Annotated in this window: 90 protein-coding genes, 3 tRNA genes, 2 rRNA genes and 1 pseudogene (1 of these 96 running past the window's edge); 43 read left to right on the forward strand and 53 right to left on the reverse strand. The window is 52.5% G+C overall.

The window, feature by feature from the left end; translation table 11 throughout:
* The first annotated feature begins 27 nt into the window (after nt 1-27).
* From QWU00_RS14600 to QWU00_RS14620, 5 genes are all read left to right on the forward strand, one after another.
* Nucleotides 28-104, forward strand: a tRNA-Ile gene (locus QWU00_RS14600).
* 34 nt (nt 105-138) lie between these two features.
* Nucleotides 139-214, forward strand: a tRNA-Ala gene (locus tag QWU00_RS14605).
* A 329-nt stretch (nt 215-543) separates the two neighbouring features.
* Nucleotides 544-3,284 (forward strand): 23S ribosomal RNA (locus QWU00_RS14610).
* A gap of 111 nt (nt 3,285-3,395) precedes the next feature.
* Nucleotides 3,396-3,511, forward strand: a 5S ribosomal RNA gene (gene rrf / locus QWU00_RS14615).
* A 29-nt stretch (nt 3,512-3,540) separates the two neighbouring features.
* Nucleotides 3,541-3,617, forward strand: a tRNA-Met gene (locus QWU00_RS14620).
* Nucleotides 3,618-3,787: 170 nt separating this feature from the next.
* Here QWU00_RS14620 and QWU00_RS14625 read toward each other — a convergent pair.
* Nucleotides 3,788-3,943: a hypothetical protein gene (locus QWU00_RS14625; protein ID WP_304651047.1), complete on the reverse strand. Its 156-nt coding sequence runs from the start codon at nt 3,941-3,943 to the stop codon at nt 3,788-3,790.
* 70 nt (nt 3,944-4,013) lie between these two features.
* On the reverse strand, nt 4,014-4,397 hold the full coding sequence (locus tag QWU00_RS14630; RefSeq protein ID WP_052051570.1) for an O-methyltransferase: 384 nt from the start codon (nt 4,395-4,397) through the stop codon (nt 4,014-4,016).
* Here QWU00_RS14630 and QWU00_RS14635 point away from each other — a divergent pair.
* On the forward strand, nt 4,396-5,088 hold the full coding sequence (locus QWU00_RS14635; RefSeq protein ID WP_052051569.1) for a TetR/AcrR family transcriptional regulator: 693 nt from the start codon (nt 4,396-4,398) through the stop codon (nt 5,086-5,088). The genes QWU00_RS14630 and QWU00_RS14635 overlap by 2 nt on opposite strands.
* 599 nt (nt 5,089-5,687) lie before the next feature.
* On the opposite strand, the gene QWU00_RS14640 is transcribed toward QWU00_RS14635, so the two are convergent.
* A protein-coding gene (locus tag QWU00_RS14640) for an IS5 family transposase (RefSeq protein WP_304651021.1) occupies nt 5,688-6,442 on the reverse strand; the annotation gives its coding sequence in 2 pieces (ribosomal slippage) (nt 5,688-6,103 and nt 6,103-6,442; 756 coding nt in all).
* Nucleotides 6,443-6,640: 198 nt separating this feature from the next.
* On the opposite strand from QWU00_RS14640, the gene QWU00_RS14645 reads away from it, so the two are divergent.
* Nucleotides 6,641-9,082, forward strand: coding sequence for a TonB-dependent siderophore receptor (locus tag QWU00_RS14645; protein ID WP_081939148.1), 2,442 nt, complete (start codon nt 6,641-6,643; stop codon nt 9,080-9,082).
* 223 nt (nt 9,083-9,305) lie between these two features.
* Here the strand turns inward: QWU00_RS14645 and QWU00_RS14650 are convergent, their stop codons facing one another.
* The 15 genes and pseudogenes from QWU00_RS14650 to QWU00_RS14720 form a co-directional block, all read right to left on the reverse strand.
* Complete coding sequence (locus QWU00_RS14650) at nt 9,306-9,464, reverse strand: hypothetical protein (RefSeq protein WP_316248923.1); 159 nt, start codon at nt 9,462-9,464, stop codon at nt 9,306-9,308.
* Between the two features lie 79 nt (nt 9,465-9,543).
* Nucleotides 9,544-10,381, reverse strand: a pseudogene (locus QWU00_RS14655) (IS3 family transposase).
* A gap of 369 nt (nt 10,382-10,750) precedes the next feature.
* Nucleotides 10,751-11,659, reverse strand: a complete 909-nt coding sequence (locus QWU00_RS14660; RefSeq protein WP_035382238.1) for a LysR family transcriptional regulator — start codon at nt 11,657-11,659, stop codon at nt 10,751-10,753.
* Nucleotides 11,660-11,758: 99 nt separating this feature from the next.
* Complete coding sequence (locus QWU00_RS14665; RefSeq protein WP_035382260.1) at nt 11,759-12,733, reverse strand: NAD-dependent epimerase/dehydratase family protein; 975 nt, start codon at nt 12,731-12,733, stop codon at nt 11,759-11,761.
* A 273-nt stretch (nt 12,734-13,006) separates the two neighbouring features.
* Nucleotides 13,007-13,240, reverse strand: a complete 234-nt coding sequence (locus QWU00_RS14670) for an Arm DNA-binding domain-containing protein (RefSeq protein WP_035382237.1) — start codon at nt 13,238-13,240, stop codon at nt 13,007-13,009.
* 512 nt (nt 13,241-13,752) lie between these two features.
* Nucleotides 13,753-15,528, reverse strand: coding sequence for an AMP-binding protein (locus QWU00_RS14675; RefSeq protein ID WP_035382236.1), 1,776 nt, complete (start codon nt 15,526-15,528; stop codon nt 13,753-13,755).
* 15 nt (nt 15,529-15,543) lie between these two features.
* Nucleotides 15,544-16,791: an MSMEG_0569 family flavin-dependent oxidoreductase gene (locus QWU00_RS14680; protein WP_035382235.1), complete on the reverse strand. Its 1,248-nt coding sequence runs from the start codon at nt 16,789-16,791 to the stop codon at nt 15,544-15,546.
* A 17-nt stretch (nt 16,792-16,808) separates the two neighbouring features.
* The gene (locus tag QWU00_RS14685; RefSeq protein WP_035382234.1) at nt 16,809-17,096 is read right to left on the reverse strand and encodes an MSMEG_0570 family nitrogen starvation response protein; all 288 of its coding nucleotides are present in this window, start codon (nt 17,094-17,096) and stop codon (nt 16,809-16,811) included.
* A complete protein-coding gene (locus QWU00_RS14690; protein ID WP_035382233.1) occupies nt 17,084-18,262 on the reverse strand; it encodes an MSMEG_0565 family glycosyltransferase in 1,179 nt (392 codons plus the stop codon). Before QWU00_RS14690 ends, QWU00_RS14685 begins: the two co-directional genes overlap by 13 nt.
* Nucleotides 18,259-19,230, reverse strand: a complete 972-nt coding sequence (locus tag QWU00_RS14695; protein WP_035382259.1) for a sll0787 family AIR synthase-like protein — start codon at nt 19,228-19,230, stop codon at nt 18,259-18,261. The genes QWU00_RS14690 and QWU00_RS14695 overlap by 4 nt, the downstream gene beginning before the upstream one ends.
* Entirely contained in the window at nt 19,230-19,793 is a 564-nt protein-coding gene (locus QWU00_RS14700) for an MSMEG_0567/Sll0786 family nitrogen starvation N-acetyltransferase (protein WP_035382232.1), read from the reverse strand. Before QWU00_RS14700 ends, QWU00_RS14695 begins: the two co-directional genes overlap by 1 nt.
* Nucleotides 19,790-20,899: an MSMEG_0568 family radical SAM protein gene (locus QWU00_RS14705; RefSeq protein ID WP_035382231.1), complete on the reverse strand. Its 1,110-nt coding sequence runs from the start codon at nt 20,897-20,899 to the stop codon at nt 19,790-19,792. The genes QWU00_RS14700 and QWU00_RS14705 overlap by 4 nt, the downstream gene beginning before the upstream one ends.
* The gene (locus tag QWU00_RS14710) at nt 20,896-21,870 is read right to left on the reverse strand and encodes a Nit6803 family nitrilase (protein ID WP_035382230.1); all 975 of its coding nucleotides are present in this window, start codon (nt 21,868-21,870) and stop codon (nt 20,896-20,898) included. The genes QWU00_RS14705 and QWU00_RS14710 overlap by 4 nt, the downstream gene beginning before the upstream one ends.
* Nucleotides 21,871-21,893: 23 nt before the next feature.
* On the reverse strand, nt 21,894-22,376 hold the full coding sequence (locus QWU00_RS14715) for an MSMEG_0572/Sll0783 family nitrogen starvation response protein (protein WP_035382229.1): 483 nt from the start codon (nt 22,374-22,376) through the stop codon (nt 21,894-21,896).
* Nucleotides 22,377-22,714: 338 nt separating this feature from the next.
* Nucleotides 22,715-24,118, reverse strand: coding sequence for an aminotransferase-like domain-containing protein (locus tag QWU00_RS14720; protein WP_035382228.1), 1,404 nt, complete (start codon nt 24,116-24,118; stop codon nt 22,715-22,717).
* 364 nt (nt 24,119-24,482) lie between these two features.
* Here QWU00_RS14720 and QWU00_RS16885 point away from each other — a divergent pair, with 364 nt between their 5' ends.
* From QWU00_RS16885 to QWU00_RS14730, 3 genes are all read left to right on the forward strand, one after another.
* Entirely contained in the window at nt 24,483-24,566 is an 84-nt protein-coding gene (locus tag QWU00_RS16885; RefSeq protein ID WP_197056337.1) for an AsnC family transcriptional regulator, read from the forward strand.
* 445 nt (nt 24,567-25,011) lie between these two features.
* The gene (locus QWU00_RS14725; RefSeq protein WP_035382227.1) at nt 25,012-26,175 is read left to right on the forward strand and encodes an MFS transporter; all 1,164 of its coding nucleotides are present in this window, start codon (nt 25,012-25,014) and stop codon (nt 26,173-26,175) included.
* Nucleotides 26,176-26,617: 442 nt separating this feature from the next.
* Nucleotides 26,618-27,613 (forward strand): LLM class flavin-dependent oxidoreductase, encoded by a 996-nt coding sequence (locus QWU00_RS14730; protein ID WP_035382226.1) that lies wholly within the window; start codon nt 26,618-26,620, stop codon nt 27,611-27,613.
* A 38-nt stretch (nt 27,614-27,651) separates the two neighbouring features.
* Here QWU00_RS14730 and QWU00_RS14735 read toward each other — a convergent pair whose 3' ends face one another.
* Nucleotides 27,652-27,906: an OB-fold nucleic acid binding domain-containing protein gene (locus QWU00_RS14735; RefSeq protein ID WP_231551905.1), complete on the reverse strand. Its 255-nt coding sequence runs from the start codon at nt 27,904-27,906 to the stop codon at nt 27,652-27,654.
* Nucleotides 27,907-28,042: 136 nt separating this feature from the next.
* Complete coding sequence (locus tag QWU00_RS14740) at nt 28,043-28,282, reverse strand: hypothetical protein (protein ID WP_197056335.1); 240 nt, start codon at nt 28,280-28,282, stop codon at nt 28,043-28,045.
* Nucleotides 28,283-28,305: 23 nt separating this feature from the next.
* Between QWU00_RS14740 and QWU00_RS14745 the strand changes: the two genes are divergently transcribed.
* On the forward strand, nt 28,306-28,818 hold the full coding sequence (locus QWU00_RS14745) for a helix-turn-helix domain-containing protein (RefSeq protein WP_052051542.1): 513 nt from the start codon (nt 28,306-28,308) through the stop codon (nt 28,816-28,818).
* A gap of 77 nt (nt 28,819-28,895) precedes the next feature.
* On the opposite strand, the gene QWU00_RS14750 is transcribed toward QWU00_RS14745, so the two are convergent.
* The 3 genes from QWU00_RS14750 to QWU00_RS14760 all read right to left on the reverse strand — a co-directional run bounded on the left by QWU00_RS14750 (nt 28,896) and on the right by QWU00_RS14760 (nt 32,821).
* A complete protein-coding gene (locus tag QWU00_RS14750) occupies nt 28,896-29,678 on the reverse strand; it encodes an enoyl-CoA hydratase/isomerase family protein (protein WP_035382224.1) in 783 nt (260 codons plus the stop codon).
* A gap of 81 nt (nt 29,679-29,759) precedes the next feature.
* The gene (locus QWU00_RS14755) at nt 29,760-31,103 is read right to left on the reverse strand and encodes an MFS transporter (protein WP_231551904.1); all 1,344 of its coding nucleotides are present in this window, start codon (nt 31,101-31,103) and stop codon (nt 29,760-29,762) included.
* A 152-nt stretch (nt 31,104-31,255) separates the two neighbouring features.
* Nucleotides 31,256-32,821, reverse strand: a complete 1,566-nt coding sequence (locus QWU00_RS14760) for a carbohydrate porin (protein ID WP_035382223.1) — start codon at nt 32,819-32,821, stop codon at nt 31,256-31,258.
* A 1,013-nt stretch (nt 32,822-33,834) separates the two neighbouring features.
* Here QWU00_RS14760 and QWU00_RS14765 point away from each other — a divergent pair.
* The 7 genes from QWU00_RS14765 to QWU00_RS14795 all read left to right on the forward strand — a co-directional run bounded on the left by QWU00_RS14765 (nt 33,835) and on the right by QWU00_RS14795 (nt 47,989).
* Nucleotides 33,835-35,055 carry a nitrate/nitrite transporter gene (locus QWU00_RS14765; protein ID WP_035382222.1) on the forward strand — a complete coding sequence of 407 codons (1,221 nt, stop codon included), beginning with the start codon at nt 33,835-33,837 and terminating at the stop codon, nt 35,053-35,055.
* Between the two features lie 25 nt (nt 35,056-35,080).
* Nucleotides 35,081-36,745, forward strand: coding sequence for an alginate export family protein (locus QWU00_RS14770; RefSeq protein ID WP_035382221.1), 1,665 nt, complete (start codon nt 35,081-35,083; stop codon nt 36,743-36,745).
* A 29-nt stretch (nt 36,746-36,774) separates the two neighbouring features.
* Nucleotides 36,775-39,672 carry a nitrite reductase large subunit NirB gene (gene nirB / locus QWU00_RS14775; RefSeq protein ID WP_035382220.1) on the forward strand — a complete coding sequence of 966 codons (2,898 nt, stop codon included), beginning with the start codon at nt 36,775-36,777 and terminating at the stop codon, nt 39,670-39,672.
* Between the two features lie 7 nt (nt 39,673-39,679).
* On the forward strand, nt 39,680-43,627 hold the full coding sequence (locus QWU00_RS14780) for a bifunctional nitrate reductase/sulfite reductase flavoprotein subunit alpha (protein ID WP_035382219.1): 3,948 nt from the start codon (nt 39,680-39,682) through the stop codon (nt 43,625-43,627).
* On the forward strand, nt 43,627-44,238 hold the full coding sequence (locus QWU00_RS14785) for an ANTAR domain-containing response regulator (RefSeq protein WP_035382218.1): 612 nt from the start codon (nt 43,627-43,629) through the stop codon (nt 44,236-44,238). The genes QWU00_RS14780 and QWU00_RS14785 overlap by 1 nt, the downstream gene beginning before the upstream one ends.
* Nucleotides 44,235-45,215: an ABC transporter substrate-binding protein gene (locus QWU00_RS14790; protein WP_035382217.1), complete on the forward strand. Its 981-nt coding sequence runs from the start codon at nt 44,235-44,237 to the stop codon at nt 45,213-45,215. The genes QWU00_RS14785 and QWU00_RS14790 overlap by 4 nt, the downstream gene beginning before the upstream one ends.
* A gap of 137 nt (nt 45,216-45,352) precedes the next feature.
* Nucleotides 45,353-47,989, forward strand: coding sequence for a M1 family metallopeptidase (locus QWU00_RS14795; RefSeq protein ID WP_035382216.1), 2,637 nt, complete (start codon nt 45,353-45,355; stop codon nt 47,987-47,989).
* Between the two features lie 97 nt (nt 47,990-48,086).
* Here QWU00_RS14795 and QWU00_RS14800 read toward each other — a convergent pair whose 3' ends face one another.
* Nucleotides 48,087-50,336: a TonB-dependent receptor family protein gene (locus tag QWU00_RS14800; protein WP_035382256.1), complete on the reverse strand. Its 2,250-nt coding sequence runs from the start codon at nt 50,334-50,336 to the stop codon at nt 48,087-48,089.
* Between the two features lie 486 nt (nt 50,337-50,822).
* Between QWU00_RS14800 and QWU00_RS14805 the strand changes: the two genes are divergently transcribed.
* The 3 genes from QWU00_RS14805 to QWU00_RS14815 are packed head-to-tail and all read left to right on the forward strand — an operon-like array spanning nt 50,823 to nt 53,035.
* Nucleotides 50,823-51,647: an ABC transporter permease gene (locus QWU00_RS14805; RefSeq protein WP_035382215.1), complete on the forward strand. Its 825-nt coding sequence runs from the start codon at nt 50,823-50,825 to the stop codon at nt 51,645-51,647.
* Nucleotides 51,644-52,387 (forward strand): ABC transporter ATP-binding protein, encoded by a 744-nt coding sequence (locus QWU00_RS14810; protein ID WP_035382214.1) that lies wholly within the window; start codon nt 51,644-51,646, stop codon nt 52,385-52,387. Before QWU00_RS14805 ends, QWU00_RS14810 begins: the two co-directional genes overlap by 4 nt.
* Nucleotides 52,388-52,429: 42 nt before the next feature.
* Complete coding sequence (locus tag QWU00_RS14815) at nt 52,430-53,035, forward strand: nitroreductase family protein (protein ID WP_035382213.1); 606 nt, start codon at nt 52,430-52,432, stop codon at nt 53,033-53,035.
* On the opposite strand, the gene QWU00_RS14820 is transcribed toward QWU00_RS14815, so the two are convergent.
* Nucleotides 53,032-54,009 (reverse strand): aliphatic sulfonate ABC transporter substrate-binding protein, encoded by a 978-nt coding sequence (locus QWU00_RS14820; protein WP_052051541.1) that lies wholly within the window; start codon nt 54,007-54,009, stop codon nt 53,032-53,034. The genes QWU00_RS14815 and QWU00_RS14820 overlap by 4 nt on opposite strands.
* 179 nt (nt 54,010-54,188) lie before the next feature.
* Here QWU00_RS14820 and QWU00_RS14825 point away from each other — a divergent pair, with 179 nt between their 5' ends.
* Nucleotides 54,189-55,340, forward strand: a complete 1,152-nt coding sequence (locus tag QWU00_RS14825; RefSeq protein WP_052051540.1) for an acyl-CoA dehydrogenase family protein — start codon at nt 54,189-54,191, stop codon at nt 55,338-55,340.
* Between the two features lie 95 nt (nt 55,341-55,435).
* Here the strand turns inward: QWU00_RS14825 and QWU00_RS14830 are convergent, their stop codons facing one another.
* The 14 genes from QWU00_RS14830 to QWU00_RS14895 all read right to left on the reverse strand — a co-directional run bounded on the left by QWU00_RS14830 (nt 55,436) and on the right by QWU00_RS14895 (nt 74,012).
* A complete protein-coding gene (locus tag QWU00_RS14830; protein ID WP_035382211.1) occupies nt 55,436-57,079 on the reverse strand; it encodes a dipeptide ABC transporter ATP-binding protein in 1,644 nt (547 codons plus the stop codon).
* A complete protein-coding gene (locus QWU00_RS14835; protein ID WP_035382210.1) occupies nt 57,076-57,942 on the reverse strand; it encodes an ABC transporter permease in 867 nt (288 codons plus the stop codon). The genes QWU00_RS14830 and QWU00_RS14835 overlap by 4 nt, the downstream gene beginning before the upstream one ends.
* Nucleotides 57,939-58,862 carry an ABC transporter permease gene (locus tag QWU00_RS14840; protein WP_231551898.1) on the reverse strand — a complete coding sequence of 308 codons (924 nt, stop codon included), beginning with the start codon at nt 58,860-58,862 and terminating at the stop codon, nt 57,939-57,941. The genes QWU00_RS14835 and QWU00_RS14840 overlap by 4 nt, the downstream gene beginning before the upstream one ends.
* A gap of 29 nt (nt 58,863-58,891) precedes the next feature.
* The gene (locus tag QWU00_RS14845) at nt 58,892-60,553 is read right to left on the reverse strand and encodes an ABC transporter substrate-binding protein (protein ID WP_052051539.1); all 1,662 of its coding nucleotides are present in this window, start codon (nt 60,551-60,553) and stop codon (nt 58,892-58,894) included.
* Between the two features lie 26 nt (nt 60,554-60,579).
* A complete protein-coding gene (locus QWU00_RS14850; protein ID WP_052051538.1) occupies nt 60,580-61,830 on the reverse strand; it encodes an acyl-CoA dehydrogenase family protein in 1,251 nt (416 codons plus the stop codon).
* A 203-nt stretch (nt 61,831-62,033) separates the two neighbouring features.
* Nucleotides 62,034-63,290, reverse strand: a complete 1,257-nt coding sequence (locus QWU00_RS14855; protein ID WP_035382208.1) for an SfnB family sulfur acquisition oxidoreductase — start codon at nt 63,288-63,290, stop codon at nt 62,034-62,036.
* A gap of 27 nt (nt 63,291-63,317) precedes the next feature.
* Nucleotides 63,318-64,700 carry an LLM class flavin-dependent oxidoreductase gene (locus QWU00_RS14860; protein ID WP_052051537.1) on the reverse strand — a complete coding sequence of 461 codons (1,383 nt, stop codon included), beginning with the start codon at nt 64,698-64,700 and terminating at the stop codon, nt 63,318-63,320.
* Nucleotides 64,701-64,718: 18 nt separating this feature from the next.
* Nucleotides 64,719-66,965 carry a TonB-dependent receptor family protein gene (locus QWU00_RS14865; protein WP_035382207.1) on the reverse strand — a complete coding sequence of 749 codons (2,247 nt, stop codon included), beginning with the start codon at nt 66,963-66,965 and terminating at the stop codon, nt 64,719-64,721.
* A 135-nt stretch (nt 66,966-67,100) separates the two neighbouring features.
* Entirely contained in the window at nt 67,101-67,634 is a 534-nt protein-coding gene (locus tag QWU00_RS14870; RefSeq protein WP_045543672.1) for a flavin reductase, read from the reverse strand.
* Nucleotides 67,635-67,670: 36 nt separating this feature from the next.
* Nucleotides 67,671-69,101 (reverse strand): FAD/NAD(P)-binding protein, encoded by a 1,431-nt coding sequence (locus QWU00_RS14875; protein WP_035382206.1) that lies wholly within the window; start codon nt 69,099-69,101, stop codon nt 67,671-67,673.
* Between the two features lie 2 nt (nt 69,102-69,103).
* Nucleotides 69,104-70,270 (reverse strand): FMNH2-dependent alkanesulfonate monooxygenase, encoded by a 1,167-nt coding sequence (gene ssuD, locus QWU00_RS14880; RefSeq protein ID WP_035382205.1) that lies wholly within the window; start codon nt 70,268-70,270, stop codon nt 69,104-69,106.
* Nucleotide 70,271: 1 nt separating this feature from the next.
* Nucleotides 70,272-71,690, reverse strand: a complete 1,419-nt coding sequence (locus tag QWU00_RS14885; RefSeq protein WP_035382204.1) for an LLM class flavin-dependent oxidoreductase — start codon at nt 71,688-71,690, stop codon at nt 70,272-70,274.
* A gap of 729 nt (nt 71,691-72,419) precedes the next feature.
* On the reverse strand, nt 72,420-73,103 hold the full coding sequence (locus tag QWU00_RS14890) for a Fe2+-dependent dioxygenase (RefSeq protein ID WP_035382203.1): 684 nt from the start codon (nt 73,101-73,103) through the stop codon (nt 72,420-72,422).
* A gap of 297 nt (nt 73,104-73,400) precedes the next feature.
* Nucleotides 73,401-74,012: a tetratricopeptide repeat protein gene (locus QWU00_RS14895; protein ID WP_231551896.1), complete on the reverse strand. Its 612-nt coding sequence runs from the start codon at nt 74,010-74,012 to the stop codon at nt 73,401-73,403.
* Between the two features lie 851 nt (nt 74,013-74,863).
* Between QWU00_RS14895 and exbB the strand changes: the two genes are divergently transcribed.
* From exbB to QWU00_RS14910, 3 genes are read left to right on the forward strand one after another with little or no spacing between them, the layout of a single operon-like run.
* Nucleotides 74,864-75,613, forward strand: coding sequence for a tonB-system energizer ExbB (gene exbB / locus QWU00_RS14900; protein ID WP_035382201.1), 750 nt, complete (start codon nt 74,864-74,866; stop codon nt 75,611-75,613).
* A 6-nt stretch (nt 75,614-75,619) separates the two neighbouring features.
* Complete coding sequence (gene exbD / locus QWU00_RS14905) at nt 75,620-76,069, forward strand: TonB system transport protein ExbD (RefSeq protein ID WP_035382200.1); 450 nt, start codon at nt 75,620-75,622, stop codon at nt 76,067-76,069.
* Complete coding sequence (locus QWU00_RS14910; RefSeq protein ID WP_052051535.1) at nt 76,066-76,917, forward strand: energy transducer TonB; 852 nt, start codon at nt 76,066-76,068, stop codon at nt 76,915-76,917. Before exbD ends, QWU00_RS14910 begins: the two co-directional genes overlap by 4 nt.
* Before the next feature lie 146 nt (nt 76,918-77,063).
* On the opposite strand, the gene QWU00_RS14915 is transcribed toward QWU00_RS14910, so the two are convergent.
* From QWU00_RS14915 to QWU00_RS14980, 14 genes are all read right to left on the reverse strand, one after another.
* Entirely contained in the window at nt 77,064-77,585 is a 522-nt protein-coding gene (locus QWU00_RS14915) for a CBS domain-containing protein (protein WP_052051534.1), read from the reverse strand.
* Nucleotides 77,586-77,665: 80 nt separating this feature from the next.
* The gene (locus tag QWU00_RS14920; RefSeq protein ID WP_035382199.1) at nt 77,666-79,132 is read right to left on the reverse strand and encodes an NADH-quinone oxidoreductase subunit N; all 1,467 of its coding nucleotides are present in this window, start codon (nt 79,130-79,132) and stop codon (nt 77,666-77,668) included.
* Nucleotides 79,129-80,637, reverse strand: coding sequence for a complex I subunit 4 family protein (locus QWU00_RS14925; protein ID WP_035382198.1), 1,509 nt, complete (start codon nt 80,635-80,637; stop codon nt 79,129-79,131). Before QWU00_RS14925 ends, QWU00_RS14920 begins: the two co-directional genes overlap by 4 nt.
* Nucleotides 80,634-82,592: an NADH-quinone oxidoreductase subunit L gene (gene nuoL / locus QWU00_RS14930; RefSeq protein ID WP_035382197.1), complete on the reverse strand. Its 1,959-nt coding sequence runs from the start codon at nt 82,590-82,592 to the stop codon at nt 80,634-80,636. Before nuoL ends, QWU00_RS14925 begins: the two co-directional genes overlap by 4 nt.
* A gap of 4 nt (nt 82,593-82,596) precedes the next feature.
* Nucleotides 82,597-82,908: an NADH-quinone oxidoreductase subunit NuoK gene (nuoK, locus tag QWU00_RS14935; RefSeq protein ID WP_035382196.1), complete on the reverse strand. Its 312-nt coding sequence runs from the start codon at nt 82,906-82,908 to the stop codon at nt 82,597-82,599.
* A 1-nt stretch (nt 82,909) separates the two neighbouring features.
* Nucleotides 82,910-83,410 (reverse strand): NADH-quinone oxidoreductase subunit J, encoded by a 501-nt coding sequence (gene nuoJ, locus QWU00_RS14940; protein WP_035382195.1) that lies wholly within the window; start codon nt 83,408-83,410, stop codon nt 82,910-82,912.
* A gap of 6 nt (nt 83,411-83,416) precedes the next feature.
* Nucleotides 83,417-83,929, reverse strand: coding sequence for an NADH-quinone oxidoreductase subunit NuoI (gene nuoI, locus QWU00_RS14945; protein WP_035382194.1), 513 nt, complete (start codon nt 83,927-83,929; stop codon nt 83,417-83,419).
* A 25-nt stretch (nt 83,930-83,954) separates the two neighbouring features.
* Nucleotides 83,955-84,911, reverse strand: coding sequence for an NADH-quinone oxidoreductase subunit NuoH (gene nuoH, locus QWU00_RS14950; protein WP_035382193.1), 957 nt, complete (start codon nt 84,909-84,911; stop codon nt 83,955-83,957).
* Entirely contained in the window at nt 84,908-87,661 is a 2,754-nt protein-coding gene (gene nuoG / locus QWU00_RS14955) for an NADH-quinone oxidoreductase subunit NuoG (RefSeq protein ID WP_035382192.1), read from the reverse strand. Before nuoG ends, nuoH begins: the two co-directional genes overlap by 4 nt.
* Nucleotides 87,662-87,682: 21 nt before the next feature.
* Complete coding sequence (locus tag QWU00_RS14960; RefSeq protein ID WP_150395729.1) at nt 87,683-88,978, reverse strand: complex I 51 kDa subunit family protein; 1,296 nt, start codon at nt 88,976-88,978, stop codon at nt 87,683-87,685.
* Nucleotides 88,978-89,469 carry an NADH-quinone oxidoreductase subunit NuoE gene (gene nuoE / locus QWU00_RS14965; protein WP_035382190.1) on the reverse strand — a complete coding sequence of 164 codons (492 nt, stop codon included), beginning with the start codon at nt 89,467-89,469 and terminating at the stop codon, nt 88,978-88,980. The genes QWU00_RS14960 and nuoE overlap by 1 nt, the downstream gene beginning before the upstream one ends.
* Nucleotides 89,456-91,237 carry an NADH-quinone oxidoreductase subunit C/D gene (nuoC, locus tag QWU00_RS14970; protein ID WP_035382189.1) on the reverse strand — a complete coding sequence of 594 codons (1,782 nt, stop codon included), beginning with the start codon at nt 91,235-91,237 and terminating at the stop codon, nt 89,456-89,458. Before nuoC ends, nuoE begins: the two co-directional genes overlap by 14 nt.
* 4 nt (nt 91,238-91,241) lie before the next feature.
* The gene (locus QWU00_RS14975) at nt 91,242-91,886 is read right to left on the reverse strand and encodes an NADH-quinone oxidoreductase subunit B (protein WP_035382188.1); all 645 of its coding nucleotides are present in this window, start codon (nt 91,884-91,886) and stop codon (nt 91,242-91,244) included.
* Nucleotides 91,883-92,308 (reverse strand): NADH-quinone oxidoreductase subunit A, encoded by a 426-nt coding sequence (locus tag QWU00_RS14980; protein WP_035382187.1) that lies wholly within the window; start codon nt 92,306-92,308, stop codon nt 91,883-91,885. The genes QWU00_RS14975 and QWU00_RS14980 overlap by 4 nt, the downstream gene beginning before the upstream one ends.
* A gap of 375 nt (nt 92,309-92,683) precedes the next feature.
* Between QWU00_RS14980 and QWU00_RS14985 the strand changes: the two genes are divergently transcribed.
* The 18 genes from QWU00_RS14985 to QWU00_RS15070 all read left to right on the forward strand — a co-directional run.
* The gene (locus QWU00_RS14985; RefSeq protein ID WP_035382247.1) at nt 92,684-93,448 is read left to right on the forward strand and encodes a glucose 1-dehydrogenase; all 765 of its coding nucleotides are present in this window, start codon (nt 92,684-92,686) and stop codon (nt 93,446-93,448) included.
* A gap of 124 nt (nt 93,449-93,572) precedes the next feature.
* Nucleotides 93,573-96,104: a cation-translocating P-type ATPase gene (locus QWU00_RS14990; RefSeq protein WP_035382186.1), complete on the forward strand. Its 2,532-nt coding sequence runs from the start codon at nt 93,573-93,575 to the stop codon at nt 96,102-96,104.
* Nucleotides 96,105-96,389: 285 nt separating this feature from the next.
* On the forward strand, nt 96,390-97,889 hold the full coding sequence (locus tag QWU00_RS14995; RefSeq protein WP_035382185.1) for an aldehyde dehydrogenase family protein: 1,500 nt from the start codon (nt 96,390-96,392) through the stop codon (nt 97,887-97,889).
* Nucleotides 97,889-99,484: a GMC family oxidoreductase gene (locus QWU00_RS15000; RefSeq protein WP_035382246.1), complete on the forward strand. Its 1,596-nt coding sequence runs from the start codon at nt 97,889-97,891 to the stop codon at nt 99,482-99,484. Before QWU00_RS14995 ends, QWU00_RS15000 begins: the two co-directional genes overlap by 1 nt.
* Nucleotides 99,485-99,576: 92 nt before the next feature.
* Entirely contained in the window at nt 99,577-100,854 is a 1,278-nt protein-coding gene (gene gluP, locus QWU00_RS15005; protein ID WP_035382184.1) for a glucose/galactose MFS transporter, read from the forward strand.
* Between the two features lie 38 nt (nt 100,855-100,892).
* Nucleotides 100,893-102,431, forward strand: a complete 1,539-nt coding sequence (locus QWU00_RS15010) for a carbohydrate porin (protein WP_231551892.1) — start codon at nt 100,893-100,895, stop codon at nt 102,429-102,431.
* Nucleotides 102,432-102,554: 123 nt separating this feature from the next.
* The gene (locus QWU00_RS15015; protein ID WP_035382183.1) at nt 102,555-103,697 is read left to right on the forward strand and encodes an acyl-CoA dehydrogenase family protein; all 1,143 of its coding nucleotides are present in this window, start codon (nt 102,555-102,557) and stop codon (nt 103,695-103,697) included.
* Nucleotides 103,694-104,461 carry a 3-ketoacyl-ACP reductase gene (locus QWU00_RS15020; RefSeq protein ID WP_035382182.1) on the forward strand — a complete coding sequence of 256 codons (768 nt, stop codon included), beginning with the start codon at nt 103,694-103,696 and terminating at the stop codon, nt 104,459-104,461. Before QWU00_RS15015 ends, QWU00_RS15020 begins: the two co-directional genes overlap by 4 nt.
* Nucleotides 104,462-104,463: 2 nt before the next feature.
* Nucleotides 104,464-105,618, forward strand: coding sequence for a dihydrodipicolinate synthase family protein (locus tag QWU00_RS15025; RefSeq protein WP_197056334.1), 1,155 nt, complete (start codon nt 104,464-104,466; stop codon nt 105,616-105,618).
* A gap of 1 nt (nt 105,619) precedes the next feature.
* Nucleotides 105,620-106,477 carry a sugar phosphate isomerase/epimerase family protein gene (locus QWU00_RS15030; RefSeq protein WP_035382181.1) on the forward strand — a complete coding sequence of 286 codons (858 nt, stop codon included), beginning with the start codon at nt 105,620-105,622 and terminating at the stop codon, nt 106,475-106,477.
* Between the two features lie 14 nt (nt 106,478-106,491).
* Nucleotides 106,492-107,253 carry an electron transfer flavoprotein subunit beta/FixA family protein gene (locus QWU00_RS15035; protein ID WP_035382180.1) on the forward strand — a complete coding sequence of 254 codons (762 nt, stop codon included), beginning with the start codon at nt 106,492-106,494 and terminating at the stop codon, nt 107,251-107,253.
* Nucleotides 107,253-108,179, forward strand: a complete 927-nt coding sequence (locus QWU00_RS15040; RefSeq protein ID WP_035382179.1) for an electron transfer flavoprotein subunit alpha/FixB family protein — start codon at nt 107,253-107,255, stop codon at nt 108,177-108,179. The genes QWU00_RS15035 and QWU00_RS15040 overlap by 1 nt, the downstream gene beginning before the upstream one ends.
* A gap of 126 nt (nt 108,180-108,305) precedes the next feature.
* Nucleotides 108,306-109,895, forward strand: coding sequence for an acyl CoA:acetate/3-ketoacid CoA transferase (locus tag QWU00_RS15045; RefSeq protein ID WP_035382178.1), 1,590 nt, complete (start codon nt 108,306-108,308; stop codon nt 109,893-109,895).
* A 288-nt stretch (nt 109,896-110,183) separates the two neighbouring features.
* Nucleotides 110,184-110,870 (forward strand): TetR family transcriptional regulator, encoded by a 687-nt coding sequence (locus QWU00_RS15050; protein ID WP_081939144.1) that lies wholly within the window; start codon nt 110,184-110,186, stop codon nt 110,868-110,870.
* A 223-nt stretch (nt 110,871-111,093) separates the two neighbouring features.
* On the forward strand, nt 111,094-111,714 hold the full coding sequence (locus QWU00_RS15055) for a sorbitol dehydrogenase family protein (RefSeq protein WP_035382177.1): 621 nt from the start codon (nt 111,094-111,096) through the stop codon (nt 111,712-111,714).
* A 17-nt stretch (nt 111,715-111,731) separates the two neighbouring features.
* On the forward strand, nt 111,732-113,369 hold the full coding sequence (locus tag QWU00_RS15060) for a GMC family oxidoreductase (protein WP_035382176.1): 1,638 nt from the start codon (nt 111,732-111,734) through the stop codon (nt 113,367-113,369).
* Entirely contained in the window at nt 113,362-114,669 is a 1,308-nt protein-coding gene (locus tag QWU00_RS15065; protein ID WP_035382175.1) for a cytochrome c, read from the forward strand. The genes QWU00_RS15060 and QWU00_RS15065 overlap by 8 nt, the downstream gene beginning before the upstream one ends.
* 135 nt (nt 114,670-114,804) lie before the next feature.
* Nucleotides 114,805-115,343, forward strand: the 5' portion of a protein-coding gene (locus tag QWU00_RS15070; protein WP_035382174.1) for an MFS transporter. The gene runs 664 nt beyond the window's last position; the window shows 539 of its 1,203 coding nt (coding positions 1-539); it begins with the start codon at nt 114,805-114,807; its stop codon lies beyond the right edge, outside the window.

The raw sequence follows: 115,343 nt of genomic DNA on the forward strand, positions 1-115,343 counted from the left end.
GCCGGGATTTGAGCGGGGACAGGGTTTGGGCTAGTAGCTCAGTTGGTTAGAGCACACGCTTGATAAGCGTGGGGTCGGAGGTTCAAGTCCTCCCTGGCCCACCACCAGGCCTGCTGCGTGAGTGGTAATCTGGTTTTTGGGGGCATAGCTCAGCTGGGAGAGCACCTGCTTTGCAAGCAGGGGGTCGTCGGTTCGAACCCGTCTGCCTCCACCAAAACCGGGTTTTGGCTTTTGGTGTTGAGAGTAGCCTTATCGCAAGGGAGTGTAGAGATCGGACACTCTGTTCTGGAACCTGCGATAGCGGGGCTGGGATGGTATTGTCTGGTAAGTTTGATCTTTGTCAGTGTGAATCGGTTGGTGCGTATCTGTGCGTGCTGTTTCTGTGGGTTGGTCTGACCCTCGGGCTTTTTTAGGTCCGTGTTAAGCAGGAAGAGCGTAAGCGACCAGATACGTTTTAAGATGAAGTATGACGTGCTCGGATGCGTCATGCGGGAAGCTTTTTTGTATGTCTTAGGATGTATGGATGGTTTCTGTGCATGGGGTGAGTGAGCGCGATAAGGGCATTCGGTGGATGCCTTGGTACCAGGAGGCGATGAAGGACGTAGCACGCTGCGAAAAGCTACGGGGAGCCGCGAGCAGGCTTTGATCCGTAGATATCCGAATGGGGCAACCCACCCGCAAGGGTATCACAGTCTGAATACATAGGGCTGTGAGGCGAACCCGGGGAACTGAAACATCTCAGTACCTGGAGGAAAAGACATCAATTGAGATTCTGCTAGTAGTGGCGAGCGAACGCGGAACAGGCCAGTCATTTTTGAAGAAGAAGCAGAAGGATCTGGAAAGGTCCGCCATAGTGGGTGATAGCCCCGTATGCGTAGTGTCTTTGAGAATGCTCGAGTAGGGCGGGGCACGTGAAACCCTGTCTGAACATGGGGGGACCACCCTCCAAGCCTAAATACTCCCTGGTGACCGATAGTGAACAAGTACCGTGAGGGAAAGGTGAAAAGCACCCCGACGAGGGGAGTGAAATAGACCTGAAACCGGATGCCTACAAGCAGTCGGAGCCTCTTATGGGGTGACGGCGTACCTTTTGTATAATGGGTCAGCGAGTTTCTGTTTGCAGCGAGCTTAAGCCGATAGGTGTAGGCGTAGCGAAAGCGAGTCTGAATAGGGCGTCGAGTTGCTGGCAGAAGACCCGAAACCGAGTGATCTAGCCATGGCCAGGCTGAAGGTGCGGTAACACGCACTGGAGGGCCGAACCCACGCCTGTTGAAAAAGTCGGGGATGAGCTGTGGCTAGGGGTGAAAGGCCAATCAAACTCGGAAATAGCTGGTTCTCCGCGAAATCTATTGAGGTAGACCGTCAGGTATTTACCCCGGGGGGTAGAGCACTGGATGGGCTAGGGGGGCCCAAAGCCTTACCAAACCTAACCAAACTCCGAATACCCGGAAGTATAGCCTGGCAGACAGACAGTGGGTGCTAAGGTCCATTGTCGAGAGGGAAACAGCCCAGACCACCAGCTAAGGCCCCTAAATCGTGGCTAAGTGGGAAAGGATGTGGGGATTCCAAAACAACCAGGAGGTTGGCTTAGAAGCAGCCATCCTTTAAAGAAAGCGTAATAGCTCACTGGTCTAATAGAAACCCTGCGCCGAAAATGTAACGGGGCTCAAGCCACGTGCCGAAGCTGTGGGTGCATATCTATGATATGCGCGGTAGCGGAGCGTTCCGTAAGTCTGTGAAGGAGACGGGGTGACCCTCTCTGGAGATATCGGAAGTGCGAATGCTGACATGAGTAGCGACAAACAGTGCGAGAAACACTGTCGCCGAAAGTCCAAGGGTTCCTGCGCAAGGTTAATCCACGCAGGGTTAGTCGGCCCCTAAGGCGAGGGCGAAAGCCGTAGTCGATGGGAATCAGGTGAATAGTCCTGAACCTGCCAGAAGTGACGAATGCAAGATGTTGTCAGTCCTTATCGGATTGGACTGGCTTTTTGCGCATTCCAGGAAATAGCTCTGGCGTATAGACCGTACCCGAAACCGACACAGGTGGACTGGTAGAGAATACCAAGGCGCTTGAGAGAACGATGCTGAAGGAACTAGGCAAATTACTCGTGTAACTTCGGGATAAGCGAGACCCGTTGGTGGGCAACCATTGGCGGGTGGCACAGACCAGGGGGTAGCGACTGTTTAGTAAAAACACAGGGCTCTGCGAAGTCGAAAGACGACGTATAGGGCCTGACGCCTGCCCGGTGCCGGAAGGTTAAGAGGAGGTGTGAGAGCACTGAATTGAAGCCCCGGTAAACGGCGGCCGTAACTATAACGGTCCTAAGGTAGCGAAATTCCTTGTCGGGTAAGTTCCGACCTGCACGAATGGCGTAACGACTTCCCCGCTGTCTCCAGCATCGGCTCAGCGAAATTGAATTCCCCGTGAAGATGCGGGGTATCCGCGGTCAGACGGAAAGACCCTATGAACCTTTACTGCAGCTTTACAGTGGCATCAGAGACATTCTGTGTAGGATAGGTGGGAGGCTTTGAAGCGGGGGCGCCAGTTCCCGTGGAGCCATCCTTGAAATACCACCCTGAATTTTTCTGATGTCTAACCGCGGTCAGTTAGCCTGATCCGGGACCCTGTATGGTGGGCAGTTTGACTGGGGCGGTCGCCTCCCAAAGTGTAACGGAGGCGCGCGATGGTGGGCTCAGGCCGGTCGGAAACCGGCTGTTGAGTGCAATGGCATAAGCCCGCCTGACTGCGAGAGTGACAGCTCGAGCAGAGACGAAAGTCGGCCATAGTGATCCGGTGGTCCCGCGTGGAAGGGCCATCGCTCAACGGATAAAAGGTACTCTAGGGATAACAGGCTGATCTCCCCCAAGAGTCCACATCGACGGGGAGGTTTGGCACCTCGATGTCGGCTCATCACATCCTGGGGCTGGAGCAGGTCCCAAGGGTTCGGCTGTTCGCCGATTAAAGTGGTACGTGAGCTGGGTTTAGAACGTCGTGAGACAGTTCGGTCCCTATCTGCCGTGGATGTTGGAGACTTGAGAGGATTTGTCCCTAGTACGAGAGGACCGGGATGAACACACCTCTGGTGCACCGGTTGTCGCGCCAGCGGCACCGCCGGGTAGCTAAGTGTGGACGGGATAACCGCTGAAAGCATCTAAGCGGGAAACCCACCTCAAAACTAGGTCTCCCCAAGGGCCGTGATAGACCATCACGTCAATAGGCCAGGTGTGAAAGCGCAGTAATGCGTGCAGCTAACTGGTCCTAATCGCCCAATAGGCTCACTCTCTTACCGTTCCCTTAAAAGAACGGCCCGTGCACAGAAATCATCCATGCAAAACGTCATACTTCATCATACCCAACCGTCCACACCACCCCAACTCAAGGGTGATTTGGATGACCTGGTGGCCATGGCGGGGAGTGATCCACCCGATCCCATCCCGAACTCGGCCGTGAAAACCCCCAGCGCCTATGATACTGCGGCTTAAGTCGTGGGAAAGTCGGTCGCCGCCAGGTCTTCCAAATCACCCAAAAATCAACACAAACGCGGGGTGGAGCAGCCCGGTAGCTCGTCAGGCTCATAACCTGAAGGCCGCAGGTTCAAATCCTGCCCCCGCAACCAGTGAATCCTGTTTAATATCAAACGCTTAGGCCGCCCATCGGGCGGCCTTTTGCGTTTCTGCTCCACGCGCAGGATGCGTATAGGATGCAATCGGGAGTGAAAGCGCAGCGTAGTTTGGGCTGATTTCACGTGTGCGTGAACGTGGGAGCGAGGTTCTTTAGGCAGTCCGGTCAGACTCGAACCGCAATGTCGTGAGCAAAGTTCTGGCCAAGAGCTTCAGTTGTGATCGACGCCATACGATATCCGTTCGCCGGGTTGCTCAGATAGGCCAGATAAGCACCGGCGCGGCCGCCATCGCCCCCATCAAGATCGGTGCGATCGCTCACGACGAGGCCTCGTTGTCTTAGACCCGGTTCGAGCAGGCGAAGGATATCCAGATAGAGCCCTTTCGAGGCATCAAGCAGGATCAGGTCGATTGGCTGCTGCGCTTGCGGCTTTCTGTGCGACAAACTCTGTTGTCACCAGCCGCCCGCCGCCGTTATCTCTTAGGGCGGCTGCCAGGAAGAGTGTTGAAACCCCGAACGACGTGCCAAACTCAACAATATGTCGGGCACCGCTGCTGCGTGCCAGCACATAAAGCAGGGCGTCAAACTCAGGTGTGACTGGCATTCTGGCCTCAGCCATGGCCTGATAAAACCCGTGTTCTCCATCATGGTTCAGTCCTGCGGACTGCTCTTCTGCACGTCGAAAGGGATCCTGTTCAATGGTCTCGGAATAGAGACGTTCAAGAACCCGCTGGATAGCTGGTGTGAATTGTGGACGAAAGAGGTGATCGGTCATGGTAACTCCACAGACAAGACTGGATGCAGATAAAAATAATCCGTCGTTTTGTGCTGGCGTTACTCGCATTTTCACTGAAGATACCGACCTCGCTCTGGCTCCACGGAAATGGCCGCGTCAGGCACGTTCGCGAGCGACTGTGGACGCCATTCTGGAAGCGACTGCTCTGCTTCTGGAAGAAGGAAAGTCCTGCAGCACTAACGCAATTGCGGAGCGTGCCGGTGTTGGAATCGCCACCCTTTACCAGTATTTCCCAGGCAGGGACGAGGTCATCGCGGCCCTGAGTCGTCAGATGCGGGAAAGGCTGGTGCATACCGTGGCCTCGGCGCTGGTGACTGCGTGTCGCCAGTCATTGCGTGACGGATTACGCTCTTTGATTCTCGCCGCAGTTCAGGCTGACTGGGAGCGTCCGCTTCTCGCCTCGCGCTTGGATGAAATTGAAGCGAAACTGCCTCTTGAGACAGACCATCGCCGTATCATGACTGAACTCTGTGCAGCGGTAACGACGTTTCTTGAGCGTCAGCATGTCGCTTCTGGGAGGAAGGCGGAGATACTGGCTGCTGATCTCTGCACAATTGCAGGGGCGCTTATCGACGCGGAACGGGAGCGAGCCGGCACGATAGAGACAGATCAGTTCGATCGGATCACAGGCCATCTGTTGGCGATCATTCATGCAGGATCGCCGGAGTAACAATTTCGTATACGGCTAGGCGTTATGACAATTCCTGCCTGCCCAAAAACCAACATTGTTTGGCGAAACTCGACTGGCTGACTTTAAGGTTTTGCCGCCTGAAGGTTTGTCACTAACAGACGCATTAACGGTCATCTGGCGAGATTACACTACCTCCAGCCTTATAACCTCACCGATGGTGAATGCTTCCATGAAGCCCCGTTTTCGGACGTGACCGTACAAGCGGAATGTTTGGTCGACCTTTCGCATCCGAACACGTCCCGCCTTCCGCAAGCAAATCGGACATCACGGGAAAGACATGGATTTTCTTTCCGCCGGTATGCCATTCCTCGATGTCGCGATATATTTTGCGCGTCGTTATGCGGACGGTGGCCAAATTCTCTCGAAGTCGGGTAACCTCGTTAAACAGCTATGTTCTTTAGTCTTAGATGCTTTCTTTGTTTATTTCCGGTAGAGTGCAGGAATGACTCACGCTGATTTCCCTTCCGCGCCATTGGATATCGCGCTTCGTTTACCCAACACTCAAAAGGGTAAGGAATGGCTTAGTCAATTTGACTTACTGGATAGAGAGAACGCCGCGCGGTTGCTAGGGTGTGTCGTCAGTTAATTCCAATGATGGCGGAGACGAATTGCACGGCTGCGAGGAAAGTTGACTTCAGCTTGTCATATCGTGTTGCAATACCCCTGAACTGTTTAAGTCTGGCGAAGAAGCGTTCGATGATGTTTCGTTTTTTATAAAGCGAGAAGAGGATTTTCCGTGGATTGCGTCGGTTTTTCTTTGACGGAATAACCGGTGTGATCCCCCGCTCTTCAAGCTTTTCGATGAGGGGATCGGCATCATAAGCCTTGTCGGCGATGAAGACCTCGGGATCGACTTCATCGAGCAATGGCTCTGCTTCTGTGATGTCGGCCCTTTGTCCGGGCGTCAGGGAAAGAGCCGCAGCCTTTCCCGCGGCATCGACAATGGCATGGATTTTCGTGGTCAGTCCGCCACGGGACCGCCCGGTGGCCTGATCCGCCCCCCTTTTTTACGGGCGCCCGCGCTATGCTGGTGAGCACGGACAATGGTGCTGTCGATCATCATGTATTCGTTGTCATGGTCAGCAGCCAGATGCCGGAAAATCCGCTCGATCACGCCGCCTTCGCACCAGCGACGCAGCCGCCGGTGCACGTTCTTCCAGTCCCCGAACCGGGCAGGCAGATCACGCCAGGGAATGCCTGCACGGTAACGATACAGCACGGCTTCGATAAACAGACGGTTATCCTCAGCCGTCCCACCGACATGACCTTCGCGACCCGGGAGAAGATCTTTTATTCGCTCCCACTGACCATCGCTCAAACCATACCGTCGCATTCACACTCTCCCCGTTCCAGAAACAGGAAGAAAACATCACAGATCAAACGGGAGTACAAGCTTCATAATCCCCCCCCGTTTAACTGACGACACGCCCTAGTCAAACGACTGGCGCTGGGAGTTTCTACGGCCGGGTTATCATGGCTGACAATCAATCCTGCTTATAGCGCGCAAGCATCAGCATCAGCATCTACGGAAATGGAATTTGCCATTCCGGCAGGATCGCTGGCTGATGCGCTAACTCGCTTTGGACGTCAGGCAGGTATACAGATATCGGTCAATGGTGACCTTGCTCGCAGTATCAGATCGGGAGGAGTATCGGGAGGCATGACTCCCGATGCGGCGCTCATGCATCTGTTGGCGGGAACCGGGCTTGTCGCCCATCACACCAGTTCAAAAAACATTCTTATACAGAAAACATCGTCCGCCATCATGCTTGGTCCAGTACGTGTTGGCGGAAATATAAGTCACCAGCAGGATCCTTCCGGGCCGGGTGTGGGCTATGTTGCGACACGCACCATGACAGGATCAAAAACAGACACGCCAATCATTGAAATTCCAAATTCGATTCATGTGATTACTAAACAGCAGATGATTGATCAGCAGCCTCAGAACGTCATGGAGGCTCTGCGATACATGCCGGGTGTCAGTGTCGAAGCATTTGGCGCTTTTGGTAACGGTCCAGCTAGTGGACAAAATCCCGGTGCTATCCAGCAGCGCGGATTTGATACCTCGCAGTTTGTGGACGGCTTGCGATCCTATTCTAACAGCGCCGGAGAGACCGCTTTCCTGGAGCGAATAGAGGTCATGAATGGGCCCTCTTCCGTAATGTACGGGCAGAGCACGCCAGGTGGCATGATCAACATGAGTTTGAAAAAACCGACAGAAACACCATTGCATAATGCAACGGTTGGTTTTGGAAACTGGGGGCGGTACGAAGCAACTGTTGATGTCAGTGATAAGCTTAATAAATCAGGAAGTGTAAAATACCGTATTGCGGCCATTGGCGTAACGCAGGGCTCCCAGACAGACCATGTGAATTATCATCGTGTAGGTGTTTTGCCTTCGATTTCATGGAACATTGATGAAAAAACCAATGTCGCATTCGTGGGATCCTACATGTATACGCCTGGTGACGGAACAAACTGGACCCAGTTGCCACCTCAGATACTTTTGAACACCAATCATAACGGCCGCATTCCCAGAAGCCGTTTTCTAGGAGACCCGAGATGGAATGTTTCCGGTCAGAAAGATGCCTTCATTGAATATCAGTTTCAGCACAAATTCAATAAATGGATCGATTTCAGTCAGAATTTGAGATGGGAGCGATCAGAAAGCTTCGAGAAGAGACTTACTCGTGGTCGGATAATACTTCCAGATCAGTACGGTCGTGCTGCTTATGAAGGTGGGGGATTAGACTCCACTGTCGGGCTTGATACGAGAGTTAGCGGGAAATTTTCAATCAAAAACGTCCATAATACATGGCTTGTTGGTACTGATTTTCGGCAGTACAGCGACAAAAATGGAACAACTTCTGATCACACCATGGGTTATGACGGATTTCCTGGCTCAAACGGTTATTCATTTGTTAATGTTTATGACCCTCAGAGCAATTATATTCCGTGCATCAATGTTCATTCAAAAACATGCAGAAACACAAGCTATAGCGGAAATAACTCATATCTTCAGGAGGGTGTCTATTTTCAGGACCAAATAAAATGGAAGAATCTATCTGTAACTCTGGGGGGACGTCAGGACTGGGTCAATTATCACGGATATACAGATCAGGGTTCAAATCAGAATTCGGACCATACTTACATCGTCACAAGAAGCCATGCTCTTCCAAGACCGCAGAGCGCTTTCACATGGCGGGCTGGTTTGGTTTATAAATTTTCGTTCGGACTTGCTCCTTATTTTAGTTATTCGACATCTTTTGTCCCTCAGAGTTTCGGGCAGAGAGACTGGGAGGGGAGACTGTTTCCCCCACTGACTGGCAAGCAGTTGGAGGCTGGGATGAAATATGAATCTCCTGACCATAATATCTTTATCTCTGCTGCGGCGTTCAGGATTGATGAAAACCATTTTCTGGTTAATGATCCCGATCATGATAATTTTTCCAGCGACGCAGGAAAGGCACGTTCACAAGGGTTCGAGATTTCCGCCAATGCAAACATTACACGCGACTTGAGATTTAATGCTTCTTATACCTATGACGAGGCCACTTATCTGGACAGCAATCTTTCCGATACTCAGGCTTATGCTGATGGCAGCGCAGGAAGTGTCGTAGCTGAGAAAGGAAAATACGTAGAAAGTATTCCACGCAATATGGTGTCAGCATTTGTGGATTACACACCGCCTGCACGTTTCCTGAAAGGTTTCGGAATTAACGGTGGCGTACGATATAAGGGATTTACCTACTCCGATGCTGTTAACAGTTATAAAGTCCCTGCCTATGTGCTGTTCGACATTGGCGCTCATTATGATTTCGGGCAAGCATTTGCTTCTCTCAAAGGACTGCGAGCACAGCTTTCAATTTCAAATCTAACGAATAAATATTATATTGCTTCCTGTGGTGGAACTTATTCTTGTTATATTGGACAAGGTCGGCGTGTTTATGGAAATCTGAGCTACAGTTGGTGAGGAGTTACTCTGCTGGCTATCTAAGGATGAACTGTGTGATTCTGTAATTTGAGCGGTGCTGAATAACTGCCCCAAAAGCAAAATGGATACGCTGTATCTTTTTTAAACAAATGCAGTTTTGGGGCACTTTATGATATTGTGAATAGATGTGTAGTATTTCTTATTGTGCGTCGTGCACAGTCGAAGTGAATGTATTGAATTCAATCTTCTAGTTGAAAGCATCTTAATCAATTGCACCTCTTGACTGGAGCTTCGTTGCAGCAAGAGCCGATGAAATTTTGAGGTCGATCTCTTTGACCGCACGCTGGATCGGCTCTTTCTTGAGGTGGGCGTAACGTGCTGTTGATTTAAGATCACGGTGACCCAGAAGTTTTCCGATCATGATCAGATCCTCACCGAGTTCAAGCGCATCGGATGCAAAGGAATGGACTTGTAACGGTTTTGTGCCGGTCAGGAAGTGATTATGGCACTCTTGCTTCGAAAGCGAGAGGGCTGATGCCGCCCAGATATGAATGGCGTCGACGTGGATTGTAGAAACCATTGATATGCTGGAAGATGGCAGCAGTCGCCTGACGACGGGTTGGCCAGTTTTGCCTCCAGAGCCAGCCCTCGCCAGTCCAGATATAGCGGATATCGCCTGCCCATTTCTGGTTGGGGCCTTCAGCAAGGAAGTCGCCGTCCAGAAGGTTGGCCACAATGTCAGACTGGTGGTAGCTGTCGGTCGTGACCTTGTGGCGACGGGTGCGTACGGGCCGGATCCCGTTGTCCTTCATGAGGCGACCAACACGACGTTCCCCGACATCAAGCCCAGCTTCCCTCAGTTCCATGGTCATGCGCGGCCGTCCGTAGGAGCCGTTGCTCAGGGCATAATGTTCACGAATATGCACCAGCACTTTCAGATCGGTGCGCTGGCGCTGACAGACCGGTCGGGATGTCCAGGCCCGGTAACCCCGTGCCGAAACCCGCAGGACTTGGCACAACCTCTCGATTGACCATTCATGCCGATGTCCATGGATGAAGGCGAACCTCATGGCTTTTGGCTCACGCAGAACTGGGTAGCTTTTTTAGAATTTCCCTCTCCTCCCGCAGAATTCGGTTCTCCAGGCGGAGACGTTCATTCTAGCGGGCCAGATCAGCCTGCTGTCCGGAGGATCCCGGCTCGGCCGGACGATAATCCACTATCCATTTCGCCAGCGTAGATTTGCCAATGCCCAGGTCGCTCGGCACCCGCGTGCGTGACAGTCCACAGCTCAACGCAATCCTCACGGCTTCGCGCTTGAAATCTGCCGTATGTTTCATGGTGTCGTCGGTCTCCTGATACGAGCTGAAAACGCTCAGATGACCGGCACAAAACCGTTACAAGTCCATTGTGCCTCGTCTCCAGATGCAAGACGGGATCACGACATATGCTGAGGAGTTACCGTCTGGGTTGTGGAGCCCTGAGCGATTTCTGTCCCTGATCATGGGAGAAATTCCCCGGTTACGAGACGACGAAAACGGTTACGAACCATTGGGAAGAGGCTTCATCCCACATGTCGACATTCCTGCCGAAATTGAAACTGCTTATCAGCATGTTTATGGGCTTTTAAATAATCATGGAAAAACGAAGGGCCGCATCCTCACATTACGGGCGTGTTTACTGGGAGATGTCTTGAATTCATGTGTAAATTACAAACCTAACGGACGGACTTCCCGGATAAGATCGATCAACAGGCGCAAACCGAGCGGGACCTGTCTTCGGCTGGAATAGTAGATTTGATACCCCTCACCTCGGGCAGCCCATTCTTCAAGTACAATCTGAATCCCGCCACCTTTCAGGTAGGGGGAAAACACGGGCTCAACACAGTACATAAGACCGGAGCCAGCCAACGTCATGGCCAACATCGTGGGACGATCATTCAGGACAAACTGGGTCGGAACCGACATTGAAAACTCGCCTTCAGGCCCTTCGAATTCCCATTGATAGATACGCCCGTCGCCTAATCGCCCGTTGATACAGCGGTGATTTTTAAGGTCGCTCGGTGTCTGTGGGATACCGAACCGCTCAAAATACGCTGGAGCTCCTGCGACAATCCACCGTAAATCGCCTGAAATACGCTGCGCCACCATGTCTTCCGGCACGGTCCCACTGACACGGATACCGGCATCGAACCCCTCATGGGTGATATCTACCAGACGATCTGTAGCTTCAATTTCGATTTTTATTTCGGGATAGCGCTCTGCATAAAGTGCCAGAACAGGGGGTAAAATCGTGTGTGCGGCATCCACCTGCGCGTTAATTCGGATGCGTCCTTGGGGGGAATCACGATGTTTGTTCAGCCGTTCCACGGCCTGATCGATATCTTTCAGCGGCACTTCAATTGAATCACGAAACTCTTCACCTGCGGCGGTCAAAGTCACGCTACGGTTCGTTCTGTTAACGAGACGCACGCCAAGCTTTGCTTCCAGCCCCTTTAGCGCATGACTGATTGCCGAGGGGCTCACCCCCATTTCCAGACCAGCCAATCGAAAGTTGCGATGTCTGGCGATGGCTAGAAAGTAGGTAAAATCGGTGAGTTGGGAGCGCGCTACGGACATGTTTCGGACTTCAGCCTTTCTTGCTGGCACGTGCCGCAATCTTCTTAACACTGCGGTATTGATCACGAAGGCAATCAAGCCATAAATTTTGGGGGACGATCACTTCCAAGCCTTGGGCTTCTCAACCTTACCGTTCTCTATAAGCCATGTAATTGATTCTTTGACGCCAGCAATACTGCTGTAGGCAGGCTCATAACCGAGTTTCCGACGGGCTTTTTCGATAGACAGGCACGAACTCCGCGCAAAATGCTCCCAGGAGTGATGAGCCTCTTCTGGTGTGGGTTGCAGCTTCATCCATTCCTCATAGGGAGCATAAGCAATCTTCGGTTCAAAACCAAACCACGTAAAGATCGTCTCCGCGTAGCCTCTCAGGTTCAGCGCCGTATCTGAAACTGCGTTGAATGTCTCGCCAATCGCAACGCTGCGATTTGTAATTGCACGCTGGATCAGTTGCGAAATGTCGGTCGCGTGAACATGGTTCACCGTCTCCAGTCCGAGATTGGGAAGGACGATTTCTTCACCACGAGCCATTTTGGAAAAGACGGCTGCCTTGTCGTTCGCGAGGGGCGTAATCGGGGTCCATCCTTCGCCAACGATCTGACCGGGGCGAAAGATTGTCGCGGGGAAGCCAGTGGTACGCGCCTCGTGCATAAGCCATTTTTCAATTTCGGCCTTGTCTATGCCGTATTCACCGAAGGGATTAAGAGGCTCGTCCTCGCCCGCTGGTACTGCGGCGGTATGGCCGTAAACCCAGAGCGTGCTGCAATGCAGGAAATGTTCAATTTTACCACGCAGCGCTTCGACCAGTGGCCGGGTGCTGGCCAGATTGAACGAAATAAGGTCGATGACGATATCCGGTTTCAATCCGACGATGCGCTCTACGAACGTGCCAGCTTTTTCTTCCTCTTGGCGATCCACCGTGACTTGCTCGACGCGATCCCAAGCCGTGTTATGGATATAGCTTTTGGCCAGTCCCCGGCTGACACTGACCACGTCGTGCCCTTGATCAACAAGCGCTGGCACAAGATATGTTCCGATATGGCCCGTACCGCCGATGACGATAATTCTCGACATTGTCATTCTCCCGATCTGTGTGGGCGCGCGTTCACGCATGGTTTGTGCATTGGAAGATAACGCTTATTTCTTCATTTCCCTTCCCCAATACCTTTCAATGACGCGATGAAAATATTTCATCAAAAGATATGGAATTCTCTTTTAAGGATGTGGTGAAATTATTAAAATAAAAGCCTCTCTTTCTCAAATTGATTTGTTAATATTCAGATGTATGTTAACAATATATATTGTGGGCTTCGAAACCAAAGGAGATTTTTCTGCATTGATTGTATGTTAGTACTCTAAAAGCGCTGCGGAGATCTTCTCGGATATAAGGTTGGTTGGGCTCCCATGTTGTCCGATCGTGTAGCGACGCATGCGTTCGCCTGCGCGATAATGAATGACGTACACCTTTCGGCTGGATGGCCACACCCGGACTGCGAAGGCCGGAATGCTGTCATCCCAGAGGAAATAATCCTTCTCTGCCCGTTCGGCAGCGGTGACAATTTTCTTGCTGAGCTTGGCCATGCTTGCCCCCATCGCAGGAAACACATAGGAAACAGATGAATGCGAAACCGGGCGTAGCCGGTAAGACAATTGCATAGCCTGATGGGACGTTTTTTCAAGGAAAGTAAAGATTTCTGCGTGGTTTGGCGTAGTTCTGAATCCCTATCTTATAACCTGAAGATCATAGGTTCAAATCGGGGTGCCTGACATCCACAATCAACTGCTCCGTATATTGGCGTAGAGGGGCGTGCTCCGGCGTACTCGGGCGCAGAAAAAAGAGCGGGGGAGGGGACACTACCCTCGGGCATGCAGAAACTCCTGAGACAATGCTTTGCCGGGATGACGGCAATGGGGAAAACGGAAGGTCAGGTTCGGATAAAATTTTCTGTAAAAGCGGACAAAAAAATGTGATTAAGATACTTCTAAAATACTTTGAATCCACAAAAATGAATTAACGTTCGGCAGAAATTTCTTTGCGTTTTTGTCCTGTTTTGGAAATATATCCCATATAAACGGAACTGATATAATTTTATTTAATTTAAAGAAACATGAAGATATTTTCTAGTAATTTTTCCGGATGTGTTTATGGGTAACTGCCGAACAAAACGAACTTCTTTTATCCCCACCCATCGACCGAGTGTCTGATGAACCTGCCTGAGAATGTCTTCAGCAGAAGGCGGAGCGAGATCACGCGCAGCCACGACGTAAGCCAACGGCCGCTGTCCTCTTAATTCGTCGGGGATTGCCACCACAGCGCACGCATGAACCCCAGGATGAGTGGCGATGATTTTTTCTATTTGTACGCCCGAAATCCGTCGACCTGCGACTTTTATGACATCGTCGGATCGTCCGAGCATGTGAACGGCACCAGACTCTTCAATCATGCCTTCGTCGAATGTGCGGTAAAATCTGCCTGTGCCATCAAGATAAACTGCAGGCACATGGATTTCTCTGTCTTTCCATACACCAGCTAGACAGCCAGGCGGCAACGGCAAGGAGAGAACAATCTCGCCGCACGGTTCACCCGGTATGGCGGGGACGATGGTCGGGTGGAACCCCGGTGCGGGTCGCCCTATGTCGTTCAGGAGCGTTATCGGTTCAGGCTCGGGCAGACCGAAGAAATGGGCCGTAATGCTCCACCCGGTTTCGCTCTGCCACCAGTGATTGACCACTGGTTTGCGAAAATACGCCCGTGCCCAGTCCAGCAACGTCGGGTCGGCATATTCTCCGGCCACAAAAATACGTGCCAGCGCCGGAGGAGCCTGTTCAGGCAGGTTGCGACTTTCCTGCCGCATAAGCCGCATCTGCGTCGGGGTGGTGAACAGACATGTCACGGCATGTTCGCGGCAGAGTGTGCGAATGGCGGCAGAGGTGACCGCGCCTTCCACGATCACACTGGTGCAGCCGCTGATCAGAGGTGCATAGACACCGTAGGAATGGCCCACCACCCAGCCCAGATCCGATGTCGTAAAAAACGTATCCCCGGCCTTGCAGCCATAGATCAACGCCATGGACAGGGCCAAGGCTACGGCATGCCCGCCATTGTCCCGCACAATGCCTTTCGATGTTCCCGTCGTTCCCGATGTATGAAGGATATAGAGTGGGTCCTGGGAACGGAGTATGAGGGGAGCCACTGGCGGGGAGCGTTCCAGGGTATGAAAGTCATGGTCGCGCATGGGTACAAGAGGCGCAGGGCAGGCGTCGCGCTGCACGATAATGCATGCCTGCGGTCCGTGCGTGGCTTGCGCCAGCGCGGCATTGAGGGCCGAGGTTGACGGAATGGCAGTCTGCCCCTGAAAACTGCAACTGGCGATAATCATGACCTTGGGAGCCACGTCATCGATCCGGCGAGCCAGTTCGGGGCCAGCGTAACCCGCAAAAACCACAACATGTACGGCACCGATCCGCGCGCAGGCCAGCATCGCAATGGCCGTCTCGATCATGGTTGGCATGGCGATCAGGACACGGTCGCCTTTTTCCACGCCCAGCGTGCACAGGCTGCCGGCGAACCCGGACACTCTGTCCTGCAGTTCCCGATAGGTGACGATCCGCCGTTCTTTTGTGGCGCAGGAGTGCCAGATCAACGCCGCCTGCGCGCCCCGGCCGTGTTCCACATGTCGGTCCACCGCATTGTAACAGGTGTTGAGCGTGGCGTCAGGAAACCAGTCATGCCAGCCGTCGGCTCGGGTCTGGCACGCGATCCGGGGCGTGTGCTTCCATGTGACGCGCTGGGCCGCATCCAGCCAGAACCGCTCTGGCTGGTGCAACGCCGCATCGTACATCGCATCGTATGTGGTCCATGGAAGCATGGCGTTGCACTCCGTTCAGGCTACAGGAACATCTTTGCCGGTAATCTGGCTGGTCAACCACGCTGCATCGCGTGAGACACCAGAGAACCGGCCCGACCCCCATGTGTGCAGCCAGGGCAGACCTAGGAAGTAGAAATTCGGCGCGTCGGTCACGCCCCGATGCCAGACTGGCTTATTGGCTCCGTTGAAAACCGGCACGTCGATCCAGCGATAGTTTGGGCGGAAGCCGATGCACCAGACGATTGAGGTAATCCCCGCGGCTTTCAGATCAAGCGGGGTGTTCCCGCCATCGGGTTCCCAGACCGGTGTATAGGGTGCTTCGGTGGGCGCACTGATCCCTTCACGGGCGATATAGGCGTCAATTGATTTCTTGATGTCGGCATTGGTCTTGTCTGCATCATCAAGGTTTTTAGCAAGGTCCGGCGCGAAATGGGCCACCTCGTCACGAATAGTCTTCAACGTGCCGTGCAGATCCACGCCTTCCTTTGCAAAGAGCCGTAGATCAAGATCATGCCCACCATTGCGGCCGGTGACATAATGGTTGGTCTTGTCGCGTGCGCCATCGCGCAGAGGGTGATTATCCACCGTCAGGTCGTAGAAGTGCATGTCCGCAAGCCAGTCCACAACGTCCCGCCCACGATAGAAGCGCGAGACACGGGGGGCAGAGCCGACACAGAGATGAACCTTGCGTTTTTCAAGGAACAGATCTTCAACAATCTGTGCGCCGGACTGGCCGCTCCCCACCACCAGCACTGCCCCTTCTGGTAGCTGCGCGGCATTGCGGTAATCCTGCGAATGAACCTGATAAATGGCGGGATCGATCGCACTGGCATAGCCGGGAATGACCGCATCCTGATACGCCCCCGAGGCTATGACCACGTGCCGGGCATGCCAGGTCTCGCCCCCCGCCACAACCCGATAGCCACCGGCGTTATGGCGCGTAATGGAGGTTACCTGTGTCTGCTCGCGCAGGGGCGGACTAAATGAGTCCACAAAACCTTTGACGTAATCGATAATTTCCTGTTTCACCATAAAGCCGTGCGGGTCATTTCCCTGATAGGGGTGTCCCGGGAGTTCGCACTGCCAGTTGGGTGTGACCAGGCAGAAATTGTCCCAGCGTTCGTCATTCCATGAATGGCAGGCGGTTTTTGCCTCGAACACTACATGCTCGACCTGTTCGCGGCAGAGATACCAGCTCATGGACAAACCTGCCTGGCCACCGCCCACGATAACGACCGGAATGCTTTTCTCGTTCTGTGTCATGATCTTTTCTTTTCGTCTCAGAATTTGAAAGACAGGACGCGCACCAGCGCATCGGGTCGGGTCAGAAAAGGGGCCCCCACCTGCCGGATGGCCTGTAGCTGGCCAAGGGCGCGGCTACACGCAAAGCCGTAACGTGCGCGAACCCGCTCGCTGGCGTCTGTCAGGGCCGTGTCAGCCTTTTCAAGAAAGTCCCGGACCGGGTAATCCTGACCGGGTGTGAAGTGCTCGCGTATGACCAGTGATGGAGAGTAACAGTCGCTCTCCTGCCCATCGGGCCAGCGCACGTGAAAAATCATTTCGGGCATGGTGACAGCGCTCCGGAAAAAGGGATTTCGGCGCGCGACAGGGCTGCCAGACGCCGGTATGCGGGCATGTGTCGTTCCGCCACCCGGCGCCAGTCGAACCGGCGGGCGGTAGCAGGCCCGCTGACCCGGAAACGCGCGCGGTTGCGGGGGCTGAGAGCATCACGCAAAGCCGAAAGCAGGGTGTGGGGGCGGTCCGGGTGGCACCACAGTGTGTCCGTTTCCGAAAAATGCTCCGTGAACGGGGCGATTTCCGGCACAATGGCGGGTGTGCTGCAGGACAGGGCCTCCAGCGGGCAGAGGCCGAACCCCTCGGTGATGGATGGATAGGCCAGCGCGGCGGCCTGCCGGTAAAATGCCGGCATGTCGTCATCGGGCACCGGTCCGGTCGTGGTCACATGCCCGGCTTCCCCGCTGTCGCGCAGACGCATCTCGAACAGGGTGCGATAGGCGGTATGATCCAACAACGATGCTCCGCCCACCACAACCAGATGCACGTCAGGCTGTTCACGGCGCAGGGCCAGAAATGCATCCAGCAGGTGCAGCGTATTCTTGCGCTGCTCGACCCCGCCGACAGCCAGGATCAGGCGGTGATCGGCCGGCAGGCGATAGCGCGTCCGCAGCGTTTCATCCTGCCCGCTCGGCTCTGGCGAAAAGCGCACAGGATCGACACCGTTGCTGATAACGGGGGCTGCGCGGCCATGGTCGTCACGCAGGATGCTTTCCCACACGGTGCTGACAGTGAACAGTTCGGCCGCCGTCCTGATCCCGCGTTCCTGCCGCGCTGCAAGGACCGGGTGGGAAAAGTCATCGAGGTGGTGGACGGTGCGTGCAAAGCCGGATATCCGGTGTTCTGCCACAAGGTCGGCCAGTGCATTGGCACTGATGGGGTCCTGGGCATGCAGTACGTCGAAATGCTGCCCCAGTAATGCATTCCTGATCTCGCCAATGCGGCATTCCACCAGTGTGGGCAGATCCGGCTCAGGCACGGCGGGGATGCAACGGGTGGCGCAGCGGGGCGTGCGGAAAAATCCATTGCCCGTCACATCCGGTGCGATCAGCGTCGCGTCATGGCCAGCGTCGCACAGGGCTTCGGCCAGCGCCATGCCATGCACTACACCGCCGCGCGGATTGGTCGAGTGGGTTAAAATGCCAATGCACAGGCTCATGGTGCAAACCCCATGAACGGTGTCTGTGCGAGATCCCAGAAGGTTTCTCTCTCGCCCGCCCATGTCACATCCAGTCGCTGCGTGCTGTTACACCGGCCGATGACAGAAGCCGCAATGTCCCGCCCATGAAAGCGGGCCATGATCGCGTCGGCATTTTCGGGGCGGGCCGTCAGCAGGTAGCCATAGCTGGGGAACGCCGAAAGCCAGCGTTCCATAGGCGCTTGATCGGGGCGGGGAATGTCATCAAGTGTGATCGTCATGCCGATGCCTGAACATTCCGCCAGCATGAGGGCGGTGCCCAGCACGCCGGCCATGCTGATATCCTTGGCAGCACGGCTCAGCCCGTCCTCGGCTATGCACGGAAGAAGTTCGAGATCATCCCGCAGCCGGGCCGCCCCCTCGGTGCCGCACAGGGTAGAGCTTGCATCCCAGAACGGATGCGGGTCATGCCAGCGTCCCCGCAGGTCTATGGCAGTGATCAGCACCTCGCCCGGGCAAGCATCGAAACTGGTCAGCAGATGGCGGCCCCGGCCAAGGATCGCAACCGACAGCGAGTTATGGGTGCTGCGCATGTTAGTATGGCCGCCGACAACCGGCACGCCATAGGTGCGCGCGCCTTCATGCAGGCCGGTCAGCATTGACGTGGCCGCCTCGGACGTATTGCTCCACAACGCATCCACCACCGCTACGGGACGGCCACCCATTGCCGCGATGTCGCTGACATTGACCATGACGCCGCAATACCCGGCAAACCACGGCATGGCCCGCACAAAGCTGTCCTGAAACCCTTCGCTGGCCAGCAGCAGATACCCGTCGCCATCCGGTATCGCCGCGCAGTCATCGCCAAGGCGGATGGCGTCGGGGCTGGCTGGCTGCAGGATTGCCGCCGCTTCAGCAATGTCCTGCTTGCTCGCAAGGGCGCGACTGTGGCGCAGCGTGGTAAGCAGTGTGGCGAGGTCGTGCGTCATTACGCCACCTGCCGGGTGCGGGGCTGCGGGCGCAGCAACCATGTCTGGTCCTGCCCATGTGCCGGATAGCGCGCGAGATCGGCCTGCATGTCATGATGTGGCAGCCCATGCAGAGTGATGGCGCCAAGGCTTTTCCAGTGCAGGCGGCGAAAGAACAGCACATTCTGTTCCTGCACCTGAGCCAGAAAGCGCGTGGCCCCAAGCCCGTGCGCGGTACTGACCGCCATGCGGATCAGTTCAGCCCCGATCCGTCCCAGTTTGCGGTGATCCGCATGAACGGCCAGGCGGGAACCACGCCAGATGCCGGGTTCGGCTTCATGGATGCGCACAGCACCCACGATCCGGTCCGGCATGCCCGCCATGCAGCAGGCCGCGATAATGGGAATGGCAACATCATCGATGGCGTCCCGGTCATCGTGCGCGAAAACATGCTGTTCGGTGCAGAACACGTTGCGGCGCAGCGCATGATAACCTGCGCGTTCCCAGGGTGTGCGGGCAAGGCGCACGACATATTCCGTGGGAATGAACGGTCGGCTTTCCAGGCCATCGAGGAGCGTGTTCATTGCTCATAGGCCGACAGAGAGGAGCACGCACCGCACCGGCCACACCCGGCCCGGATATCGGTGGATTGCATGTTTGCTTCCCTTAGCATCCGCCCGAGTGGCGCCAGAACGGACTTCATGAAATCGGACGAAGGTGGCGCGTGATTCTCCAGTGGCGTTCCGGAAATAGGCACGAACGGCACCACAAAGGGATAGACCCCGAGTGCGATCAGGCGTCCGGCCAGGGCCAGAATGTCTGCGGCGGTATCACCCAGACCTGCCAGAATATAAGTATTGACCTGCCCGCGCCCAAAAACCGGCACTGCGCGGGCAAAGGCATCCATGTAGCGATCGACGCTGACAGTAGCCTTGCCGGGCATGATTTTTTCGCGCACGGCCTGCGTGGCGGCTTCGAGATGCATACCCAGACTGTCGGCCCCCGCATCGCGCAGGCGCTGGAACCAGCCATGATCGCGTGGCGGTTCACACTGGACCTGAAGCGGCAGGTCTACCGCCGCCCTGATGGCGCGGGCGGACTCAGCCAGAACCGCCGCACCCCGGTCGATGACGTTGGGCGTGCCGGTTGTCAGCACCATGTCACGCACGTTGTCCAGTTCCACGGCGGCTTTGGCGACCTCGGCCAGTTGCGCGGGCGTTTTGTAGGCAATGGTGCGCCCGGCTTCCAGTGACTGACCAATGGCGCAGAACTGGCAGGACGTGCGCCGGTCGGCATAGCGGATGCAGGTCTGGTGTACTGTTGTGGCCAGCGTGTCGCGCCCATGCAGCAGGGCGACTTTCCAGTAGGGAATACCGTCCGCCGTGGTCAGCCCGTAAAAGCGCGGCGCTGCGGGAAAATGGATCGTGCCCAGGGCCCGTCCGTCGCGCAGCAGTGTGCTGGCCCCACTCTGGTCGGGCGGGCTGGCCTGAAACGGGGACCGCTGCGCGCCAGACGTATAGACCGGAACCATGACGGTCTGCCCCGCGATGGTGATGGCCTTGTGGTCCGAAGGACCGGCCCCGCCCTTGCGGGCAATGCCACCCTTATCGCCGCCGATCTGGAGCCCGAAGGATTGCAGGTCGGTGACAAGCTTGCGCCCCGAAAGCGTGCCAAGTGTCGGAACGGTCATGGCGCGACCTCATCCGTATGCAGTAAAGACGGATCGGCTTCACCCGCGTAATGCACCGTGCGCGCGGGCCGTCGGTCATGCAGCAGGCTCAGCAGTTCGGGGCGGGCGTAATGCCCGACGGAATCCATCATCCGCTTGCGTTTGGTAATCAGTCCGAAATCGAGATCGGCAATGACCATGCCTTCGCCTTCGGTCAGCGGCGTGCCCAGAAGCTTGCCTTCGGGCGAGACGATGGCGGTAAAGCATCCGCCCCGCAGCGGCCCTTCCAGCGCGGGGTCGCGTGCTATCTCCCTGATCTGATCTTCCGTGAGCCAACCTGTGGCATTCACGACAAAGCAGCCGGATTCCAGCGCATGATGCCGGATGGTGACTTCCATCTGGTCGGCGAAGATCTGGCCTACCAGCGAGCCGGGGAACTGGGCGCAATGGATTTCCTCGTGCTGGGTCATCAGCGCGTAGCGCGCGAGCGGATTGTAATGCTCCCAGCAGGCCAGTGCCCCGATGCGCCCGACTGCACTCTCGACAACTTTTAGACCGGAACCATCGCCCTGTCCCCAGATCATACGCTCATGGTAAGTGGGCGTGATCTTGCGGCGTTTGAGTAGGATTTCTCCTGTCGCGTCGAAGATGATCTGCGTGTTGTAGAGCGTGCCGAAATCGCGCTCGTTCACGCCCAGCACCACGACCATGCCGGTGTCACATGCGGCTTCGGCCACCATGTCGGTCACCGGACCGGGGATGACGACGGCGCGTTCATAAAGCTCAAGATGCTCGCCGCCGAAGCGGAACGCTGGCTGGATGAATGAGAAATAGGGATAATACGGCACAAAGGTTTCAGGAAAGACCGCCAGCTTCACACCTTTTTCGGCGGCATCGCGGATGGCCTGACAGACTTTCCGGGCTGTACCCAGACCATCGTCTCCAAGGACAGGGCTGATCTGGATGGCAGCGGCGCGAACGATACGGGACATGGCGGCGGTCCTCCCTTCGGCCTTCAGAGAGTCCAGGTGTTGAGGATGAAAGCGTTGTCGCGACGGGCCAACAGGATGATGTCGAGCACGTCCTGCGGATTGATCGGCGTAATGCCGGGGATCAGGTTGTGCTCGCCGTATCCGTAAAGGGCCTGAAGCGCGAAACGGCAGGCGTAGACTTTGCCGCCTTCTTCAAGGATTTTCGTGATCTGTTTGTTGCAGTTCATGTGTCCCGGAAAGGCCTCGTCACCCAGACGGGGAAATCCGCGCTGCACGCCAAGGGTCACACCTGGCCCATACAGCAGCACCGATGTCTCGAACCCCTTACGGATCAGACGTGTGGCCTGAAGCAGGTTTACAAACCCGACCGATCCTTCATTGGCTACGGTATGAAAGGTGATAAGGGCTTTTTCGCCGGGCTGGGCTTTGACGTCTTCGAAAACCTTGTTTTCATAATTGACGAAGCAGTCACCATCTTTATGAGGAGCGTGTTCAACTTGCGGCATGGTATCTCTCCCGTGTGCTGCGATCTCCGGCGAAAGGCCGGTGCTGACCGCTGTTGCCGGGACAGACATGGCACGGGATGACCCCGAGGCAAAATATTGTATGACTCAATATTTGGGTACAAAAAAAACAATACCGCTTATGTATTCCTCTTGTGCGAGGGCATTGTCATGCAAATTGAACCGGAATGCCATACAATTGAGGAAATTTCCGCTAACACTTTGTTTTACGGCTCTTTTTTAATCACGCATTTGTGAATTTTGTGTCGTATTGTTTCCTTCCCGCACGGGCGAAAACCCCGCAACAGGAGGTCCGCGCGTGTCCTGCCTCAGCGATCGGATCACACAATATCTGCAAAACCGGGGGAACGCTTGTGTTGCAGGATCGAGAGAACGCCATGCAGGGATTCCTCAAGGCTTGCCGCATCCGGTGCGCTGCCCAATGCGATACGCGCGCGCTGCGGTGGCTCGCCACTGATCGTGAAAACAGTGCTCGGCACTAGCGCCAGACCACGCCTGCGGGCATATGCCACAAAATCCGCGCTGCCCCACCAGTCCGGCAGTTTCAGCCAGACGTGCGGTCCATCCGGCTTCATGCAATGGCCGTCTCCCAGAACCTTGCGGGCGATCGACTGCCGCAGACGAAGTTCCCTGCGGATGGCGTCCAGAATTGTCTGTGCCTGCCCGGTCTGCATCCACCGGGCTGTCAGTGCGCTGAGAAGGCCCGCATTGGTCAGCGCGATTGCGCGGATAGCGGCTGCCACCCGTCTGGTCATGTCCGCGCTGGGAAGTGCGACATAGGCCGTACGCAGGCCTGGACTCAGTGTTTTGGCGAGTGTCGCAATGTAGCTGACACGGCTATGGTCAAGGGTGGCAAGCGCAGGAGGTGGTGCATCCATCAGCAGGCTGTAGGGATCATCTTCGACAATATGCAGGTGATGGCGTTGCGCGACGCTCAGGATATCCTTGCGTCGCTGGAGTGACATCGTGGCCGTTGTGGGGTTGTGAATGGTCGGAATGCAGTAGAGCAGGCGAGGGTGATGTTCGGCGCAGATCCGGTCAAGCTGATCCGGCATCATGCCTTCGATATCACTGTCGACGCCTACCAGAATAAGGTCGAACTGTGCGGCAATTGTTCGAATTCCCGGATAGGCAATGCGGTCGGTGACAATGACGTCGCCTGGCTGGGTGTATGTACTGACAATGGCAGCCAGCGCGCTCTGGGCGCCCGGTGACACAAGGATTTCTTCCGTGCGGCGTTGGCCTATAACAGGGGCAATCCATTTTGCGCCAAGCTGGCGTTCCTCAAGCGTACCGCCCGTAACCCTGTAGGACATCAGGCTGTTCAGGTCCTGCTGCTTAAGAATGGCCGTAATATCGCTCTGGATGATGCGCTGCAGCGGCGGGTCCTGCGGAATGGGCGGCAGGTTCATGGTCAGGTCGACCACCGCCGGTCCTGTATGGCGCCAGTGGCTTTCCCCCGCACCCACACGCACAAAGGTTCCGCGCCCGACTGTCGCGTCAATCAGCCCACGCCGCCGGGCCTCGGTCAATGCGCGGGTCACGGTTGTGAGATTGGTGCCAAGGTAGTCCGCAATCATTCGCTGGGGGGGGAGTCTGTCTCCTTCTCGCAGGTCGCCCTTGCGGATGGAAAGTGCCAGGGCGTCCGCCAGTGTCAGGTAGATGGCGTTCGGGCTTCGGCCGATTTCCTCTTTCCACTGAGCCAGGTAAGCGTAATCGGGCATAGGATTGCATTCCATACATTTGGCAAAATTTACTTGATTGTATGCCATGCAATCGGATCGATCGCCACCTTTCCAACCATGACGCGTCTTGCTGCGTTAGGACATTAGAGGAGATATGCTCCTGCAATAGCCAAAAATCATTCAATTGTTTGGAACCCAGCGGTCGAACCGCGATGGATGGCGGGACTGATGAACCTGTGGTGCTCCGATGTATTGACAGCAACATTAGTCAGGAGTGTGCGATTATTCATTTTCTTAGGTATTTTGCCTCCATTCCCTTCCAACGTAGGAAATTATCGACAAAATGTGCTTTCAAAAGCTTGGCGTCATGGACGTATGCGAGCAAGAATATTAACCTGATCTGATGATAAAGCTGGATCAGATCGACCGTACGATTTTACAGGCGCTTCAGGTGGATGGAAGGCTGAGCAACAGTGGTCTGGCGTAGCGGGTCGGTATTTCCGCGCCCCCTGCTGGAAATGGCTGAAGCGGTTGGAAGCTGACTGTATCGCGGGATACCATGCAGAACTGGACGCAAAGGCCCTATGTCTCAATCTTCAGGCGTTTCTCAGCATTATGCTTGACGACCACTCGGAAGAGACAATGACCGGATTTGAGAAAGCCGTCTCGGACATGCCCGGTGTTATCGTCTGTCATAATGTCTCGGTAAAATATGATATCTGCCGCAGATAGTTGTCCGGGACATGAAGGATTTTCACAACCTCTCGATGCGGCAGATTCGGATGCTGAGATGCATCAAGGAAATGCATACACATTTCTCAATCCGCAAAATCAAACGGTCCGGCAATCGGCCCTTGTGAGCAGTAGGGCGAGACGCCTCCTGATCCGTGTCAGCCTACAGCATGAAATTAAAGGTTTCTGACTTGTCATTAATGGATAATCCTCACCCAGCCTCAGCCCTGGCACAGCGTTCGACCCGTTTAGCGTTTCTCATTGCCGGTTTTTCGGGGGCGGCATGGGCGCCGATCATTCCCTATGTCAAACTGCGATGCGGTCTCACAGACGCCCATCTTGGCTTGCTCCTTCTGTGTTTGGGGATGGGCTCGATCGTCGCCATGCCTATTGCCGGAAGTCTGGCCGGACGCTTTGGATGTCGATGGATCATCGCCGTTGCCAGTCTCGCAGTTTGTTGCAGTCTGCCGGTTCTTTCGTCTTCAGACGTCATGCCGCTTCTTGCCGTTGCTCTGACCGTTTTTGGAGCGGGTGTTGGATCGATCGACTGTGTCGTCAATGTGCAGGCTGTTATTGTCGAGCGGGCCTGCCAGAAAACCATGATGTCGGGTTTTCACGGCCTTTTCAGCGTAGGTGGTCTCCTGGGAGCGATCGGCGTGAGCAGTTTGCTCAGTTTTGGCTTCTCGCCGCTTCAGGCGTCTTTTGCCGTTGTTATGCTGCTAATGTTAAGCGCCCGTCTGGCGCTGTCCGGGCTGCTGACTGGACGAACCCATTCAGAAACTGGACCTGTCTTTGCTTTTCCTCATGGTATTGTTCTGACCATCGGGGTCATGTGCTTTATCGTCTTTCTGGCAGAAGGAGCCGCCATAGACTGGAGTGCAGTCTTCCTGACTACAGTAAGACATGTTGAAGTGCGTTATACCGGATTAGGATACGTCGCGTTTGCCTCGACAATGACAGTCGGGAGACTGCTGGGAGATCGGCTGGTTCGCCATATCCCCGGTCGTGTACTGGTGACAGGCGGAAGTCTGCTGGCTGCTCTGGGGATGTTACTGGTGACGATGGTTCCGGTCTGGCAGATGACCCTCCTGGGTTACGCGCTGGTGGGTGCAGGGTGTGCCAACGTGGTTCCAGTACTTTATTCAACCGTCGGGCGACAGACCTTCATGCCTGAACATCTTGCTGTGTCTGCCATAACAACACTTGGATACTCAGGGATTCTGGTTGGCCCTGCGGCCTTGGGGTTTGTCGCGCAGAGTGTAAGCCTTTCCTTCGCGCTCGGAAGCGTGGGGGTTCTACTTGTCTTTGTCACGGTGATGGGGCTGATGTTGCCACAGGCTCTCATCAATGGTGAAACATCGTGATAAGAAAAGCTGAATTTGAGAGGCGGGCACTGAAATCCAGCGTTTCTCAAAACCAGATCTATGCGTGCAGAATCAGGCTTTATCGGCCTTTCGGTCCAGCGTTTTGCCTTAAAATCGGAAGCGTCGTGACGTTCATGAAGCCAGCTTGAGAGGTCTCCGGATGTCCGGTCGACCATACGGCCACGCTGAACGGCAAGCCGCTCCAGAAGTCGATCTGCGCACGCCCTGAGATGAGGATAATCCTGTACGTTCACGCTACCTCAATTTCGTAAGCACCCTTGGGATGCATATGAAATTGCTGTTTTTTCCTTTTCGTTCTATCGCATTTAAAAATTCTCTCTTCTCCTTCAAGAGATTGATAAGAAGAGAATATTCATCTGGCAGCTTGGAGTATGCTGTCTACAGTCCCATGTAAGAAGGACTGAAGAAGAGGACTGCTCCCATGATTCCGCTTTCAATTCTCGATTTGGCCTTTATTAATGAAGGGAGTTCTGCGGCAGATGCACTACATCGCAGCGTGGACCTTGCTGTGCATGCAGAGAGTTTAGGGTTCCGTCGCTTCTGGCTCGCGGAACATCATGCGATGCCCGGTATCGCTTCTGCTGCGACCGCTGTGGCTATTGGGTATGTTGCGGGAGCGACGAAAACCATTCGGGTGGGGGCAGGTGGCATCATGCTGCCCAATCACGCACCGCTTGCTGTCGCCGAAGCGTTCGGGACATTGGAAACTCTCTATCCCGGACGGATCGACCTTGGGTTGGGGAGGGCTCCAGGCTCCGATCAGGCGACCATGCGGGCACTGAGGCGTGATCCGCGCTCTGCTGATCGCTTCCCTCAGGATGTTGCCGAACTGCTGCATTATTTCGAGAAGCCCCAACCGGGTCAGACGGTTTTTGCTGTACCGGGAGCTGGGCTGGATGTGCCCGTCTGGCTGCTCGGGTCCTCCCTGTTTTCCGCGCATCTGGCCGCAATCATGGGTCTGCCGTTTGCGTTTGCCAGTCACTTCGCACCGGATTTGATGGAAGAGGCTCTGGCACTTTATCGTCAGCGTTTTGAATCGTCACAACGCCTTCAGAAGCCTTATGCCATGCTGGCCGTCAATGCGATTATCGGAGAAACACCTGCCGAGGCGCAGCATGCAGCGACTTCACTGGAGCAGCATTTTGTCGCGTTGCGCCGAGGGCGCCCAACGCAATTTCCCACACCTCGCGCTGTTTCCTGGAGCGAACCGGAACAGGCTCTGATCGACAGAACCCTGCGTTATACGTTTACAGGAACGGCAGATGTCGTGGCCGCAGGGATTGCCACTTTCATAAAACAGCATCAGCCCGACGAACTTATGATCGGCGCGCCCCTCTTTTCACAGGCCGCGAGGCGGGCAACCCTTGCCGGCATCGCGCAGAAGCTGATGGATCGGCAGTCAGTGGAAGTTTCATGACTTCACCACCAGATGTTCGGGTCTGGGTTCCTGCTGGTTTATGCCGACGTTTTGCAAGGATCGGTTCCCGACAAGTCCATGATCTTCTTTGTCACGAAATGCACGACGTCGCCCTTCTTCTGGAGCATACCTTTCACAACCAATATTTGCCTCCCAAGCACCACACGCTGGTTCGCATCGAATAGATCCGGCCAGATAATGACGTTTATATTGGCTGTCTTATCCTCCAGTGTCATGAATACCATGCTTCCGGCAGAGCCAGGGCGCTGCCGGACCAACATCAGCCCCGCCACGGTGAGAAGCTTCCCGTCTTTTGCCGCTTATAGTCCCGCACAACCTCAATTCCGTCGCGCATAGGTTGCAAGAGCACACGGTTACGAAATTCAGGCGGAAAACGCTTCGATTTTTTGCTCATAAATTCTTCTTACCTCACGGGTCTTTCCGTCTCCACAAGACCCGGGGAAATTCATTTTTACGACGCCATTGAGTCAGTTTCAGGCCATCACGGAAATTCAGACCGATCAGCGTGATATTCATCGCACCAGCAAGAAGTTCCAGAGCCTGCACACCATAGAATGATGCATCAAACAGGCCAGCTTGGGCTCTCGCGGCGAGGAACAGGGCCGATGGAATAAGGATCAGGATACCGTTCGCGGCAATGAAGGGCAACCATAAGTGCCGTAGTGAGGGAAATGCTTTCCTACACTCTTCGCTGGCCAGCTTGTGCGGCGCGGCAGGCTTCAGTAGCTCAGAGTTTTTTTCATATACTTGTCCTGCTTTGTGTAGAGCAAATGCAGGCGAAGAAAGAGCAAGGCTCTACGCTGCTACGTGCTACGCATCCTTCTCTGATACATGCGATGGATATCGCTCTTGTGTATGCGTGCCATGTCAATCTGAAGGAGATATTAATAAGCCACACTGCCATGTCGGAACGAAGCTTCCGTCGCCATTTTCACAGTAAAGCCGGAATGACATGGCCGGACTGGATTACACAGGCACATCTTTTTCATGCAGTAACCTCGCTTGCAGAAGACTTACGCGTACTAGATGGTGCTGCAGAGGTTGGAGATGCGTTGCTCAGTGCATTTGCAAAAGCATTTACGAACCTGATTGGTTTGTCTCCAACCCACTTTCGGAATACACAAAAAGAGGAAAATAGCGGGAATTTTAGTGTGTCGCGGTGCTTTCCTAAGCAGGCTTCGTAATTACGATCAAATAATAGGGGCACGTTGGCATTTCGCTTCAAAATATCGGCTTGGCGAGAAGGGAAAGTAAGAAATAATTACCTTCCGTGGAACACTGCAGGCCGTTTGTTTCTAAAGGCCTGAATGCCTTCTTGCAGATCCTCAGTGTAACCAACACAGACACCGGCCAATGCTTCTGCTGCTCGTCCACTTTCTTCATCTTCAGCCATATTGATCAGCATTTTGACCGCTTCAATTGCAACCGGCGCTTTGGTGGAGACTTTTTCTGCAAGTTCTTTAGCCCTTTCCAGGCCAGTTCCTTGCGGAAGGACTTCATCAACAATTCCGGCCGCAAGTGCTGTTGGAGCATCCATCGTTTCGCCAAAAAGCGCCATTCGTTTGATATTTGCAGCGCCAAATCGCCGAACGGCCCGTTGGGTGCCTGACCAGCCGGGAATGACGCCTAATCCTGGCTCTGGAAAGCCAATCCGAGCATGGTTTTCCATCAGGCGTAAATCAGCGGTGGCCGCGAGTTCTAATCCTCCGCCAAAGGCATGACCATTAAGCACTGCAATGAGGGGTTGCCGAAGGCGGGCAAGGGCATCAAAAGCCATATGACTCCGCCTCAGCCAATGACGCCCGAAATCCAGCGCAGAAAGTTTGCTCCAGGCAAGAATATCGCCTCCAGAGCAAAAGACCTTTCCGCCAGTTCCACTGAGCACCACAATCCGTATTTCTGGTGCGGCTTCAATAAACGCGCAGGCAGACAATAGAGCATCTATATCATCATTATCGAGCGCATTGTGTTTTTCTGGTCGATTAACTTTAAGGTAAGCAATATGGTTTTCACATGTTACGTGGATATGTGCTTGAGAGAACATAGCTTATACCGCCTTTTACCTGAAGGAGCTTTAGGAAGGGATAGAAGAGTGAGGCATGTTTTGACGTATCAAGATTGAATGTTAAACTGTTGCCCGCTGCATAATATTTCCATTCCGTGCATCAGGCGGAAGGGTAATGGATTTACTCATCACGTCATTTGGGGTGACTGGAGATTTGGGTATCAGAAGCTGCATGATGCACCATGCAGTAAGGTAGGCACTCCCACATATTGTAAACAGAATATAATAGCCGGTACTAATGCTATTCAGGTGACGATAGTGGTCGAGCAAAATGCCAATTCCCAATGGAAAGAGCATACCTCCAATTGATCCCGCCATGCCACCAATTCCCTGAACAGAAGCAATCATTTCCTTAGGAAAGTGATCTGCTGGGAGAGAATAAATATTGGCAGACCAACCTTGATGAGCTGCCGCTGCCAAACTAAGCAGTATAATCATCAACCACATTGCTTCTACATGAGCAGAGAAAGCCAACGGCACAACAAGAAGTGCCATGATAAGCATTGTTGTCTGTCGAGCATTTGCAACTTTCCATCCGCGACCGACCATAAAGGAAGAAAGCCATCCCCCGCCAACGCTCCCAATAGAGGTGGAGCAATATACAACCATCAACGGCAAACCAAGGTGTTGAAGGTTAAGGTGGTATCGGTCAGAAAAATATGATGGAAGCCAAAAGAGAATAAAAAACCAGATGGGATCAGTCATGAATTTCCCGACAGCGAAAGCCCACGTAGCTTTCATTTTGAGAAGATCAATCCAACGCCCTTTAAACTGAGGTAACTCAGTATTGTTGGCATTTTTCTGTATATAGTGTAGCTCTTCTGCCGATAAGCGGGAACTAAGTTCTGGAACCTGATACGTATAAAGCCACACAGCAAGCCAGACAAAGCCAGACAAACCAGTAATGATAAATGTGGCTTTCCATCCGTATGTAACCGCAAGCCAGGGTACGGTTGCGGGAGCCATGATGGCACCAATGCTGGTTCCTGCCGTAACAATCCCAACCGACAGAGTGCGTTCCTGCGCAGGAAACCACTCGGATACTGCTTTCAAAGCTGATGGAAAATTACCGGATTCTCCGAAACCAAGAAGTCCACGGACAAAGCCGAAGCTGGCTGTGCCACTTACAAAGGCATGACCTATGGAAGCAAGGCTCCAGACCATCATGCACACTGCGTAGCCGATACGGGTTCCCAGCCGATCAATCAGCTTGCCAAAAGAAATAAAGCCAACGGCGTAACAGGCCTGAAAAATAATAACCAGGTAGCTGTAATCTTTTTCAGACCAATTAAATTGGTGCTCCAAGAGTGGCTTGAGAAGGCTGAGAACTTGCCTATCAACATAATTGATGGTGGTTGCTGCAAAAAGAAGACTGCAAATAAGCCAGCGATATTTTCCAACCATAACGTCCTCCGATTTTTCTTGTTTTGTAGAGAGGCGGCAAAAGGTAAAAATGTATGACTATCGTTATACGGAATTATTTATAAATATGGATATATTAAATAAAACCGAGATATTTTAAGAAATTTCTTTTTTTCTTAAAATATGATCTTTCTCTAGAACTGGGCCAAGAGCCTAAAACCGGCAAGAAGTGCATTTGGGTAAACCCTGTTTGCGTCTGGATGAATAATATATTGGAAGTCTGGAAAAAACTTTACTCCAGGGCTAACGAATGCAGTGTAAGTCAGTTCCAACACCTGAAAACTTGTTTGTGGCTTTGAAACTCCTCCTAACAGTGGTACCTCCATATCGGACTGCATTTCCTGCATTCTCGTAATTTTGCGATTAACAACTTGCCGTGTCCAAAAAAATGCGATTGCATCTGTAATCCGAGCCGGAAACATTCCTTGGGAAATAATCCCGAGGGTGTATTGACTTTGGTTGGGGAGGGAAGCCCCCATATTCCACCCCGCCAAGCCGTATAGAATAATCCCTTGGTTTGCGGCCTTACCGTAACGGTAAATCATTTGGTCTGCCCCAACATACCAGGCTCCGCGCTGCCTTTCTGTTTTGCCGGGTAATTTTGAAATCAGTTTAGGGCGTCCATCAACAGAAGTGAAAGGATCCGGATGGTCAGAGGTATCAACATATCCGCCTAATTTGTAATGACCTGTCATTTTCTGTTTGCCAAATTCTGGCTGCCATCCAACTTCCATGGGGATAACAAAGCCGTCCTGCGCAAACGAGAAATTGAATCCGGCGCGTCCGCCTTCTGTTGGAGAAACTTCATAGATCCCAGCCTGAGCGTAAAGGTGCGCACCGGGATTGACGCGTGCCATAATACCCCATTGAGAAAATGGCCATGAACGCCACTTTGTAACGTTCGAGAGGCCGGATGGATGAGCGCATGTGATCATGTTTAGAGCATAACACCCAAGGTAAGACGTGCCGAACTTCATGTTCGCTGGCATTCTGCCAAAATCGATAACCAGCTTTTTGTTTAAAAGAGATTGCTCAAAATACATGTAAACAAGCTTGTAGAGCACATTTCCGCCTGCACCGTAATCTTCTTGTGGTTGGATAAGGCTGGTAACACCCATATAATCTGTGGCCACATTCCGGCCGGCACGCTGTATTCCCAGCATATGGAAGGAAAGACCCTTTGCACCGAGCATCTTTTCAAAATCCAGATCAGTGCCCATGACAACTTGGTGGGAATATGTGAAACCGCGCTTTCGGCCACCCGAGATATTCCCCAAACTTTCGTTGAGGTAGGTCAGCGTAAAAGCAAAGCCGTGCTTCTCAAGCTTTGTGCGTAAGCCACTTATTGTTCCAAAAATACGGTCATCTTTTGGAACGAGACGTATTTCTGGCCATGCAGATCCTAAAGCACTGGCCGACATACCTGTACGGTGCCGTTGTTGCGAGGATGCGGCGGCATTGTCTTTTTCCATAAACTGGATAATGCTGCCATTATCCCAAAATCCTTTGTGATGCGGAACGGATTTTTCCGCATTATTCTGTGTTTTTGTTGCGTCATTCTTTTTCACGCTCTGTGAAGGGAAAGCCGTAGCATAAGAATGAGATAGGGTATCTTTGGCCACGGCATGGGAGAGAGACGTTAAAACTAAAATAATCGCAATAAATATGCGAATTATTATTAGATTCTTAAAATTTACCATTGAAGGAGCCTGTTCTAACATTTGGAACTGCGCAAAAGATTTGGGTGATTAAACACAAATTCTGGCACAGTGATGTAATGCGAACATAATATTATGGTGCTTTGTTCGGAAGTTCTTAAAAATGTAATAAAAAATGAACGATTACATGAGAAATATATGATTTTTGATATAGTTCCATTTTGTTTGTCATTTGGTCATCTTTCTTTTTGTTATGGACCAAAATTTACTTCTCATCTTGTCCTGAAGATTATCTACAGGGTCACGATGCTTGGGCGAAAGGGCAGGAAACGACTGTTCTATGGAATCCCATACTTAACGTTCAGTTCGAGTCTATGTAACTAAATAGTTTGTTATAATAGAAAGTCAATTGATATTGTGTTTATGCGGAAGGGAGAGGGGAGTAAAAGATAGGAAGGGATTGGCATGCGCTGATGCTAAGGTTGCTCATAACTTGTGCGTTTAAGTGACATCCTGATGACGGAAAGGAGTGGGCCATTGTGCGCTCTGTGTTGTCAGGTCAGGAGGGGGCACTCAAGCAGGCCCATTCTAAAGGTGTGAAGGAAGTTGACGTCAGGGGCGTGGGAGCTGCCGTAATGATATACGCACGCTTGATCTTTTGATACGGGATGATGAGTAGATAAGTTGGGATTTCTTAAGTTATAATATCTGCATTGAAATAATGAATTATTCCACAATAAGTTACTTATGAATATTATAATAAAAGTGTATTTGTTATTAAAAAATTTAAGTAAATGTCATTTTTGCGATGCTCGAAACGCACGAATTTTCGGCATATAAAGAAATCGGCTAAGCGCATAAAATGTTTTGACATCGCGTCATTCCGTATGCGAATGAAATAAGTGCGCGTTTCCCATGGGTTCGTCTATCAATGGCGGTGGCTGGACCGGGAAGTGACAAGGCATGGCTCATGACGACCCCCGGATGACCAACGATGGTTTCCGTGCCCGAAGAGGGCGCCTTCACTCACAAGAGGGGAGGCTGGATGTGATGACGTGGATAAAGGATTTCTCCAAGCCGGAAACCCCCGCACCCTTCTTGCGGCGTTTCTTTACTTTGATGTGTCTTTCATGGTTTGGGTTCTGCTCGGCCCGCTCGGCATCTCAATAGCTCATGATCTGCATCTGAATGCGGGCCAGAAGGGCCTGCTGGTTGCGACACCAGTTCTGGCTGGTGCTTTGTTGCGTGTGTTGGCTGGGGCATTGGTCGATCATTTCGGGCCTCGTCGGGTCGCTATCGGCGCGCAGATAGTGGTTATCGTTGGGCTGTTGCTTGCTTGGGTAATCTCTCCCCATAGCTATGTAGCCCTGTTTGGTGTGGCGCTTGTGCTGGGTGTGGCGGGGGCATCGTTTGCGATAGCGCTTCCTCTCGCATCTGCTTGGTATCCGCCACAGTATCAGGGGACAGCGTTAGGTATTGCGGGGGCAGGTAATTCCGGTACGGCGCTTGCCTCTCTCTTCGCGCCGGGGTTGGCTGCTCTCTTCGGGTGGGTAAATGTGCTCGGGCTGGCAACTTTGCCGCTGATTGCTGTGTTGATTGCCTTTTGTTTTCTCGCGACTGAGCCTTCCGGCCGACGCACTGGAAGCGGCCTTGTCACATGGGTGCCCGTTTTGCGGAGTGCGGACTGCTGGGCGCTGATGTTTTTTTATGGCGTGACATTCGGTGGTTTTGTTGGCCTGGCCTCTTTTCTGACAATCTATTTCAATGATCAGTACGGGCTGAAGCCTGCGGCTGCAGGCACATGTACTGCTTTTGTCGTGTTTGTTGGGTCCTTTGTGCGTCCACTGGGTGGCGCAATGGCAGACCGCATTGGCGGTGAACGAGCCCTTAGCATTCTTTATGCACTGGCGGCGGTTATTTTTGCCGTGATCGGGATGGGTCTGCCCACGATCTGGTTGGCATTCCCCGCTTTTTTTCTGGGGATGCTTGTTCTGGGGCTGGGGAATGGTGCCGTTTTCCAGCTTGTGCCAACCCGTTTCCCAGCCAGAGTTGGCATTCTTACCGGGCTGGTGGGGATGAGCGGCGGGGTTGGGGGCTTCTATCTTGCGTCTTCTCTGGGAGTAGCCCGGCAGGTGACCGGTTCGTATGGCCCCGGTTTTCTGTGCTTTGCGGCGATCACAGTAACGGCACTGGTCTGTGTCATTTTCTGCCGTCGGCGTTGGGTAGCTGGGCGAGACAGGATTGTGTCCGGAGCGAATGCTTCGGGTGCCCTGTAATCGCTCGTGTCTTAACAGAGGCGGAATGCATCCCGTGACCCGTATCTTTTCTTTTCATCATCTGGCGTCTTTCTCTGCTGGTTCGGCTGCGGTGCTTGCCGGGCTAGGTCTCGGGCAGGCGGCGTGGGCAGATATCATGCGGCCTGACGATATTCAGGCTGCCAATGCTCGCGCAGCCGCCAAGCCGATAGTCCGTCATGAGCTGAAAAAGGAAACGCCCTATTTAAAGCCGCAGCCCCATAGCCCGGACTGGGGGGTATTCAATGTTGGTAAAGGCATTGCCTCTGGTTTTGGAACAATTGGTGCACCCGGTCAGCCGCGCTGGGCGGAAGACTGGAGTGATCTTGCTGCCATGCCGCCAGAACGGCGACGTAATGACTGGTTTAACCGGCTGAAATATATCCCCCTGACGAATAAAGGCGATATCTGGCTCTCTCTTAGCGGGGAAGAACGGCTACGCTATTTTTTTGAAAACCAGCCCATGATGGGAACGGCAGGAAAAACGAATGCCAGCCGTATTCTGCTCCGTAATCAGTACGGTGCCGACCTTCACCTTGGCAAGCATGTTCGGGCCTATGCTGAATTTCTCTGGGGCGTGGCTGGGGGCTCGAATTATTATGGATATCAAACCGGCGTGCAGCGCGAACGTCTGGACCTTCAGCAAGGTATTCTGGAAGTCAAAGGCCATTTGCTCGGCGCAAAGATGGGTGTGATCGGCGGACGGCAGGTTTTTCTTGGTGGTCCCCTGCCTATGCAGTCCGCACGGGATATCCCCAATACTCAGCAGACATGGGACGGGTTCCGGGGCTATGCAGTCTGGAAATCGTTCCGGCTGGATATGTTTAATTTTATGCAGACCAACAAGCTGCCTCGGCAGGTCTTTGCGGATGGAACCAGCTACAATGCCCGGATGTATGGTATTTATACCTCCACGGCTCTCCCAAACTTTAGTGTCATGAACCAAAAGAGCCAGCTTTTTGCAGATGTCTTTTTCATCGGCTATCTCTTTAATGGCACACCAGCCGCCATCCCCACGACAACAGGAACGCAGAGTGGGTCTAGTCGCCGCGACAATATTGGCTCGCGTATCTGGGGGAATGTCGGGCCTTTTGATATCAGCCTGACCGGAGTGTTTCAGGGAGGAGAGTTCCGTCCGGCTGCAAACAAAGGGCCAACGCGTGCTGTCCGCGCTTATGCTGTGAATGGTGTATTTGGCTGGACAGCGAAAAACCTGAAAGCGAAGCCATCAATTGCGTTACAGGCGGATATGTTCTCTGGCGGCTCCTATCACAGCCAGGATGGCGCAGTGGGTACATTCGCTACCCCGTATTTCCCGATGCCCTATTACAATGATGTGACGCTGGCTCTGACATCGCAGAACTTGATCGGTGTTGGTCCTGTGGTCACCGCTGCGCCACTGCCCCGCCTGCAACTGAAACTCCACGTGCCCGTCTTCTGGCGTCAGAGCACGCAGGATGCCGTTTATGGTACGGGGAAAATCTATACCTGGCGCAATACGCTTTCAGGCGGGTTTCTTGGCACAACACCACAGACGCAAATTGCCTGGAATTTTGCCCCCCACTGGAACTGGACACATGACATTGCCGGATTTGTGCCCTCGCGCGGGATGAAGCGGGCAGGGGCAAAGGGCGGCGTTTTTTACATGCAGACCATGGAATTCAAATTCTGATGCCCCACAGCAGGACAGGAGAAACAATCATGACCACAGCAGGAAACATCATTATCATCGGCAATGGCATGGTTGGTCATTATTGTGCCGAACAACTGGTGATGCATGGCCTGCACGAGACACATACGATTCATATTTTTGGGGACGAACTGTACGATGCTTATGATCGTGTCCATCTGACGGATTACATGAATGGTCAGGATGCGCTGGCGCTCCGTCTGCATGAGGACGATTTTCACACACATCATGGCCTGACATTGCATCGCGGTGTCAGGGTGACGCGTATCGACCGTGAAGCAAAGACCGTGGAGAGCCCAGAGGGAATCCTGCCTTACGATACGCTGATTTTTGCCACAGGCTCCACGCCCTTTGTGCCGCCTGTTCCAGGCAATACCGGAACAGCAGGATTGGTTTATCGTACACTTGATGACCTCGACATGATCCGGGCTGCGGCGGAAGGGGCATCGCACGGGGTGGTCATTGGCGGTGGTCTGTTGGGGCTCGAAGCCGCGAATGCGTTGGCTGGGCTAGGGCTCTCTACCGCAGTTGTCGAGTTTGCGCCGCGCCTTATGCCGGTGCAGCTTGATGAGGAAGGTGGACATGCTCTGAAACAGCGCATTGAGGCTCTGGGGATCAAAGTTCTTACGGCACATGCCACGCAGAAAATTGTGGCAGGTGAAACGCAACGACACCGCCTTGTCTTTGCTGATGGAACATTTCTGGAGACCGATCTGGTTGTGTTCTCCGCAGGTATCCGGGCACAGGATCGTCTTGCCCGCGAATGTGGTCTGGCTCTTGGGCCGCGTGGCGGAGTTGTTATTGATAATGCATGCCGTACCGCAGATGAGGCCATTTTTGCCATTGGAGAGTGTGCCTGCTGGCAAGGGCAGACGTTCGGGTTGGTTGCACCCGGTTACACTATGGCGCGCACTGTGGCCTCTACGCTGGCAGGAGAGGATGCTGCCTTCTTGGGGGCGGATATGTCCACCAAGCTCAAGCTGCTGGGCGTTGATGTGGGCTCTATTGGAGATGCGCACGGCGCAACACCGGGCAGTCGCAGCTATCGTTTTATTGGAGAGGCAGACGGGTCCTACCGTCGGCTTGTGCTTTCAGCGGACGGAACACGCGTGCTTGGTGCGGTTCTGGTGGGGGATAATGCTTATTACGATACCATCCTTCAATATGTTCAGAATGGAATCAAACCACCACAGGACCCTGCGGTACTGATCCTACCGCGAAGCGAAGGGGCTGAACTGCTTGGTGCGGATGCGCTCCCCGATACGGCCATGATCTGCTCGTGTCACAATGTGACCAAAGGCGCGATCTGTTCTTCCATTGATGAGGGCTGTGCGGAGCTTGGCGCGCTGAAACAGGCTACCAAAGCCAGCTCAGGATGTGGTGGATGTGCGGCGCTCCTCAAAAGTGTGTTCGAAACAGAACTGGAAGCACGTGGCATTACTGTAGACCGCAGTCTGTGTGAGCATTTTTCTTATACACGGCAGGAGCTTTATTCCCTCGTCCGGGTGCATGGTATTCAGACTTTTGAAGAGTTGATGGCTCAGTACGGCAATGGTGGTTTGGGGTGTGACATCTGCAAACCTGTTGTCGGGTCGATCATGGCGTCGGCCTGGAATAAACCTATTACAGACCCGCTTTACATTCCATTGCAGGACACGAACGATACGTTCATGGCCAATATGCAAAAAAATGGGACATATTCGGTTGTCCCCCGGATTGCAGGCGGTGAAATTACACCGGAAAAACTGATTGTTCTTGGGCTGGTTGCAAAGAAATATAACCTCTACACCAAAATTACCGGCGGCCAGCGGATTGATCTGTTCGGCGCCCAACTGGATCATCTGCCGGATATCTGGAACGAGCTTCTCGACGCAGGCTTCGAGACCGGACATGCTTACGGAAAATCGACACGAACCGTGAAATCCTGCGTGGGAAGCACATGGTGTCGGTATGGTGTGCAGGATAGCGTGGGTAAGGCGCTTGATCTGGAAAACCGCTACAAGGGGCTACGGGCCCCGCATAAACTGAAATTTGCTGTCTCTGGCTGCACGCGCGAATGTGCGGAGGCGCAGAGTAAAGATGTGGGTGTGATTGCTACCGAACATGGTTGGAATCTGTATGTCTGCGGCAACGGCGGCATGCGGCCGCGTCATGCAGAACTGTTTGCGACAGATCTCGATGCGGACACGCTTGTAAAATATATTGATCGTTTTCTGATGTTTTACATCCGGACGGCAGATAAACTTCAACGTACATCTGTCTGGCGCGAAAACCTTGAAGGTGGCCTGGATTATCTGAAAGATGTGATCATCAAGGACAGCCTGGGCATTTGTGAGGAACTGGAGCGGCAGATGCAACTGGTTGTTGATCGATACCAGTGCGAATGGCGCAACGCGTTGACTGACCGTGAAAAGCTTAAAAGGTTTCGCACCTTTGTCAATGACAGTCGGCCTGATCCGAATATTCGCACTGTGCCCGAGCGCGATCAGGTTCGGCCAGCAGACAACCTGCCAGAAACCATCACTTCTGGCGGCCCATCAAACTGGGCCAGCCTGTGTAAGCAGGATGATCTGGTAGAAAAATCTGGTGTTGTGGCTTGGTATGAGGGCAATCAGATTGCGCTGTTCTACCTGCCGGAAACGGAGGGCAAGTCATCTCGTGTCTATGCGATCGACAACCATGATCCGTTCTCGAATGCTAATGTGATTGGTCGCGGGATCATGGGTGACCTGAAAGGCCATCTGGTGGTGGCATCTCCGCTCTATAAACAGCATTTCCGCTTAGAGGATGGTCAATGTCTGGAAGATCCTGCTGTCCGACTGCGCACATGGGATGCCCGTTTGGAAGGCGGAAAGGTCCAGATTAAAGCGAAAACAGTGGAGGCCGTATCAGACCTTGTGTCTGTCTGAGGCTGCTATGGGGAAGGAGGAAATTCGCACCGTATGCCCCTATTGTGGCGTGGGGTGCGGGATCATTATGGAGGTTGAAAACGGCCGCATTGCCAAGGTGCGCGGGGATGCCGCGCATCCTGCAAATGGTGGTCGTCTTTGCACTAAAGGGAGTAGCTGCGACAAGCCTCTTCTTTCCGATCAGCGCCTGAAACAGGCTATTCTCCGTTCTGAGCGAGGGGGGAAGGCGGTTTCGCTTCCCATGCAGGAAGCCATTGAGGTCACGGCAGCGAGGCTGCGCTCCACTTTGGAAGAACACGGGCCAGACGCCATTGCCTTTTACGTTTCCGGACAGATGTCGCTGGAAGCGCAGTATCTCATTAACAAACTGGCGAAGGGGTTTGTCCGCAGCCAGTATATTGAATCCAATTCCCGCCTTTGCATGGCTGCTGCAGGGACAGGCTACAAACTCTCTCTTGGCGCGGACGCTCCTCCAGGTAGTTATGAAGATTTCGACTGTACCGATCTGTTTTTTGTGATCGGTGCAAACATGGCGGACTGTCATCCTATCCTGTTTCTGCGTCTGCTGGACCGTAAGCGGGCGGGGGCGAAGCTGATTGTTGTCGATCCCCGCCGGACAGCCACAGCGGAAAAAGCGGATTTGTATCTTCCTATTCGTCCCGGCACGGATCTGGCGCTGTTGAATGGGGTGCTTCATCTTTTAGTAAAAAATGAGGCTATTGATCGGGACTTCATTGCGCGTTTCACCAGTGGATGGGATGCGATGGTGCCTTTTGTGGAAGAATACACGCCGGAAAGGGTGGCCGACATTACCGGCCTGCCGGTGGACGATATTCTGACTGCCGCGCGCTGGATAGCTGAGGCCGGTGAGTGGCTAAGCCTGTGGACCATGGGGCTGAACCAGAGTGTTGCCGGGACGTGGAACACCAACGCCTTGTGCAATCTTCACCTCGCCACCGGGGCGATCTGCCGCCCTGGCAGCGGTCCGTTCTCTCTGACGGGTCAACCCAATGCGATGGGGGGACGGGAGATGGGCTATATGGGGCCCGGTTTGCCGGGGCAGCGCAGTGCGCTTGTTGCCGCTGACCGTGCGTTTACCGAGGAGCAGTGGTCTCTACCGCCCGGCACCCTCCGGGAGGCCGGAGGGAATGGTGCCATAGGCATGTTCAACGCAATGGAGCGTGGAGAGATCAAGGCATGCTGGGTTATCTGTACCAATCCTGTTGCGACCGTGGCCAACCGTGGACATGTTGTCCGGGCGCTTGAGGCCGCGGAATGCGTGATTGTGCAGGATGCATTTGCTGACAGCGAAACCGCACGCTTTGCTGACATTGTGCTCCCTGCCGCATTGTGGGCCGAGGCTGATGGTGTGCAGGTCAATTCCGACCGTACCATCACACTTGCACGCCAGGCTGTTCTGCCTCCGGGTGAGGCAATGGCGGATTGGGAGATTATTGCACGTGTCGCGCAAGCCATGGGCTTTAAGAAGGATTTTTCCTACTCCTCCTCCGCCGAGGTGTTTGCCGAAGCGAGCCGTTTCACCAACCCAAAAACCGGTTATGACATTGCAGGCGTAAGCCATGCGCGGCTCCGCGAGGGGCCGGTACAGTGGCCTGCTCCATCTGGTGATAGGCAGGCCCGTCACCCTATCCGCTATCTTCAACCCGATGGACACGGGCCTGTTTTCCCAACACCGGATGGCAGAGGCATTTTTCATCCGCGCCCGTGGCTGCGTCCTGATGAATGGCCGAACGAAGAGTTTCCCTTCGTGCTGAATAGTGGGCGTTTGCAACATCAATGGCATACACTGACCAAGACAGGGCGGGTGGAAAGTCTGAATCGGCTTAATCCCGGCCCGTTTGTAGAGATTGCCCCGGAAGATGCGGGACCGCTCGGTTTTGTACAGGGTGACAGTGCGCGGATTACCTCAAGACGGGGCAAAATTGTGCTGCCGGTAGAAGTGTCTTCCCGTGTCAGTCCCGGCACATGTTTTGCTCCGTTTCACTGGAATGATCGGTTTGGAGAGGGCCAGACGGTCAATACCATTACGTCAGACATCGTTGATCCCATCTCGTTGCAGCCGGGTTTCAAGCTCTGCGCAGTAACGCTCGAACGTGTGGACAAGCAGCCGAGCAGAGAGAGTGGCAGTAAGGAACTGGGTAGTGAAGGAGGCCATGCCATGGGGGTGCACGCTCTTGTCAGTCACCTTGGGTTGAAGAGCCCTGCGTTGCCAATCGCTGCCTCTTTGCCAGCCGAAGCGCATTTATGGCTTTCCGGGTTTCTTGAGGGGCTGAAAATTTCTCCCCCTCACACTGGAGAGTTACCCGTGTTGCCGCCTTCGGCTCCTGTGCCAGCAGACGTACGTTCCCGGATTGATGGCCTTCTTGCCGGTCTTTATAGTCGCAGTCGGGAGCAAGATGTTTCTCTGCCAATATCCGGTATAACTGTATGGTGGGCCTCGCAGACCGGTAGAGCGGAAGAACTTGCGGGTACGGTGGCGGCCTGGTTGCAAGAGGCAGGTCACACGGCTACGGCCAGATGTTTAAGCGAATTTGATCCAGACATATCCGTTTCCGGCACAGCGCTCTTTGTTGTCTCTACATTTGGGGACGGTGATCCTCCAGATTGCGCGGGATCGTTCTGGACCATGCTGAGGGAACGGGAAGTATCCTTAGCCGACCTCAGATTTACCGTGTTGGCATTAGGCGACTCTTCTTATGCGAATTTTTGCGGTTTTGGGCGGATGTTGGATAGCCGCTTGCGGGAGTTGGGCGCAATGCCGTTTCTCGACCGAATGGACTGTGAGCCAGATTTTGAAGATGTAGTCGAAACTTGGCGTGGCGCGGTTCTGACATCTCTCGGCCAACGGGAAAGCGGGGCGGTGACGGCTGTTGCGGAACGTGTTGCAGAACCGGTGGCTGGCACACGCGACATGCCCGTAATGGCACGGTTACAGATCAATCAACGTCTCTGTGCATCTGGGTGTGAAAGAGACACGCGCCGCATTGGTCTGGACCTGAGTGAGACGGAACTGATGTGGGCACCGGGAGATGCACTGGGGGTCTGGCCCTGTAATCCCCTATCTCGTGTGGAGATGGCCCTCCGAGCGCTTAATCTGCCCGAGGAAACTCCCATTGTTCTGCGGGGCCATGGTACGGTGGGATTGAAAGAGGCGCTTCTGCGTCATCTTGATCTGTCCCGTCCTCATCCGGCCATGCTGGCTGCTCTTGGAGGCCCTGCACCGGGTTTTCTTCCTGATCTTCTTAAGGGAGCTTCTCTGCGGGTGGCGACGCAGGATGTTCCGGCGCTGTTCCGGCGCATGCAGCCTCGTCTTTATTCCATTGCGTCCTCCCCCTTTGTGTCCGGGCGTGTGGTAGAATTGACCGTGGGGATTAACTCCGCACCTTGGCCTGGCGTATGCTCTAACTGGCTTGCCGGACTGGAAGAGGGCATGAACGTTCCGGTTTTTGTGCAGCCAACCACACATTTTAGGCTTCCACAGGATGATGCTGCTTCCATCATCCTGATTGGCCCTGGCACTGGAATTGCGCCATTCAGAGGTTTTTTGCAGGATCGTGCCGCCCGGAAAGCTCAAGGGAAAAACTGGCTTTTCTTTGGCGAGCGCCATGCGGAAGAGAGTTTCTATTATCGCGATGAATTGGAAACCTTCCTGCACGAAGGTTTTCTAACACGTCTGGATACGGCATTCTCTCGGGATCAGGCGGAGCGGATCTATGTGCAGGACCGGATGGAACAGGTAGGAGCGGACATTTGGCAGTGGCTGCGTGAGGGGGCATCTGTGTACGTCTGCGGAGATGCTACACGGATGGCGCGAGATGTGGATGCTGCACTTCGCAGAATTGTTGTGCGTCACGGCAATCTGTCCATGGAGGCAGCGGAGGCATTTGTTGCAGGCCTGACGCGTGAAGGGCGCTATCTGCGTGATGTTTATTGATGACTGAAGGCGCTTTGTCACGTCCGTCGCTTAAGGTTCTCGTCGCGGATGAGAACCCTAAACGCGGCTATGCTCTTCTGGAAACACTCAGGGCGGATGCCTCTCTTGAAGTGCTGACTGTTCCCCCCGGTACGGCGCTGATTGAGGCTGTGCGGCTCCACGGACCTGATGTTGTGCTCGTAGATATGGAGCGAGCAGATCGTGATGCACTGGACAGTATTCGGGCGTTATCAGGATCAGCGCTGGAGCGACCGGTTGCCCTGTTTGTGGACGAAGACGACGTGGAGTTGATGGAAACAGCTTTTGATACGGGCATCTGTTCCTACAACGTGGTAGATGCGCCCCCACGGGATGTGAAGCCTCTGCTGCGGGCAGCCATTGCGCTTTATACCCGTTTCCATCGCACGCGAAATGAACTGACTGAGGCTCAGCGTATTCTGGCGGAACGCAGCATTATCGAACAGGCGAAAAGGTGCTTCATGAAGAATGAGAAAGCCAGCGAGCCTCAGGCTTACCGCTGGCTCCAGCGGCGCGCCATGCAGACTTCAAGCCGTATTGCCGTTGTGGCTGCAGACTATCTGGCATTGCAGAGGAAGGATAATGCATCATGACTGTAGCGGTCCGCATCGGAGTGTTGAAACTGGCCGATAGTGCGCCGGTCATCATGGCGCGGCAGCAGGGGCTTTTTGCACAGTATGGTCTGGAAGCCGAGATTGTTGTTTCTCCATCCTGGGCGAACATTGCCGATGGCCTGGCATGGAATCGTCTGGATGCGGCCGTCATGTTCGCGCCTTTGGCTATGATGACGGCGCTGGGGCGACGCGGCCCTGACACAATGCTTCGTCCTCTGGGCCGGGTTAGTCGGGGTGGTAACACCATTATGCTACGGGGGAGTGCTCCGGCTCGTGCGGTATGGCAGGCTGGATTGGCAGGGCGGCAGGCTTTTGATGTCTGGCGCGCCGCCCTTGGGCGCAAGCCCCGTTTGGCTGTTGTACACATGTATTCAACGCATCTTCTCATTCTGCGACGATTTCTAGAGAGTATTGAAGTCGAGATGGAAAAAGAGACTGATTTGTGCGTCATGCCGCCCACAGACATGATCCATGCTCTTTCTGAAAAAACGATTGATGGGTGTTGTGTGGGGCCGCCTTGGGGAACAGAGGCGGAACTGTTGGGGCTTGCCTTTCAGGTAGGTGGCTCAGCCACTGTTCTACCAAATCATATTGAAAAAATCCTTGTCACATCCGGAAAATTCTCTCTAGCCGAAGACGTGGTGCACCGTGTGTCCCGTGCTGTTGAGGACGCTCTTTCTTTCTGCCAGCAACCAGAACAAGCAGAAAATATTGCGAGGATACTTGCTCTTCCCGTATCAGAGGGGGGGCTGACCCTCCCCGTAGGGGCAACTCGTGCGATTCTCCCCGGAGGAGGAGCTAATGATGTTATTACCTTTACCGGGGGAAGCCTCCAGCTATCTGATCTGGACTGGATTATGAAGGATATGATGGCTTTGGGGTGGTTGGAAGAGGCCGGACGGAAGACACTGACGCGCCTGTTTGGCTCCGGAGCAGCAGAAACGACGCACGCGTAAGTGCTTCTGTCCGAAGTGGGCGCATTATCAGTGCAAGTCCACTTCTAGAGACCTCGGGATTATGCCACGATACATGCACTGAAAATCAGGGGCATGAAGAGCCTCGTCGTGCCTGCTTTCTGGAGAGAGACGTTTTTATGCGTAGGTTTCTATCTTTTACAACGTTGCTTGCAGGTTTGCCGCTCGTTATTCCTGCTCATGCCGAGCAGACATTTTCATTTCAGCAGACGGCAGGAGAACTGCCTAAGACTGTTGCTCCATTGTCCTACGTTATTCATGTTGCAACAGACATGGACCGTCTCTCCCTAACCGGCCAAGAGACAATCAAGGTCAACGTGCTTTCCGCCACAGCGGAAATGACTATGAATCAGGCAGGGCTAAAGCTGTCTGACGCTGTTCTGGATAACAGTATCAAAGCGGATATCAGCCAGAATGACACAGCCGAGACCGTGACGTTGCGGTTTCCCCAAAATGTTGCCAGGGGCGTACATACGCTTGCCATCAGGTATTCTGGGCCCATCCTGAAAACCCCGAATGGTATCTATGTGGATGACTACACTTCTCCCAACGGTGAAGCAAAACGCATGCTTGTCACCCAGTTTGAAGTGGCAGATGCACGGCGCATGTTTCCGGGGTGGGATGAGCCGGCCTTTAAGGCGACCTTTCAGTTGAATGTGGCTTTGCCAGCGGATTATGTGGCGGTGAGCAACATGCCGATTACAGCCACCAAGACCGAAGGGCAGGGGCAAAAACAGGTTTCGTTTGCAACCACACCCCGTATGTCCACTTACCTTCTGGCGTTGGTTGCGGGAGACATGAAGGCGGTCCGAGGGCAAGCTGATGGAACACCGCTGGCTGTTTACGCCCCCTCAGGTTTGGAAGGGCAGGGGGAATTCGCACTTCATGCCGCAGAAAAGATACTGCCGTATTATAATAGCTATTTTGGTGTGAAATATCCGCTTCCCAAAATGGATATGGTGGCCATTCCGGGCAATTATCAAGCTGGAGCCATGGAGAACTGGGGGCTTCTGACCTACATTGATAACGTGCTCCTGTTTGACCCAAAAAACAGTACCCCTCGTACGCGTGAACTGATTTATGAAGTGGTCGCTCATGAAATGGCGCATCAATGGTCTGGTGATCTGGTAACCATGGGCTGGTGGGACAATATCTGGTTGAACGAAGGGTTCGCCTCCTGGATGGAAATCAAGGCGACAGACAAGATGAACCCGCAATGGGAGATCTGGCCCCGTCAGCACGAAACGCGAGAAGAAACCATGGGTACGGATGCGCTTTCCAGTACCCACCCGATTCAGCAAACCATTCACAACGTAAGCGAAGCAAATTCCGCGTTTGACGGGATCAGCTACGGGAAAGGTGAACTGGTTATCCGTATGTTGGAAGGCTGGTTGGGAGAAGATCGTTTTCGCCAGGGTATGCGGGCGTATATGAAAGCTCATGCCTATGGTAGCGCAACAAGCCAGGATTTGTGGAACGCGTTGTCTGGCGCATCTGGACAGGATGTCGGTAAGGTTGCGCGTAGTTTTACTGAACAGCCGGGTATTCCGCTGGTGAATGTTGCCACGGCCTGCCAGAGCGGAAAAATCGTTTACACTCTAAGCCAATCCCGCTTTACCATCCATGATCCCACGCCAAAAGATCAGGTATGGAACATTCCTGTTGTGGCGGGGGCTCCCGGTTTGCCGGTCCACAAGCTGGTTCTGGGTAAAGCCCCACAGACATTCTCTGTGGCAGGATGCAATGTGCCAGTGAAAATGAATTTGGGGGAAAGCGGATACTACCGTGTCCGTTACGAGCCCTCAGCATTTGAGGCTTTGCTAAAGATTATCAGCACATTTGCTGCGGTTGATAAGGCAAACCTGCTGGGAGACCAGTTTGCACTTTTCCGTTCAGGGCAGGCACAATTGTCCTCTTACCTCACGCTTGCGGATCATATTCTGGAAGCGAATGAGAGTAATATTGCAGTCATTCAGGAAATTATTGGAAAATTTGACGTTCTGGATGACTACCTGAAAGGGTCGGAAGATCGTGACGCGTTTCGGGTCTACGCACGTAAAAGTCTGACACCTGTTTTTGCTCGTCTTGGGTGGGATCAGAAGCCAGATGAAAATGTGCTGGATACCATGCTGCGGCCTTCTGTTATTTCCGCCTTGGGCAAGTTTGAAGACCCGGCGATAATGGCAGATGCTAAAACCCGCTTCGCACAATGGCTGGATAATCCGGCTTCTCTGCGCCCGGATATTGTGGGCGTGGTAGCGGGGATTGCCATGAAACACCCAGATCAGAAAACGTATGACATCATGGCAGGAAAAGTTCGTAGCACACAGGCCACGGAAGTGAAGTTGCGCCTGTTTAATGCCATTGCGGGAGCCACAAGCCCTGCACTGATTGAGCAGAATGTAGCGTTAGCCTATAGCGGTGCCATTCCTAACGGACGTATTGCTTCGGCGCTAGCAAGAGTGGCTGACAGTAGCGAAAATCCCGATCTGGTATGGAAGCTTGTAAAGCAGCATGAAGCAGATATCAGAACGCATCTGGCTCCATGGTCTCAAGATGGGTTTCTGGCCGGGATTGCCGTATATTCAGATAGTGCACATATTGCACACGAGCTGGAAAATGATCCTGAATCAGGCAAAACAACGGGTGCAAAAATTGCAACGGCCAAAGCATTGAGTGAAATTAGCGCACGTAAAGAAGCCATGCAGGCTGCACAATCGCAAATTCATGCTTGGTTAAGCGCAACGCATCATTAGTAATTTTTTACTGAGAGATACCGTAACATGTCCTGCTTCGGGATGCTCCCAGGAAGCAGGACATGTTTTTTAATTTTAAGAAAAGTAGGACTCTAAGTTAGTCAAACCCAACTGATATTCCAGCGAATATACCAAATCCATCGCCCACAAGAAGAGCTGAAGGTTGTGCATTGCCACTTCCATAAACGGGAACGACGCCGGTTGCATAATGCTTGTTCGCAAGGTTATGGAAGCTCAGATATACTTGACGATGCTTTTTAGGCCACTGATACCCCATGTTAAAATTATAAATATGGTAAGGGGCAGCCCGATACTGGTTATTATAAGATGCAAGAACGGATGATGCGACTTCTGCATCAACGGCAGCATAAAATCCGTTCTTCAGATCAAGATGCAATTCGCCTTGGTAATAATGCTGCGGGATACCAGGTATATGGTTATGGCCCCAAACCGGATCATGATTAAAACGAAAATCCTGATAAGTGTAGGCTTGGCGGAGAGAAATGATGTTTCCACTCCACTGGTAGAGGGTTGAATGCAGCGCAAATTCCACCCCTTGATGAGTGGTAGGTGAAGCATTGCCGTACGTTGCGTTGTTATAAAGCTGGGATGTGGGGGTCATAACGGAGAGTAGTTCATTACGAACCGCAGAGTGATAATAGGATAGGCTCCACTGCGTGCCGGCATATTCTCCGCTTGTGCCCACTTCAAATGTGGTTGCTGTCTGGGGTTTCAGCATGGCCCAGTCTTTGGTTAATCCTTGCGCGATGCCTGACGTATAGAGGCTTCCAGAAAGATACTGCCAGTCCTGAGCAGGCTGCACACTGCGGCTGACATTTCCGTAAACCTGAATATGCGGGTTGATGACATAGCGGAAACCGGCCCGCGGTGAAAAATACAAGGCATCCTGACTGAAACGGCTTTTTTCCGGATAGGTCTGGCTGCCAGAGCGGGGGGAGTAATCCAGCGCGCCCGCAACAGTCAGCCAGAAATCATGGAAAAGTTCCGTATTATTGCTAACATGAAAAATATTGTCGCTGCCGCCCAGATGTGAACGGGTGACCAACGCGCCAAAAGGCACATTTGGATAGGCTTGCGAGCGTCTGACACGGTTTTCGATGGTGGCGTGCAGATCATGGGTTGTATAGACACCCGCATCTGTATCGCTCTGGTGACCGAAGAGCTTGTCATGCCGCTGGTAGCTGAGAACTGCGGAGGCGTAGTCAATATCGTACAGGGAGGATGTGTTGCCCAGTTCATGATCCATAGGCGCGTTCATGTAAACAAAACCAAGCATAATCTTGGAATTATCATCTACACGGATACTCAGGCGGTCCGCAGCATATTTTGTGCCGGGTTCTATGGTTTTTGTGCCCCAGTAACGATAGGGTTCCTGTGCCTGTTTGGGGTTCTGTGCGACCTGGGCACGTGTCAGATAGTAGGGGTTGCCTTCAGACGTCTGGCGATACCGGAAGAAAAAGCGGTTATCAACACGATCATTAAATTTGTAGCCATAATTGAAGTTAACGCCAAAATTGGTGGATTTTGTGTTTTCCTGATAACCTGAACGATAGGAATTTGTCACGCTAAGATAATAGTCATGTTTGCCAATAACCTTGCCGGAACTGAGCTGTTCCTTCACGTAGCCAAAGCTGCCAGCTTCAACACGAGCCTGATAGGTTTGAGTGTCATACCCGGTATTGGTCACGTAATTGATGGCGCCGCCCAGCATGAGGGAGCCGTAGTCAAAACCATTTCCGCCCCGTAGCACTTCAGTGTATTTTATGCCCAATGGCTCCTGCAGTTCGTTCACGGTTCCAATTGGCGTGGTTAAAGGCAGGCCATCAAACAGGAAAAGAATACCGGACCGTGTGGCGTTCAGGCCCGTCTGGATACCAGAGCCACGGATGGAAATTCGCAGATCATCTGATCCGCAGGGTGCCTGAGCGAATACGCCAGCCTGATATTTGAAGGAGTCAGCATTTGTCGCGCTCCGGCCACGTAACATGACGGATGCATCAATCACGCTGGTACCGCCGGGAATACGGGATAATCTGCGTTCTGCCTGCATAACCGCAGGGGTATGATGATGCGTTACCGTTATCTGCTCGGCAGTGTGACTGTGAGCGGGGCCGTGGTCATGATGCATGCCTTCCATACTGTCTGATGTGGCACCATGCGTATGGGGGTGTACATGACCAGATCCTTTATGGGTGGCCGAGATATGATGTGCTGCGGCGGCTGAAGGCTGGTGCGTCATCTCCATAGGGGTGGCGAAAGCTGCGGTAGAGGTTGTCACCAATGCTGTGGTTGTCAGGAGAGCACTCACCCGGACAGGGGAAGTCATAAAAAAGGAACACACACGGGAAGCACGAACCATAAGGGCAGGAAGTGGTGCGGCGAGGTGATCCATATTTTTAATCCGTAAGAGTAAGATAATTACATATGTCGAAAATGTGGAATATATCAGCATGTGATATCGGTAAACTGCGATTCAACAAAATATAATGTATGTTGTAAATTAGACACGAAAAAGTATGTGGAAACGGGTTTGAGGTTCAGATGTGTGTTGTTTTCTTTATTTAATATATTAAAAAACAAGAACTTATAGGAATGTTAGATTTTATGGTGTGGAAGATGCGAATGTAACCTGCACTGGCTTTCCGAAAGAGGGAGGGTCAAGGTGACTGGCAGATAAGACGAGAACGAAGTGGATTTCACATTTTTTCTACGCGCAGTTGAAATAACAAAAAAATAAGTCATAAAATAAAAACAACGACCCAGTTCGGGTTTTGGGCTGTCTGTGGATGACGCAGAAACAGAAGGATGTTTGATGTCAGAAAGCGGTTCTAGGTCCCGGTCGGTCCAGAAATTAAGGGGGCGACAACTTAGCTTCGTCTGGAAGGAGAGCCGCAGGTTTCTTTCTCCCGTTCTTCTGGTTCTGTTCTGGCAGATTGCAAGCGCTGGCGGATTTGTGTCCGCGCGGATATTGCCCTCTCCAGCGCAGCTTGCTCATACGGCGTGGGGGCTGATCAAGGATGGGTCGCTCCCAACTAATCTTCTGGTATCTCTGGAGCGCGCAAGCATAGGATTTGGTCTTGCGTTGGGTATTGGCGTTATTCTGGCCCTGATTTCTGGTCTTTCCCGTTTGGGAGAGGACATAATTGATGCCCCTCTTCAAATCCTGCGCACTCTGCCTGCTCTGGCTTTGGCTCCCCTTTTCATCCTGTGGTTCGGTATTGGAGAGGAGCCAAAAATTCTTCTTGTTACTCTGGGGGCTTTGTTTCCAATTTATCTGAATTTGCACAAGGGCATTCGCAGTATTGACCCCAAATTTCTGGAGATGTCTCGCACGCTTGGGCTTTCTCGGAGTCAGATAATCCGAGAGGTGGTTCTGCCGGGTGCTTTGCCGGATTTGCTACTTGGAGTGCGTTATGCGCTGGGTGTTGCGTGGTTAATGCTTGTTGTGGCGGAACAGGTCAATGCGGAAAGTGGCATTGGCCATATGATGATGGATGCGGAAGATTTTTTGCGCACAGATATCATTTTGGTCGGGCTGATTGTGTATGGTTTGCTGGGGCTGATTTCTGATTGGGTTGTAAGAACCGGAGAACGTTGGTTGCTTGCGTGGCAAGTGGATGGTGGCAAGCGCGTATGAACACCTTTTTTTCAGAACCGGAAAATGGCGAGCCGCGTGCGGTTGACACGACACGCTCGGTTCATGTCTCGGGTTTAACCAGACGGTTTGGAGACGGACCTGCTGTTCTGGATCACTTATCTCTGGACATACCATCCGGACAGTTTGTTGCGCTGCTGGGGCGCAGTGGTTCCGGAAAATCTACCTTGTTGCGGACGCTATCAGGATTGGACCCAGTAGAATATGGAGAGGTGGCGCGTCCAAAAGCGGTTTCTGTTGTGTTTCAGGAAAGCCGCTTGTTACCATGGAAGCGGGTCTGGCAAAATGTGGTGTTGGGGCAAAAGGGGCCGGAAGGAAAAGAACGCGCGCTTCAGGTGCTCAAGGAAGTGGGTTTATTGCATCGGGTGGAGGCGTGGCCTCTGACCCTTTCCGGAGGCGAGGCGCAGAGAGTGGCACTGGCACGCGCGCTTGTACGAAATCCATCTTTCCTGATGTTAGATGAACCTTTTGCGGCTTTGGATGCTTTGACCCGCATTCACATGCAGAATCTTGTTCTCTCATTGTGGAGAAAACATCAGTGCACGGCTTTACTGGTAACACACGATGTAGATGAGGCCCTGGTTCTGGCTGATCGTGTTCTGGTGCTGGAACACGGGCGGATTAAGGTTGATCTGCCTGTTACCCTTCCGCGCCCGCGGCGGCATGCTCATCCAGTCTTTGAGCAGTTGCGGAGTGAGCTTCTGCACGCATTAGGTGTGTAGAATGCGTAAGAGTGTCCATTTTGAAAAAAGGATGAAGCCTCTATGACAAAGGCATCTGAACGGTCGGCAGAAACGTCTGCCAACTCTTTTATTATTGATCGTTGGTCTCCGCGCGCTTTTACGCCGGCTTCTATATCAGAGGAAACGCTGCAAGCATTTCTGGAGGCAGGACGGTGGGCTCCTTCAGCTTATAACGGGCAACCATGGCGCTTTCTGTACGCCCGACGGGACACGCCAGACTGGGACCGTTTTCTGTCATGGCTCATTCCGTTCAATCAATCCTGGGCGCAGCATGCGTCTGCGCTGGTATTTGTGGCGTCTCATACCGTAACATTTTCCAGTAGCACCGGAGAGCCCGTACCTGCGCCTACTCATGCCTTTGATGCTGGGGCGGCGGCTGTTCTGGTTCAGTTGCAGGCTTCTCATGCTGGGTGGGCAACGCATCCCATTAACGGGTTTGATCATGCTTTGGCGCGTGCAGGATTGGAATTGCCGGACGATTACGCTTTGCACGCAGCCATCGTTATCGGGCAGCAGGGTGAAAAAGCTGCTCTGCCGGAAACCTTGCAGGGGAAAGAAGCGCCCTCCGGCCGCCGGCCTTTAACAGAACTAGCTTTTGAAGGGCGTTTTCCGCCGCGTGAGGATTAACCTTTCCAAATCATATCCTCTACGCGGAGTGTCCCAGGAATAAGGGCATTCTGAGCCAACAGGTCAGCAGCTTTTTGCTGTTCGGCCTGTGTGGTCGTATCCATAAAACCTACATCCAGTGAAAGACGCGAGAGGGCGGTCTTGATAACGCCTTCTGCAAGGCCCGTGCTCTCGGCAAGTGTGTGGATCAGGTCTTGTTGATTCTGGGTTACCCAAGGTTCGAGCCCGGAAAAGGTGGTAACAACTTTACGGGCAACATCTGCATTTTGGTCTATAAAGGCGCGACGCGAGAGTAGAAACTGGCGGTTGGGAGAAAGGTTTTCTGCGCTTGTGAGAAGTTTAGCTGAGGGAAGAGCTTCCCCAGCGGCAAGGTAAGGGTCCCAGATGGCCCAGGCGTCAATATGTTTGGTCTCAAACGCTGCTCGTGCGGCGGCAGGTGTCAGATTGACTGGATGAACATCCTGCATCGTCAAGCCACTTTGAGTCAGGGCGTTGAGAAGCAGGTAATGGACGTTTGACCCTCTATTAAAGGCGACTTTTTTGCCTTTCAGATCTTTTACGGCTTCAATGCCACTGTCTGCCTGAACCAGTATGCCTTCTCCCAACGGAGCAGAGCCACTGTGGCCAATATAAACCAATCTGTCAGGCCAGTTGGATTGGGCAAAAATAGGGGGAGCATCCCCTGTTTCAGCCAGATCAATGGCATCGGCTGAAAGAGCCTGTAACATTTGAGGTCCGGCGATAAACTCAGACCATTTCACACTCCACCCGGCAGGAGAGAGTGCTTTTTCCAGCAGTCCCGATTGTTTGAGAATGATGAGTGTGCCGTATCTCTGGTAACCAACCCGGAGGGTTTTATCTGCACTCTGGGCCACTGATTTGTGAGCTGACAGAAGGGTTGCGTTAGCCGCAGTTGCGATTGCTGCCGTAAGGAATGATCTACGGCGCAATCTGTGCGTAAATGGAGGTAGCATGAAAGTGGACATCCTTATTATTCATCATTCTATGGACAAGGCAGAAAGTTAAAAAGAAAGGGGCAGACGAGAGAAGGTGAGGGGATTGCTTTTAATATGTATTGAATTTGGATAAACTATTAAATAACTAAAATTAATAGTTAAAATAACAGACTGACAATGAAGGAAAACAGCATTCCATGACTGGGCAGGATACGGACCCGCAGATTGTCTCTGTTCAGAAGCGTGTTTCTGAAATACGTTCTGATTTGAAAAGCTGGGCACGGGATGCAGATAAAACTGCAGAGTTTCCCTTTGAAGCATTGGATACCCTTGCCCGAACGGGTGCGTTTGATGTGGTGTTGCCGCGCGCATATGGTGGGGCGGAATGTGATCTGGCAACGGCTCAGGCTCTGATTGGCTCCATCGCACAGGCAGATCCTGTTTCCGCCCTTGTTTTGGTAAATCATTATATGGTGCATGCAGAATTGCGTGCCTTGCCCTCTTACCCTGCGCCCCTTCAGCGTAAGCAGGCTGTACAAGGGAAACTGATCAATGCATTGCTGGCTGAACCTGATCAGGGCTCAGCGTCACGGGGTGGTTTGCCCGGCACCGTGGCGCATAAAACGGAGCAGGGGTGGAGGCTTACGGGGCGCAAAGCTTACGCAACGGGTATACCGGCACTCTCATGGTTATTGGTCAGGGCCAGAACAGATGCCTCAGACCCAGAGATTGCATTTTTTCTGGTGCCAAGAGAGGCCCTTGGAATAACAGTGCTGTCCACTTGGGATCACGTTGGCATGCGGGCATCAGCGAGCCAGGAAATTGTGATGAAGGATGTTCCTGTGCCTGACGATCACCTTGTTTTCAAAGCATCGCCAGGAAATTCCTCCACTTTTGGAAAAGTGCTAGGTGTATGGAATCAGGGATTGCTCGGCGCGCTTTATGATGGCGTTGTCAGGACAGCGGTTGGCTGGACGGAGCATTTTCTTAAAGAACGTAAACCATCTAATCTAGGGGCTGCTCTTGCTACACTTCCAGCCATGCAGGATGTGATTGGTGGCATGCGGATTGCATTGGATCTCAATCAAACTCTTTTACGGTCTTTTGCTCAAGCTGTTGCACTGAAAGATAAGGACCGCGTGCAGAAAGAGGCGGTGCTGCTCAAGACGCAGACAGTGGATGGTGCAGCAGGACTGACACAGACATTACTGGCAATTGCAGGAAATGCTGGTCTGTCTGCACGCAATGATCTGGAGCGTTGCCATCGGGATGCATTGTGTGGGCGTATTCATGCGCCTCATGCTGAACTTTTACGGAACAAAGCGGGGCGTCAGGCACTGGGTCTTTAAAGAGCATACGGCTCCCGATTATACGGGAGCCTGTTTTTTTGTTTGGTTTTCTGCTGGTGGTACGGAAACAAACCAGCCCATCAAACGGGCTGCTCTTAGGCAGAGCGGGCCGTGCTTGCATCACCCATAAGATGTGCTGCCGCAACCAGTTTCTGAGTGAAGGGGTGGCGAGGATGCTTCAGAATCTGTTCAGCCGCGCCGCTTTCAACAATTTTTCCCTCTTTCATCACAATTAGATCGTCCGAAATATTTCTCACAACGTTCAGATCATGAGAAATGAACAGATAAGAAAGATGCAGACGTTTTTGAAGATCGTCCAGAAGATCCAGGATCTGTGCCTGAACAGATACATCCAATGCGGAGACGGGTTCATCGCAGAGAATGACAGAAGGTTCAACTGCCAATGCGCGGGCTATTGCTACGCGTTGCCTCTGGCCGCCCGAAAGGAAGAGAGGGTTTTTGGTCAAGAGGCTATCAGGCAACCTCACCTGAGCCAGAAGGGCATGAATGCGTGATAGCCTTTCGGACTTTGGAACATGAATGACGGAAAGCGCATCATTCAAGATGGTCTGTACGGTCCATCGAGGGTCAAACGAACTTAACGGGTCTTGATAGATAATGGCCAGTTTTGGCCTTCGGACACGGCGTGCGGCTTCTGGAATATTGGCTTTTCCCGATCGGACCCAAGGTTCTCCCTGAAAATCGACAGAACCGGAAGAAGGGTTCTGAAACCCCATGATCATCCGGGCGGTGGATGTTTTTCCGGAACCGGATTCCCCAATCAAGCCTAATGTGCGACCGGGCAAAAGAGAAAGACTGACATCCTGCACAATCTGTTTTGTAGCACCATTCTGCTGTTTTACAGAGAAGGATAGATGATGAGCCTCCAGAAGAGGAGCGTGTGTGGCGGACGGGGGAATGGTAGGGCGTGGTGGCCTTCTGCCAGGTTCGGCTGCGAGAAGCATGCGCGTGTAGGCGTGACAGGGGCGCGTGAGCAGGTCAGCTGTTTGGCCTTCCTCCACCATATGCCCCTGATTCATGACAATAACCCGATCAGCAAGCTGTGAGACAAAGCCCAGATCATGACTGATGATAAGAATACCATGACCAGCGGCACGTAACTGTTTCAGCAGTTCCAGAATTTGAACCTGCACGGAAGGATCAAGGGCTGTTGTTGGTTCATCGGCAATCAGAAAAGGAGGGTTCATTGCCAGAGCGCTGGCAATCAGAGCACGTTGACGCAGTCCGCCCGAAAGCTGATCTGCCCGCAGATGGACACGGTCCTGTGCTGAGGGGATACCGGCCTTTGCCAATAACTCCAACACACGGCTTTTGCGGCTGGTGCGTGTGCCCCAGTTATGGGCTGTCAGAGCCTCCGTAATTTCGGCCCCAACTGGCCGCAGGGGGTCTAGTGCCACCAACGCATCCTGAAGCACAAAACCGATTTCTGCTCCGCGTATTTTGCGCCATTCCTGTTCTGTGTTGGCCAGAAGAGACCTTCCGTTGAGGGACAGATGGTCGGCAGAGATTTGGGCATTGGATCCGGCAAGCCCTAGTAATGAACGGGCGGTAACGGTCTTTCCTGAACCGGATTCCCCAACAAGGGCGACAACTTCTCCCGGTTTCAGGGAAAAGGAAATAGAATGCACGGCGGTATGAGAAAAACCGCTTGTCTGGAATTTCACAGAAAGGTTTTTGACAAGTAGGCCAGAGGCCTCTGCATCACGGGAACGGCTCATGAGACGTTTGTTTCAAAATGAGTTTTCAGGAACCGCCCAATGGTGGTGGTGGCCAGCATGGTCAGCACAATGGCAACCCCGGGGAAAAACGTGATCCACCAGGCTTCTGCAATGTAGTCGCGGCCCATGGAGAGCATGGTTCCCCATTCCGCGGCGGGAGGCGGCGCGCCAAGCCCTAGAAACGAGAGAGCCGATGCCCAGATAATGGTCTGGCCCACACCCATGGCACCGGCAATGAGCAGCGGTCGGAAAGCATTTGGAATAAGGTGGGATCTTAAAATTCGGCTTGGAGAATGCCCCATTGAACGGGCGGCTTCAATAAAACTTGCGTTGCGAATGGCCAGAAACTGCCCGAACAGCATGCGCCCGTATCCCGGCGCAGCCCCAATACCAACGGCGATAATAAGAGGGAATGTGCCGGACGAAAAAATGGCAGTAAGGAGAAGGGCAAGGACAACGGAGGGAAAAGAAAAAAGGATTTCAAAAATCCATTTTACAGATTGTTCCGCAACAGGTCCACCGAATGCTCCGGGTATGGCAAGGGCGAGGGCAACGGAAAGTGCTAACAGAATGGACCCTATTCCAATCACCAGCGAGTTACGCGTGCCAAAAACAAGACGTGTCCAGATATCTCGTCCAGATTGGTCCGTGCCGAGGGGATGCACCCAGCTTGGAGGGGAAAAAGCCTCACGCGGAGCGACGCCGTAAGGATTGCCATGAGTTAGAAGATGAGGCGCAACGGCAGCAAGAACCAGAAGAGTTATGTAGAGAACGGCTACCGTCAACCCGATATGGCGTCCAAATGGTTGCCAAAGGCGCGCAGGGGTAGTGATGGCCAACGGCACAGAATGAGTTGCACTCATACGCGTGCCTCCTGTATCCGTGGGTCAATGATCACATACAGAACATCTGCCAGAAAGGAAGCGAGGACGTACACGAGAGCAATGAACAGGATGATGCCGGTGACCAACGGCATATCATGCATGCTGACGGCCAGAAACAACTGACGCCCTAACCCCTGGCGAGAGAACACTACTTCAACGGGAACAACATTCCCGACCAAAGCGCCGATAGCCCATGTGGACAAACTGACTCCTGGTAACAGAGCGTGGCGTAAAACATGACGAAACCGCACACTGTTGTCAGATACTCCGCGAGAACGGGCTGTCAGGACAAAAGGTTGATCAAGTGTTGTTTTGAAAGACTCACGCATGACCTGGGCCAGAAAACCGCCCAGAGGAATGGCCAGAGAAAGGGTAGGGAGAATGAGGGAAGAAAAGCCATGTGTGCCAGCCGGCGGAAGCAGGCCAAGCTGGTAGGCAAATAGCCAGAGCAGCATGATGCCAATCCAGAATTGCGGTAGTCCTGCAAAGAGGGTTTCCAGAGAGGAAAAGGCAGAGTCAAATATCGGCTTTCGGGCAGAGAGCGTTACAGAAAGAACAGCAAACACCCATGAGGTGATCAGAGAGGCAAGCATGAGTTTTAGGGTGTGCGGGGCCTGTTGCCACAGAACATCCGTAACCGGCATGTGCTGAGAAAATGACGAGCCAAGCTGACCTGACAGAACACGCCAAACATGTAGCCCGTATTGCACCATTATGGGTTGATCCAGCCCGTATTCCTGCCGGATTTCCTGAATCGTTTCGGGAGTAGGGTTGGCGGAGCCACCCAGAATGGCTGTAACCGGATCTCCGGGGGCCAGATGCAGAGCAATAAAGGTGAGCGTGGCCGCGGCAAAGAGAACCAGACAGGCTCCACCAATACGGATGAGGGCTTTTTTCAAGAAAAACCAGCCTGTCTCTTGGAAGATGGTCATTGTTCCACCCATGCATCATAGAGTGTGGTTACGTTCAGAGAGGGCTCCAGACGTATGTCATGGACACGCTTTGAAATGGCCAGTCGTGTGGTTTGCGGATAGGTTGTGATTTGCAGGAAAGCTGCCGAAACAATTTTCTGAGCCTGATAGTAAAGGTCACGTCGTTGTTCGGAATCTGTTGTCAGGAGTGCTGCGTTGACAATCCTGTCAAACTCCGGGTTGCTGAAGCCGGACTCATTCTGATGATGCCCTGCTATTCCGGCAGCTCCAAGAAATTCGGAAGAAAAGACGATACGCAGCACGTCTGCGGTATTGGTGTTCCAATATCCAACCCGCACATCATAATCCCATTGACCTTCGCGGGCATTGACGGATGTATCATCCGCATTTTCCAGCAAAACATCAAATCCGGTTTCGCGTGCTGTGGCCTGTACCTGTTCCCACAACGTCCGCTCAGAATTTGAAAGAGAGGCGCGCAGAGGGATATGAACCGTCAGGCGTTGTCCGTTTCGTTTACGGATGCCGTCAGCATCTTTGGTGGTCCAGCCAGCCTGATCAAGCAAAGTATTTGCTTTATCGGGGTTGTAATCTGCCGCATGTTCAAAGTCGGGTGAATAGAACGGTGTTGTCGCTGTGAGCGGGCCTCCTGCACGACGATAATGATGAAAAAAGACGCTGCTCAAAGCCCCTTCTATGTCAGCCGATCGAATAAACGCTTCTCTTACAAGCTGATCATTGAAAGGGGCGCGTCGGATATTCAATGTACCATTGGTGGGGTTCCCAGGACGATCCGCCATTAAAACCCACAGGTCCGCATTATGGCGGGCGGGTGTCTCGGCTTCTGGTGGCAGACTATCAATGGCGTCAACTTCAGCGGCCTGCACAGCGGCAAAGCGCGCAGAAGGCTCCGGGATGAAGCGCCATTCCACGTGTTCCAGATAGGCTGGGCCGTCATGTAGCGCTGTAGGCGGAGCCCAGTGATAAGCGTTGTTCCGGTCAAACACGATCTTGTTCTGGCGGTCCCAACTAACAATGCGGAATGGGCCGGAGCCAACAGGAGCCTGGCAGTTCAGGTCACGCGGGCGGGCAAGAGCTTGGGGAGATTCAATGCCAAGAAAACCTTGGGCGAGCACCTCCAGAAACGCGGCGTAAGGGCGGCTGAGGTGCACAATAGCCGTATGAGAATCAACAATTTCGGTTGAATGATATTGCCGGATATAGCCACCCGCCGTGCTTGACTGCGTGGCAGGATCAGCCATGTGGTCAAGATTAGCTTTTACGGCTTCTGCCGTGAAAGGGGTGCCATCTGTAAACGTAACATCAGACCTTAAATGGAATGTGTAGGACAATCCATCCGGCGAAATATCCCAACTGGACGCAAGCCAAGGATGGATAGTGCCCGCCTTGTCCATGGAGACAAGCGAATCAAGATATTGCTGGGCCACAAAAACTTGCGGCATGTCGCCCTGCACATGCGGGTCCAGGCAAACAGGTTCACGGTCTGTTGCATAGATAAGGGTGCCCCCCGAAACCGGGGAGCCAGCACGCCGTGCGTGTTTGTTTTTATGGCATGCTCCCAGAGGCAGACACACAGTTACCAGCAAAGCTCCCAGAAGAAGCGTTTTGCCTGACTGAGAGACTGTGTGTCCGGAAAGCATGTCGTGTGGCCAGTAAGAAAAGATGTTCAGACAGAAGCTAGATGCGGCGTGGCTTGCGCATCCGCCTTCGCCTTGGTGGTCCAACTGGAATCAAGGGGAGTGCCGTTTAGTTCCCAATCTCCCAGTTCGCGGGCCCGTTTGATGGCTGGGTTATGTGAGGCCAGAACACGTGCGTTGCGCCAGAACCGATCCAGCCGTCTTTTTTCGGAGCTCGCAGATGCGCCGCCAACTTCAAACAGACTGGTGGTTGCCTCCAGAACCAGAGGAATAATAACTTGTTGGGCTTTGAAGGCTTCCAGTTCTGCCTGTTGAGAGACTGTGTCTGGCAGCCCTTGTTCACGGAGGCGAGACACTTGCTCAAGCGTGGCGGACACCCGATCGACCAAAGTTTCCGCAGCAAATGCCAGACTGGAGAGGCGACCAACAACAGCCTGCACCAAGGGATCTTCACGCGGGAGAGACTGGCCCGGAACACCAAAGACCCGTGTGCGGGGGCGCACAAATTCTATTGTTTCACGCAAGGCCGCTTGAGCGATTCCTGCAAGCGTAGCAAGGTGAAAATTCTGATAGAACGCTGTAAAAAACCGATCTATGGGAGAGTCATCTTTAGGGAGGATATGGTAAATCTGCTCTTCAGACAGTTCAACATTTTCAAAGAGAGTTGTTCCACTGCCTGTCAGGCGCTGACCAAAGCCGTCCCAATCATCCACACGGGTGACCCCCGCAGCGGTTGTGGGCACAGCCACGCGGTAACGTTTATCATCATGTAAAGCGACAACGGCAATCCAATCAGCATAAATGGAGCCGGTGGAATAATATTTGGTACCGTTTAGGTACCATTTTCCGTCTTTATGGGTGAGAGTGGTTGTGGTTTCTGTTGCGTTACCCAGCTCTGCCATGGCGGCACCAAATACCGCACCGGCCTGGATTGTTTCGAGCCATTTTATAGCTGAAGGGCGCGTTGCCGCTGCGGTCAGATGCTGGCGTTCGCCTTCAACAAAGGCAAAATGAGCGCGTATTATTTGTGGCAGATTGGAATCTGCTGCTGCGAGTTTAACCAGCAGTCGAAATGTTTCCTGCAACGAGACATTCTGCCCCCCCAGTTCTGCGGGAATACGGAGGGCAGTGAAACCGCTTTGGCGGAGTTCCTCTACGGCATCATAAGCCAGAATACGGTTTTGTTCGCGGTTGATAGCCCCTGCCGCTATGTGGTCAAACACCGCCTGAAAACGGGAAGAGGCGGTACCTGATTGGGAGGGGAGTGTTGACTGAACCATGGGGCGTGTCTCGCTATATAACCCAAAAAATACGATTAATGATCATAAAACTATAATCTATCGTATTAATATGATAGTCAACAAAATTTCACACGACCATCGCGTTTGTATGGGGAGTCTATGAAAAACAATAGGTTTTTTACAATGTCCGTTTTACGGTTTATGTTCTGAAGTCTTTTGTTTTCAAAAGTTAGCCCCCTTTTTTAGCTCCATGCATGCAGGGGAGGGGCTGTGCCATTGAGATAATAATTTCCGACAATGGCATATTTCCACCGTATTGGATCGTGCAACGTATGCGTTCTAGCGTTTCGCCAGTAGCGGTCAAAGTTATAGCGCGTATCGGTGGAAGCGGTTCCAGCTAATTCAAACAGCCTGTTTGTGGCATCTATGGCCAGTTCGGTGGTAAAAATTTTTGCTTCAGCTACGGAAACTTGTGCAGATGCGACTGTCTCTGGGGTGGGATGAGTAAGTGCCGCATCAATCTTCTTTCCTGCTACATCAAGTAGGGCACGGCAGGCACTCAGGCGCGCAAACAATCCCCCTAGAATATGGCGCGTGTAGGGATCTTCATGTGCGTTGTCCTGGTTACTATCTATCCATGGCCGGGTACGGTTTTTTACAAAGAAAACAGTCTCTTCAAGAGCGCCCTGCGCTATCCCGCCATCAATGGCGGCCTGAATAAACTGGGAAATTGCACTGTCGGGCCGGGGGGATTCAGGAATATAGGCCTTCCATGCCGGTAAGACGCGGGTAAGCGGCACTTTTACATTATCAAGAAGAACCGTGCCGCTTCCTGTCTGGCGTTGGCCAAAGGCCGACCAGTCATTCAAGACAGTTAATCCGTCCGTGTCTCGGTCTGCTATGGCCAGCCACGCCACGCCGTCCTTATCAACGGCTACAATCGGCACCAGATCCGCAGCTAAAGCACCCGTGCAGTAATATTTCTTCCCATTTATAAGGACATGATCCCCTTGCGGCACAAGATGTGTGCTGAGGTCTGTCAGCTTTTTGTTTCCTCGTTCAGAAAACGCATTACCGCAACGTTTTCCGTCAAGAATAAGGCTGAAGAGTTCTTTTTGCTGTTCCGGTGTGCCACAGGAAGCGATCACCGCAACGGCAGCCCAGTGGTTCTGGGCTATTTGCGCTAATGCTCCATCTGCGGCGGCAATGGTCTGCACAACTGTGCCGAGGGTGGCGTAGGATACACCTGCTCCCCCATAGGCGCGAGGGACCGTGATGCCCCATAATCCAGAAGCGGAATATCGGTTCAATTCATCCAAAGGAAAACGAGCCGACCGTTCACGTTCTGCAGCGTTCTGTTTCAGATGATGTGCAAAATCCTGCGCAATTTGAATGGCTTGTATATCGCTTTCTATGCGCACGGTAGGCATGGTTCGGGGCCAGACCGGAGGAGGGACTGGCAAGCCAGAACCGATAACAAATGGATCAGATGACGGCATGGAAAAACCTTTTTGGAAAATCTGAGATCAATGCGCAGAGGCAAAAGGAGAAGCCGCATGGAATTGACGGCCAGCATGCTGGGCAGGAAGATGATCGCCCGCGCCAAATAGCTTGTGCCGCAAGGTTCCTGCTTGATAGGCGCGTTTATAGCGCCCTCGCCGTTGAAGTTCTGGGATAATAAGCGCCACTATATCTTCGAATGTTTCGGGAGCGACGGCATATGCCAGATTGAAACCATCAACGCCGGTTTCATCAATCCATTGTTCCATTTGATCGACAATCTGGGTTGGGCTGCCAACAAACGTGATTCCCATACCGCCAATAGCGGCATGCCGTGCCAGTTCACCTACCGTCCAGATTTTACCGGGGTTCATAACCGTTAGAGAATCAATGGCGGAATGGATGGCATCATTGCGGATATGACGAACAGGATCTGTGGGTTTGTAAACGGAAAAATCCACTCCGGTCCAGCCGGACAGAAGAGTCAGTGCGCCCTCCTCACTAATATAGCGTTGATAATCGTGATATTTTGCGAAAGCTTCTTCTTCTGTCGGGGCTGTTACTATGGTGAGGAGAGAGAAAACCAAAGGAGTATTGGAGGGGCGGCCTGCCTGCTGTGCCGCATTACGTAAGGAACGAACCGTCTTTGTGACAGTCTCTTGTGAAGGGCCAGCAATAAACACACATTCTGCGTGTGTTGCCGCGAATTGCTGCCCGCGAGGGGAGGCTCCTGCCTGAAAGAGCACAGGAGTGCGTTGTGGCGAGGGTTCGGCCAGATGAATGGCATCTAACGAGAAAAAAGGGCCATCATGCTGAATACGGTGGACTTTTGAGGGATCAGTAAAAATACCGCTTTGCTTGTCGCGTAAGACAGCATTATTTTCCCAACTTGTCTCCCACAGCTTATAAACAACGTCCAGATAATCATCGGCTATGGCATAACGTTGGTCATGTTTTGTCTGGGCCGGTTTTCCCGTGCTTTTGGCAGCACTATTGAGATAACCTGTAACAATATTCCAGCCAATACGTCCCTCGGTCAGGTGATCCAGCGTGGACATGCGCCGCGCGAACGGGAAGGGGTGTTCGTAGGAGAGAGTTGCCGTTAGTCCAAAACCGAGATGTTCAGTGACGCCAGCCATGGCGGAAATAAGCATGGCTGGATCATTCACTGGAATTTGTGCACCGTTGCGCAAGGCAGCATCTGGGCTTTGCCCATACACATCATAAACGCCCAGCACGTCTGCCAGAAACAGGGCATCAAATAATCCGCGTTCCAATGTGCGGGCCAGATCAGTCCAGTAACGGAGTGAACGGTAGTTGGCTGACTGGTCTCGTGGGTGTCGCCATAAGCCACTGGCTTGATGGGACACGCAGTTCATATCAAAAGCATTCAGGCGTATCTCGGCCATGTTTCTTCTCTTTCCCGTTCAGTTAAAGCCGAGAGAAATGCCGCCAAACACACCAAACCCATCACCAGGTTGCATGACGGAAAGCTGTGACCCGCCAGCAATATATCCGGGTACGACAATGGAGGCGTAATGGGTATTGGCCAGATTATTAAAGTTCAGGAAAACAGTCCTGTGCTTGTTCGGCCAGGAATAACCAAGGTGGGCATTAAAGATATGATAAGAGGGTGCAAAATACGTCATGTCATACGCAGCGCCGACCTTGGAGGAGACCTGCGCATCAAATCCGGCATAAAACCCGTTGGCGAGATCCAGATTGATGCCGCCCTGGTAGAAATGTTCCGGAATACCGGGGAGTCGATTTTTTCCGAAGACGGAATCATGCTTGTAATGAAAATCCTGCCATGTGTAGGCATTGCGGAGGGAAAGACGGTTTTTCCTCCATTTGTAGAGTGTGGTATCGAGAGAAAATTCCACGCCCTGATGTTCTGTAGGGGAAGCGTTGCCGTAAATGGATGTGCCCTGTGCGGCGGATTCAGGCGTCATGACAGCCAGCAATTCATTATGCACAGAGGAATGGTAATAGGTTAAGGCCCACTGGTTGCCTGCGTAATGGCCTGTGGTACCAATTTCAAACGTGGTGGCTGTCTGGTTACGGAGTTTTCCTGCTGTTGCGTTCATACCCGCTTGCGGGGATGTGCTCGGGTAATAAGAACCTGCATAGTTGTAGTTCCAATCATTAGGTGGCTGAAGGCTACGGCTGACATTTCCGTAAATTTCGACATGCTTGTCAGGCTGGTAACGGAAACCAGCGCGCGGAATGAAATTGATGGAAGACGTGTTAAAAGGATTGCTTGGGCCGGGAGAGGGAACATCCGAAGATTTCTGGATGAAGGCAAGAGCGCCTGCTGTTGTCAGCCAGAAATTATGAAACAGTTCTGTATTATTGCGAAGATGGAAATAATTTTCTGTTCCGCCATACGTTACGTGCCTTAGCGATGTGCCAATGGGGTATCCAGCGAAATTTCCCGACTGCACACGCACTCGGTTTGTCTGCCAGGCTTCCAGATCAGTATAGGTGAGAATGCCGAAGCGGGTATCGCTTTTATGGCCGCCCAGAATATCATGCCGATCATAATTGAGAACACCGGCGACGGTTTTATAACCCCATACCTGCGAAAAGCGAGCGTACTGGATATCAATAGGAGCATCTTGGTAGTTAAATCCAAGCTCAATTTTGGATTTATCGTCAATTTTAATGGTGGTCATATCCGCGTAATATTTGGTGCCGGGCTGAATACGATCAGAGCCCCATTCCTGATAAGGTTGCTGCGCTTGCTTAGGATTTTTGAGGATCTGATCTCGTGTTAAAAATCCGGCCCAGCCATTGCGGGTCTGGCGGTAACGGAAGAACAGACGAGTGGACACACGATCATTAAACTTATAACCAAAATTGGCATTCACGCCAAAGCTGGTTGCTTCTGTATTATGTTGATAGCCGCCCCGATAAGAATTGGTCAGGCTGATGTAATAGTCAAATTTTCCAAGAACCTGCCCGGAACTCAACTGTTCTTTAACGTAACCAAAGCTGCCTGCTTCTGCGCGTGCTTGATATTTTTGAGAGTTATAACCTGTCTGAGTAACATAATTGATTGCACCGCCGAGTTGCAGGCCTCCATAATCAAAGGAGTTTGCGCCGCGAAGCACTTCCGTATACTGCAAGCCCAGGCTTTCAAAAAGCTCATAAGGTGTTCCGGCTGGGGTGGTAACGGGCAGGCCGTCAAACATCATAAGCATACCAGAACGGAAATAGTTTACGCCTGTCTGGATGCCTGAACCTCGAACAGAAATACGCAGCCCATCTCCTCCACCAGAAGCCTGCGCAAAAACACCGGGCTGAAACGCTAGTGCGTCAGCGTTGGTCAGGTTACGCCCTTTTAAAACCTGTTGGGCATCAATAACTGTTGCAGCGCCAGGAATGCTGCGGAGATGAGACTCAGCAATTTGAGCATCAGAGCGGCGCCGTGTTGAAACAGAAATCTCTTCTTTGGCTGTTGCCCGAGTAGGGCTGCTCGCTTTGCCGGCATGAGTTGGCTGCGTTTGATGCCCCTGTTTCGAGGGATCAACAGGAGGAAGGCCGGCTTCAGCCGCGTGTGCTGAGGATGGAAGAATGCTCAGAAACGCATACGCCAGAACTGCGTGGTTGGGACGCAGTCGTCTATTGACATAAAGATGATTTTTAAGAGGTGAGAAAGAAAGCCTGAGCATGGAGATACTTTCTGTCAGCAAGGGAATATAAGATGTGCGGGGAGAAAGAAACTGGCCGCATCAACACATCTCCTGCGTAAAAATTTGCGTAAGAGCAGAAAGAAAAGAAATATGAAGCATGCTGATTGTCCTGTTTTATTCTGGAATATGGGTGTGTGCATAATTGCGCCGGAACCAGATCAGGCCCGGATGTTGTGCATCTGATGATTCAACATGAAGAATATGGGCAAAAACAACTGAGTGAGAGCCTGCATCCACAACATTTGCAATGCGACAATCAAAACCGACCAGCGCATTTTCTAAAAGAGGAGCGCCTGTGGCATGTGCTGACCAGCCTGCTTGCGCGAAGCGGGTTTCCTGTGGTTTTGAACGGCTGCTGAAAATATTGGAAAGAGGATGTTGAGCATGGGTCAAAACATTAACCGCAAGAACACCATTTTTTAGAATGGGATCGTGTGCACCTGTGTTTTTGTTGACGCAAACTAACAATGTTGGAGGAGCGTCAGATACACTGCACACGGCAGACGCGGTAAATCCATATTGTCCTGCCGTTCCATCGGTCGTCACAATCGTCACTGCACCTGGTAAGAGGGCCATGCCATCCCGGAAAGATTGAGAGGAGAGAGTGTGATGTGGCTCAAGGAGTGCAGGATCAAGAGACTGGTTCATCGGATTTCCCGTAGACAGAAAAAAAGAGCGATAAAATCAGGAGAGAGAAGCTGCGTCTTCGAGCACGCTTCGGTCTGCCTGAGTAGAAATGGTTCTGGCCAGTTTTTCAGCGTATGCGGTTACTTCTGGCAGACCCATCAGTTCGCCAAATCGTCCGCGTGCCAAGGGGCCTGCAATAAACAGAGACGAATCCTTGTTTGGGCCGACCTGAGCATGACCATCCGTAGTTACGTGTAACCCCAGGCCGGATGAGTCCATTTCGATATGACCATCAGCAGCAAGAGATTTTAAAACGGGTTGTGAGTTTAAAATGCTGTTATGGGCGGGGCCAGTTGTTGTAATGATGGCCTCGACTTTCAGATGTTCCACATGGCCATTACGGTGTTGCAGGGTGATGGAAAAGTGCTTGCCTTTTATTTCAACTTTTATCAGGCGCGCCGCCTGAATGCGGAGTTGACCACTGTTAATGGCAGCATCTACAAAATTTTCTGTTGGCGGCGAAATGCGGAAGCGATGCGTATCCCAAAAGGGGCGTAAATGACGAATAAGCCGCTGCCGCTCGGTGTGGTTAAGCGCGCTCCAGATTTCAGGGGCCTGTTCGCGTACACGATCAAGAAACGCCTGCCAGGGAATATCGGGATGCGCGGCAATTGCTGCGCGCACTTTCTGCAACAGTGTTTTGGTGAGCGACGCAGGAGGGGATAGAAAATCTCCGATGGCTGTGGTCGGGGTGCGACTATGGCTTTTTGACCGCTGCCCGCGCCGGGAGATAGCTAGAAGAGGCGCTTTGTGTTTTCGAGCTATTAAGGTGGCTACAGTATCCGCCATGCTTAGGCCTGTTCCGATAATCAATACCCTGTCTGCGGGTTTGATTGTGCGGAAGGCGTCAGGCTTCCACGGGTCAGTTACCAGAACCGGGTGTGTAGCGGCAGAAAGAGTGCGCTCGAGTGCCGCAAGTTCTGTAGGGGGGCGAGGAGAAGGATGGCTTGTAGCAATAACGACAATATCAGCCTCAAATATATCTCCGGCCTGAGTTGTCAGCCCCCATTTCCCCTTGGGTGTTTTACGGGCGGCTGTAACCACGCTGGGGATATGCCTGAGGTGTTGAGCTTCCAGAAGGGGAGCCAATCTGGCGGCTACATACTGACCAAAGACCTTACGGGCAGGATAAAGGTGGCCATCAGGTTGCCGAGCATCAGGATCGTGCTGACTTTTCCCCGTTTTTTCCAACCATTCAAGAAAATCAAGAGGGTGAGCCGTATCAATACTCATGCGGCTGGCAGGCACATTGATCCGGTGGTTGGGGTCCGTGGCGCTATAGGCAACGCCACTGCCAAGTGTTGGGCGAGGCTCAAACACCAGAACCTTAAGCGGTGCATGCGGTTTCTGGAGCAGATGCCACGCCAGCGCTGCGCCACTGAAGCCGCCGCCGATAATGGCTATAATCTTGGTAGGCTGCGTACTCATGGTCAGGCTGCGTGAGAGCCGGGCCGGTGATCTCCGGCAATGGTTTCACCAAAAGGACCCATGTTGCTCAGGTTGGAAGTTGCCCTGATGGGGTGTGCTGTTGGTAGAAGCGGAAGGACCAGTTCGCCAAACTGGTAGGCTTCTTCCAGATGGGGATAGCCGGAGAATATGAAACTATCTATACCCAGCCGACGATACTCATCAATGCGTTCGGCAACGGTAGCAGGGTCTCCTACAAGGGCAGTACCTGCTCCGCCACGCACGAGACCGACGCCCGCCCACAGATTGGGACTGATTTCAAGTTTGTCCCGCTTGCCTCCATGGAGAGCGCTCATGCGCGCTTGACCCACGGAATCCATGCGGGCAAAAACCTTCTGTGCCTTGGAGATTGTCTCATCACTCAGATGGCTGATCAGGCGGTCTGCTTCCTGCCATGCTTCACGTTCGGTTTCCCGAACAATAACGTGAAGGCGAATGCCAAAAGATATGTCTCGGCCCTGCTTTTCTGCCAACTTACGCACTTTGGCTATTTTTTCAGAGACTAACGCTGGAGGCTCACCCCATGTCAGATATTTATCAATATGTTTGGCGGCAACGTGTGCTCCGGCTTCAGAGGAACCACCAAAATAGAGAGGCGGCCCATTTCTCTGAAAAGAGGGGAACAGGATGTGGCCATCCTCTATTTTGAAATGTTTACCGATATAATTGACGTGTTCTCCGCGCAGTAGTGCGCGGTAGATGTCGAGAAACTCATCTGTGATTTCATAGCGTGTTGCATGATCTGCAAAAAAACCGTCACCTGCGTTTTCAGCAGGGTCCCCACCGGTCACAATGTTGATCAGAAGACGACCTGCTGAAAAACGGTCAAGGGTGGCTGTCATTCTCGCAGCAAGGGTAGGGGAAAGCAGGCCCGGGCGCACGGCAATAAGGTAGCGCAACCGTTCCGTGATGGGGGCGAGAGCGGAAGCCACCACCCAACTATCTTCGCAACTCCGGCCGGTTGGAATCAAAACGCCGTAATAGCCGAGGGTATCAGCGGCTTTGGCGACCTGTTGCAGATAAGGGAGATCGACCGGGCGTCCTCCCTTCTGGGTGCCCAGATACCGACTATCTCCATGGGTAGGTAGAAACCATAGAACGTTGATTTTATCGGGAATAGAAAAAGACATATCAGGACGCCTTAGAAAAGGGCAAAGAAGAAAAGAGGGGAGCTGCAGGCGCTTTCAGATTATCCGGGTTACGGTAGCGGCTGCCAAAATGTTGCGTTGGGAGTCTGGCTCTGCCCGCTTCAAAGAGACGTTCGCGCAGGGTCTCGTCCTGCGTGTAGGCTGTACGGTAACGGCCTCTTTTTTGCAGTTCCGGCACGACGAGGGAGATGAAATCCTGTGCGGTATCAAAAGAGTGGTATTGGCGGAGGTTGATGCCATCAATACCATCTACGTCCAGCCAGTTTTCAATCTGGTTGGCTACGGTGTCCGGGGAGCCGGCAACAAAAAAACGGCCTTCATCAAAAGAGGCAATCTGTTTGAGCGCGCTGCCAATTGTTTGCTCCGGACGGAAGCGGCGCCCCATATTCCCAAAGCTGAGCCCCTCACGGAGAAGTACATCACCAATCCGTTCATTGACATCATAGTGGCGTAAATCAATTTCGGCCTGCGCATGAACCAGAGCGCCTTCTACGCTATAGTAGTTGCGGTAATGCTCCAGTTTTCTGGCTGCCAGCGCATCGGTTTCATCCACAATAATGCCTGCCATCACGATGAAGCGGATATCATCAGGTTGGCGGCCATGGGCAACGGCACGTTGGCGTGTGGTGGCGATGTTATGTCGCACTTCCTCGGTTGTGCGGCCCCCAATAAATACGACTTCTGCATGACGTGCCGCAAATTCCAATCCTGCGGGTGAACCTGTTGCCTGGAAAAGAACAGGGGTTCTCTGACGGGAAGGCTCAACCAGATGAGGCCCCGCAACGCGGAAATGCTGGCCTGTATGATGAATGGACCGGACGGAGGCCGGGTTTGTATAAACCCCGGTGGTGGCATCTTTCAGGACTGCGTCTTCATCCCAACTGCCTTCCCACAGTTTGTAGAGGACATCCATGTATTCATCGGCAATGGCATAACGGTTATCGTGCGGGATTTCATCGTCCAGACCAAAATTCTGGGCTGCACTTTTCAAATAGGACGTGACGACATTCCAACCCACTCGGCCCTTTGTCAGCAAATCAAGGGTTCCCATACGCCGTGCAAAGGCAAAGGGAGGTTCATAGGTGGTGGAGAATGTTACGCCAAAGCCAAGATTTTTGGTAACAGCCGCCATGGCGGGAACAAGCATGAGGGGGTCAAGATTAGGGATCTGCACCCCTCCCCGTAGGGCCGCATCATTGCTTTCACCAAATCTGTCATACGTGCCGACCACATCAGCCAGAAACACGGCATCAAACAGCCCGCGTTCAGCCAATTTAGCTGTTTCTAGCCAGTAGTCCATTTCACCATAGCGATGGCGGTTATTGCCGGGCGCGCGCCACATGCCATGCACAATGTGGCTCACGCAAGCCATTTCAAACAGATTTACGTGCAGTTGTTTCATGACTTTGGCTCACGCTGAAAGAAGTGTGTCTTATGGATGGTGGTGAGGGCAGGGCATCACGCGTGGTAGCAAAGACGGCGCTCGACGGGCGGTGTGGCAAGACGCCAAAGAAGGTAAATGCAACAACGGCAGCACAGCAGAATCCCATAAACAACTATAATAAATAGTATATAATTTATATTAACAACGAATGTTAATGAGTCAAACATAAAAACACATAGAAAATTAGTTCCACAAAAAATAATGCATAATTATGTCGGAATATGAGGCGTCGTGCGCCTTAAACCAAATAGCTCCCTCTCTTCCCGAAACAGTTATGAACTGTTGATTTTGATCGAATGGGTGAGGGGGTGTGTTCGTCTGGCATGCGGAAGATGCCACATATAGGGAAAGATTTTTGATGGCTGAAAGGAACTGATGCGCTTTTCTGCGAATTGAAGGGGCAAGGTTGAAAAGGAAATGTTCCTATCGACCGCCCCCTGCTGTCCCTTAAGAACACAGAATTGTTAGAGGGTTGTGTGATCGTGATTTGTTAAGCAGGGAGGTAACAGCAGAGGCCACTGTTGTTTGTTGTGGGTGCTCTGGCAGCCTTCATTTCCTGTCTATGCCACCGAAAACCCCTTGGCGGATTTCTCTTGTAACCAGGTCAAATGGTTTGTCTGGAATTTTCCAGATTTGGTAATGTACTGTTGACCTGTTTGAACACCAAATGGTGCTTCAAACAGGAGTTCAGAGTTCTGCCCATTGCCGGAGAAGATTATGATATGTGGCTGTCAAACCAAGGACGGCAGGATGATCATCTGGCAGATGTTTGCGGGTTTCTATGATCGACATGTCAAACTGATAGAGGAGCGTGCGCTGCGTGTTGTCTGGAACCATGGATTGGGACCAGAAGAAGGAAGCCCAGCGGCTGCCGCGTGTTACCTGACTTACGCTATGCAGGCTGGTGGACGGGTAGAGCACCATATCTCCTGCGGGGAGGCGGATTTTCTGGGTGCCGAAGGTATCCTGAATAATCAGTTCTCCACCATCATAGTCAGCAGGATCACTTAAAAATAACGTGGAGGAGACATCTGTGCGGATGCGGAAGCCGGTTCCGGGCAGGGGGCGGATGGCATTATCTACATGCGTGTGAAAACGCATTCCTTCATCATATCGATTAAAAAGGGGAGGAAAAACCCGTAAGGGCAAAGCCGCGCTATTGAAAAGCGGATTACGTCCTAATGCGCGTAAAACCAGATCGCCCAGTTCCCGGCTTTCGGCGCTTTCCTGCGGAACTTGAAGGTTGAATTTTGCCTTGGCTGACTGGTCTCCTGCCGTCACCTTTCCATCAATCCATTGTGATTGCTCCAATGTGGTGAGGCAATAAGAGACTTCTTCGGGGGTGAGTAGATTGGGGATATGAACAAGCATGCTATTTTTCTGTGTGGGTTAGAGAAGTGTGTCGTGCACCTATGTGCGGCAGCATCCTGAAGTTGACCTGAAGATTTTTACCGCAGGTCCAAGGCTGACTGGAGCGTGTTGGTTGCCATCAAATATGTTCTGGAAGCCAGGAATGCCTTTACGAGGTAAGATATCCTGAGTTTCGGGTTTGCCATAGGGGGGGAGGCGACTGTCCAGAACAATATAGGATCAAGCACATCCTGGCGGGGTTCAAGATTTTTAGGGGCATGGTCGCAGGAGCATTCCAGAAATAACGAAGACAGAGGGTTATCTTTCTGCTGATGGACGTTTCAAGTAGTGTCTTGCTCTATCAACAACGTTCTGAAAACGAGGTTCTTTCCTGTTTGCAAGAAGACGTTCTGTTGCGAGGAAGACATCATGAAACCCAAGATCCAACGCACGAGAAAAGCAGTGTAATGCAGGATCAATGTTATTGGAGGAAAGGTGATGCCGTGCCATGTTCAAATAGCCCCAGCAATCTCCAGCATTTGCTGCAGCCTCAAACAATTTTAGGGCAGCGTCCGGTTCAGCATTGGGGATGGCACCATCTTCTATAATAAGCCCAAGCATAGTGAAGGCTTTGGTGACACCATTTTGCGCGGCCGATAGATACAAGTCATAAGCTTTTGGGATGTCGAGGGGAACACCGTCACCCGCCATGTAAAGATCAGCAAGGTTAAACATAGCCCACGCATCCCCTAATGAGGCAGCATGGGAAAAATAGGTGGCGGCGGTTGATGGATTGCGTGTAACACCCCAGCCTCTTTCGTAAGCGCGGCCAAGCATGTTTAGTGCACGAGGATCAGCTGACCGCGCCGCTACTTCAAACATATTAAATGCATCCGTCAGGCGACCATTATTAACATGGATCTGCGCCAAGAGGAGTTGCACACTGACCTCACACAGAGGCGTCTTGTCGGACGCTGTCGGAGCGGTCACTTCCGGAGGGGGGAGTGTGTTGTCTGTCGGAGTGTTATGCAAGGAGGGCTTCATGGCAGTTTCTACAAGAAAAAACAGGGGTCATGAAGGGAAATGCCGGTTTTTGGGTTGATAAAGGATATCGTGGGGAAGGTGTCAGTATACGCAAGAGACGCGGCGACATGGTATTGGTCCTTAAAATCGCATGAGGTTTTATCTGAATGCGATAATAAAAAGGGCATACTGATGTGTTTTCCTACAGTATTTTATGTAACTGGACGTTTTTGACGCAAAATCTATGTTTATTTCTCTCTATTTTCCTGTTTTTGGGATCAACTCTTATGATTGTCTTCTCGCTGATCGGGGCCGCAGGTTCATCTTTCACTGAATAACTGTCAGTTATGTTTTTAATAATCATTCGCATAAAGAAAAGCAAACGATTATCAATGGGGAACAAAGCCGCGGGGAGCAGTGTGTTTTTGCCGCCACAGGAAAAATTGCTTCGGAGAAGAGTGCTTCAAACGCGACTTCTATAAATATCAAATTTTTCAATAGGTTATAGTGATATTGCGTGCGAAATTTCTTGAAGGAAAGTCTTATCTATCTTGCTGCTTGGGATGAGCATCTCATGCATGGTAATAATGATAGTGATTCGCACTTGCGTCTTTGGAAAGTGTTTGTTATCTGCTGTTTGGAACTTTCTCTGTGCGTGAGCAACAGGGCTGTCTTGGCGTGTAGGTTCTAAAACCTGCATCCCGTAATCCCTCTATGTCATCGTATTTTCCTATATTTGCGAAAGTGCTTGTTTTCTCATGGCAATATCACCGTCTTCATCTTTGACCAATGTTTCATTTTCTCCATGGGACATGTTTCTGAATGCCGGGCCAGTTGTTCGGTGTGTCATGATTCTTCTGGCTTTGGCGTCCGTACTTACCTGGACTGTTTTTATTGCCAAATCGGTTGAGCTGGTACGGCTGCGGTCAAAGCTGGGCAAGGCGGAGCGTGCGCTGGAAGAAGCTGGAACGTTGGATCTGGGGGAGGAGCACACGCGTGGTGCAGGGATTGCGCATACGCTTGTGATGGCTGCGGAGACAGAGCGGGTGCGCTCGCAAGATATTCCTGAGGATCGTGATGGTTTGAAGGAGCGAATTGTTCTGCACCTTGAACGTCTGGAAGCTGCTGAAGGCCGCCGTTTGATGCGGGGCACGGGTTTACTGGCCACTATTGGTGCAACATCGCCTTTTATCGGTCTGTTCGGTACGGTGTGGGGGATTATGACTTCCTTTACCGGCATTGCCGCCAGTAAGGCGACCAGCCTTGCGGTGGTGGCACCCGGTATTGCCGAGGCTTTGCTGGCAACGGCGTTGGGGCTTGTTGCGGCCATCCCGGCAGTTGTCATTTATAATCATCTGGCCCGGCAGTCTGCCGCATGCCGGGCACAGGTGGCAGATCTCACATCACTGGTCATGCGGCTGGTCTCGCGGGATCTGGGCCGGATGCAGGCACAAGGGGAGACCGGGCAGGTGGTGCGTCTGGATGTCAGCCGCATGGTTGGGGAGTGACGGTGCATGATCCGCATTCGGCATACTGATGAGACCCCTCATGAAGTAAACGAGATCAATGTCACACCGTTTATTGATGTGATGCTGGTTCTGCTGGTGATCTTCATGGTCACCGCCCCCCTGACAACGGTCAATGTGCCAGTTGATCTTCCGTCTTCTACTGAAAAACCCACACCCCGGCCGGATGATCCTGTATTTTTGACAGTCAAGGCCGATCATGGGCTGGCTCTTGGTGAGGAAGACATACAAGCCGAGGCCCTTACCGGAGCACTGGAGGCTGCGACAAAAGGAAACAAGGATGAACGTATTTTTCTGCGTGCGGACAAGACGGTAGATTATGCAACGTTGATGGGCGTGATGGATAAGCTACGCACTGCCGGATACCTCAAGGTCGCTCTTGTCAATTTGCAAGGGCAGGAGGAGGGGGCGGCGCCTCCATCCGGGAGTAGTCAATGAATAAGGAAGTTGCGGCAGGGAAGGGGGAAATATCCCTTTTGCCGGTGTCCTTTATGGAGTGGGAGTGCGCCCAGGCGCGCCGCAGCCAACGGGAGGAAGTTTTTCGTTGGGGGGTATCGTTTCTGGCAGTTCTGATGGTTTCGGGGGGGGCGGTGGCATGGATTACGCGGTTGCCACCAGTTGCGGTGCTGGTGCCCGAACCTCCGCCAGCGGCGATTGCCATTGATCTGGCGCCAGTGCCTGCTTCTGCGCCATCTCTACCAACGGATGTGCCGCCGGGCCCGAAACAGACCCTCTCTGAACCGGATACGGCCCCGGAAGAGCCGCCAAAGATAGCTGCGCCACTGTCTCCTGCGCCGACCCCGCCTGTACCCGTACCCAAATCTGAAAAGCAGCGAAAGGTTGTAAAAACGCACAAGCCCGCGACGCACCAGAAAAAGCCGGTACCGGACAGGACACCACCCGCAGAGCAGACTACGGCTCCCCCGTCTACGGAAGCGCTGCCCGCACCGGCTCAGGCTGCTCCGGCAGCAGGTGCGTCTTCTTTACATGCGTCTCAAAGCCCGGCTACATGGCAAAGTGACCTGCTGGCCAGATTGGAGAAATACAAGCGTTATCCGGCAGTAGCGATGGCGGAACATCAGGAAGGTGTTCCTATGCTCCATTTTGCCATGGACAGGAAAGGGCATGTATTATCGGCGCAGATCAAAAATAGTTCAGGTCATTCTCTTCTGGATCAGGAAGCAGTCGCGCTCGTACATCGGGCAGAGCCGCTTCCCATCCCTCCTGATAGTGTGGAAGGAGACCCTATTACACTGACAGTTCCAATAGAATTTTATCTTGAATAAGAAAAATAAGATTAGAAAATACAATGGATTTAATGAATGTTCGGTCTTTTGTATCTCTATAACAAGAACCAAGGGGTTTTATTAAGGGTGTTACACGTTTAATTTTGGGATCAGAGTGCGCTTTTCTGTTCAACAGGTTTTGTGGTTCAGTTTTTGTGTTTACTAAGCCTTTCAGTCGGTGTTTCGCAAGCGGAAGGGATCATAGTGTTGCGTGGGTTAACTGCAGCGTGGTTACTACCAGTAACGTAGTCCTGAAGTTCCTGCACTTCCTGCTCTGCGTTTTCGGCGCGCAGTTTTACGATATCACCGATACTGATCAACCCGACGAGTTTACCCTCTTCTTCAACGGGCACGTGGCGGCTGCGTGACCATGTCATCCGGCAGGCGATATCAAATATACTGTCATCAGGAGACGCTATTGGTATCTCTGTCAACATAATCTCTTTTGCTGTCAGGGAAAAAATGCTCGGCCCATGTTGGGAAAGTGCCGACACAATGGTTCGTTCAGAGATCATCCCGACCAGAGCACCATTTGTATCAACAACGGGAGCGCCACCAATATTATGGCGGATCAGTAAATTGGCAATGGAGAGGACAGGATCATTTTCCTTGACGGTAAGGACCACATTTCCCTTTTGTGCCAGAATATGAAAAACATGATAAGACATCGGCCTATTCCTTCTGTATTTTTTGTGGCTCCAGATTGTTTTGTCTTAGATATAGTAAGCCTTATTTTTATATCAGGCGTTTAAGAATTTTCCGGCTCGTGAACCGGATCGTTTATCAACCCGTTTTGAGGGGATGTGGGTGAAGGCAAAACTTGGGGGATCATTCGTGCAGGGAAAATTCCACCTACAACCACTATAAGAGTTAAAACGACAATAAGGGTTGTCAGTTCCGGGGAGTGGCCTTCTTTAGCGGGCAAAGAGGGTGTGTTCTGTGCTCCCATAAGAGTGCGGATAACATACAGATAATAGTAAAGGCCAATAATGCTTCCGACTACAAGGGTGGCCAGCAGAAGCGTTTGCTGACGTTCCACCCCTGTTGCAGCAACTTCAAATTTTGCAAAAAAACCGATTCCAGGAGGAATGCCTGCAAGTGAAAGAAGCATCAGGGATAAGGTTGTGGCGAGAAAAGGGCGTGTGTAAAACAGTCCTTTCCATTCTGGAATGTGGCTGCCATTAGAGTTCTCGGCCCAAGAAAATGCGCAAATGATGGCAAAAATTCCTAATGTGCTGGCGGCATAGGCTGCCAGATAAAGGGTGATGGCTTCTGATCTGAGCTGACCTGGGGAGAAAAAAGCAATCAGTAGATAACCGACATGGGCGATTGAGGAATAGGCCAGAAGGCGAATGAGATTGGTCTGACGCAACGCCAGTATATTGCCGCCCAGAATGGTCAGAATGATGACGGTGAACAAGATGCCGTGTAGATATACTGGCGTTTCTTCTGTTCCGAAATAGCGGACGAGTGACGAGAAAATAGCTATTTTTGAAACAACGGCCATGAAAGCCGCAACTGGGGGAGGGGAGCCTTCCATTACATCCGGCAGCCACATATGGAAAGGAACAGCAGAGAGTTTAAAAAAAACTCCAACAAGGATCATGATGGTGGCAATAGCGGGTATGGTATTATCAGGGCTGGCAGGGGGAGGGCTGAAATACAGGGAGCCTGTTGTGGCGTAGGCCAAGCCAATACCAAAAAGAAGAATGGCAGAAGACACACCAGAAAGAATAAGATATTTCATGGATGCTTCAGTGGCCTGTGCAAAGTAGTAGGGCCGGGAAGCGACAAGCCCCATGAGGGAGAGGGCCTGTATTTCCACCCCCAGAAAAAAGGGGAGGTAATTTGTGCTGAAGACCATAGTGATGGCCCCCAGTGTGCCGAGAACAAGCAGGAGAGGATATTCATCCATTGGGTGTGTTTTGTCGTGATGTAAATCACGCCATGACATGAGAAGAATGCAGAGTGAGGAAAGCAGGATCAGAAGAGCCGTATAGTTTGCCCAGCGATCCTGAACGAAGAGCGATGCCCCTTCCACCTGTGGGGAGCCCAGATGATAATTGAGGCTACCAAGAGCAAGAACGAGAGTGAAAAAGCCAATTGCCAGACTGCGCGTAAGAGAGCGGCGCCACGCGATACTGCCTAGAAGAAGCATGGTGCCAAGAGACAGGATAGGAAGAGGCAAGGGAAGGAACAGGTCATGAGCGATCATTGTCCGTAATCTCCTCCACTAGATGGCGCTATGGTGGAAAGAGGAGATGGCAAAGACAAGGTCATGACAGGTTGGGGATGCACGCCCAGCAGGACAAGAAGGAACATAAGCACACCCAGCACGGACATCTGCCCTATGGAGAAATCTGTGGCGTGCAGTGGTGGGGTTCTGGTAGGGGCTAGAAAGATACGGTTTACCATCCGTAGGGAATAAATGGCAGCAAGCACCAGGCCGGTTGTTGTGAGTGCGGCAACAATGGAGTTGACATGCCATGTTGCCAGCAGCACCAGAAACTCACCGGTGAAGTTTCCAAAACCAGGCATGCCGAGCGATGCCACAGCAAAAAATAGTCCTGCGCTTGAAAGGCGTGGCCAGGAGGCCCAGAGGCCGCCAATTTGTGCCATATCGCGTGTATGGAGACGGTCCTGAATGGCCCCGGCGATGAGGAAGAGCGCGCCTGTGCTCAGGCCATGCGCGAGCATCTGCACAATAGCGCCCTGAAGCCCCGTATTTGACCCGGTAAAAATACCGAGCATAACAAAACCCATATGGCTGATACTGCTATAGGCGATCAGGCGTTTGACATCATTTTGAGCGCAGGACAACCACGCCCCATAAAGAATGCCTGCAACACCAAGCCCCATGGCGACCGGAGCAAAGCGGAGTGCGGTTTCTGGAAACAGCATGAGATTGAAGCGGATCATGCCGTAGCCACCAGTTTTGAGCATAAGGCCTGCAAGGAGCACACTTGCTGCCGTAGGTGCTTGCGTATGGGCGGCGGGCAACCAGACATGCACCGGCACAACGGGAAGCTTCACCGCAAAAGCGATAAAGAACCCCAGCATGAGCACCATGGAAAGAAAAGAGGAAAGGTGGGTGTGGGCAAGCGTGAAGTAATCAAAGGTAAGTACGCCAGTTTGCCGATAATGTGTGATGACAAGACCGAGAATGGACAGGAGCATGAGAAGCCCGCTGCCTTGAGTGAAAAGAAAAAAGCGGATTGCGGCGCGGTGTCTGTCTTCATGCCCCCAGGCGGAGATCAGAACAAACATGGGAACCAGCATCAGTTCCCAAAGGAAAAAGAATAAAAAAAGGTCCGTGGCGAGAAAAGTCCCGGTAATGCCGGTAAGGGCCGCCAGAAACAGAAAATGAAAAGCGCCAGCATTGGTGTCTATTTTGCGCGTAGCCAGAAGAACACAAGGAAATGAGAGAATGAGAGTGAGCCACAGCAAGGAAAGGGATAGACCGTCCATATCCAGTTGGAACGAAATGCCCATGATGGGTATCCACGGGATAGAAAAATGATCCAGCCATGGTCCCTGATAGGAGTGTTGCCCAAAGGTGGTAATGAGCAAAAGCACTGTTTCCAATGTGAGCACCATCAGGGTAATGCGCCAGGAAATCTTTCTGGCAGAGGAGGTGCCGGTGGTGCTTGAACGGTCAGCCAGCCAGGCAACCGCGCCCCCTAGCAAGGGCAGAAGCACAAGGGCCGGGAGCGGGCTCATGATACAACTCCCGAGACCAGAGCCGCGCAGAGACCTGCGACAATCCATGCGGCATACCAGCGAACACGTCCGTTTTGAAACCTGGCCAGAAGAGCATCTCCTCCATGTAAGAATAGTATGGTTTTTCCGGAAAAGAGGGTGAGAGAGCGCGTTCTGGCAGTCTCAAAAAAAGTGCTGATAGCGCGGGTCATTCTGCCTATGCCGAGAATGAGGTAGTCCAGAATATCATGCCGGGTAAGCCAGACCAGAAACAGGAAAGGCTGCACGAAGAGAAAATCATACAAGGCATCGGCGCCCCAGCCTTCTTTGGCCATGCGGATAATGGTACTCTGGCCGGGAATCTCCTGCATGACGGGAGTAGCGCGGCCCCACAATATCCACGCAATGACAATGCCGGCAATGGGCACTGAGCCGCCAGTTAGAAGAAGCCAGACTGGTTCTTCTGCATGGGGAAAGGGGGAGGAAAGAAACCGAGTGAAAACGTGAATTGGGGCAAGTGTGTCGGGCATTTCGATGACTCCTCCAAATAGGGAAAGAAAGGAGAGGCACGCAAGCGGAATAGCCATAAGACGCGGGGTCGAGCCGGATGCGGCTGTACGAGAACGGCCGAAAAACACTATGAAAACACAACGGGAAATATACAGTGCTGTGAGAAACGCACCTGCAAGAGCCATACCCCACAGAATATGAGCAAGTGGAAGGAACAGAGGGGCGAGAGGAAAATGGGCGCTCCAGATGCTGGAGAGGATCATTTCCTTGCTGTAAAAACCGGATGTAACCAGAGGCAGCCCCGCCAGAGCGGCAGCCCCAGCCAGAAACGCTGCGGTAAGCCCGGGCATGCTACGATATAGCCCTCCCATGCGGAAAATATCCTGCTCATGATGAAGGCGTGAGATAATGGCACCTGCTGTAAGAAACAGAAGCGCTTTAAAAAAGGCATGGGTCATCAAATGGAAAACGGCGGCCTGCCAGATCCCTGTGCCGAGGGCGAGAAACATATAGCCAAGCTGGCTGATGGTAGACCAGGCAAGGATACGTTTGAGATCTGTTTGTACAAGCGCGGTGCAGGCAGCCATCAGGATTGTCAAAGCTCCAATAATGGCCGTTAGCATCATGACAAGGGGGACCGCTGCAAAAAGCAAATGTAGCCGGGCAATAAGATAGATACCTGCTGTTACCATTGTGGCCGCATGGATAAGGGCGGAGGTAGGCGTGGGGCCTGCCATGGCATCAGGCAGCCAGGTCTGGAATGGAATTTGGGCAGATTTAGCCAAGGCTCCTACCAGAAGAAATAATGCGGCGGCGGTCAAAGCCTGCGGAGCGATAGTACCTGCGCCCAGAGCGGTCAGAACAGTGTGTGTCTGGAGCGAGCCTGTTGATGTCGCCAAAATAAGGAGACCGCACAGCATGGCGGCGTCTCCGATACGTGTCATGTAGAACGCCTTGCGGGCTGCGGCAGTATTGCGCGGGTTCTCGTACCAGAAGCCGATAAGTAGGTAGGAGCATATGCCAACGCCTTCCCATCCAATGAAGAGACAGAGCAGGTCTGAAGACAGCACCAGAACCAGCATGGCTGAGACAAACAGAGTCATGCAGCCAAAAAACCGTGCTATGCCGGGTTCTTCTTCCATATAGCGTATAGCGTAAAGATGGATCAGAAATCCGACGATCGTGACAACGAGGATCATCAGAAGAGAAATGGGGTCAAGAGCAAAGGCAATATCAGCAGAAAACTCTTGCGTGTGCATCCACTCCCAAAGCGTGATCTGAAGGGGAGTTGAGGGAGCCGAAGTGAGAAAAGCACCTGCAAGCACAATGCTGCAAAGTGCGGAGAGCCCGATAGCGCTGGCTGCCACAAATCCAACGGTCTGTGCAGAAATCTTCCCCGCCGTGGTGAAGAGAAAGAGGGCTGACGCCAGGGGGAGAAAAACCAGCAGCGGAAGAAGGTAGGACATGGTTTTATCCTCGCAGCAGGTTGCCGGTATCGGCATCAAGAGAAGGACGGCCTCTGGCGTGCAGAGCGAGGATAATGGCCAATCCGATAGCCGTTTCTGCGGCAGCGAGTGCCAAAATCATCAAAAACATGACTTGCCCGGTTGCATCGTGCCAATGCGCTCCTGCAGCAACAAACAGCAAAGCGGCCGCATTCAGCATGATATCAAGTGCCATGAGCATGAATAGGAGATTGCGCCTTATCAGCACTCCCGTAAGGCCAATGGTAAACAGGAGGCTTGACAGCAGCAGAACAGCATTAAAGGTGGTGGGGGGCATTTCAACGGTTCTCCATGCGGTGTCTGCCAATATGAAAGGCCGTGACCAGTCCAGCCAGAAGCAGAAAGGAGACGAGTTCCACCATAAGCACGTATGGGCCGAACAGGCTTAACCCCACGTCTCGTGCGGAAAGAGGGGAAAAGCTGTCTGTTTGTTGGGGCAATGTGCTGAGGCTGTAGATCAGTTCCGCGCAGAGAATGGTGGAAAGCAGGGCTGGGCCAACCCAGATACGGGGCCGGAGCCACTCTTTTTCCCGTTCGCGATCCGGTTGTCCCAGATTGAGCATCATGATGACAAACACGAAGAGAACCATGATGGCCCCTGCATAGATGATCACCTCAAGCACTGCGGCAAAAGGTGCGCCAAGAAGGGCAAAGACTGTCGCCAGCGCAAGCAACGTGACCACCAGATACAACACGGCATGCACTGCCACCCGCCGGGTTATGACCATAATGGCCCCCAAGAGGGTCAGGCTGCCGGAAAGGAGGGCCAGCGTGTTCATGGCGCGTTACGGCAGAAGGGTGTGAAGATCGACAGGGGGGCGTTCGCGCTCGGCCTTGCCTCGGTCTTTGCCGGGAATGCTTATACCCGCAACATGGTAAAAACTGTAATCTGGATACTTCCCTGTTCCGTTGATCAGCAGATCTTCTTTTTCATAAACAAGATTGGGGCGTGCATATTCGCTCATTTCAAAATCTGGTGTGAGCTGAATGGCGTAGGTTGGGCAGGCTTCTTCACAAAAGCCACAGAAGATGCAGCGTGAAAAATTGATACGAAAAAATTCTGGATACCAGCGTCCATTTTCTTCTGTTTTCTGCAAACTGATGCAATCTACAGGACAGGCCATAGCGCAGAGATTGCAGGCAACACAGCGTTCCATGCCATCCGGATCACGCGAGAGAATAATGCGCCCCCGATAGCGTGGGGGTAAATAGGGTTGCTCTTCAGGATATTGCACAGTTGCGCGTGCCTGAAAGGCATGGAGGAAAGTCAGGAAGAGTGTGCGAACAGTATTGAGCATGACACGTGCCTTTCCATGGAGCGTACTATCCGGCTGCGCGAAGCATCAGAACAGTGCCGGTGGCGGTGACATTAAGCAGAGAAAGCGGAAGCAGGATTTTCCAGCCCAGAGCCATCAATTGATCATAACGAGGGCGAGGGAGAGCGGCTCTCAGAAGAATAAAAAAAATAACAACCGCACTGGTTTTGAGCACAAACCAGACTACCGCAGGCAGAACAGGCCCCAGCCAGCCGCCTAGATAAAGAGTGGTGACCAGAGAGGAAATAAGAATAATGCCAGCGTATTCGGCAATGAAGAACATGCCGAATTTCATGCCGGAATATTCGGTATGAAAGCCGGCTCCCAGTTCATTTTCTCCTTCAGGAAGATCAAATGGAAGACGGTGTGTTTCGGCAATACCGGCAAGAAGAAAAATGAAAAATCCAAGACATTGCGGAAGGATAAACCAGCAGTGCGTTTGGGCCGTGACGATATCATGCAGGTTGAAGGAACCGGCAATCATCACAACTCCCAGAAGAGAGAGGCCCATAAAGACTTCATAGCTGATCATCTGGGCGGCGGCTCTCATGCCGCCCAGCAAGGCATATTTGCTGTTGGAGGCCCACCCCGCGAGAACTACCGCGTAAACGCCAAGGCCCATCATGCCCAGAATAAACAGCAGCCCAATGTTCAGGTTGCCAGCAATACCGCTCACGGGCGTGAAAGGAATGGCTGCAAAAGAGAGCAGGACGGTCATCATGCCGATAGAGGGAGCCAGAACGAAAACCGTTTTGTCAGCAAAGGGAGGTATCCAATCCTGCTTGAAAAGGATTTTGATCCCATCAGCCACAGCTTGAAACAGGCCGCCCGGTCCAACCCGGTTTGGGCCGTGCCGATCCTGCCACAGGCCCAACAGCCGCCGCTCTACCCATGTCAACAAGGTTGCCAATGCCAGGATAATCGCCGGGATCAGAAAAATGGCAAGAAGGGGTAAGTGGCTCATGTTTCCTCTCCTTCTGCTGGGTCTGGAGTAAGGCGGACTATCTGAGGGAACCTGAACGCTCCGGCAACCATGTGTGGCGGGCACAGCGCAACGCCATCGGGCAATCCTGCAAGGTGCCGCATAGGAAGAGTTTCTGGCCCATATCCCTTCAAATGCAGGGTCATGCGTGGTTGTAGTGCGGCGCTTGTGGGGAGGCGCAAATCAGGAGGGGGAGCGCGGGCTGCAACCGGCGGCGAGAACATGCTGAGTTCTTCACCCCCGAAGAGCCTTGCTTCCGGAAGGAGAAGAACGGTATCAGGCTGCGGTATGAACGGTGGCGGGATATCCGGTGCAGAAGACGGTTGCACTCTATCTTTCCCTTCTGCTGTAGCACTGGAAAAAAGGCGGATGCCAGCTTCTCCGCCCCGCAGAGGGCCGCCGATTCCCTGCTGGAAACGATTGAGTGCCTGAACCGAATTCCATGCCGGTGCATGAAGATGAGGCACAAGGGCGGCAGGCATGTCAGTCCTGTAAGCGCCTTCCATTGAACTGCTGAAGGGAGTGTCTGGATTGGTGGGGGGCGGTTGGTCCCGCACACTGATGTAAGAGCGAATAACGGTGCGTCCGCTGGCCCGATAAGTCTGGCTCCGAAGTTTCTGGCCATTCAGCCGATAGCTGGCATCTGGAGCGGCATTTATGATTTTGGCAAAGACGGGGAGTTCTTTGCCAAGATCAGCAATTACCTCATCAAGATTTTTCCATTCCGAGAGATTTGTAGAGGCCGGCGAGGCTGGAGTGCCTTGCTTGGAAGGGAGAGCACGAGCAAGGTCTTGTACCCATCGCCAGCTCGCCTGAATGGGAGCCGGAGGAAAAACCGCAGGGAAAAACCGCTGTGCTCGTCCTTCCTGACTGATCAGGGTGCCGGTATCTTCAGAGAAAGTTGCGGCGGGAAGCACCAGATTGGCGTTTTGCCAGAGGGGCGTGGCTGTGTGATCAATCAGAACGATGTTGGGCACTGCTTCCAGTAGGTCGACAATCTCTGGGGGATCAAGGCGGCGGGTCAGATCATTTTCTATGATGATGAGAGTCCCAATCGCGCCCGCTTTGGCTCGCGCCATGATGGTTTCAAGGGGCGCGCCGCCCATCATGGCCAATCCCATACTGTTGCAGTCAGGCAGCACCAGAGACAAACCTGCCTCAGAGGTGTTCCGGGTAAGGGCTCTGGCAATGCCAGCTGCAGCCTGCATGAGAGCAATCGAACCATACTGCATGCCCGAGACCACCAAAGGCTTTTTTGCTGCCGCAAGAACGGTGGCAATACGATTTGCCTGTTCGGCTTCTGTCTCCTTTAGGTCCGGAACAGTCGGGGCAGTTGGATCAAGTTCATGCCAAATGGCAAAACCAAGGCGTGCGGCATTATCTGGCACGGCACGAATGGCATCTCTGGCTATTCCATCCAGATCCGTGGGGGCGGGACTGACAATAAAAAGAGAGGAGAGTGTCTCAGACCCGATTGTGCGGACAGCCGCGTCCATCCAGCGGGGCACCTTGGCAGCATCAGCCGCAAGGAAGGCATTTTGACGCCCTGATTGCCGCACGGCCAAGGCAAGGCGTGGCGCAGTGGTCGAGGCATCCTCGCCCAGTATGAGGACGGCATCTGCACTTTCCATTTCATGCAAGGTTGGAATGGCCCCCGGATGATCTCTCAACAGCGCATAGGCTAATTCCGTGCAGGTTTGTTCCTGCTGTGTCTGACCTGTTGAAAAAAGGTCTGGACCCACGAGGCTGCGCAGGCTGAAGCAGGTTTCGAGGGACGCACGGGAAGAGGTAATACCGGCAATGGGCCCGGAGGCTGCCATGCGTGCGAATTGCGCCATGGCGGCCTGTGTGGGAACGGGAGTGGGTTGTTCATCAGAGAGGCAAAGAGGTGTGTTGAGCCGAGAGGCTGCATTGACAAAGCCGTGTCCAAATCGTCCACGGTCACACAGTACATAGCGGTTGACCTCATCGTTATAACGGTTGAGTAGCCGCCTTACTTTTTCTTCACGCGCATTCACAAAAGTGTTGCAACCGACTGCGCAATGTACGCAGACGGAGGGTGCGCCCCGTAAGTCCCACTTGCGGGTATAGGTTTCAGAAAATGGCTTGTCCGTGAAAACACCTGTGGGGCAGAGTTCCACAAGGTTGCCACTAAAGGCGTTTTCGAGCGTGCCATCTTCCGCCCGCCCGAAATAAACGTTGTCATGTGCTCCCAGCACGGCAAGGTCATCACCACCCGCGTAATCCCTGTAAAAACGCACGCAGCGATAACAGGCAATGCACCGGTTCATCTCATGTTTTATAAAAGGTCCGAGGTCCTGATTGCGATGGGTGCGTTTGGTAAAACGATAGCGGCGCGTATTATGTCCGGCCATGACGGTCATGTCCTGCAAATGACATTCCCCGCCTTCCGGGCAGACGGGGCAATCATGCGGATGGTTGACCATCATCCATTCAATAACCCCTTCACGGAACTCTTTTGCCTCCGCATCATCAATTGAAATCAACGCGCCTTCGGTAGCGGGAGTCATGCACGCCATGACAATCCGGCCGGTTTTGTCCTCCGGGCCACTGAATTGTTTGACAGCGCATTGGCGACATGCGCCAACGGAGCCTAATTCTGGGTGCCAGCAGAAATAGGGAAGGTTCGCCCCCGCTTCCAGACAGGCCTGAAGCAGATTGATATCTGCGCGGGTGGAGCAAGACTGTCCGTCTAGCTGGAAGGTTATCATGGTTCTGCTCCTTTCCTGCCATCAGGCCGCATGCAGGAGGGGGCAGCCGTGGTGGGAAATGTGGGCGGAAAAATCATCTGCAAATAGTTTCAGGCCGCTGGCGAGGGGGGCCATGGCCCCAGGAGCATGGGCACAGAACGTCCGGCCGGGGGTGCCGAGCATGCGTGCATGACGGGCAAGCTGTTCAATATCCTCCGTTTCGCCAGAGCCTTCTTCAATGGCGCTCAGCAAGCGTTCCACCCATGGCAGACCATCCCGGCATGGGGTGCACCACCCACAGGATTCCTGTGCAAAGAAATGTTCCAGATTCAGGATCATACCTACGGGGCATGTCCGGTCATCAAGAACGATGGCCATGCCTGTGCCTAGTCGGCTGCCGGCTTTTTCCACGGAGCCGTAATCCATTGCAACATCCAGCGCTGCTTCATCAAGAAACGCAGTGGATGCGCCTCCGGGTAAAAGTGCACGCAGTTTGTAACTGGGCAACATGCCGCCCGCATAGTCTTCAATGATCTGCCGAAGCGGGGTGCCGATGGGGAGCTCCCATGCACCGGGTTTCCGCACGCGTCCACTCACACCATACAGTTTTGTGCCGCTATCCGGGCCAGTGCCCAAGCTGATAAACCATTCAGGTCCATTGGCGATAATGTGTGGCAGATTACTAAGTGTTTCAACATTGTTGACGACACTGGAGGCCCCCCACAAACCGCTGAACTGAGGGAAGGGGGGTTTGCTGCGCGGTGTGGCCCGTCGGCCTTCCAATGCTGTGAGGAGAGCCGTTTCCTCGCCACATATATAACGGCCACCGCTGGAATGAAGATGAATATCAAAGCTGAAACCAGAGCCAAGAATATTGTCCCCCAACCAGCCTTTCTCGCGTGCTTCGCTAATCGCTTGGGTGAGGCGTTTGCGGGGCAGATGGTATTCTCCACGTAGAAAAATAATACCGTGCCCGGCCTGAATGGCGTATGCGGCTAAAATCATACCTTCCACCAGTTGCAGCGGGTTACCTTCCAGGAGCCACCGATCCTTGAACGTGCCGGGTTCCATCTCATCTGCGTTGGCAATAAGGTATTTCCGCCGTTCAGACGCCAGTTCCTTGGGGACGAAGCTCCATTTCTGGCCGGTTCCAAACCCAGCCCCACCACGACCGCGCAGTTTGGAGCGTGTGACAATGTCAATTACATCAGCCGGGGCAAGGGTTTTGAGAGCCTTGCGGGTGGCCTGCCAGCCTCCGGCCCGTTCATATGTAGCGCAATCCGGCGGGGGGGCGGATGGCGTGATCATGGCTGTAAGAGGGGTTGGTGTGGCCGACATCAGGGTTTCTCCCTTAGGCTATCCACCAGATGGTCCAGGGTGTCCGTATTGAGATTACCATGTAGGTTCTCATCCGCCAGAAGGGCTGGCGCATGATCGCAATGACCCAGGCAGACTGTGGGCAAAAGCGTGATGGCTCCATCTGCTGTAGTTTCACCCGGTTGGATGCCTAATTTCTTACACAGGTGGGCACACAGACGGTCACGGCCCATCACCCAGCAGGATACGCTGTCACACAGCAGGATGACGTGTTTGCCAACAGGTTTACGGAAGAGCAGATTGAAATAGGTTGCTACGCCATCTAGCGCATCAGGCGACATATCAAGCAACTGTGCGACTTCTTTCACATGTTGCGTGCTGATCCATCTGAAACGGGATTGTACAACTTGCAATGCGGCAACGCTTGCTCCCTGCGGGTGCAACTCTTCCTGTGCCAGGGCAAGAATTTCTGCCTTGATGTCGGCAGGGAGGGTGCCGTCAGCGGTCAACATCGGCCATCACAAAATCAATGCTGCCCACAACGGCTATCAGATCAGCGATCATGATGCCACGGCTAAGCAGAGGGATCATTTGCAGATGTGCAAAGGACGGCGTGCGGATACGGGTTCTGTAAGAGGTGGTTCCTCCATCACTAATCAGGCTGTAACTGTTGAGGCCTTTTGTGGCTTCAACACAGGCACGGGCTTCACCCGGAGGGATGACCGGCCCCCAACTGACGTTAAGGAAATGGTGAATGAGGGTTTCAATATCATGCATTGTCCGGGCTTTGGGGGGAGGTGTGGTAAGAGAATGCTCCGCTTTGACCGGCCCGGATGGCATATGGTCCACGCATTGGCGGATAATACGCAGGCTTTGCCGTATCTCCTCGATATGAACCACTATGCGGTCATAACAATCCCCATTCTGGCCAGTTGGAATATCAAATTCAAGCTGATCATAACAGGCATAGGGAGCGTGTTTTCGATAGTCCCATTCCAGCCCGCAGGCGCGTAACCCTGGCCCTGTTACACCCCATTCTACAGCCTCGGCTTTTGTGTAAGCGCCAATCCCTTGCGTACGAGCCCGGAAGATAGGATTGCGCATGACCATGGCATCATATTCGTCAAGGCGTTTGGGAAGGTAATCAAGAACGGAGCGGATCAGCCCTTCCCACCCAACGGGGAGGTCCATGGCCACGCCGCCGATACGAAACCATGCCGGATGCATACGAAAACCGCAGATGGCTTCGATAATCCTGAAAATTTTCTCTCGATCGGTAAACATATAGAAAACAGGAGAAAGCTGCCCAACGTCCTGTGCCATTGTTCCATAAAAAACCAGATGGCTTGCAATACGAAACAGTTCCGCCAGCATAACCCGAATCATCTGCGCGCGTGGAGGCACGCTGATGCCTGCCAGAGTTTCAACCGCCATCACGTAGGGGAAATTATTCATAACCCCGCCGAGGTAATCCACGCGATCCGTGTAGGGAATGTAAGTGTGCCAAGACTGGCGTTCCCCCATTTTTTCAGCGCCTCGGTGATGAAAACCAATATCAGGCACGGCATCTACAATGCGTTCCCCTTCCAGTTGCAGGACAATGCGGAACACGCCATGCACGCTAGGATGGTTGGGGCCGAGATTGAGAAACATGAAGTCACTATGGTCGCTATGTCGCTTCATACCCCATAAGGAGGGATCAAAACATAATGCGTCCTGTTCATATTTTTCCTGATCTTCTGTCAGGCTGTATGGCGGCTTTTCCGTTGCCCGAGCATGGTGGTCTTTGCGTAATGGATGGTCTGTCCATGTGGGCGGTGTCAGGATACGGCGGAGAAAAGGGTGTTGGTCAAAATGGATGCCGAACAGATCCCATATTTCCCGTTCATACCAGTTGGCGTTAGGCCAGATATCACTGATGCTGGGGAGGGATGGAGAATGATCGGGCAGGGCGACTTTGATACGGACTTCATCTGCTGCGCTCTGGAGCGACATCAGGTGATAGACGACAGTAAAGGAAGAGGCTGGTTGCCCCTCCCTGTGAATACGGTCCCGCTCATCTATGGCCGTGAGATCAAAAAGCATCAGGCAGTTTTGAGAATCTTCTTTCAGCATTTGGAGAGTGAGGCGGATAGCGAGAGGGGATATCCAGACAACAGCTATATTATCCCGCGTTATTTCCAGAACAGGGCTGAGAGAGGCGTTTGTCTGTTCCAGGATTTTTTTCAGTAAGGGGCGTTCTGACTGAAGGGGTGGGGGCGGGAGGACGGTTGCGCTCATGGTGTCAGATCCCGTCTGGTGAACGCAGGGTTTGTGTGGTCTGGCGGATGCTGCGTTTGGCGTCTCGCAGGCTTGGGGGCGTAACCGGAACAATGCCTTGCTCACCAACCATCCAGCTTAATGGGCGTCTCTGGCTCCCTATGGATTTCTGTAAAAGCATTAGCCCTTCCAGAAGAGCTTCAGGTCTTGGCGGGCAGCCGGGAACGTACACATCTACAGGGAGAAAACTGTCTACCCCCTGCACGACACTGTAAATGTCATACATGCCACCAGAATTGGCGCAGGACCCCATGGAGATAACCCACCTAGGTTCAAGCATTTGATCGTACAGATGTTTGATAATGGGTGCCATTTTTACAAAAACCGTTCCGGATATGACGATAAGATCGGCTTCTCGTGGGGTGGCCCTGAGCACTTCAGAGCCAAAACGGGCAATGTCGAATTGGCTTGTGAAAGCCGTTGCCATTTCAACGTAGCAGCAGGAGAGGCCAAAATTGAGAGGCCAAATGGAATTTTTCTGCCCCCACGACACAAAATCCTGAAGACGACCGATCACCAGATTACGCCGAACTGTTTCGGTAAACGTTGCATTTTCAATAGATGATTTATGTTCAGGTTTGGATGTGGGCGAAGAAAGAGACCAGATCATGATGCATGCTCCATGCCGGTTGGTGATTGTGGAATACGGCGGGGGAGTGGCCCCCAGTCCAATCCACCTGCACGCCACAGATAGGCGAGAGAAACAGCCAGAAAGAAGATGAAGAGCACGGCAGCGCTGTATCCAATCCAGCCTACATCTGTGACGACAATTGCCCAGGTAAAGAGAAACGCTGTCTCCACGTCAAAAATGACGAAAAACATGGCCACCAGATAATACTGAACCGGCAGGCGAAGATGAGCGGAGCCTGTTGGGATTATGCCGGATTCAAAGGGAGTTGAGAGGGCACGCCCCATGTGCTTTCGAGTACGCCTGATGCCTGTGAATGCGCCCAAGCCCAACATGCAAATAAGCAGAACGCCGATAACCAACGCATAAACAACAAGGGAGCGGATTTGAGAAAAATCTACCATTTCACGACCTTCCGCCTGTGTTGATTATTATCCGCACGGAGTTGTCTTACATATGGATTGGCAATTTCTGCTTGTACTCAGCGCATACTAACGGCGCTTTGCTCCAGACTTGAAAAAGGAGCAGCGACATGTGCTGTCGAGCCTTATACGCTTGGTGAAAACGGAAGTTCCCCGGAGAAAAGACAGCAGGAGTTCACAGTAAGCCTTCTTCGCCATCCCGTAGTTGCGGAACTGGTGAATCGTTGTGGAAAACGAAGAGCAAAAAACAGTAGGGAGAAGATGCGTCTCTCTCCGCTTACAGGCGTTGTTCTGTTGATAAAGGTGCTCTTTCTTTGCGCTTTTGACTCAGTTGATCATCATGAAAGGGAAAAGCCCATGGGCCGCGTGGACGGGAAAGTTGCCATTGTGAGTGGGGCTGCACTTGGTATTGGCAAAGCTGCAGCACTCCTTCTGGCGCAGGAAGGAGCCTCAGTTATTGTCGGTGATATTAATAAAGAGGAAGGACAGAAAACAGTTTCTGAAATTGAGGGGAAGGGTGGAAAGGCATTTTTCGTCCTCCTTGATGTGCGGAAGGAAGAAGACTGGAAATCTGTGATCGAGGGGGCTTTGTCCCGTTTCGGGCGGCTTGATATCATGGTGAATAATGCTGGCATTGCCTACAGTGGTTCCGTGGAAAGCACTACGCTGGAAGACTGGCGGCGAGTGCAATCAATTAATCTGGATGGTGTTTTTCTGGGTACGAAATATGCCATTGAGGGGATACGGCAGCATGGTGCAGGCGGATCTATTATCAATCTTTCTTCAATTGAAGGACTGATTGGTGACCCTGAACTCGCTGCTTATAATGCCAGCAAAGGCGGAGTGCGTATTTTTACAAAATCCTCAGCATTACATTGTGCAAAAGCGGGATATAAAATTCGGGTTAATTCCGTTCACCCGGGGTATATCTGGACGCCCATGGTGGCTGGCCTGACACAGGAAGATGAGGCAGCGCGCAAGAGGCTGGTTGATCTTCATCCTATTGGGCATCTGGGTGAACCTGACGATATTGCTTATGGTATTCTTTACCTCGCTTCCGACGAATCAAAATTCGTCACGGGGAGCGAGTTGGTAATAGATGGCGGCTACACAGCGCAATAGCCTGTTAGGGCAAAAACAATACGCAGGGTTTATCCCGAATACTATTCTAATATTTCAGGGGAATAGGTGAGCGGAGGATGATCTGGCCACACTCCCCCTATTTTCTTTGCAGAGGCTTATCAGGATGTCCACCTTACCCAATGGCCTGACAGATGCAGAAGCCAGAAAGCGATTACGTGAGGAAGGGCCGAATGATCTGGCGCGTTCAGGCAATCGGTCACGTTGGCGGGTGGTACTGGGTGTTCTGAAAGAACCTTTATTTCTGATGCTGTTGGGGGCTGGAGGAATTTATATTGCGCTGGGAGACTGGCATGAGGCTTTGCTGCTTGTTTCTCTGGGGTCTGCGTCTGTTTTTATTACGGTAGTGCAGGAAGTCAGGAGTGAACGGGTTCTTGATGCGCTACGTGACCTCACCAGTCCCCGTGTCCTTGTTGTGCGAGACGGAACACAGCAGAGAATTGCGGGTAAGGACGTCGTGCGTGGAGACTGGATTGTTCTTGGAGAAGGGGATCGTGTGGCTGCGGATGCTCTGGTACGATCTGAAAACTCGTTGGAAGCAGATGAATCGTTACTGACTGGCGAATCTGTGCCTGTTCGTAAAAGTGCGGTTGAAACGTATCCGGAACCACAGCCCCCCGGTGGAGATGAGAGCCCTTTTCTGTATGCCGGTAGCCTGATTGTGCGTGGGCAGGGAATGGCGGAAGTAACCGCAACGGGGGCGCGGAGCGAAATAGGGCGCATAGGGGTGGCGCTGGAAAATATCCAGAGTGAAGCGCCGCATCTGGCGCGACAGACGACCAGGCTGGTCAAGGTTCTGGCGCTGGTGGGGGTTGGAACCAGCGCTATCTTTGTGGTGCTGCACGGACTGATACGTGGCGGGTGGATGACGGCTTTTCTGGGGGGGATAGCCTTAAGTATGGCTCTTTTGCCAGAAGAATTCCCGCTTGTTCTGGCGGTCTTCCTAGTGATGGGGGCGTGGCGCATTACTCGGGCAGGTGTTCTTACCCGGCGCGCAGCAGCTATTGAGAGTCTTGGAGCTGCAACGGTTTTGTGTACGGATAAAACAGGCACACTGACCGAAAACCGCATGACAGTTACCGAAATTCAGACTGACGCGGGAGGTATGATAGATGTGCGAAGTTCTGACCTATCTTCTCTGGATGGCACTGTAACACGCATCATTCATGTTGGACGGTATGCGTGTCAGCCTGATCCGTTTGATCCAATGGAAAAGGCATTTCATGAGATTTCCCGGCATGAACAAGGGCAAGAGAAACCGCTGAGTGTTGACCTTGTCCGGGATTATCCGTTTGGGGACGAAGTGTTGGCTATGGCCAATGTCTGGAAGCTGGAAAATGGTCGGCTTCTTGTTGCCAGTAAGGGCGCGCCTGAAGCGGTGATGGAGCTCTCCCATCTCGGGTCTGATGCGCGCGCAGCATGGCGCAGGAAGGTGGATGAGATGGCCGCCCGTGGTCTGCGTGTTCTTGCCGTAGCAGAAGCCTTGCATGAGGAAGAAAAGCCTCTGCCGGAAGCACAATCCGGATTTTCTTTCACGTTCCTCGGTCTTGTGGGGCTGACGGACCCCCTGCGCGCCAATGTGAGAGATGCTATTGCGGAATGTAAAACTGCTGGAATTCGTGTTGTCATGATCACGGGAGATTATCCGCTGACAGCGCAAGCTATTGCCAGAGAGGCAGGAATACGGGCTGAGAAGGTTCTAACGGGGGCAGACCTTGAAGATACAAGTGGGCTACCGTTATCGGACCGCGTGAAAGACATTGATGTTTTTGCCCGCATTCGACCCGCGCAGAAACTGGAGATTGTGCAGGCCTTGCAAAGTAATGGTGATGTTGTTGCCATGACGGGTGATGGCGTGAATGATGCCCCAGCCCTGAAGGCCGCCCAGATTGGTATTGCCATGGGGCAGAGAGGCAGCGATGTGGCACGTGAAGCCAGTGCAATTGTACTCCTGAATGATGACTTCAGTTCTATTGTAAAAACCATACGCCTTGGACGCAGGATTTATGATAATCTGCACAAAGCCATGGGATTTATTCTGGCGGCCCATGTGCCTATAGCTGGTTTGGCCATTATTCCCCTGTTTTCAGGTCTGCCTCTTATTCTTCTTCCTGCGCATATCGCTTTTCTTGAAATCGTCGTCGATCCTATCTGCTCTATCGCGTTTGAGGCGGAGCCTGAGGAGGCCGATCTGATGGTGCGGCCACCGCGTGACTCTCACCGGCCGTTGTTTTCTGGCTCACTTATGCTCTGGAGCGGAGTGCAGGGAGGTATAGTCCTCATAGCCCTGTGTCTGGTTCTGTTTATGGGGGCATGGCGGGGAATGGCAGAAGAAACGCTGCGCTCTCTGGTATTTGTAACCCTTATGCTGGGGGATGTTGTTCTTGTTCTGGTAAACCGTTCCTTTGATACATCTCCCTTCCGTGCTTTGGTCCGGCCTAATCCTGTTTTGTGGAGTGTGCTTGCCTTTGATGCCACATTGCTGACTTTAATTCTGAGTTTTTCACCAACACGCAATCTTTTCCGATTGGGGAGCGTTACTTTGCGTGATGTGGGAATTTGCATTTTTGTCAGTCTGATTGCTTTACTGATTATGGAGTTTATGAAGCGGTTTTGGCAGGCTTCCTTGAAGAATTAGTACGGCTCATTTCTCCAGACGGAGGAGAAGAAATGAGGCTACGTTCTTTACAAATGTAGGGCCAGAACTTCGTTTGCCACCAAAAGACACTTTTTTGTCAAAATGCAATCCGGTCATTTTATGGGGGACTGAAATATCTACAAAGCCATCAAGTTAAGGTGAGGGCAGCTTCTGCGTTTGGCCGGCGAAGGGAATGGTGATTGACACTCATTTTTTAATACACTAACTGGTTAGTAACACCGATTTCCAACTGCAATAACACATAATCAAAAACAGGGCGGTGCAATGACTACGAACACTCAAAAGCTTTCTTTGCCCGAAAACCCACGTCACTTCGGGTTGTATATCAATGGTCGTTGGGTTGAGACTGCTGGCCGCAAAGTTATGGAACGCTATAGCCCTGCGCATGGCGTTCTTGTGACGAAAACAACCGGTGGCACGGAAAAGGATGTTAATGAGGCTGTTGCCGTAGCCAGAAAGGCATTTGATAACCGCAGTTGGGCAGGATTATCTGGCCAACTGCGTGCGGATGTGCTTTTGAAGGCGGCAAATCTTATTCGGGATCGTGCGGAAGAACTGGCGGTGCTGGAAACTCTGGAAACAGGCAAGCCCATCACACAGTCCCGTGGGGAAATTCAGGCCAGTGCTGGTATTTACGAGTACGCAGCCGGGGCGGCCCGCATGTTGCATGGCGACAGCTTTAATAACCTTGGTGATAACGTGTTTGGGCTTGTCACCAGAGAGCCGATTGGTGTGGTTGGGCTGATTACACCGTGGAACTTCCCTTTTTTCATTCTCTCGGAGCGTCTACCCTTCATTCTGGCATCAGGCTGTACGGTTGTTGCGAAGCCGAGTGATCTGACATCCGCCACAACTTTGATCATGGCCGAAATCCTTACACAGGCAGGGCTGCCAGATGGGGTATTCAATGTAGTGACGGGTGCTGGAAGTGTGGTGGGGGAGGTGCTCTCACATCATCCAGATATTGATATGCTGTCTTTCACGGGCTCGACAGCTGTTGGCAAGCGGGTTCTGGCTGCGTCCGCTGGGAACTTCAAAAAACTAAGCCTGGAGCTTGGTGGGAAAAATCCGCATGTCGTATTTGCCGATGCACGGCTTGAAGAGGCCGTGGACGGCGTGATCTTTGGCTTCTGTTTTAATGCAGGGCAATGTTGTGTGGGTGGAAGCCGGCTGCTTGTTGAAAAATCCATTCAGGCAGAATTTGAACATCTTCTCATTGAAAAGCTTGGGCGTTTGCGTGTGGGAGATCCGCTGGACCCAGAAACGCAGGTTGGCGCAATTGTTAGTGACAAGCAACACGAAACGATTTGTGACTATATTGAACGTGGCACAAAACAGGGCGCACGTTTACTGACACAGGGAACTGTTAGCACAACCGTTAAGGGACTGTTTGTTCAACCAACCATTTTCTCTGACGTTACCTCTGAGATGGATATTGCAACAGACGAAATTTTTGGGCCTGTTTTGAGTATATTGCCGTTTGAAACGGTAAATGAGGCGATTACCATAGCGAATACGACCATTTACGGGCTTTCAGCGACAATCTGGACCCAGAATCTCTCTCATGCCATGGATGCTGTAAGAGGTATCCGTGCGGGCCGTGTGTGGGTTAATACCACTATTTCTGGTGGACCAGAGCTGCCGGCTGGTGGGTTCAAGCAATCAGGCATTGGCCGGGAGACCGGCATTTACGGTGTAGAGGAATATACCGAAATCAAAGCGACGCACATTGCCTTTGGTCCTCGTACCCCTTGGGTGTCGTGATGTCGGCTGGTTATGACTTCATTATTGTGGGGGGCGGCACAGCTGGGTGCGTGCTGGCCAACCGCCTGAGTCAAAATCCTAGTGCGCGGGTATTGCTTCTGGAAGCAGGAAAAGCCGACAATCATCCGTTTATTCACATGCCCATAGGGTTTGCGAAAATGACAGGTGGTCCTTACACGTGGGGTTTTCACACTGTACCACAGGTACACGCACAAAACCGTAGAATCCCCTATGTGCAGGCGCGTGTGCTGGGGGGCGGAAGCTCTATCAATGCTGAAGTTTTTACACGAGGCGTTGCACAAGATTACGATCGATGGGCTAATGAGGAGGGATGCGCAGGCTGGTCTGCCAAGGATGTGCAGCCGTATTTTCTCCTATCCGAAGGGAACGAGTTCTTTGCCACAAAATATCATGGCACGGATGGCCCTTTAGGCGTATCCAGCATTGCGGCGCCCATGCCGGTAACGCGGGCGTTTGTGCAGGCCTGTCAGCAATATGGCATTCCTTATAATCCGGATTTTAACGGTGCATTGCAGGCAGGAGCCGGAGTTTATCAAACAACCACCCGGAATGCGCGGCGATGTTCTACGGCTGTGGGGTATTTGCGGCCCGTAATCAAGCGTCCTAATTTGCAAGTGGAAACCAACTGTTTAACCACCCGTGTTCTTTTTTCAAATAACAGGACAAGCGGCGTGGAATACATCCAAAAGGGCAAGAAACACGTCGCGTATGCCGATGCAGAAGTTATTATTACTGCGGGGGCCATAGGTTCTCCCAAGATCATGATGCTCTCTGGTATTGGGCCTTCGGCTCATTTGAAAGATCATGGCATACCTGTTGTTGCTGACCTGCCCGGTGTTGGGAGCAACCTGAGCGATCACTATGGCATTGATATCGTCTATGAACTTAAAAATCCGATAAGTCTTGATCGTTACAATAAAGCTCACATGATGATGTGGGCTGGTTTACAATATCTTCTGTTCAAATCCGGACCAGTGACATCCAATGTGGTCGAAGGGGGTGCATTTTGGCACTCTGATAGGCAGGAGAGTGTGCCTGACCTGCAATTCCATTTTCTGGCAGGGGCAGGAGTAGAGGCGGGTGTACCCAATATACCCTCTGGTTCTGGCTGCACGCTGAATTCTTATGTGTTGCGCCCCAAGAGTAGGGGAACCGTCCGGCTGAACAGTGCGAACCCTGAAGATCGTGTTCTGGTTGATCCGAATTTTCTAGCAGAGCCTGAAGATGTGCGCTGTTCCGTGGAAGGGGTGCGCATCAGCCGTGAGATCATGAGTCAGCCGAATATGCAGAAGCATGTCAAACGGGCTCATTTTCCGGATAATACAGTAAAAACTCGAGAAGATCTGGTTCGCTACGCGCGGCAGTATGGCAGAACATCTTACCATCCCAATGGAACCTGCAAAATGGGGACGGATGAGATGGCTGTTGTTGATCCGAGCCTGAAAGTGCGGGGAGTTGACGGGTTGAGGATTTGTGATTCCTCAGTACTTCCTAGCCTTATCGGCTCCAATACAAATGCTGTTACTGTAATGATATCAGAAAAAGCAAGTGATATCATTTCTTCTTCTTACTAAAAATCATTCGTATATATTAAAGCAGAAATGATACCGAAATATCATTTCTGCACTACCATTGGGTCATGTACATCCGCCAAAGGAGTGCTGCTATGGAGTGTTCAGTTGCGATAAAGGATAATATGCAAGAGAAATCAGGGGTTTTGGACTTTCTGTCTTTCTCCATGTTTTTCCTGTTTGGAGGCATTACCAGTCTAAATGATGTGGTTATGCCAAAACTAAAAGAAGTTTTTGACCTGAACTATACTCAGATGACGACTGTTCAGTTCTGTTTTTTTGCCAGCTATTTCCTTATTTCTATTCCAGCTTCTCATATGATCAAAAAAAATGGTTATATGAGGACTCTTGTTATAGGTCTTAATCTGATCGCATTAGGGTGTCTGTGCTTTATTCCCGCTACATGGTCAGCGCGCTTTTTGGTTTTTCTGTTAGCTTTGTTTGTGGTGGCGGCGGGTATCACAATTATTCAGGTTACGGCAAACCCGCTTATCATTTCCCTTAGCAACAAAAGAAATGTCTCATCACGGCTGACATTCGCTCATGCGTGTAATTCACTGGGGACAGTTGTTGCGCCTTATCTTGGGGCCATGATTATCTTGCGCCATCACCCAGAAGAGAGTTTTCTGGGAAAGATAGCGGCGTATTTTTCTGCTCAGAACATGTCTGAAGGCGCAATAGATATTAGCATCTGTTATCTGATTGTCTCTGTTTTTATTTTCTTTTGGTCATTATTGACCTGGGCAAACCGTAGTAAACTCAAAGATAACTATTTTCATGAAGGGAGTGTTCTGAAAGCCATTGAGCTATTCAGGGATAAACATTTCAGTTTCGGCGCTGCGGCCATGTTTTTTTATATTGGCGCAGAAGTTACTATTGGGAGCCTTCTGGTTAATTATCTTATTTTGCCAGATACGTTACATTTAACATCTGAAGAGGCGGGGAAACATCTTGCCTTTTACTGGGGCGGCCTGCTGTGTGGACGTTTACTGGGTATTGTGTTCCTACGGGCCATAGCACCTTCCATTCTTTTGGCAGTTTACGGTTCCTTCGCTTTTTTGCTGGTTATTCTCTCCATTGTGTCAACGGGAAGTGTCGCCGGATGGGCAATGTTGGCGGTTGGATTGTGTAATTCAGTCATGTTCCCCTTGATTTTTTCACTGACCTCCATGGATCTTGGGCATCGTGCTTCTGAAGGCTCAGGTTTGATTTGTATGGCGATTGTCGGTGGCGCATTTGTTCCTGTTCTAACAGGACGGTTTGCGGATGTTACCAGCTTAAATATTGCGTTCATCATACCGGCGCTTTGTTATCTGGTTGTTATATTTTTCGGAATTTATTCCCGTTATTTTCACCATAAAGTATTTTCCTAAGCATAAGCAGCAGTATAAAAATAAAAAAGGAAGCTGTCATGTGGGAAATATCTCGTACCGTAAGTGCGGTCGCGTGCCTTGCATTGATACCTGCAGCAAGTGAGGCCCGCACACGCAGGCCTGAATTGTCAGAATGTTTTGGTGTTGCCATGACTCCATGGGACCCGGATGTTATCTGTGTGAGCAATCCCGATGTGGTGGAGGAAGAACTTTCCAACAATGAAGATGATTTCTTTTTCTATGACGACCATCACAATATTATAAGGCGGCCTAGCCGCGTTTCCCGAGTTTTGCGTTCTACGCCGCGCCCGTTATCGCCCAATTGGTTACATCAGGACACCATGACGGGAGATTGGGGCGGACTGCGCACACGTTTGGCCCGCAGGGGTATTTTGTTTCAAGGGCATTATGTGCAGGATACTGCCGGGAACCCGGTAGGGGGGAAAGCGCAGGCGGTGCGTTATGCACATGAATTTGCCGGGGGCCTTGATATCGATTTCAGAAAATGGATTGGATATGATATCGGAATTCTTCACTTTCTGGTCACCCAGCGTTCAGGGTTAGGGCTGCATATGGTTATGCCCGCACTGAGTTCCGTGCAGGAAATTTACGGAACCGGACAGACGGTGCGTTTGACCAGGCTTTCTCTGGAGCACAAATTTACAAATTACGTGAATACGGAGCTCGGATGGGTCAACACGGAAAATGATTTTGCCCAGTCAACAACACACTGGGGGATGTCTATTTACTGCCAGTTTCAGAGCAATGCTATTTGCGGTATGCCGCAGTCGCTCGCTTTCAATTCTGGCTACGGTTATTATCCAAGCGCGCATCCCGGGGCGTATATAAAATTATATCCTACGGGCAAAGATGATTTTCTGGCTTCTTTTGGTGTCTATAATGTGGATAACACCATAGCCAACAGCCATAATGGCTGGAAAATGTGGCTTCATAATACTGTAGGAACGTATTTTCCAGTGCAGTTGGGGTGGAAGCACGGCGGTACAGATTTAGCAGGTGCCTATCCAGGAAATATACGAATAGGCGGATACTGGGAAACAACCAAGGTTAAAACAGTTACCCAGAAAATAACGATGTTTGCTCCCGCGGGTACAGTTTATCAAAACTGGCCGAGTGAGAGCATAAAAGGGCGTTATGGAGCCTGGTTTGAAGGAGACCAGATGATAGAACGCGACCAAAGCGATCATAAACGGGGCGTTGTGGCGTTTGGCAGTTTTGTATGGGGCGATACGCAAACGTCTCCTTTCCCTTATTTTGCAACGTGGGGCTTTATCCGCAAAGGGACTTTTCCCAACAGACCAGATGATACGGTAAGTATTGGCGGTAAATTGATGGTAGTGAGTTCTAAAATTGCCCGCTATGCGCGGTATCTCAACTCAACCGGGCAGAATATTTCTACTCCCACGTTTGAGCATAGTTTTGAGGTCAATTACGGGTGGCGTCCTGCACCGTGGCTTCTGGTCAGGCCGGGGGTGCAATATGTCTGGAGACCAGGTGGCACGCGCCGTTATCCGAATGCAACTGTGCTCGATTTTGAGACCGCTATCATCTTCTAACTTTAGTAAACGCACCACACGAAATGTTCAGCGGTTTTTGAGCAGTCTGTTGCTCTCTTTTCTTGATCTTATCGTGCCACTCAATGTATGTAACCAGATAGTTCATAAAGTAGGATTTCAAAGATGTTTCTTAATGAAGTGCAGGAACAGGTTCTGGAAACCACTCGGTCTTTTGTAGATGCAGTAATCCGCCCCGCAGCGGAAGCGCTTGACCGGGAAGAGCGCTTCCCTTCCGAAATTTATGATCAGATGGCTGAGCTTGGGCTATTCGGTATTGGCGTACCGGAAGAATTGGGCGGGCCCGGATTTGATACGCTGACCTATGCCGTGGTGATGGAAGAACTGTCCCGCGGTTACGCCAGTATTGCGGACCAATGTGGGTTGGTGGAACTGATTTCAACCCTTCTGGTGCGCCATGGGACGGAGAGCCAGCGTAAGATCCTACCTGAAATACTCTCCATGCGGCGGAAAGTCGCTTATTGCATAACAGAACCGGAAGCCGGAACAGATGTATCAGGCATTCGTACAACTGCTGAGCGTGATGGAAACGGTTGGGTGCTGAATGGTGGTAAAATCTGGATTCATAATGCTCCCGTAGCAGATACGGGCTTTGTGCTGGCGCGCACCAACAAGGATGCCGGTAACAGGGGTATGTCCATATTTATTGTGGATCTTCATGCGCAGGGAGTGGATCGCGGACCCAAAGAGCACAAGATGGGACAAAGAGCCAGTCAGGTAGGGGGGCTTGATTTTCAGGATGTCCGGTTAGGCCCAGATGCGCTTCTGGGGGAAGAAGGCCGTGGTTTCCATATGATGATGAGTGTTCTGGATAAAGGACGCGTGGGGATTGCTTCCCTTGCCGTAGGTATTGCGCAGGCAGGACTGGAAGCCGCCGTGGATTATGCCGGTACGCGCAAACAGTTTGGAAAGCATATTTCCGAATTCCAGGGCGTGCAGTGGCTACTGGCAGATATGGCAAAGGATATTGAAGCAGCCCGTCTGCTTGTTTATTCCGCCGCGAGCAAGATTGATCGTGGGCTGGATGCCACGCGTTCCTGTTCCATGGCGAAATGTTTTGCCGGGGATATGGCAGTGGCTCGGACGGCTGACGCGGTGCAGGTTTTTGGCGGCTCTGGTTATATCCGTGGTTTTGAAGTTGAACGTCTTTACCGAGATGCAAAAATCACCCAGATTTATGAAGGAACAAATCAGATTCAGCGTATGATTATTGCGCGTGAATTGCTGCGTAAAGGCGCACGTTCATGAGGCAGGTCGCGCTTGTTACAGGATCTTCCCGTGGCATAGGGCTGGCCACGGCTGAGGTTCTTGCCAAAGCCGGTTTTGCTGTTGCACTCAATGGCCCAGCGGATAATGAAGAGCTTAAGAGCGCGGTTGCTAAAGTCTCAGAATATGGTGGGCCGGTAGTAGCAGCCCCCTTTGATGTAACGGATTGCACAGAATACGCAGCAAAGCTTTCCTGCATTGAAGACACTTTGGGGCCGTTGACGACATTGGTGAACAATGCGGGGGTAGGAGTTCTTCAACGTGGAGACCTGCTGGATGTGACGGAGGCCAGCTGGGAGCGTTGCGTGAATGTCAATGCCAAGGCACTCTTTTTTCTCTCTCAATCTTTTGCACGGCGTTTACTTTCCCGAAAACGGGACGACGAGCGGTTTTATTCCATTGTGAATGTAACGTCTTCCAACGCGGTAGCCGTTGCTGTTCAGCGCTCCGAATATTGTGCATCAAAAGCGGCGGCCGCCATGATTTCCCGCACTCTTGCCGTGCGGCTGGGGGCTGAAAACATAGCGGTTTATGATGTGCAGCCCGGGCTTATAGCTACAGAAATGACAGCGCCGGTTATTGAGAGCTACCAGAAACGGGCTGAGGATGGCCTGACCCTTTTTCCGCGTGTTGGCACACCTGCGGAGATTGGGGCCATCATCACAAGCCTTGCAACTGGCAAACTTCCCTATGTGACAGGACAGGCAATTTCGGCAGATGCCGGAATGCTGGTCCCTCGTTTTTGAGGATGACCATGAAAATAGCTCTTCCAGATATCAGTGGTCAGAAGACGGATTATTGTCTGACGGGTGTTCCGTTACCCGAGGCCGTTCTTCCTTCTCATCCGGCACGGATTGTTTATTCAGCCGCGCATGTGGTTGCCGATCCCTTTACGAATAATGATCCATCCGGATCACCTGCGATAGATTGGGAGAAAACTCTTGAATTCCGCAGGTACCTTGCAGGTTTAGGGATTGGCATTGCGGAGGCTATGGATACAGCGCAGCGTGGTATGGGGCTGGATTGGCCCAGAGCGTTGGAACTGGTTACACAGACACGTAAAGAATTGCCAGATGCGCTGGTGGGGAACGGATGCGGCACAGATCATTTGGCGCCGCAGGATGCACGATCAATTGACGATGTGGTTCGGGCTTATCTGGAGCAGGTTGAGGCTATTCAGGCCGTAGGTGGCCGGTTGATCCTTATGGCAAGCCGCGCTCTTGTGAAAGTAGCCACCAACGCGGGGGACTATCTGCGTGTTTATTCAGATGTTCTCTCCGCCTGTGATCATCCCGTTATTCTACACTGGCTAGGGGAAATGTTTGACCCTGCACTGGCGGGATATTGGGGAAGCACATCTTTTGAGACCGCCCTGGAAACTGTTCTGGAAATTATTGAGACCAACAAAAGCAAGGTCGATGGTATAAAAATCTCCCTTCTGGACAAACAGAAAGAAATCATTCTGCGGCGACGCCTGCCTGACGGTGTGAAAATGTATACCGGAGATGACTTCAATTATCCGGAACTGATTGAAGGAGATAATCAGGGTTTCAGTCATGCCCTTCTGGGTATTTTTGATCCTCTGGAACCTGCTGCTGCGTATGCCGTCTCTAAGCTTGGAGAGGGAGACAAAGCTGCTTTCCGTTCCACTCTGGACCCTACAGTACCTCTTGCCCGCACAATTTTTCGGGCTCCCACGCAATATTATAAAACTGGCGTAGTGTTTCTTGCCTGGCTGAATGGGTTTCAGGATCATTTTGTTATGGTGAACGGTGCTCAGGCTCTTCGGCCTTTGCCCTATTTTACCGAAATTTTCAGGCAGGCTGATCAGTGTGGCCTGTTACGTGATCCAGAAAAGGCAGTGCATCGCATGACGTCACTTCTGGCGGTTTACGGAGCCTGAAATGCGGGATTTCACGCATGATCTTTCCGCATTGGCGCTGAATACCGCCAGCTTGGGGCATAATGTGTCCGGTGCAGGGGCAGGCTGGTCGCCTGAGCGAACTCTGGATGCATGCGCTAGGCGCGGGATTGGCGGCATTGTCTTTTGGAGGCGGGAGGTGGCAGGGCGTGGTGCTGACATAGCGCGCTGTGCGCGCGAGGTTGGTGTCCATGTGGCCGGGCTATGCCGGTCGCCGTTTCTGGTAGGGCCAATGGCGCCGGTGGGAAAGCAGGCTGTGATTGATGACTTTCGTTCAGCCTTGGATCTGGCTGCGGAAATAGGCGCGCCAGTTTTAACTATTGTGACAGGAGGCGTTCAGCCCGGAACAAAAGGGGTGGAAGATAGCCTTAAGCTGGTAGCAGGCTATTTGGAGGAAATTGTCCCGTATGCAGATGCATGTGGGGTTAAGCTGGCATTGGAGCCCTTGAATCCAGCCTATGGCGGAGATCGCTCGTGCCTGACAACCACCCGAGATGCGCTGGATATCTGTGACATGGTGGAGGCTCCGGGCCTGGGTGTTGCCATAGATGTTTATCATGTCTGGTGGGATACGGATTTACGCTACCAGATTCAACGGGCTGGCCAGCGCATTTTTGGATATCACCTCTGTGACTGGTTGGCCCAGACGAGCGATATCCTGCTTGACCGCGGAATGATGGGGGATGGGGTGGTGGCTTTGAAACCCATTCGGGCAGCGGTGGAAGCGGCAGGTTATAACGGATTTTGTGAAGTGGAAATCTTCTCTGCAAACAATTGGTGGAAACGAAGCCCGGAAGACGTGCTGGATATCATGGTTGAACGTTTTCGTACTGTTTGTTGAAATACGAGGGTGTGATGAAAATTCTTGTTCCGGTAAAAAGGGTTGTTGACTATAACGTTAAGGTGAGAGTGAAGGCAGATGGCAGTGGAGTTGATCTGTCTGGTGTGAAAATGTCCATGAACCCATTTGACGAAATAGCTCTGGAAGAAGCTGTTCGCCTTAAGGAAAAAGGGCTGGCTACAGAGGTGGTAGCTGTTTCTGCCGGCGTGGGGCAGGCGCGTGATACCTTACGCACAGCGCTTGCGATGGGAGCAGATCGGGCGATACTGGTTGAGACATCCACCGATGTGAATGACGACCTTGAGCCTTTGGCGGTTGCAAAAATCCTTACCAAGCTGGTTGAGACAGAAAAACCTGATCTGGTGCTGATGGGTAAGCAGTCCATTGATAATGATATGAATGCCACGGGGCAGATGCTTGCGGCCTTACTGGGGTGGGGGCAGGCAACGTTTGCCTCTCAAGTGGAGATTAAAGATGGAGCAGCCACGGTTACGCGTGAAGTGGACGGTGGCTTGCAGACAATCAGGGTAAATCTGCCTGCAGTTGTGACGGCTGACCTTCGCTTGAATGAGCCGCGCTATGTCTCTCTGCCCAACATCATGAAGGCCAAGAAAAAGCCTATGGAAGAAAAGACAATTTCAGACATTGGTGTGGATATCACGCCGCGTTTGCAGGTGGTGCGTACGGTGGAGCCAGCCCAGCGGAGTGCGGGGGTAAAAGTAGGTTCTGTTGATGAACTGATCGAGAAACTAAAAAATCAGGCAGGAGTGATCTGATGACTGTTTTATTGCTTGGTGAAAGCGTAAATGGCCAGCTTGCGACTGATACGGTTGCCAGAGCGCTGGACGCTCTCAAACCGCTGGGGGAGGTTCATCTTCTTTTGGTGGGAGACGTGACTGAAAATGCTGCCAGCACTGCGGCGCATTTGGAGGGGGTGACCAAGGTCCTGATTGCCCGTAACAATGCATTGGAGCATGGGTTGGCAGAACCTGTGGCGGCTCTGATTGTCGGGTTGGCTCCGCACTATAGCCATATTGCTGCGGGCGCCACGGCATTTTCTAAAAACGTTCTTCCTCGGGTTGCAGCTTTATTGGATGTTATGGTTCTGACGGATGTGACTGCCGTGCAGGATGCAGAAACATTTGAACGTCCAGTTTTTGCCGGGAATGTCATTCAGACAGTAAAGTCCACTGATAAGATAAAGGTATTTACAATAAGAACGTCTGTGTTTTCTGCCGTGGCGCAGACTGAAGCGGCCCTCATTGAGACGCTGGATGAGGAGACGCTGCCCTGTCTTTCTCAATGGGTGGAAGATCAGTCTGTTATCTCTGAGCGGCCTGAACTGACGTCTGCCCGGGTGGTGGTGTCTGGCGGCCGTGGAATTGGGTCTAGAGAAAATTTTGAGTGTATTATCAGTCTCGCGGACAAGATGGGCGGAGCCGTTGGCGCAAGCCGTGCGGCTGTGGATCTTGGCTATGCTCCCAATGATTGGCAGGTAGGGCAAACAGGGAAGGTAGTTGCGCCAGACCTGTATATTGCGGCGGGTATTTCGGGCGCCATTCAGCACCTTGCCGGAATGAAAGATTCCAAGGTGATTGTTGCCATCAATAAGGATGAAGAAGCTCCCATTTTCGGGATTGCGGATTATGGCATTGTGGGAGACCTTTTTACCGTTCTTCCCGAGCTTACCCAAAAACTCTAAGTGTGTCATCACAAAGAGGGGAAAAGGGCCGGAACGACCAAAGCAGAACAGATTGTTCTTGTGGGTTACAATGGCTCAAAATATAAATAACCAGATAGTTAAAAATAGCTGGAAAGCTGAAAACAGATGTCCAAGATCAAAAGCGCCGCAGAAGTTGCTGAGTTTATCAAGGACGGAGCCGTTATCGCCGTCAACTCATCAAGCGGCTTATGCTGCCCTGATGAAGTTCTGGCGGCAATTGGTGCCAGGTTTCGGGATAAAGGGGGACCGAGAGGCATAACCACCATTCACCCCATTGCCGCAGGGGACATGTTTGGTACCAAAGGCGTGGATCATGTTGCGCAGCCCGGCCTTCTTTCCACTATTATTGGGGGGTCGTTTCCTTCTGGTCCGTCTTCCATGGAGCCACCCCTTATTCGGCAGATGATCAGTGATAATCAGGTTGCTGCCTACAATGTGCCGAGTGGCATTATTTTTGATATGCTGCGGGAGGGTGCGGCCCTACGGCCAGGTGTGATGACACAGGTAGGGATGGAAACGTTTGTTGATCCGCAACTGGAAGGGTGCGCCATAAATGAAGCGGCCCGGCAGAAGCCCATTGTGGAGCGGATTACTTTCAAAGGGCAGGAGTGGCTATATTTCAATGCATTGCGGCCCGATGTGTCTATTATTCGAGCGAGTACGGCGGATGAACGCGGCAATCTGACCTTTGAGAATGAGGGGGCTTATATCGGTGCGATGGAGATTGCGCTTGCCGGGCGCAATAGTGGAGGGATTGTTATTGCGCAGGTGAAGCGTGTTGCGCAGTCTGGTACATTGCGGCCTCATGATGTGCGTGTGCCCGGTATTCTGGTAGATTATGTTGTAGAAGCGCCTGAGCAGTTGCAAACAACCGCAACCCCGTATGATCCAGCTATTTCAGGTGAAGTATTTCGGCCTCTGGACAGTTTTAGTCTGCCTGAGTTTGATGCCGCCAAGGTGATGGCGCGGCGGGTGGCGCAGGAGTTGAAGCCGGGTTGGGCTGTTAATATCGGCTTTGGAATTTCCGCCAATGTGCCCAGAATCCTGCTTGAAGAAGGCCGACATGGGGAGGTGACATGGGTGATTGAGCAAGGAGCCGTTGGTGGTATCCCGCTGCTTGATTTCAAATTTGGCTGTTCTTCCAATGCAGAATGTTTTGTCGCTTCCCCGCAGTTATTTACCTATTTTCAGGCCGGTGGATTTGATGTCTCCCTGATGTCTTTCCTGCAAATTGACCGCATGGGGTCTGTCAATGTTTCTAATCTGGCGGCGCGCCCTCATGTTACGGCGGGGGCGGGCGGCTTTGTGGATATTACGTCTCATGCCAAGCGCATCATCTTTTCAGGCTATTTCAATGCGGGCGCAAAGCTGGGCATTGCTGATGGTAAGGTGCGGGTGGATCGGGAAGGCCGCGTGCCAAAAATAGTTGAGAAACTGGATCAGACATCCTTTTCCGGCCCAAGGGCGATCGCGGAAGGGAAGGAAATTCTTTACGTGACGGAACGGTGTGTCATGAAATTAACATCTCAGGGCCTGATGGTGACGGAAATTGCTCCGGGTATTGATCTGCAAAGCCAGATCCTTGATCAGGCGGAAGTGCCGCTTCTCGTGTCATCCTCTCTGAAAGAAATGGATGGGGCTCTTTTTCAACCGTCTATGGTAGCGGAGCTGGCACGGAACAAAGAAGCGGCCTGACAGTTGGAAGGTGTTGCGCCAGATTAAAAGGAGGGGGGCAGGCGATGGAGGTCTGTTCCCTGATCTTGTTTTGTCTGGGCGGAGGCAACCATTGGCGGTGTGATTGGGGTGGCGAGGGCGAGAAAACCTCTTTTTTGAACCACTCATGTGCGTGTTGCTTTATGGTCTGGAGCTGTGGCTTTAGGTAAATATCTTGTTACTTAGAGGAAATCACGATATCCTTACACGTTGCTCCAGAATGTATCTGAGTGATGATTGATTTGCATGCACTTTAAGTGAGGGAATGGCATGACGCAGGCAGAAAGCAAGGAAGGCAACGATAGTCTGCCTGGTAAGAACGCTGCGTCTGCGCGTACTCCCCATAAACGGGATGCGGAAGCCACCCAGAAACGTATTCTTTCCTCCGCAAAGCATGAATTTGCCATGAGTGGACTGGCTGGTGCCCGGGTTGATGTCATTGCTGAGAAAGCTGAAGCCAACAAGCGGATGATTTACCACTACTTTGGTAGCAAGGAAGCGCTTTTTACCAAGGTTCTTGAAGAAGCTTATAGTGATCTGTATGAGGCGGAACGCAAGCTGAAGCTGGATCATCTTGAACCCAGAGTGGCGTTGGAGCGTTTTGTAAGATTTACATGGACTTATTACCTAGAAAACCCGGATTTTATTACGCTTGTAAATAGTGAGAACCTGCATAAGGGAGTGCATCTGGGTAGTTCCGGTGTTCTGAAAAGTGTGAGCAGAAACCGGCTGCACATGTTGGAAAACCTGTTGGCCCGAGGGCAGAAAAGTGGTGTGTTCCGCAAAGGCATAGATGCCATGCAGTTGCATATTTCCATAGCGGCACTTGGCTATTATTACCTGACAAACAGATATACGGGGTCCATTGTTTTTAGATGTGATCTTATGGCGCCTGAAATGCTGGAAAAACGAATTGAATTTAATGTAGAGAGCATTCTTCGTATTGTTGGTGCCTGAACTGGCTTGTCTATATTTTTAGAATCAGACATTTTCTGTTTTTTATGCCTGATAAGGCGCAGTAGAGTGCGCTTTTCAAGCATATATGACCTTTCCGTATAGCAACAATCTCACTGCCCTTCTTGTCGCATGCCCCTGAACGAGGGTAACGAGGGGGCTTGTATTGTGTCCAGTCGTCGAAAACGCTGTTAACGGGCACATCACTTGAGAGAAGGCGTGCTACGTGGCGGCAGAGCGATATAGTTTCCCGGTGGATGTGCATCACAGTTCCCCCAACGGTATGCGGATGAACCGTATGCTGAGGATGTCTCGTCGGGATGTTCTTCTGGCGGGAATGGGGGCGGCTGTGGTCTCCGTAACTGCGCACGCTGCCGAGCCGCCAGAGGCATCTGCGCCGGGTGTGGCCGATGCTGCGCAGTTTCTTACGCTTTCCCTCCGTTTGACAGACCGGGAAACGCTTTCTCCTGCTATTGGCAACGCTCTTTATGCCCGCATTGTGCAAGCTGTGCCGGAGAGAAAAGAGCAGATCAGCAGATTGCACGCGCTTTTACAGCAAAAGCACTTTGAGAGTGCGCAGGCACTGGCGAAAGCAGCCGAACAGGCTGATCCTGTCTTTAAGGATGTGATTCACGATATCATGACAGGATGGTATCGCGGGGTGGCAGCCCAGAAGGTGGTTGTCTATCGGTCCGCCCTGATGTTCGACATTACGAAAGATGCCGTCTACCCCAAGACCTACGCAACGGGTGGGCCGTTCTATTGGACATCAAAGCCGCCTGAAGTGCCGCTTCCCACGGGTGAGCCGGGGCTTTCTCCGTCCAAATTTGTTGTGGAACCAACCTGATAAACCGGATTTGAAATATGTCTTCTGAACAGACTCTTAGCGCCGATGTGGTGATTGTCGGCTCCGGTGTTGCGGGAAGTTCCATCGCGAATGAACTGGCGCGGGCGGGTATTTCCGTGATTGTGCTGGAAGCCGGTCCTCGGGTGGATCGTCAGCATTTTGTGGAAAATTTTCGCAACCTGGAAAACAAGCCGTCCTATCAGGGGCCGTTTCCGGCTGTGCCGTGGGCCAGACATCCCCCTAACCAGATGACGCCGAATGAGTATCTGCATACGACGGGGCCGGATGCTGAAGCCTATCAGCAGGTCTATCTACGGATGATGGGTGGAACCACGTGGCATTGGGCTGGGTGTGCATGGCGATATCTCCCCTCTGATTTCGAACTGCGGTCACGTTATGGGCAGGGGCGGGACTGGGCCCTGAAATATGATGATCTTGAGCCGTTTTACTATCAGGCCGAGGTCATGATGGGGGTGTGCGGTCCTGATCCGGCTAAGGAAGATTTGGGTTCTCCGCGCAAGCAGCCTTACCCCATGGAGGCGTTGCCCATTTCCTATGCCGCCCAGCAGTTCCGGAAACTGATTTCCGAGAAGACACCGTTACGGGTTGTGCATGAACCGCAGGCCCGGAATACACGCCCGTATGATAACCGGCCTACATGCGAGGGCCATAACAACTGCATGCCCATCTGCCCTATCGGGGCCATGTATAACGGCAGTTATTCCGTCTATCATGCAGAGGCTGCGGGTGCGCAGTTTGTGCCAAACGCCGTTGTGTACAAAATAGAACGTGATGATGCCAACAAGCGCGTAACCGCCGTGCATTACTTTGATCCTGATAAAGGATCTCATCGTGTAACGGGCAAATATTTTGTTATTGCGGCGCACTGCATTGAAACCGCAAAACTGCTTCTGGTTTCTGCAGATGATAAAAGCCCGGATGGCGTGGCGAACAGTTCCGGCCACGTTGGCCGCAACATGATGGACCATACGGGCGTACAGGTAACGTTTATCAGTGGCGATGAAGCGTTGTGGCCGGGCCGTGGGCCTTTGGAAACCAATGTGATTGACAATTTCCGAGATGGAGACTGGCGTTCGGAACGCGGTGCCTATCTTGTGCATATGGTGGATGACAATCAGGTTGATCTGGCGACTTCTCTGGCAATTTCAAAAGGATATGTGGGCAAGGAACTGGAAGAGCAGATCCGGTATCTTGCGTCTCACACCGTAAGGCTGTTCAGCCACAATGAAGGACTGGCAGACCCTGAAAACAGGCTGACACTCAGCAAAACCCATAAGGATATTCTAGGGCTTCCGCATCCGGAAGTATATTACAAACTGCCAGAGTATACCGTAAAAAGCTGTGATCATACGCGCGGGCTTTTCAAGGATCTGATCGGCTTGATGCATGGTCGGGATGAGCAATGGACACCGGGTTATTTTCCGCAGGATCATCCCGCAGGCAGCACAATCATGGGGGTGGACCCCAAGGATTCTGTCGTGGATGGTGAGTGCCGTACGCATGATCATGAAAACCTGTTTATTGCCAGCTCTTCCGTTTTTTCATCAGTGGGAACAGGCAATATTACGTTAACGGTTGCGGCGCTTGCTCTTCGCGTTGCGGATACGCTTAAAAAAGAACTGACACATGCCTGATACCGTCCGTAAAGTTTTTGTCTCCCTTTTGGTTGCAGGCACTGTTCTGGCAGGCATTCCTTCTCGCAGTAAAGCGGCGGATACGCCAGATGCTGCTTTGATTGAGCGCGGTGGGTATCTGGCCACGGCGGCAGATTGCGTTGCGTGCCATACCAAGCCAGGAGGCAAGCCCTTTGCCGGTGGTTTGAAAATTGCCACGCCAATGGGGGATATTGTTTCCACCAACATTACGCCGGACCCAGAGCACGGGATTGGTGCTTATACTGAAGAAGACTTTGAAAAAAGTGTGCGGCACGGTATCCGTAAAGATGGTTCCTATCTTTACCCCGCCATGCCCTACGTTTCTTATTCGGGTTTGACAGATGGGGATGTGAAGGCCCTGTATGCATGGTTCATGCATGCGGTGAAACCAGTAGCGGAAACACCACCCCAAACATCTCTCTCCTTTCCGGCTAGTGTCAGAACTGCCATGGCAGGCTGGAATATGCTGGCCAATCATAATCAGGCTGAGACTGGGGATTCCGCCAGCTTTGATAAAATGCGCCGAGGGCGTTATCTGGCAAACGCGTTGGAACATTGTGGCACCTGCCATACACCGCGAAACTTCATTCTGAGCGAAAAGCAGGACCAGTATCTGGGGGGCGGACCGCTTGACGGCTGGTATGCGCCCAATATTACATCCAGCAAAACAAGCGGGATTGGAGACTGGAGCGAGGATGATTTGGTGCGCTATCTGCAAGCCGGCGCAGTTTCGGGCCGCAGTCAGGCCGCGGGGCCAATGGCTGAGGCCGTGGAGCACAGTACCAGCCATCTGACAGACGCTGATCTTCACGCTCTTGCTGCCTATATCTTGCAGGTTTCTCCTTATGATGAAGACGCGGCACACAAGCCAAGAGACAGCTTTGGCGAAGCCACGGTCCAGCCGGATATTCGCAGTGGTGATCTTACGCGAATTGATGATGTAACTGCGTTTAAAGGTGGCGCGGTTTACGGTGCAAATTGTGCGGCATGCCATGGGGATGATGGAGCAGGGGCCCGCAACAAGTATGTACCGTCTCTGTTTGCTAATTCAGTCGTGGGGGCTTCCCGCCCGGATAACCTGATTATGACGGTACTGTATGGTGTGCATCGTACAGTAGGCAAGACAGAGGCTTTCATGCCCGGATTTGATGGGGGCTCGGATGTGCAGCGTCTGAACGATGGTGAAGTTGCCGATGTGGTCAATTACGTGATGGCGCAGTATGGCAGCGGTAACCCCCACGTGACGGCAGATCAGGTAAAGACGTTCCATAAAAAATAGAGTGCATTATTTTCTGATGTGATTTTGGGGGCAGCCGGAAAACTTGATTTCTTCTGGCTTCCCGTCAGCTTTTAAACATGCCAAAAGCCCCTGCTCATCTGGCCGGATAAGGTCATTGTTTCTGTCAGGACATTCATGCTGTTTAAAACGCTTTCAGGGCAAGCCATTGCGGGACTGTGCGCACTTTTTGCCTCGACTTTTATTGCCGTAACAACAGAAGTCGCGCCTGTGGGACTTCTGATTGATATGTCACAGGCATTTCAGATCAGTGAAGGACATGCCGGACTGGCCGTGAGCGCTTATGCGCTTCTGGTTGCGTTTGGCGCCGTGCCTTTGACGATCCTGACAGGGCGGATGGACCGTAAGTTTCTGATGCTCCTGTGCCTGATTGGGTATGTTGTCTCCAATCTTATCTCGGCTCTGGCTCCCTCATTTCTGGTGCTGTGCCTTGGCCGGGCGCTTGGGGGCGCCGCTCATGCGTTGCTGATGTCCATTGCCTCAGCCTATGCCGCTTATCTGGTGCCGGAGAAAATGACCGGGCGCGCCATTTCCTTTGTGTATGGAGGTACGTCCCTGGGGTCTGTGCTGGGTGTACCGGGGGCTGCGGCCATCGGGCATTTTGCGGGCTGGCGTGTGGCACTTTATATCATGACCGGACTTTCCCTGCTGTTGAC

The sequence above is a fragment of the Acetobacter tropicalis genome (genome assembly GCF_030644465.1).
Classification (GTDB): Bacteria; Pseudomonadota; Alphaproteobacteria; order Acetobacterales; family Acetobacteraceae; genus Acetobacter; species Acetobacter tropicalis.

Coding starts and splice junctions, on each gene's coding strand:
- QWU00_RS16885 (WP_197056337.1), top strand. CDS start 24,483: ATGATAAAGCTGGATCAGATCGACCGTACGATTTTACAGGCGCTTCAG.
- QWU00_RS15015 (WP_035382183.1), top strand. CDS start 102,555: ATGTTTCTTAATGAAGTGCAGGAACAGGTTCTGGAAACCACTCGGTCT.
- QWU00_RS14645 (WP_081939148.1), top strand. CDS start 6,641: ATGGAATTTGCCATTCCGGCAGGATCGCTGGCTGATGCGCTAACTCGC.
- QWU00_RS14690 (WP_035382233.1), bottom strand. CDS start 18,262: ATGAGCCTGTGCATTGGCATTTTAACCCACTCGACCAATCCGCGCGGC.
- QWU00_RS14870 (WP_045543672.1), bottom strand. CDS start 67,634: ATGAACCAGTCTCTTGATCCTGCACTCCTTGAGCCACATCACACTCTC.
- nuoI (WP_035382194.1), bottom strand. CDS start 83,929: ATGCTCAATACTGTTCGCACACTCTTCCTGACTTTCCTCCATGCCTTT.
- QWU00_RS15065 (WP_035382175.1), top strand. CDS start 113,362: ATGCCTGATACCGTCCGTAAAGTTTTTGTCTCCCTTTTGGTTGCAGGC.
- QWU00_RS15060 (WP_035382176.1), top strand. CDS start 111,732: ATGTCTTCTGAACAGACTCTTAGCGCCGATGTGGTGATTGTCGGCTCC.
- QWU00_RS14835 (WP_035382210.1), bottom strand. CDS start 57,942: ATGAGTGCAACTCATTCTGTGCCGTTGGCCATCACTACCCCTGCGCGC.
- QWU00_RS14875 (WP_035382206.1), bottom strand. CDS start 69,101: ATGAGTACGCAGCCTACCAAGATTATAGCCATTATCGGCGGCGGCTTC.
- QWU00_RS15050 (WP_081939144.1), top strand. CDS start 110,184: ATGACGCAGGCAGAAAGCAAGGAAGGCAACGATAGTCTGCCTGGTAAG.
- nuoC (WP_035382189.1), bottom strand. CDS start 91,237: ATGAGCGCAACCGTCCTCCCGCCCCCACCCCTTCAGTCAGAACGCCCC.
- QWU00_RS14795 (WP_035382216.1), top strand. CDS start 45,353: ATGCGTAGGTTTCTATCTTTTACAACGTTGCTTGCAGGTTTGCCGCTC.
- QWU00_RS14710 (WP_035382230.1), bottom strand. CDS start 21,870: ATGTCCCGTATCGTTCGCGCCGCTGCCATCCAGATCAGCCCTGTCCTT.
- QWU00_RS14860 (WP_052051537.1), bottom strand. CDS start 64,700: ATGGCCGAGATACGCCTGAATGCTTTTGATATGAACTGCGTGTCCCAT.
- QWU00_RS14910 (WP_052051535.1), top strand. CDS start 76,066: ATGAATAAGGAAGTTGCGGCAGGGAAGGGGGAAATATCCCTTTTGCCG.
- QWU00_RS14770 (WP_035382221.1), top strand. CDS start 35,081: ATGCATCCCGTGACCCGTATCTTTTCTTTTCATCATCTGGCGTCTTTC.
- QWU00_RS14820 (WP_052051541.1), bottom strand. CDS start 54,009: ATGCTACCTCCATTTACGCACAGATTGCGCCGTAGATCATTCCTTACG.
- nirB (WP_035382220.1), top strand. CDS start 36,775: ATGACCACAGCAGGAAACATCATTATCATCGGCAATGGCATGGTTGGT.
- QWU00_RS15030 (WP_035382181.1), top strand. CDS start 105,620: ATGCGGGATTTCACGCATGATCTTTCCGCATTGGCGCTGAATACCGCC.
- QWU00_RS14995 (WP_035382185.1), top strand. CDS start 96,390: ATGACTACGAACACTCAAAAGCTTTCTTTGCCCGAAAACCCACGTCAC.
- nuoH (WP_035382193.1), bottom strand. CDS start 84,911: ATGAGCCACTTACCCCTTCTTGCCATTTTTCTGATCCCGGCGATTATC.
- QWU00_RS14685 (WP_035382234.1), bottom strand. CDS start 17,096: ATGCCCGAAATGATTTTTCACGTGCGCTGGCCCGATGGGCAGGAGAGC.
- QWU00_RS14815 (WP_035382213.1), top strand. CDS start 52,430: ATGACAAAGGCATCTGAACGGTCGGCAGAAACGTCTGCCAACTCTTTT.
- nuoK (WP_035382196.1), bottom strand. CDS start 82,908: ATGCCCCCCACCACCTTTAATGCTGTTCTGCTGCTGTCAAGCCTCCTG.
- QWU00_RS14780 (WP_035382219.1), top strand. CDS start 39,680: ATGGGGAAGGAGGAAATTCGCACCGTATGCCCCTATTGTGGCGTGGGG.
- QWU00_RS14805 (WP_035382215.1), top strand. CDS start 50,823: ATGTCAGAAAGCGGTTCTAGGTCCCGGTCGGTCCAGAAATTAAGGGGG.
- QWU00_RS14850 (WP_052051538.1), bottom strand. CDS start 61,830: ATGGTTCAGTCAACACTCCCCTCCCAATCAGGTACCGCCTCTTCCCGT.
- QWU00_RS15025 (WP_197056334.1), top strand. CDS start 104,464: ATGACCATGAAAATAGCTCTTCCAGATATCAGTGGTCAGAAGACGGAT.
- QWU00_RS14650 (WP_316248923.1), bottom strand. CDS start 9,464: ATGATCGGAAAACTTCTGGGTCACCGTGATCTTAAATCAACAGCACGT.
- QWU00_RS14725 (WP_035382227.1), top strand. CDS start 25,012: ATGGATAATCCTCACCCAGCCTCAGCCCTGGCACAGCGTTCGACCCGT.
- QWU00_RS14695 (WP_035382259.1), bottom strand. CDS start 19,230: ATGACGCACGACCTCGCCACACTGCTTACCACGCTGCGCCACAGTCGC.
- gluP (WP_035382184.1), top strand. CDS start 99,577: ATGGAGTGTTCAGTTGCGATAAAGGATAATATGCAAGAGAAATCAGGG.
- QWU00_RS14810 (WP_035382214.1), top strand. CDS start 51,644: ATGAACACCTTTTTTTCAGAACCGGAAAATGGCGAGCCGCGTGCGGTT.
- QWU00_RS15020 (WP_035382182.1), top strand. CDS start 103,694: ATGAGGCAGGTCGCGCTTGTTACAGGATCTTCCCGTGGCATAGGGCTG.
- QWU00_RS14890 (WP_035382203.1), bottom strand. CDS start 73,103: ATGCTTGTTCATATCCCCAATCTACTCACCCCCGAAGAAGTCTCTTAT.
- QWU00_RS15010 (WP_231551892.1), top strand. CDS start 100,893: ATGTGGGAAATATCTCGTACCGTAAGTGCGGTCGCGTGCCTTGCATTG.
- nuoE (WP_035382190.1), bottom strand. CDS start 89,469: ATGTTGACCGCTGACGGCACCCTCCCTGCCGACATCAAGGCAGAAATT.
- QWU00_RS14960 (WP_150395729.1), bottom strand. CDS start 88,978: ATGTCGGCCACACCAACCCCTCTTACAGCCATGATCACGCCATCCGCC.
- nuoL (WP_035382197.1), bottom strand. CDS start 82,592: ATGTCCTACCTTCTTCCGCTGCTGGTTTTTCTCCCCCTGGCGTCAGCC.
- QWU00_RS14750 (WP_035382224.1), bottom strand. CDS start 29,678: ATGTTCTCTCAAGCACATATCCACGTAACATGTGAAAACCATATTGCT.
- QWU00_RS14800 (WP_035382256.1), bottom strand. CDS start 50,336: ATGACTTCCCCTGTCCGGGTGAGTGCTCTCCTGACAACCACAGCATTG.
- QWU00_RS14925 (WP_035382198.1), bottom strand. CDS start 80,637: ATGAGCCCGCTCCCGGCCCTTGTGCTTCTGCCCTTGCTAGGGGGCGCG.
- QWU00_RS14630 (WP_052051570.1), bottom strand. CDS start 4,397: ATGACCGATCACCTCTTTCGTCCACAATTCACACCAGCTATCCAGCGG.
- QWU00_RS14885 (WP_035382204.1), bottom strand. CDS start 71,690: ATGAAACAACTGCACGTAAATCTGTTTGAAATGGCTTGCGTGAGCCAC.
- QWU00_RS14700 (WP_035382232.1), bottom strand. CDS start 19,793: ATGAACACGCTCCTCGATGGCCTGGAAAGCCGACCGTTCATTCCCACG.
- QWU00_RS14855 (WP_035382208.1), bottom strand. CDS start 63,290: ATGCCGTCATCTGATCCATTTGTTATCGGTTCTGGCTTGCCAGTCCCT.
- QWU00_RS14675 (WP_035382236.1), bottom strand. CDS start 15,528: ATGCTTCCATGGACCACATACGATGCGATGTACGATGCGGCGTTGCAC.
- QWU00_RS14865 (WP_035382207.1), bottom strand. CDS start 66,965: ATGCTCAGGCTTTCTTTCTCACCTCTTAAAAATCATCTTTATGTCAAT.
- QWU00_RS15045 (WP_035382178.1), top strand. CDS start 108,306: ATGTCCAAGATCAAAAGCGCCGCAGAAGTTGCTGAGTTTATCAAGGAC.
- nuoG (WP_035382192.1), bottom strand. CDS start 87,661: ATGATAACCTTCCAGCTAGACGGACAGTCTTGCTCCACCCGCGCAGAT.
- QWU00_RS14985 (WP_035382247.1), top strand. CDS start 92,684: ATGGGCCGCGTGGACGGGAAAGTTGCCATTGTGAGTGGGGCTGCACTT.
- QWU00_RS14915 (WP_052051534.1), bottom strand. CDS start 77,585: ATGTCTTATCATGTTTTTCATATTCTGGCACAAAAGGGAAATGTGGTC.
- QWU00_RS15000 (WP_035382246.1), top strand. CDS start 97,889: ATGTCGGCTGGTTATGACTTCATTATTGTGGGGGGCGGCACAGCTGGG.
- exbB (WP_035382201.1), top strand. CDS start 74,864: ATGGCAATATCACCGTCTTCATCTTTGACCAATGTTTCATTTTCTCCA.
- QWU00_RS14680 (WP_035382235.1), bottom strand. CDS start 16,791: ATGACACAGAACGAGAAAAGCATTCCGGTCGTTATCGTGGGCGGTGGC.
- QWU00_RS14790 (WP_035382217.1), top strand. CDS start 44,235: ATGACTGTAGCGGTCCGCATCGGAGTGTTGAAACTGGCCGATAGTGCG.
- QWU00_RS14635 (WP_052051569.1), top strand. CDS start 4,396: ATGGTAACTCCACAGACAAGACTGGATGCAGATAAAAATAATCCGTCG.
- QWU00_RS14665 (WP_035382260.1), bottom strand. CDS start 12,733: ATGTCGAGAATTATCGTCATCGGCGGTACGGGCCATATCGGAACATAT.
- QWU00_RS15040 (WP_035382179.1), top strand. CDS start 107,253: ATGACTGTTTTATTGCTTGGTGAAAGCGTAAATGGCCAGCTTGCGACT.
- QWU00_RS14715 (WP_035382229.1), bottom strand. CDS start 22,376: ATGCCGCAAGTTGAACACGCTCCTCATAAAGATGGTGACTGCTTCGTC.
- QWU00_RS14760 (WP_035382223.1), bottom strand. CDS start 32,821: ATGGTAAATTTTAAGAATCTAATAATAATTCGCATATTTATTGCGATT.
- QWU00_RS14845 (WP_052051539.1), bottom strand. CDS start 60,553: ATGCTTTCCGGACACACAGTCTCTCAGTCAGGCAAAACGCTTCTTCTG.
- QWU00_RS14705 (WP_035382231.1), bottom strand. CDS start 20,899: ATGACCGTTCCGACACTTGGCACGCTTTCGGGGCGCAAGCTTGTCACC.
- ssuD (WP_035382205.1), bottom strand. CDS start 70,270: ATGTCTTTTTCTATTCCCGATAAAATCAACGTTCTATGGTTTCTACCT.
- QWU00_RS14830 (WP_035382211.1), bottom strand. CDS start 57,079: ATGAGCCGTTCCCGTGATGCAGAGGCCTCTGGCCTACTTGTCAAAAAC.
- QWU00_RS14755 (WP_231551904.1), bottom strand. CDS start 31,103: ATGGTTGGAAAATATCGCTGGCTTATTTGCAGTCTTCTTTTTGCAGCA.
- QWU00_RS14745 (WP_052051542.1), top strand. CDS start 28,306: ATGCTTTCCTACACTCTTCGCTGGCCAGCTTGTGCGGCGCGGCAGGCT.
- QWU00_RS14825 (WP_052051540.1), top strand. CDS start 54,189: ATGACTGGGCAGGATACGGACCCGCAGATTGTCTCTGTTCAGAAGCGT.
- QWU00_RS14730 (WP_035382226.1), top strand. CDS start 26,618: ATGATTCCGCTTTCAATTCTCGATTTGGCCTTTATTAATGAAGGGAGT.
- QWU00_RS14720 (WP_035382228.1), bottom strand. CDS start 24,118: ATGCCCGATTACGCTTACCTGGCTCAGTGGAAAGAGGAAATCGGCCGA.
- QWU00_RS14920 (WP_035382199.1), bottom strand. CDS start 79,132: ATGATCGCTCATGACCTGTTCCTTCCCTTGCCTCTTCCTATCCTGTCT.
- QWU00_RS14785 (WP_035382218.1), top strand. CDS start 43,627: ATGACTGAAGGCGCTTTGTCACGTCCGTCGCTTAAGGTTCTCGTCGCG.
- QWU00_RS14975 (WP_035382188.1), bottom strand. CDS start 91,886: ATGATCTGGTCTCTTTCTTCGCCCACATCCAAACCTGAACATAAATCA.
- QWU00_RS14660 (WP_035382238.1), bottom strand. CDS start 11,659: ATGTCCGTAGCGCGCTCCCAACTCACCGATTTTACCTACTTTCTAGCC.
- exbD (WP_035382200.1), top strand. CDS start 75,620: ATGATCCGCATTCGGCATACTGATGAGACCCCTCATGAAGTAAACGAG.
- QWU00_RS14980 (WP_035382187.1), bottom strand. CDS start 92,308: ATGGTAGATTTTTCTCAAATCCGCTCCCTTGTTGTTTATGCGTTGGTT.
- nuoJ (WP_035382195.1), bottom strand. CDS start 83,410: ATGAACACGCTGGCCCTCCTTTCCGGCAGCCTGACCCTCTTGGGGGCC.
- QWU00_RS14990 (WP_035382186.1), top strand. CDS start 93,573: ATGTCCACCTTACCCAATGGCCTGACAGATGCAGAAGCCAGAAAGCGA.
- QWU00_RS14670 (WP_035382237.1), bottom strand. CDS start 13,240: ATGGCCAAGCTCAGCAAGAAAATTGTCACCGCTGCCGAACGGGCAGAG.
- QWU00_RS15035 (WP_035382180.1), top strand. CDS start 106,492: ATGAAAATTCTTGTTCCGGTAAAAAGGGTTGTTGACTATAACGTTAAG.